The organism is Allofranklinella schreckenbergeri (assembly GCF_003703475.1).
Lineage (GTDB): Bacteria > Pseudomonadota > Gammaproteobacteria > Burkholderiales > Burkholderiaceae_C > Lampropedia > Lampropedia schreckenbergeri.
Genome location: NZ_RDQM01000007.1, coordinates 1 through 113,280 on the forward strand (window position 1 = coordinate 1; position 113,280 = coordinate 113,280).

Below are 113,280 nucleotides of genomic sequence, written 5' to 3' on the forward strand. Positions count from 1 at the left end.
TCACCCCGCACAGAAAACTTTCAATGCAGAGCAACAAACAAAACTTCCAACCAACTCTCGCAAACCCCAAAAATCATTCCGAAGCAGCGAAGCCGTGAACTATAACACAACTTCAGCAAACCACAAAAAAAATTTTGGGGAATTTTTAGCAAGCCTCCACGGCGCTTGTCCGCTCAATCGATCAGATGCGTAGACATTGAAAAGAAACTTCCTGCACTCAGCTTCTGCTGAGCAACCAATCATACGCAGACTCACTGTCAGCTATCCGCAGTCTAGGTTCACCCAAGCAAGATTGCGCACTAGGAGCGTCCAACGCGCACCAGAGCAAGCGAGCGTCGCGTGCCACCAAAACTTCCAGCACATGCTCGTCCTGAGGACTAGGCAGAAGATCATCAAGCTCTGAAAGCTTATGCAAACGCCAGGCGCCAGTCTCTTCGGTGATGCTTGCATCAGAGGTTATTTCGTCTGCATGCCTGCGAAGGCGAACACCCAACCACTCATCTCCCACTGCCATACCTGCACGCTCGGCGGGACTGAGGCGCTGAATCCGACGCACCATAATCCTCCCCGCACCCTCCTCCACGAGAATCCCTAAACGCTGCTCCCAAGTTGCCGCTTGGAATTCCACAGCAATCCCAGCTCTCTTTAGCAGCTCTACCACTGGCAGCTCATCCCGACCATGCACCCAGTCGTCGATTTCACGCTGCCAAGAGCGCCCACTTAGTTGCTTCAGCACAGCCAGAACGTCTGCTTCACTAATGGGACCACCTCGGCTGTTATTCCAAAGTTGGCGCATGACTGCGTCAAGAGTGGCAGCTCCTTCTTGGCGCAGGCACAAGTCCAGGCAGAGCGCAACGAGGGCACCCTTGGTGTAATAGCTGACAGTGGCATTCGCTGTGTTTTCATCCTGTCGATAGTATTTAACCCACGCGTCAAAGCTCGCTTCGGCCACGCTTTGCACGGTACGACCTGGAGTTTGAATAACCTGGAACAAAGTTTTACCCAGCAGATGCAAATAAGCGCCGTCATCAATACGCTCTGCACGCCTCAATAACAAATCGTCGTAATAACTGGTAAAGCCCTCAAAAAACCAGAGCATATAAGTGTAGTTTTCCTGCTCGTAGTCGTAACGCGCCAACTCGCTCGGACGCAAGCGTTTGACATTCCAAGTATGGAAATACTCATGACTGATAAGGCCCAGCAGCGTGCGGTAGCCCTCCTTGAGCTTGCTTTCTTCAGTTTTTACCCCTTCGTACGAGGGCAAATCGCTACGCTTGCAGATTAATGCAGTGCTGTGTCGGTGCTCTAGCCCGCCATAACCATTGCCCACAGCATTAAGCATAAAGACGTAGCGATCGTGGGGCACAACTCCTCGCGCGTCATCTTTAATTTCCGGATGCCAAAATCGCATAGCGGTCTCACATATGGCCTGTGTATCGGCCAGTAGGCGCTCATTATCGAAAGATGGCAAGGCCCCTGCAACAACGAATTCGTGCGGAATCCCCAAGACGTCAAACCGACCGCGCCAAAAGGAGCCTATTTCAACAGGCGAATCGGCTAACTCATCGTAATCAACTGCTACATAACTGCCAAAACCTTGTGCATCAACATCCACAGGCTGCAAGGCCGTCGCGACTTGCCAATGGCTACGCGCAACGGGCTCTCTCAAAGTCAAGCCATGAGGGCGCTCTTCTTGCCCATGTACACGTAGGCACAAACTGGTTGGATTAAAAAAACCACGCGCAGCATCCAACCAAGCAGCGCGTACAGAGTTGTCGAAAGCATATACACGGTAACTGAGTTGCAATGTGCCTGCATCTGAACCCTGACAAGCGATTTGCCAAGTATTTTTGCTTAAAGCCTGCACAGATACGGCCTGGCCGTTTTGACTGGCTTCCAAGCTACACAGGTGCCGTGAAAATTCACGCACAAGATAACTTCCGGGAATCCAAACAGGCAACGAGACAGTTTGACCGGGCACCGGATCGGTAATCGTCAACAAAACCGAGAAGTAGTGTCCATGCAAATCGGCAGGGTGGACAACGTAATGGATGGCTTCCATGGCAAGGTTAGCTCAAATAATGAGGAGAGTCCTGCGCACAAAAGGCCAGCTGGATGCTGGCCTTTTGCGGTGACGAAAATTCTTATTTTGATGAGGTTTTTGGTAATTGCGCAATCTCTTGTAATTTCCTCTCAACCTGGGCGGAAGGAATGGCCCCAGGAATACGTGCACCATCTTCAAAAATAACGGTGGGAGTTCCCGTAATCTTGTACTGTTTGCCAAAAGCCAAATTACGCTGAATGGCGTCCAGCTTATCGCACGATGGTTGCGACTCTGGAATACGATCATGAATCATCCAGCCATTCCACGCCTCGACGCGATCTTTAGCGCACCAGATATCACGTGACTTCTCAAACGAGTCAGGACTGAGAATGGGGTAGAGGAAAACGTACACCGTAACGTTATCCAGCTTAGCCATATCGCGCTCAAAGCGCTTGCAGTAACCGCAGTTGGGATCTTCAAAAATGGCAATTTTTCGACTGCCATCACCACGCACAAGAACAAAAGCGTCCTGAATAGGTAGCTTGGTAAAGTCCACCGCTGTCAGCGCTTTAATACGGTCTTCTGTCAAGTTGCGATGGGCTTTGGTGTCGTACAACTCACCCTGGATAAGAAAATCGCCATTCGCATTGGCATAGAACAAATCCGTACCCACACGCACTTCGTACAGCCCCTCCATCGGCGTGGGGCGAATCTCTTCAATGGCTGCTAGCTGAGGAATGCGCTGAGCTAATGTCGTACGCAACGCCTGAGTGTCCAATTTGGAGCTCGCCGAAGCTCCAGACGGATTAGACAAATTCACCTGCTGAGCAAGGGCGGGAAACGCCGCAAACGCAATGCAGGCCAGCGCTGTAGGAATAGCAAACCGAAGAAATCGCATGAGCAAATGGAAAAGGCTTGAAGAGAAAATTAGGCGTGACGGACTTGATTGAGCGCCCAAGACTTAAACGGACTGGCTGCAAAACCACGCATCCCAAAATTACGCAAGGATTGAACCCAAGGCTGATCCTGCCAAAACAACCACTGCAGCCGATCCGTTACGAAAGCATACGGCAGCAACGCAGATTTGCGCTCACGCTCATAGCGACGCAGTAAACGCCGATCCGCAACACTACGCCAAACTGGGCGCTGCTGAAGCGCTTGACTGAGTAAACCAACGTCACCCAACCCGAGATTGAGACCAGAACCCGCCAGTGGATGGACGGTATGTGCAGCATCGCCCAAGAGAACCCAAGATCGATCAGGAGCGCCCGGCATCGTCCCAACCCACTGCTGAGCTTTGGCTAAACGAAGCGGCCACCGCGCACGCACTCCAGTCACCGTAAAAGCAGTAGCCGTCGTCACATCTTGACTGCCTTTTTCATGACTGTGACCTTCTGCGCTGGCAATAAGTGCTTGCATCTCCAAACTCAAGGCATCATCACTTAAGCTTAGTAAGCGATCAGCCTCTGCAATAGAAGTAGACCAGACAACTGCATACTCATCCCCCTGCCCCCCACCAAGCGGCAGCAGGCCTAGGATATGGGGGCCGTAGAACCACTGACTAGCCGTACCCAAATGAGACCGACTGGCCCGCACTCGAGTAGCGATGGCGTGCTGGGGATACGCATAAGTATCCACAACCACAGCCAGATTTTCTCTACTTACACTGAACTTACCTTCGCAAATGGCCGTTAACGGTGCCTCCACGGGCTCATTCACCCGCTCGACAAAGGGCTGAAAACTCAGGGCATCTTCCAATCGATCTTCCAGTGAAGGGACATCAACAATCCACGCCAATGCGTCTCCTAGGTTGGAAGCCTCACCTGCCCCCGCATCGAAATGAATGACTCCCCCTGCATCACCAAACACACACATCTGTTTGACGGGGGTGGTTGCAGGACTGCTGGGCCAGCAGCGTATCGTTTCAAGCAACTGCCGTGAGGCATGATTGAGCGCATAGGCTCGAATGTCTCGCCCAATAGACGCTGCACCGGCGTTCGTCTGGGTAGCTGGCTCGACTAAGGCAACACGTAACTTGGCCCGACCGAGTAAGAGCGCCAAAGTGCGACCCACAATGCCCGAACCTCGGACACACACATCAAAATCTGTATTCGACATAAGGACATTGTAGGATGAGTGCATATCCCCCACTTCTTGCCGTCATCCAGAAGCACTCAATAACAACCAGCGCCGCTACATCCCTATAGATGAGGTTACCCAAAGCACACAAAAAACGAAGCTCCTTCGGTTCCAGGCCTTCCATAGGGCGCTCAGATAAAGCCCCACAGAGTCTTTTTCCACTAACACAGACGGAAAGCTTCCCTGTTCCGAAACCAGTTACGGGAAAGACCTAAAACTCGAATAAGCTCGGCTCTTCAAACCCCTGGAGACGAGGCAGGTTGTAATCCCAGGGGCTGCTGGCATGCAAGCGTCCATTGGCCTTGCGAATCAGTTGCATCTGCATGGATGGCTCATGGCCAACGCAAGCCATCAAGCGCCCCCCCTCTTTTAATGCTTCCTTAAAGGCATCTGGAACGGCTGCAACTGAGCCACTCAACACAATGACGTCAAAGCGCCCATCGAAAATTCCCTGATTGCCGTTGCAATGCCGCACTTCCACGTTTTTGACACGGTTCTTTTCCAAATTTGCCGTTGCCAATTGCACCATATCCGCTGCGCTTTCCATGGAAACTACACCACGACCAAGCTCAGCCAACAAAGCCGCCATATAGCCGGAACCCGCACCAATTTCGAGGATGAAGTCATCGGGCTGCACATCCAAAGTCGCAAGGATGCGCGCCTCTATTTTGGGCGGCAACATGCAAGCGTCCGGTCGTGACACGACTTGATCCTCGGGAACCAGTGGAATACTGATATCCATGAATGCCCGGGCACGCCAAGCCTGAGGCACAAAATTTTCACGTTTGACCGCTGCAAGTGCTTCAAACACCCGCGTGTTTTCTACATTCCAGGGACGAATCTGCTGTTCAATCATATTGAAGCGAGCAACGTCTTCTGCTGATACGAACTCATGCAGGCGGTTCAAAGGTAAAGTCATCGTGTACTCCAGTGTGGTCAACTATTCGTCTAGGCTCGGCACGCTTCCGGATTTTAATTCTGGTTTACCTACGCAAAGCATGCTCTGGGATGAGGGGCGGGGCGCTAGCACATCGCACTCAAAGCCTTTGCGCCACTTCCTACGCTTCAACGCAGGGAATAAGCATGCTGTCACCAACACATCCGCCACCGTGCAACAACCTATCATGTTGAAATTTTTGATAGCCGACGACCACCCTCTTTTTCGCGATGCTTTACGCACGTCGGTACTCAAAATTTGGCCAAACGCCGCCATCCATGAAGCCGAGCATGTACAGGCCTTGTATGCCTTGGCGGCACAGCACAACCAAGCCGACTTGTTATTACTTGACCTTGGCATGCCAGGAGGAGTGGGGTTGGATCCGTTACTGCACCTACGCGCCCACCACCCACAATTGCCTATAGCCATCGTGTCCGCGCATGAAGACTCCCAGCTCATTCGACGCGCCATGGAGCATGGCGCATTGGGCTATATCCCCAAATCGTCCGACCTGCACACCCTGTCTCAAGCTCTGCACACAATTCTTGAAGGCGAACCATGGTTCCCACAGGACATCACCCATGGCACTCCAAGTGCCGAAGACGATTTTCACGCCACCCGCATAGCCGAACTCACGCCACAACAAGCCCGCATCCTGCAAATGGTGGCCGCTGGGCGACTCAACAAACAAATTGCGCATGATTTAGGCCTATCCGAAGCAACCATCAAAGCCCACATGACCGCCGTACTACGCAAACTGGGAGCATCCAACCGCACTGAAGCCGTCGCTATTGCGCGCAAGCTGGGCCTGGCGTAACAGCAGACGGCTCTGGCCACCACAAACTTACAAGCAGACGCTCAAGCTGACACGGCTTGTTGCTCTGCATCGTATTCCGCGTAATACCTTTGCACGCGCTCGACCTCATTTTTGGAGCCCATGATCACACTCACGCGCTCATGCAACTGAGTCGGTTGCACATCCAAAATGCGCTGGCGCCCATTGGTCGCTGCGCCACCTGCTTGCTCGATCAACCATCCCATGGGATTGGCTTCGTACATCAAGCGCAGCTTGCCCGGCTTATGTGGCTCGCGCTTATCCCAAGGGTACATAAAGATGCCCCCCCGCGTAAGAATGCGGTGGATGTCTGCCACCATCGACGCAATCCAGCGCATATTGAAATTCTTGCCGCGCGGGCCATCCTCGCCCTGTAAGCACTCGTCTATATAGCGACGCACGACCGGATCCCAGTGCCGCATATTGCTCATATTGATGGAAAACTCTTTGGTGTCCTCCGGAATCTTCACGCCATCTTCAATCAGCACGAAAGATCCCTGCTCCCGATCCAGCGTAAACATGGCCACGCCATTGCCCACCGTCAACGCCAGCGTGCTTTGCGGCCCAAAAATGCAATAGCCTGCAGCCACTTGCTTGGCGCCCGCCTGCAAAAAATCATCCACTGTCACTCCGCGCTGGTCTTGCGGCTTTTCCAGCACACTAAAGATCGTGCCAATACTCACATTCACATCGATATTGGACGAGCCATCCAGCGGATCAAACAACAGCAAATATTCCCCTTGGGGATAACGGTTAGGCACGAGGTAAATACCTTCCATTTCCTCACTAGCCATAGCCGCCAGGTGCCCACCCCATTCATTGGCCTCAATCAGCACCTCGTTGGCAATGATGTCGAGCTTCTTTTGCACTTCGCCCTGCACGTTCTCGCTGCCTGCGGCGCCAAGCACTCCTCCAAGCGCCCCTTTATTCACTTCGAAACTGATGCGTTTGCAGGCGCGCGAAACCACCTCCAGCAACAAGCGCAACTGGGCCGGAATGTGGCCATTGACACGCTGCTGCTCTACCAAATAACGGGTGAGAGAAATACGCTTAGACATAGAGACTCACAAGTAAAAAAACACAAAGCGGAATTATCAGGGTTGCAAGCCAATTCGCCTGGCTTCAACACGTGGCCCCTGGATGCATGGCATCGCCACATAAAACCTCAAAAGTTGTTTCATCACGACAGAAGATGAGGGTTTATCCTCATTTGCGAGCGCCTTCGAGTGCATGGCCTTGGTCTAAGCGCCTCGCAGACGTAAACTTTCACGCCTGTGTCCCAATGCGGAACCTGGCGCCCCATTTTTCAGCGAGTCCGCGTGAAATTGCGGCACATTTTTTGTTCGACCTGAGTCCATGAAAGCCATGAAAAAACATCTCCCTCTCGTCTTGCTCCCCCTGCTGGTCGCCGGCGCAGCCCATGCGCAAAGCAGCGTCACGCTCTACGGTCGCGTCAACACAACGGTCGAGCACCAAAAATTCCAAGGTGAATCCGCCAAGACCGCCATGCACACCAACGGCTCTTACATCGGTTTCCGCGGTGTGGAAGACCTCGGCGGCGGTCTGAAAGCCGGTTTCCAACTGGAGCAAGCCATCGACTCCACTAATGGTGCATCTAACGGCTTTGCACGTCAGTCCGAGCTGTTCTTGGGTGGCAACTTCGGCAAGCTGCGCGTGGGTAACTACAACTCCACCGCATACACGGCAACTGCGGATTACATCAGCATGCATAACCATGACACAGGTTCGTCCTCTGATGCACTCTTTGCCTACATCGTCCCTAATGAAGCCAAGATCGGCTACGTTACGCCCGAGTTTGGCGGCTTCTCCGCTGAAGTGGGTTACGGCCTGGAAGACAACCACGGCGGCAAATCCCCCTATGACCTGAGCCTGAGCTACAAGGCTGGCAACTTCGACCTGGCTGGCGCATTTGCCAAGCACGACAAGGCTGAGGCTTACACCTTGCGTGCGCTCTACACCACCGGCAACTTTGCACTGGGTGGCTATGTGCAATACGACGAGCAAAGCTTTGCCAACCAAACGGCCGATCGCCTCTCTGCCCGCCTGGCTGCCGCCTACACCGCTGGCGCTTCTGAATTCCACGTCAACGTAGGCTGGGCTGACGAGTACGACAACATGGCCAAGACCGGCGCTACCCAGCTGACCCTCGGCTACAACTACAACCTGAGCAAGCGCACCAAGCTCTACGGCTTCTACACCCGCATCGACAACGAGCAAAACGCCCACTACGGCTACTCGCTCAGCGCCCGCCCTGCTGGCAAGGATTTCAGCTCCTTTGCAGTGGGTCTGCGCCACCTGTTCTGATAACGCTTAGCGTCACAAAAAACGGCTGGATCTCACGATCCAGCCGTTTTTTTATGCGCAAATTTACAAATCAAAGAAAGAAGAATTTTTCACTAACCCTTTCCAGCCAAGCCGAAAAGCTTCACCGAAAAATCCGATTGATCTGGAAATTAAAACAGCACAATCACCCATCCTGCTTTTGCGGCGCTGGCGCAGCGCGCAACAAAGCAGCCACCCGCGCTTTGGGCTTGATATTGGTCGAACGGCGATACGTCACGCTTTTGCGCACCGATGCCTCCCAAGAAGGAACGTCACTGGTCGCTGGCGGCTCGTAAGGCTGATCGAACAAAGGATCGCTCTGGGCTGCACCCCGTCGATAAGCCAGCGTGTTGCCCGCTTGGCGCGCACTGCCGTGGTCTTCGTAACGGTCGCGGCTACGCTCATCTCGATAGCGGTTGCGCTCGTCACGCTGCACGCGCTCTCTGCGCCGCTCTTCGTTTTGCCCAGCGCGCGCCAGTCGGCCGCTGGTTCGCTGTAGCTCCAGCGGCTCAGCTTGAATTTTGCGACCGATGAGCTTCGCGATTTCAGCCAACTGACGATCTTCGCGCACAGTCACCAACGTGAATGCCAAACCCGACGCGCCCCCCCGGCCCGTGCGGCCAATGCGGTGTACGTAGTCCTCCGCGTGAAACGGCACGTCGTAATTGAACACGGCGGGGACATCTTTGATGTCCAGGCCGCGTGCGGCCACATCGGTGCAAATCAGCAGCTCCACTTCGCCCGCTTTGAATGCATCCAGCGCCTTGAGCCGCTCATCCTGGCTTTTATCGCCATGCAGCGCCGCCGTTCGCACGCCATCGCGCTCCAAAGCGCGCGCCAGCCGGGCGCACCCCAGGCGGCTGTTGACGAAAACAAATGCCTGCTGACGGCCATGCTCAAGAAAAAGCTGCAACACCGCCCGGCGCTTATCGTCCTCCCCTACGCGGAAGAAGTTTTGCTCAATGCTGGCGGCTGTGGCGTTGGGGCGAGCGACCTCAATCAACACGGGGTTTTGCAGATAACTCTCTGCCAAACGCTTGATTTCGGGCGAAAAGGTGGCGGAAAACAGCAGCGTCGTTCGCTTTTTGGGCAGGTGGGACAGAATGCGCTGCAAATCCGGCAAAAAGCCGATATCCAGCATCCGATCCGCTTCATCGAGCACCACATATTCCACTTGCGCCAGGCTGACCGATTTCGCTTCCAGATGGTCCAGCAGACGCCCCGGCGTGGCCACCAATATCTCCACCCCTTTTTTAAGTTCGGCGATTTGCGGCTTCATATCCATGCCGCCAAAAACGACAGCGCTGCGCAATTTGGTGTGCTGCGCAAATTGGGCCACCTGGTCGGCTACCTGATCGGCCAGCTCGCGCGTGGGCAAGAGCACCAGTGCGCGCACGGGGTGGCGCGCAGGCGAGGCCGAGCTGTTCTCATGCTTGAGCATGCGCTGCAACAGTGGCAGCGAGAACGCCGCCGTCTTGCCCGTGCCCGTCTGCGCCGCGCCCATGACGTCCTGCCCGGCAAGAACGACCGGGATGGCCTGCTCCTGAATCGGCGTCATATCCTGATAGCCCATTTGCGCAATGGCGCGCTGGATAGGCTCGGCCAGCATCAAAGTAGAAAATGGTTTGCTCATGTATATGGCGTTTGTACTGGGCAATAACAGTTCACTGCCCGCCCGAATGTGCCGGGCATTGTGTGCAAAATTTAAAAAAACATTTGCCGAACCGCGCGCCGGGATAGCGCCCTGTGCGGATCTTCTCCTAAAGAGGCCCCCCCTGCAACGCAGCCGCTGACGATTATGCGGGCATATGCCCTCTGGCACGCGTAGCCCATGGCTTGACAAGCAGCCCATCCGGCCAAAGGCTTGCGTTACACTCCTGAATCATTTTTTTACTTTCCCCTGACCGCACTACTGCATGAAGCCCCTCAGCGAAACTGCCGCCAAAAAGCAAGTGAGCCAACTGCAAGCCGCCATCATTGATGGATTGGAAGACATCAAGGCGCAAAACATCCAGGTGTTCGACACGACAGAGCTTACCCCGCTGTTTGAGCGCGTCATCATTGCCTCTGGCAGCTCCAGCCGCCAGACCAAGGCCCTGGCGGCAAGCGTGCGCGACAAGGTGCGCGAGGCGGGCTTTAACAAACCCAGCATTGGTGGCGAAGACAACGGCGAGTGGGTGACCGTCGATTGCGGTGCCATTGTGGCCCACATCATGCAGCCAGCCATTCGCGACTACTACCGCCTGGAAGAAATCTGGGGGGACAAACCCGTCAAGCTGACAGCGAAAAAAATCAGCAAGGCGGCAACGAAAGCGGCCGCAAAAACCGCGGCCGACAATGCGCAAACGACCGACGAAGGTGCAGCCCCTGCCCCCGTGAAAACCAGCGCACGCAAAGCCTCCTCACGCAAGGCGGCAGCATCGCCAGACGCCGCCACGCCCGTGCGCAAAGCGGTGGCCAAAAAAGCACCGGCCAAGGCAGCCACGAAAACCACCGCCAAGGCCACCACTAAAGCTGCCGCCAAAACGCCAGCCAAATCGGCAGTCAAAAAGGCCGCAACCAAAGCTGCCACGAAGTCGGCCGCCAAAACTGCGGCAGCCAAAACCCAGCCCACTGCCTAATCCCGCGCTGTAGGGATGCTGGAGGCGGGCGCTTGCAGCCTCTCACCTCAAGGCGTACCCACAAGCGCTCCTACGCGCTGGGCCATGCTTTTGCGCAGGGCTCAAGCCCACAAAGCTGTACCAGGCGTGGCGGCGCGTTCCCCCCCACTCACCAAAGGATTGCCATGCGCTCTATCGCTGCCATTGCCGAGAAACATGCCGAGCTGACTGCTATTCGGCGCGATCTCCACGCATACCCCGAATTGGCTTTTGAAGAGCACCGCACGGCAGATCTGATTGCCAACAAGCTGCTGGACTGGGGCATTGAGGTGCACAGCGGCCTGGCCACCACGGGCGTGGTGGGGCTGATCCACGGCAAGCACCGCCCGGTTCGCACGCGCCTGCTGGGCTTGCGCGCGGATATGGACGCCCTGCCCGTGCAGGAGCAAAACACCTTTGCCCATGCCAGCCGTCACCCCGGTTGCATGCACGCTTGCGGGCACGACGGGCACGTTGCCATGCTGCTGGGCGCGGCGCAGTACCTGGCGGCAACGCGCGATTTCGCTGGCACCGTAGCGGTGATTTTTCAGCCCGCCGAGGAGTTCGGCGGCGGCGCCAATGTGATGCTGCGTGAAGGGCTGCTGGAGCGTTTTCCGCTCGAAGCCATTTTTGGCCTGCACAACATGCCCGGCATCCCGGCTGGCAGTTTTGCCCTCTCCAGCGGGCCGGTGCTGGCCTCCAACAACGAATTCAAGCTGCTCATCCAGGGCAAGGGCGGGCACGCCGCAATGCCGCATTTGACGGCGGACCCGATCATCGTGGCCTCGCAAATCATCCCCGCGCTGCAAACCATCATCAGCCGTAACAAGCCGCCGCTGGAGTCGGCGGTCATCTCCGTGACCACCATGCTCGCTGGCGACACCTTCAACGTCATCCCCGACCATTGCATGATGGGCGGGACGGTGCGCGCTTACACCACGCCAACGCTGGATTTGATCGAAACGCGTATGCGCGAGGTGGCCGAAATGATCGCGCAGGCCCACGGGGCCAGCAGCGTTTTGGAGTTCAACCGCATCTACCCCGCCACCCACAACCACGAGGCGGAAACGAACTTCGCCCGCGAGGTGCTGAAAAAGCTCGTCGGCCCCAAACGGCTGCTCCAGCAAAGCCCGATCATGGCGGCGGAGGATTTTGCTTTCATGCTTGAGCGCGTGCCCGGCTGCTATGCCTTCATCGGCAACGGCGACGGCAGCCACCGCCTGGACGGCCACGGCCAAGGGCCATGCCTGGTGCACAACTCCAGCTACGACTTTAACGACGAGATCATTCCCCTGGGGGCGAGTTATTTCGCCCGACTGGTCGAGCGCTGGTTGATTTAAGGCATCTTCAGCCCACGTTTGGCCGCCTCTCCACCACTTCACATCAAAGTAAAAACAATTCCCCAACTATATTGCCAAAACAAGGCAATTTTATTTCCTATTGATTTGTAAAAAAGAGCCGCTTATGCGGCTCTTTTTTACTTAATGCGCTCTCATTGGGGCTTGAGGCCCAGCTTCTCCAACTGCGGCCCCCATTGCGTGCGCTCTTGGGCGATGCGCTGTGCAAATGCAGCGGCGCTTTCGTGCAGAGCGATGGAGCCGTTGGCGCGCATGGTTTTGAGAAAGCCCTCATCTTGCAGCGCTTGGCCGATGGCTTGGTTCAAGCGCTCAACAACGGCATCGGGCGTGCCCGCAGGCGCCACCACACCCAGCCAGACGGCGCTTTCAAACCCGGGGTAGCCCGCTTGCTCCAGCGTCGGCGCCTGGGCGAAGGTGGGGCTATCGACCTTTGGGCTGACGGCCAAGGCTTTGAGCCGCCCATCCTTGACCAATGGCTCCACCAGCGCGGTACCCGCGAAATACACCTGGGTGTCGCCCGCCACGGTGGCGGTCAGCGCATCGGGGCCGGTTTTGTAGGGGATATGCACGATGTCCACACCCGCCTGCTTGCGCCAGAACTCGAACAGCACATGCGGCGGGCTGCCGTTGCTGGAGCTGGCGTAATTGAGCGTGCCGGGCGCAGCTTTGGCTTTGGCGACCAGCTCGGCCAGCGTGCTCACCCCGGCTTTGGGGCTTGCCACCATCGCCATCGGCAACACCGCCACGGGGCTGACGGGCTGAAGGTCTTTGGCCGGGTCGTAGGTGAGTTTGGGAAAGACGTAGGGGTTCCACACCATATGCGCGTTGGTGACGATGGCCAGGGTGTGGCCATCGGCCGCACTGCTCTTGAGGTGTTGCAACGCCACCATGCCGCCCGCGCCGGGGCGGTTGTCCACTACCACGGATTGGCCCAGCGCCGCGTGCAGCTTTTCCGCCAAGGGCCGCGCAAAAATATCCGGCAGGCTGCCCGCTCCGCCGTTGACGACGATGGTCATCGTCTGACTGGGAAAGGGCTTGGCAGCTCCGCCCTGTTGCGCCAGCGCCGCCTGGGACCAGGCCAGCAGCGCGACGCCCGCGGCGCATGCGCTCAAAGCGGCCAACATGCGCCGACGCGGTGTTACAGCTTGGTACATTCGGGCGGGGCTGCGGGATGTGATGGATGTGGGCGTACTCATGCAGCGGCTCTCCTTTCCTTGTTTGCCTGCAAATAACAGTCATTATCGATTATCGATCAGGGCGCGCCATGGCTTTGTTTCCACAGATTTACAGCCGTATTCACAAACGCTGCGAGAACGCCGGGGAGCGCCTGGTGCTGGAGCAACTGCGCCGCTGCCTGGGCGACGATTGCATCGTCTGGCACGACATTCCCGTCGGCCCGTTGCAGCGCCGGCCGGACTTCGTGATCTTCAACCCCAGCCGTGGCGTGCTGGTGCTGGAGGTCAAGCACTGGAAGCTCTCCAGCATCCACGGCGGCAGCCGCACGCGCGTGCAATTGCTGCTCGAAGGCGGCATCACAAGCTGCCAACACCCGCAAGAGCAGGCCTACCAATGTGCGCTGCAAATCAACAATGTGCTGGCGCGCGACGCCCGCCTGAAACAGACCGAGGCGCCCTACCAGGGCCAATGCGCCGTGCCCTATGGCTGGGGCGCGGTGATGAGCAACGTGCACCAAAGCCAGTGGCAAGACACGGATGCGCAAGCGCTCTTCCCCGCCGAACGCACGCTGACGCGCGACGATCTGGGCTCCACAGTCGCCCCCGAAGCATTCCAGGAGCGACTGTGGAGCCTGTTCACCGCGCGCTTTCCCACCGCGCTGACGCCGCCGCAGCAAGACCGTGTGCGCTGGCACCTGTTCCCCGAAATCCGCATCACCCATCCCAGTGCCACACCACGCGCGGGGGTGCGCACGGCAGATCAACAGGCTGCGCAACAGGCAGAACTTTTCGCCATTCCGGATCTGATGCAGGTGATGGATTTGAACCAGGAGCAAACCGCCCGCACGCTGGGCCGGGGCCACCGCGTCATCCACGGCGCGGCTGGCTCGGGCAAAACCATGATCCTGGTCTATCGCGCCCGCTATCTGGCGCAGCAAGCGCTGGGGCAGCCGGTGCTGGTGCTTTGCTACAACCGGCCGCTGGCCGATCGCATCGCCCACCAGCTTGCTGCGCACGGCGTGGCCCCGGAGCGCGTGGTCGTGCGCACCTTCCACGCCTGGTGCGAAGACATGCTGCGCCAGCACCACATCGCACCGCCCGCCTGTGCGCGGCGCAGCCCCGAGTACTTCCAAAGCCTGACCGAGCAAGTCGAGCGCGCCCTGCACACCGGCCAGTTGCCGCAAGGCCAATACGCCGCGCTGCTGATTGACGAAGCGCACGATTTCGACGCCGCCTGGCTGCGCATCGCCGCGCAAATGGTCAACCCGCAAACGCGCTCGCTGTTGGTGCTCTACGACGACGCCCAATCCATCTACAAACCCAGCCAAAAGCGCTTCAGCTTCGCCAGCGTAGGCATTGAGGCCAAAGGGCGCACCAGCATCCTGCGGCTCAATTACCGCAATACCGTGGAAGTGCTGGCGCTGGCCATGCAATGCGCCAACACCCTGCTCACCGAAGTGGGCGAGAGCGACGCGCATATGCAGCGCATCCGCCCCGCCAGCGCCGGGCGGCGCGGCCCCATGCCGCAATTGCTGCGCTTTGCCAACGGGCGCGACGAGGCCCAAGCCCTGGCCGAGCACATCGCCGCGCTGGTTGAAGCGGGCACACCGCCCGAAGACATCGCCGTGCTCTGCCGCGACAAGTACAACTGGGCCATGCTGCAAACCGAGCTCAGCCGCCGCGACATCCCCTGGCAAACACGCGGCCAGCGTAACTCGCGCGGGCAAAACGGCAATATCGATTGGGGCGAGCGCAGCGTCAAACTGCTGAGCATGCACGCCTCCAAAGGGCTGGAGTTCCCCCACGTCTTTCTCATGCGGGTGGATTTAATGCCTGGCAAACATCCACTGGAAGAAGAATTGCGCGTGCTCTACGTGGCCATGACGCGCGCCACCGAGCGGCTCACCCTCTCCTGCGCAGGCGATTCTGACATCGTGCAGCGCGTGCAAAGCGCCCTGCACGCCATCGCCGATTGGGATGCCTCAGAAGAGACAGCAGGGCCAGATGAGCATCACAAAATTATCAATCAAGAGAAAAAATTTCCGCCCATTTTGGCAAATTAATCAATGAAATGAATTTATTTTGATTTATAAAGTCACTCATGCGCCACACGCAACAGCCGGACAGCACCGCTGTGGCTATTTCGCCCACTCCATTTGATGGAGCCATCGGCAAAGTTCACACACCAAACGCCATCAGCCCCTGCGCTGTAGCGGCGCGTAGCCGTCCAGAAAAACCGGCTGTGGGTATTGGGGAACACCGTCTCGTCAATCGCCGGTTGCGCACACGCCCAATCCAGCAAGCTGGCCAGCTCTTTCACCTCCGGCAAACGCCACCCCCGTTGTTGCTGCGCGTATTGCAACGCATCGGCATAGGTCATGACTTCTGGCACGCCCACGCAGTCGCGACCATTCCACACCTGCCCAACACTGCATCGCGCCCAAACCAAGCCGGTGTGAACGTCCTTGACTTCTGCCCCCCGCCCTACAAAACGGCTCGGCGCACTGCTGGGGCAATCCTGCGCGTGCGTAGCCGACAGCAATAACAAGGCAAGCGCCATGCAGGCGCGACGTCCGAGAAGCAGCAACATAGAGAGCACCTCACAACATCCAAACCGCACGCCAGCAACATGCCCGCCTTGGAACGCAAAAACACACGCGCAAAAAATGGCAGCGCCCACCGCGCCGCCAGCCATGTCTTTCGGCCCAAAGGCTTGAAAGTCAAAATTCCCGGAAGGGCCAAGCAGTTTTTTCTGCCTTCCCCCTGCGATATTGCGTACGGAGTTTAAAAATGTAAATTCTATTCACAGCCTCAAAAATGTAAACCGCGCACCCCCGCACATACCCTCCCCCCCAGCCAGGCTCAGTGCGCCGGGGGTTTGCCATAATGCCCGCCACGCCCAGGGCAAGCTTGCCGAGCCTGCGCTTTCCGCCAGCACCCCATGCTGGGGCGTTCGTTTTCACCTATTGCAGGAGCAACCCATGAAAAAACACCTGTTCGCACTGACCTTGATGGCCGTGGCCACAACGGCCGCCTTCGCCCAAGCCAACACGCTGGAGAAAGTCAAAAACTCCGGCGAAATCTCCCTGGGCGTGCGCGAGTCTTCCGGCTTGGGCTACACCCTGGGCAACGGCAAATACGTGGGCTTCCACACCGAAATGGCCGAGAACATCATCAAAGATCTCGAAAAAGAAGTCGGCAAGCCCATCAAAATCAAATACCAGCCCATCACATCGCAAAACCGCATTCCGCTGGTGACCAACGGCACCATTGATTTCGAATGCGGCTCCACCACCAACAACCTGGCGCGCCAAAAAGACGTGGACTTTGCCCACACCACCTTCGTGGAAGAGGTACGCATGGCCACCAAAAAAGATTCGGGCATCAACTCCGTGGCTGACCTCAAAGGCAAAACCGTCGCCGTCACCACCGGCACCACCTCCGTGCAGACCCTGCGCAAACACCGCCGCGCCGAAGGCGTGAACTTCAAGGAAGTGATGGGCAAAGACCATGCCGACAGCTTCCTGCTGCTGGAAACTGGCCGTGCCGATGTGTTTGTGATGGATGGCACTATCCTCGCCGCCAACATCGCCAAGTCGCAAAAGCCCGGCGACTACCATATGGTGGGCGAAGTGCTCAACGTAGAACCAATCGCTTGCATGCTGCGTAAAAACGACGAGGCTTTCAAAGCCGCCATCAACAAGAGCATTGAGCGCCAAATCAAGGATGGCACGCTGGAGAAGCTGTGGGACAAGTGGTTCCTGCAACCTACGCCGCCGGCCAACACCGTCATCAACCTGCAATTGTCTGAAAGCACCAAAAAAGCCTGGGCCAACCCCAACAACAAACCCGCTGAAGACTACAAAGTCGAGTAATCGGCACAGGGCCTGAGGCTTGCCGCCACGGCCCGCATCACGCTCCGCGACCGCCATGCCCTGGCGCGTGGAGCGTTTTTGATGGCCTTGAAAACAACAGACCACAGCGACAGACAAAGGGACAAGGACTCACCATGACTTGGGATTGGCAAGTTTTCTGCCAGGACAACATCACCAACGAAGTCGTCAGCGGCTGCTTTGGCCAAGGCGGCGACATTACCTATCTGGACTGGCTGCTCTCGGCCTGGGGCTGGACGGTCTCCGTCTCCTTGCTGGCGCTGCTGCTGGCGCTGGTCACCGGCTCCGTCATTGGCACGCTGCGTACGCTGCCAAACAACCCCTGGCTGGTTCGCCTGGGCAACGCCTGGGTGGAGCTGCTGCGCAACGTGCCGCTGCTGGTGCAGATTTTTCTCTGGTACCACGTCGTGCCTGCGCTGTTTCCCGCCATGCGCTCAGTCTCCGGCTTTGTGCTGGTGGTATGCGCCCTGGGCTTTTTCACCTCCGCACGGATTGCCGAGCAGGTCAAGGCCGGCATCCAGGCCCTGCCACGCGGGCAACGCAACGCGGGCATGGCGCTGGGGCTGACCACCGCGCAGTGCTACCGCCACGTACTGCTGCCGATGGCGTTTCGCATCATCATTCCGCCGCTGACGAGCGAGTCGATGAACATCTTCAAAAATTCGTCGGTGGCTTTCGCCGTCTCCATCTCCGAGCTGACCATGTTCGCCATGCAGGCGCAGGAGGAAACCTCCCGCGGTGTGGAGATTTATCTGGCCGTCACGGGCCTTTACATCGTCTCCGCCTTCATCATCAACCGCATCATGGCGTTCATCGAAAAGCGCACACGGGTGCCCGGTTTCATCGCTGGCGCAGCGGGGGGGCATTGATATGACACTGGATTGGAGCTTTCTCACCTGGGACATGATTGGCAACTATGTCCTCAAAGGTTTGTACTTCAGTGCGTACCTCACCGTCATTGCCACGCTAGGCGGCATCTTGCTGGGCACCGTGCTGGCGTTGATGCGCCTTTCCAGCCAGAAATGGCTGGCGCTGCCTGCCACCATTTACGTCAACGGCATGCGCTCCATCCCTCTGGTGATGGTGATTTTGTGGTTCTTTTTGCTGGTGCCACTCATCATCGGACGCCCGATCGGGGCCGAGTTTTCCGCCGTCATCACCTTCATCGCGTTTGAAGCGGCCTACTTCAGCGAAATCATGCGCGCCGGCATTCAATCCATCCCGCGCGGCCAGGTGCACGCGGGCATGGCGCTGGGCATGACCTATGGTCAAAACATGCGCCTGGTCGTGCTGCCACAGGCGTTCCGCAACATGCTGCCCGTGCTGTTGACACAAACCATCATCTTGTTCCAGGACACTTCGCTGGTTTACGCCATCGGCGCTTATGACATGCTCAAAGGCTTTGAGACGGCAGGCAAAAACTACGGTCGCCCGATGGAAGCCTACATCGCCGCTGCGCTGGTGTATTTCGTCATCTGTTTTGGCCTGTCGGCAGCCGTCAAGCAACTGCATAAAAAAATCGCCATCATTCGCTAACGCGTCATCGAGAAACTCATGATTGAACTGAAAAACGTCTCTAAATGGTATGGCGAGGTCCAAGTCCTCAACGATTGCACCACGCGCATCGCCAAAGGGGAGGTCGTCGTCATTGCCGGCCCGTCCGGATCGGGCAAATCAACGCTGATCAAAACCATCAACGCCCTGGAACCCTTCCAAAAAGGCGAGATTTGGGTCGATGGCGTGCCCGTACACGACAAAAAAACCGATTTGCCCAAGCTGCGCAGCCACGTCGGCATGGTGTTCCAGCACTTTGAACTGTTCCCGCACCTGTCGGTAACGGAGAACCTGACGCTGGCGCAAGTCAAGGTGCTGGGGCGCAACCCCACCGATGCCAAGGCCCACGGTCTTAAATACCTCGATCGCGTCGGCCTGATGGCGCACAAAGACAAGTTCCCCGGTCAGCTCTCCGGCGGCCAGCAACAGCGCGTGGCCATTGCGCGCGCGCTGGCGATGGATCCCATCGTGATGCTGTTTGACGAGCCAACTTCGGCGCTGGACCCGGAAATGGTGGGCGAAGTGCTGGATGTGATGGTGGGCCTGGCTGGCGAGGGCATGACCATGATGGTCGTCACGCACGAAATGGGCTTTGCCCGCAAGGTGGGCCACCGCGTGATTTTCATGGATGTGGGCGGCAAGATCCTGGAGGACTGCACCACGCAAGAGTTTTTCGGCAATCCAGAAGCACGCCAGCCACGCACCAAGGACTTTTTGCAGAAAATCCTCTCGCATTGACCCCGCACTGCGCACCCGTAAAAAAAGCGCTGCGGCCCAACCGGGCCGCAGCGCTTTCGCATCTTGTGAGAGGCTGAGGCCTCGACGGCCACGCCCCCCTCTCAATAATTGACGGAAACCGCCGGAATATCGATACGCACAACGGGTTTGCCCACCGCACCGAGCACGGCCGAAGCGAACGACTCAGCCCACTTTTCATCTTGCAACTGGGCCACGCTGGCGGTAGAGGCAATCGCCAGCACCTTGTCGGCAACCAAGACCTTGCCGCTGGCGCGCAGAGGCTCACAATCGAGTGCAACGAACTGGGCATCCAACCACTGCCGCGCCTCCAGCGAGGGCATGGCCTGATGCACGGGCAAGTGAAATTCTTGCGAGGCAGAGAGCACGATGGTGACTTCCTTTTGCATGCGAACCTTTCGTTTTCAATCAATTGTGAGCAACTAGCTTAGCGTAATTTTTGCATGCCACAATCGACATTGAGCGCCCGCCATAGCGTATTCGCTGCTGTCCTAGGGTTTGTTCTTATGCCCATGCACGGTGCGCAGGAGCGCAGACGGAACTTTTCCGCCCGCGCTGCCTCCCAGGCGGCCTTGCCAGCGCCTGGAGCGGTGCGCGCATTCATTACCATTTGACCAGAGGAGTTTCCCGTGTCCATTAACCGTCGCGACTTTTCCATTTCCACAGTATTGCTGGGCGCTACCAGCTTGAGCGCCCTGCCCGCCTGGGCGCAGGAGCCGCCTAAAGAAGGCCAGCAGTACGCCAAGCTGGCTACGCCCGTCAACCTGGACACCCCTGCTGGGAAAATCGAAGTGCTGGAATTCTTCTGGTACTCCTGCCCTCATTGCAATTCCTTCGAGCCGATGTTCGAGACCTGGAAGAAGGCCCAGCCCGAGGACGTCATCGTGCGCCGCGTGCCAATTGCTTTCCAGCAAAACGGCAACTTCGTACCCCAGCAAAAGCTGTACTACACGCTGGAAGCGCTGAATTTGCTGGACAAGTTGCATATGGCCGCTTTCCGCGCCGTGCACACCGAGCGCAAGCGCCTGAACTCCGACGATGCCGTGTTCGAGTGGGTCAAGGGCCAGCCGGGCGTGAATCTGGACGAGTTCAAGAAGATGTACAACTCCTTCACCATCTCCAACCTGATTCGCCGCGCCACGACGCTGCAAAACAGCTTCGACGTGCAAGGCGTGCCTGCGCTGGGCGTGGCGGGCAAGTACTACACCGACGGCACGATGGCGCGCAACCTGGCCAACGCCTTGCAGGTGGTCAACTATCTGGTGGAGCAGGAGCGCAAAGCCATGAAAGGCGGCAAGGGCTGAGCGCCTGCTCAAACACAGGGCTGCGGCTGATACAGCGTCAGCCGATGGGACTCTTGCCAGCGCGGCCGCCACGGCCGCGTTTTTTTACGCCCACAATCTTATTGACTACAAATCAAAAGACAATTTTCAAAAAATTTTTTATTTACAGTGTTGCCGAAATCAATTTTTCATATTTCTTTTGATTTGAAAAATTAGCCATCGTCTTGCATCTGCTGCTGGCGCAGCTTCTCGCTTTGCCAATACACCTCGCCTTCGCCGTGGTGCAAGTTCAAATAGCGCGAGAGCACAAACAGCCAATCCGAGAGGCGGTTGAGGTACTGGCGCGGGCCGGGATTCATCGCCTCTTGCGCCTGTAGCGCCACCACCGAACGCTCGGCGCGGCGCGCCGCCGTGCGGCATACATGGGCCAGGCACGCCGCGCGGCTGCCCGCAGGCAGGATGAACTCCTTGAGCCTGGGCAACTGCTGGTTGTAGGTCTGCAAAGCCACCTCCAAATCCTGCAACGCCTGCTCTTTCAGCAAGACAAAGCCCGGCATCGACAGCTCCCCGCCCAGATCGAAAAGCTGGTGCTGGATGTTCACCAATTGCTGGCGCACATCGCCTGGCAGCGGCTCGCACAGCAGCAAGCCGATATGGGAGTTGAGCTCATCCACATCGCCAATGGCCGCGATGCGCTGCGACGCCTTGGACAGCCGCGTGTTATCGCCCAGCCCCGTCGTCCCGTCATCGCCCGTACGCGTCGTGATTGCACTGAGCCGATTGCCCATTTGTCCTCCATCCATTTCACCTATGATCGCGCCAGTCTAAATCAATCGCAAAAGGATTCCCATGGCATTTGCAGGCTTGCTGGCCCTGCTCGACGACATCGCCACCGTGTTGGACGACGTGGCTGTAATGACCAAAGTGGCCGCCCGCAAAGGCGCGGCCATGTCCGACGATGTGGCCGTCTTGACCAAAGTGGCCGCCCAGAAATCGGCCGGCGTGCTGGGCGACGATTTGGCCCTCAATGCCCAGCAGGTCACTGGCGTGGCCTCTGCGCGCGAGCTGCCCGTCGTCTGGGCTGTGGCCAAAGGCTCTTTCATCAACAAGGCCATTTTGGTGCCCCTGGCTTTGTTGATCAGCGCGTTTGCGCCCAAACTCGTCACACCGCTGTTGATGATCGGCGGCGCTTTCCTGTGCTTTGAGGGGGCGGAAAAAATCCTGCACAAATTCCTGCCCCACGGCCACGCCGAGCAAGGGCATGCCGATGCCGCCCAGGAAGCGCCTTTGGATGAAGCCGCCAAAATCAAAGGCGCCGTGCGCACCGACTTCATCCTCTCCGCCGAAATCATGGCCATTGTGCTGGGCGTGGTCGATGGCAAGCCCTTCGCCCAGCAAGCCGTCGTCCTGGTGCTGCTGGCGGTGCTGATGACGATCGCCGTCTATGGGCTGGTGGCCTGCATCGTCAAACTCGACGATCTGGGCCTGTGGCTGGCGCGCCAGCGCGACGCCCTGCGCCGCGGCCTGGGCCAGGCGATTTTGTGGGCTGCGCCTTGGCTGATGAAAACGCTTTCCATCGTCGGCATGGCCGCCATGTTCATGGTCGGCGGCGGCATCCTGGTGCATGGCGCACCTGCCCTGCACCACGCTGTCGAGCACGTCAGCGCCCAGCTCACCGGCAACCCGGCCAATGCCCTCATCAACACCTTGGGCAACGCCCTTGTCGGCGTGATCGCTGGCGTCTTGATCGTGGCCGTCGTCACCGGCGCACAAAAGCTGTTTCGCCGCACACCCAAAGCCTGATGCCCGGTGCGTTGGCGCAGCGCATGCCAGCGCCACAGGCGGGCAGCCGCTGGCGCTGATGGCCCACCAGTCCCGCGCCAGCCCTGCAAAGATTTGTCCGCAAAGGTTTGCCTGCCCGGCCAAGACCATGAACAGGCCCTTACCTCTACGCTCCATTTCCACCGCCATGCCTACCTCTCGCCTTTGGCAAACGCTGCTGGCCCAGCCCGTGATGATGTGCGGGCTGCGGCCTTTTTTTCTGCTCACCGCCATCAGCGCGCTGGTGTGCATCCCGCCCTGGCTGCTGTTTTACACCGGGCAGGCGCAAGTGGCCCAGTGGCTGGCGCTGATGCCCGGGGGGCCTATCGTCTGGCATGCGCATGAGCTGGTTTTTGGCTTTGGCATGGCTGCGGTTGCGGGGTTTTTGCTCGTGGCGGTGCCCGAATTCACCCAAAGCGCGCCGATGGGCCGCCACGCGCTGGCCTGGTTGTGCCTGTGCTGGCTGGCCGCCCGCCTCGTTTGGCTGGCCGCGCCTGCGCTGCCTCTGGCGCTTAGCGTGGGGCTGATGGCGCTGACCCAGGCGGCTTTTTTCGCGCTGTTGCTGGCGCTGGTGACGCCGCGCTTGTTCAGCACGGCCGGGCGGCTGCATCTGGCCTTTCTCTACGCGCTGCTGGCGCTGGCGAGCTTGCAGGCCGGTTTTTTGTGGGCGCTTTGCACGGAGGGCGAGGCTTTGCGCTGGCTGAACGCCGCAGTGGGCGCGCTGATGGCGCTGACGATTGTGGCGGCCAGCCGCATTTCCATGCGCATTGTGAACAGCCGCATCGTGGCGGGGGTGCTACACCCGCCTTTGCCGGGCGCGGCTGTGTATTTGGCGCGCCCGCCACGGCGCAATTTCGCCATTTTCACCATCGTGTTGTGCAGCGCGCTGGAGTTTTTCGGCGCGCCCGAGGGAGTGACGGGCTGGTGCGCCCTGGCGGCGGCAGCGGCGGTGCTGGGGCTGCTCAACGATTGGCATATCGGCCGCCCGTTGTTCAACCGCTGGGCTTTGGGCCTGTATGTGTGCTATTGGATGCTGGCGCTGGGCTATGCCTTGATGGGGCTGACGTGGCTGCAAGCACCCTGGGCGCCGCTGACGCCAACGGCGGGGCGGCATTTGCTGACGATTGGCACAATGGGCCTGTCCATTCTGGTGGTGATGTGCATTGCCGGGCGCCAGCATTGCGGCCATTGGCTTGACCAGCGTGTATGGGTACCGCTGGCGGCGTTGGCGCTGCTGCTCTCGGCCCTGCTGCGCGCCTGGGCGGGCATGCCTGCGGGGGCAGAGCATTTCGAGCGTTGGCTGATGGCCTCGGGCCTGGCCTGGTGCCTGGCGTTTGCGCTGTACCTGTGGCACATGGGCGCCATCCTTTTCGGCCCCCGGCAGGACGGGCTGCAGGGTTGCCAGGAGCCAGCCAATGCGCACGAGTTGGGCAGCGGCTGCGGTTGATACGGGCGTTTGACACAGCATTTAGCACGGCATTTGGCAGGCGCCTTCGGCAAGCTGCCCGCCCCGCAAATTTCTACATCACAAGAAATACAGATTTACACCCAAAATGCCGAAACAAGGAAGTTATTTTTCCTATTGATTTATAAAAAACCAGCATCCGGGAGCATTTTCACCCCCTCGGGCAACCACGGCAGGCGCAGCCGTGGCAGCAGGCGTTGCGCCAACGCATCCAGCGCCGGGCCGCCTCGCTCGGCCTCGCCCGCCACATGCGGCACCAGCCCCAGGCACGGCGCGCCATAGGCTTGCTGCAACTGCGCTTGCAGATAGCGCACGTTGTCGGCCTGGCGCTGCATGGCCGGGTCGATGTGGTTGCCCAGCCAGCCCGCCAGGCGCAACCCGCGCGCGGCAATGGCTTCGGCCGTGAGCAAGGCATGGTTGAGGCAGCCCAGGCGCAGGCCCACCACCAACACCACGGGCATCGGCGGCCGTTGCAGGGCGCAGGCCAGATCGGCGCTGTCGAGCGTGTCGGACAAGGGCGCGCGCCAGCCGCCCACGCCCTCCACCAACAGCACGTCGGCCTGCGCGGCCAGGCGCTGGCGGGCGGCGGCGATGGCGGCCAGGTCAACCGGGCGGCCTTCTTCACGCGCGGCGATGTGGGGGGAAACCGCCGCCTGGTAGAGAAACGGGTTCACATCCGCGCGCACGGCGTCCGTCATCGGCACGTTGCTGGCGGCCACCAGCGCCTGCACATCTTCATTGCGGCCGTGGGCATCCACCCCGGCGGCCACGGGCTTCATGCCCAGGGCGCGCAGGCCCGACAGATGCGCCGTGCGCAGCAGCAGCGCGGTGACAAAGGTTTTGCCGATGCCGGTGTCGGTGCCCGCGATGAAATAGGTATGAGGGCAAGCTTGTGCGGCGGTCATGGATGCATGCGGGTTGTGGGCGTTGTGGGCGTTGTGGGCGCGGAAGATTCCGGGGGCACGGCATCCCCCGCCCGCGCCAGCAGATAAATCACCTGATAGCTCAAAGGCAAGCCCTGCGCGGTGCGCTGGCGCTCGTAGGCTTGCTCCAGCCGCGCCCAGCCCGCCCGGCCCAGCGGCGTGGTGCGCCCTCCCGGCCCCACGCGGTTGGCCCCCACGGCCTTGAGCGCTTGCAGCACGGCGCGCACACTGGGGTAATGCGCCGTGAGCGTGGCGCGCTGCACGCGCACATCCACAAAGCCAGCGGCGGCCAGGGCGGCGCGCAGGCTGGCTTCTTCCTCAAAGTGCAATACGTGGCGATGGGCATCGACAGCGGCAAAGGCTTGCGCCAGCTCGCCCAGCGTGCCCGTGCCCAGGGTGGCCACAGCCAGCACGCCGCCGGGGCGCAACACCCGCCGCGCCTGGGCCGCAATCGTGGGCGCATGGCACCACTGCCACACCAGGCTGGACCAATACAGGCCCACGCTGCCCGCAGCCAACGGCAGGGCGTGCAAATCGGCGCAGACGCTGGCCCCGCCGCGCTGCGGGCTACGCGCCAGCACTTGCTGGCTGCGCTGACACATGGCCGGGGCAGCGTCCAGCGCCAGCAGGTAGGGGGCTGAGCAGGGCGCACTCCCATGCGCAGCCACATATTCAGCCAGCAACGGCAAGGCATAGCCCGTGCCGCTGCCTGCATCCAGCACTGGCACAGCCACCGGCCAGGCGCTTGCCTGCAATTGCGCCAGCAAGCCTTGCACTGCCTGGCGCTGCACCTGGGCGGCCGCGTCGTAGCTGGCGGCGGCGCGATCAAAGGCGGCGCGGACGTGTGCGCGAGCCGGGCGCGCGACATCAGGCGTTGCGATAGGAGCGGGTGGGCAAGACATGGTGGCAGAGGCTGGGTTCATGCCTGGGCATCCATCGCCCCCGCCCAACGGGCCAGCGCGGCGGCGCACTGGGCGGGGTCGTGCAAGAAAGGGGCGTGGGCGGCGTCCGGCAGGGTCAATTGTTCGGCCTGTGGCAAATGATCGGCCAGCCATTGAGCGGCGGCCAGTGGCATCAGTCCGTCCTGCCCACCGTGGAGGATCAGCGTGGGCTGCGTGATGCGGGCGGCCTGCGCGCGCAAATCCAGCGTTTGCAGCCAATCCAGCCCGGCCAGCAGCGCGGCTTGATCGGGTAGCGGCGGCTGGGTCAGCGCCAGCAATTGGCGGTTGATGGCTTTGGCGCGGCTATCGCCCTGGTTGCTGAGCGTGGCAAAACGCGGCAGCACACTGGCAGGCAAAGCGCGCACGGCTTGGGCAAAGGCGCTGAGCAAAACCGGCTGCTGGGCGCAGGCAAAGCCCTCGCGGCGCACAAAGCTGGGCGTGCTGCCGATCAGCGCCAGGCGGGCGATGCGGCTGCCCGGCTGCGTGGCCGTCGAACCCGCCTCCGAACTCGCCGCCAATTGCGCCAGCATGCCGCCCAGCGACCAGCCCACCAGCGTGCAGCCGGGCGGCAATTGCGTTGCCAAAGCGTGTGCTACGGCTTGCGCATCCTCGCCCGCGTAAGCGCTGCCGTGGTAGCCGGGCAAATCGGCCAGGTACACGGGCAGATGCGGCGCAGCGTCGCGCAAATGCGGCAGCAGGGGCAGCCACACGCGCCGATCCAGCCCCCAGCCGTGCAGTAGCACCAGCGGCGCGGGCGCGCCTGTAGCCGCTTGGCTCGCGGCGTCATGCAAGGGGGCGGGGGCAAGCGCTGCGGCGCCGGGGGCGTTCGGCGCGCGGGCATCCATCGGTGTCAGGGTCAATTGCATGGCGGGGTTGGGGTTTCTGCCGCAGGCGGCGTCAACAAATGGCTGGCATGCAGCAAGGCGGCCGCCAGCCGATCCACATCGGCCAGCGTGTGCGCGGCCGATAAAGAAATGCGCAGCCGCGCCGTGCCCGCAGGCACGGTGGGTGGGCGGATCGCAGGCACCCACAGCCCTTGCTGCATCAGATGTTGTTGCAGCGCCAACGCGGCGTGGTTGTCGCCCACATGCAGGGGTTGAATGGCCGTGTGGGACGGCAGCAAGCGCCGGGGCGCATCGGCCAGAGCCTGTCGCAGATGTGCAATCAAGCGCTGCAAGTGGGCGCGGCGCGCATCGCCATCCGAGCCGGCCAATATCTCCAGCGCCGCCAGCACGCCGCAGGCCACGGCGGGGCTGGATGCCGTGGTGAAGATATAGGTGCGCGCGGTTTGCAGCAGCCATTCAATCACCGTGGTCGATGCAGCCACAAACGCGCCGCTCACGCCCACGGCCTTGCCCAGCGTGCCCATGAGGATGAGGCGCGGCGCAGCGGCCAAGCCCAAATGCGCCAGGCTGCCGCGGCCCTGTGGCCCCAGCACGCCCAGGCCGTGGGCATCGTCCAGCACCAGCCAGGCATCGAAACGCTCGGCCAGCGCCAGCAGTTCGCGCAAGGGGGCCAGATCGCCATCCATGCTGAAAACGGCGTCGCTCAGAATCAATTTACGGCGTGCGCTGGATTGCGCCAACAAACGCTCCAGCGCGGCCATGTCGTTGTGGGCGTAGCGCACATGATCGGCGCGAGAGAGTTGCACCGCATCGATCAGCGAAGCGTGGTTGAGCCGATCGGCAAACACTGCATCGCCCCGGCCCACCAACGCGGGCACGATGGCCAGATTGGCCATGTAACCGGTGGAAAAAAACAGCGCGCGCTCAAAGCCAGTGAAAGCGGCCAAGCGCTCTTCAAGTTGATCGAACGGCTCCAGATGGCCCGACACCAGATGCGAAGCGCCGCTGCCCGCGCCCCAACGCTGCGCGCCCTCGGCCACGGCAGCGGCCACGCGCGCATCGGCGGCCAGACCCAGATAGTCGTTGCTGCAAAAAGAGAGCAGCGCTTGCCCGTCCACCACCGCTTGCGGCCCTGCGGGCGATTGCAGCGTGCGGCGCGTGCGCAGCAGGCCTTGCTCGCGGCGCTGGGCCAGGGCGGATTCGAGTTCGTTCCAGATCATGGGCGGCCTTTGTCCCGTCATTTCCATCACTGCCGTCACGCGGCAAACGCAGGCGATGCGGCGGCATGGGGCGCAGCGCCGTCATCGGCCAAAGCCGCGTCCAGCGCCTGCGCGGCGCGCGTGGCGAGAAATTCCAGCTCATCCAGCGTCGCCACGTAGGGCGGCATGAAGTAAATCGTGTGTCCCAAGGGGCGCAGCAGCACGCCGCGTGCCAGGGCTTCGCGGTAGAAGCGGCGGCCAAAGGCGGCGTCGCGGCTGTCCACATCCAGCGCCCAAATCATGCCGTGCTGGCGCAGGTGGCGCACGCGGGGATGGGCTGCCAGCGGTTGCAGCATTTGGCTGAATGCGGCGGCCTTGGCACGGTTAGCGGCCAGCACATCGTCGCTGGCGAAGATGTCGAGCACGGCCAGCGCCGCGCGGCAGGCCAGCGGGTTGCCGGTGTAGGAGTGCGAGTGCAAAAAGCCGCGCGCGAGTTGCTCGTCCAAAAACGCTTCGTAAATCGCGTCGCTGGCCAAGACCACCGACAGCGGCAAGTAACCGCCCGTGATGCCTTTGGACAGGCACAGCAGATCGGGGCGGATGGGCTTGCCATCCACCACCGCTTGTTCATGCGCAAAAAAGCTGCCCGTGCGGCCAAAGCCCACAGCGATTTCGTCGGCAATGAAATGCACCTGATAGCGGTCGCACAGCGCGCGCACCTGCGCCAGATAGATCGGGTCGTGCATCGCCATGCCGCTGGCGCATTGCACCAGCGGCTCCACAATCAGCGCGGCGATGTGTTCATGCTCGCGCGCCAGCAATGCTTCCAGCGCTTGCGCGGCGCGGCGGGCTACGTCGGCTGCCGTTTCGCCGCTCTGGGCCTGCCGGGCATCGGGGCTGGGCACGACAAAAGCGGGCTGCGTGAGTGGGCCGTAGGCCTGTTTGAACAAGGCCACATCGGTCACGGCCAGCGCGCCCACCGTTTCGCCGTGGTAGCTGCCCGCCACGCACACGTAGCGGCGCTTGGCGCTCTGGCCCCGGTTCTGCCAGTAGTGGAAGGACATCTTCAGCGCAATTTCCACCGCCGATGCGCCATCGGACGCATAAAAGGCATGCCCCAGCGCCCCGCCCGTGAGCGCACTCAAGCGCTCGGACAAGGCCACCACCGGCTCATGCGTAAAGCCCGCGAGCATGACGTGCTCCAGTTGATCGAGCTGTTCGCGCAACGCCGCATTGATGCGCGGGTTGGCGTGGCCGAACAGATTGGTCCACCATGAGCTGATGCCATCCAGCCAGCGCTGGCCCGCCTCGCCATACAGCCACACGCCTTGCCCGCGCACGATGGGCAGCAGCGGCAAGGCGTTGGGGCCTGCGCCCAGGTGGTGCTGCATTTGCGTGCAGGGGTGCCACACGGCGGCCAGGCTGCGCTGCAACAAACCGGGCGCGCGGGCAGGCGCAGGCGGGGGGAAAGCGGGCGGCAAGGGGGATGAAGTCATGGCAGGCAAAAGCGGACAAACCCCGCCCTGGCGCGCTGGACTCAATGGGCTGAATGGATGAGAGGGGCGCAGCAGAACGGGCGAGCGATTCTAGGGATGCTCGGCCCGGCTCTGGCGGAAACTGGGCACGTCATGGCACGTCAGGACACGCTGGCAGGGCGAGCGTGGGGGCGCCGCGCTCAAAATATCACTTTTACAAATCAATGAGAAAAGAAACCACCCTGTTTCGGCAATTTGTGCAACAAGCCCTATTTTCTTTGAATTGCAATTCCGCATTTCATGAATTGCAATTCAAAGGCAAAAAAACCACCCCGTTTCGGCTTGATGGCAATCAAGCTGCTTTTCCGATGGTTTGGCAATGATTGGCAGGCCCGCAGCGCTTGCCGCTTTTGGGCACTGCCGCCGCCCGCCCACTGCAAAGGCCCCTACACTCGCCCTCTTTTGCTTTGGGAAGCACCATGCACGCGCTTTGGATGGTTCTGGCCACCTTTTTATTCGCCACGATGGGGGTGTGCGTGAAGTTTGCCTCGGCCCACTTCACGGCGGCGGAGATGGTGTTTTACCGCGGGCTGATCGGCATGGCGTTTCTGGGCCTGCTGGCGTGGCGTCAGGGCGTGTCGCTGGCCACGCGCTACCCCGGCATGCACGCCTGGCGCAGCATCGTGGGCGTGGGTGCGCTGGGGGCGTGGTTTTATGCGCTGGGCAAGCTGCCGCTGGCCACGGCGATGACGCTCAATTACATGAGCAGCGTGTGGATTGGCGTGTTCGTCGTCGCCGGCGCACTGCTGAGCTGGCGGCCGCGCCCCGGCCAGGCGCGCCCGCCGCTGCACGGCGGGCTGCTGCTGGCGATCATGCTGGGCTTTGTGGGCGTGGTGCTGATGCTGCGCCCCAGCTTTGCCAGCCAGCAAAGTTTTGCGGCGCTGGTGGGCTTGATCTCCGGCATGCTCGCCGCCCTGGCCTATATGCAGGTGGTGGTGCTGGCACGCATTGGCGAGCCGGAAACGCGCGTGGTGTTTTACTTCGCCGCAGGCAGCGCGGGGGCGGGCGCGTTGGTGATGCTGGCCTCTGACGTGCACACGCTGCTCACGCCCGCCGCCTGGTGGCTGCTGCCCATCGGACTGCTGGCCGCCCTGGGGCAAATGTGCATGACGCACGCCTACTCCACCGCCGCCAGCGCGCGCAATACGCTGGTCGTGGCCAGCTTGCAATACTCGGGCATCTTGTTCGCCTCGCTCTACAGCGTGCTGCTGTTTGAGCAAGAGCGCATCGGCCTGTGGGGCTGGGTGGGCGTGGCGCTGATCGTGCTGGGCGGCCTGCTGGCGACGGTGCTGCGGGCGCGCTCGGCCAAGCCTGCTGGATGATGCCGCCTTGCTCCCTCTATTTTCCCTATTGCCCCCATGCACCAAGACCCCACCCAACAACCCTGGTGGCCTGAGCTGACGCCGGCCATGCGCGGCGTCGTGCTGGGCATGGCGCGCGCGGCCTTGCCGCCCATGCACACGCAAACGCCGCAGCAAGCGCGCCAAAGCTACAGCCAGGCCGCCCAGGTGCTGGAAGAAAACATGCCGCCGGGCGTGCATTGGCGCGATGGCTGCCTGCCCGCGCGCGATGGCCATCCCCTGCCCTATCGCCTGTATCTGCCCAGCCCGCCTGGCGCCGCCCGCCCGCCGGCCGCATCGCCGCTGCCCGCAACACTGCCGGGCGTGCTTTACCTGCACGGCGGCGGCTTCACCATCGGCGGCATTGGCACGCACGATGTGCTGTGCGCCCGCATGGCCGCAGGCGCGCAGGTGGCGGTGCTCTCGCTGGAATACCGGCTGGCGCCCGAATACCGCTTCCCGACCGCGGTGGAGGACAGTTGGGACGCCCTGCAATGGCTGGCCCGGCATGGCCGCGACTGGGGCCTGAACCCGGCGCGCCTGGCCGTGGCGGGCGACAGCGCTGGCGGCACCCTGGCCGCCGTTTTGGCGCTGATGGCGCGCGATGCGGGCCTGGCGCTGCAAGCGCAATGCCTGATTTACCCCGGCGCCAGCGCCCATCAGGACACCGCCTCGCACCAGCGTTTTGCCACCGGCCCCGTACTCACCGAGACGCTCCTCACCTGGTTTTTCCAGCACTACATCGACCGCGCCCAGCGCGAGGATTGGCGCTTTGCCCCGCTGCTGGCGCCCGAGCTGGAGGGCGCTGCCCCCGCCCTGCTGGTGCTGGCCGAGTGCGATGCGCTGGTGGACGAAGGCATTGCCTACGCCGACCGCCTGCGCATGGAGGGCGTGCCCGTGCAGTTGGAGCTGTACCGGGGCGTGACGCATGAATTCATCAAAATGGGCCGCGCCCTGCCCGAAGCCGCCCAGGCGCATGCAGCCATCGCCGCGTTTTTGCGCGAGCGGCTGTGAATGGGGCGCGGGCACCTCAAATATTACAAATCAAAAGAAATGAAATAACCCTGTTTAGGCAATATTTTAGTCAATTCAATTTTCTTTTGAAAAATAAAACCCGCAGCCCTTGCAGACTGCGGGTATACGGGGCCTGTGCCAAGGCCAAAACCTGCGCGGCGTTCAGCGCAAGCGGTTGATCTCGCGCTGAATCCCCTCGATATCGGCCTGGGTGCGCTCGATATTGGCCTTCAGTTCCGCCGTGCGCTCGATGTAGCCTTGCGGATTGCGCAGCTCCAGCGCCGTGCGCACTGGTGAGCCGCCGTTGTACTCCTCTTGCAAGGCGCGCAAGCGCTCCTGCGATTTGCGCAGCTCGGCCTGCAAGATGGTGCGCGCATCGGCGTCGCGGTCGCGCTGGGCGTTGTTGGCCACCTTGGGCACAGGCGAGGGCGCGGCGCTGCTGGCACGCGGCGCAGACGATGCGGACGCACCCGCACTGGAGCTGCCAGAAGCGCTGGCGCGGCGCGGCGCGGAGCTTTGGATGATGGTGACGTTGGTGTCCTCCACCAGGCGGCAATCCTTGCGCTTGGCCGCGCTGGCGGCATTGGTGTACTCGTTGCCGCAGCGGTACACACGCTGCTGCGCCAACGCAGCCGTGCCATACAGCGCCAGCAAAGCCGCACCGAGGTACTTGAGCGATGATGTTTTCATGGGAACGTCCTAAATCAATGCGCAAACCCCGCGCCGATGCCATGCACCAACGGGGTGCGCCAGTGGGCTACGCCAATGCGGGCGGGCAGCGCGGGCGAACCTGCGCAAAGCAAGGGCCGCTGCCCCCTCCCCCTCTGTGTTGAATGCGGAAAAATTCTAAACCAGCGCACTTGCGCGGCTGCGTGCCTTAGCGCGCCTCAGACAGGGGAAAAATCCAGCGCCTGGCCGCTTTGCTCCGAGGCAAAACGGTTGAGCAGGGCGAAAAATTCCCCCATGCCTTTGGTGTCTTGCCAGCGGCCTTGCTCGTGTTTGAAATGAAAGCCCCCGGCACGCGCGGCCAGCCACACTTCGTGCAGCGGCTTTTGCTGGTTGACCACGATTTGCGAGCGGTTGGGGAAAACAATCGTCACCATGCCGCCTACGCGCTGGGCGTCCAGGTCGATCTCGGTGGTTTCGGTGATGCGGTCACAAGCCTGCTCAATCTGCAAAAGCAGGGCATCGGCCAAATCGGCGTATTCCAGGTCTGTCATGTCGCTTTCGTTGGGGGGCGTCTATTTACAATGGCGCGATGCCTTTCTTCGCAGAAATTGTAATTCGCGCTGCTGCGCCACTGGCCCTGGCAGCCGCTGCGGCCACTGCCCTGGGCGGCTGTGGCCAGACCGGGCCGCTGTATTTGCCAGATGCCACAGCGCCATCGCCCGCCGCCACGCCCCCTGTGCAAACGCCTGCGCCAGCCCCCGCGCCTGCAGCGCCTGTAGGCTCTTAGCGCTCTCCCATTGCCTTTTGCTGTGGGCCATGCTTTGCTGTGTGGCCTTGGCTTTTTTTGCCCCTTTTTTGCCTGCTTTTTCACCATGTCCACACTGCCCGGCTCGCCCTTTTTCCATTACCAAGACGGCCAATTGTTCGTTGAGAGCGTGCCGCTGCACAGCTTGGCCCAGGCCTACGGCACGCCGCTGTTCGTCTATTCCAAGGCGGCGCTGGGCAGCGCGCTCGATGCTTATCTGGCGGGCGTGCAGGGGCGGCAGGTGAGCATCCATTACGCCGTCAAGGCCAATTCCAATCTGGCCATCCTGCGCTATTTCGCCCAGCGCGGTTGCGGGTTTGACATCGTCTCCGGCGGCGAGCTGCTGCGCGCGCTGGCGGCCGGGGCCGATGCGGCGCGCATCGTGTTCTCCGGCGTGGGCAAGACCCAGGACGAAATGCGCCTGGCGCTGCAAAAAGGCGTGGGCTGCTTCAACGTGGAAAGCCTGGCTGAGCTGCACACTCTCAACGCCGTGGCGCAAAGCCTGGGCGTTCAAGCGCCGGTGAGCCTGCGCGTGAACCCGGATGTGGATGCGCAAACCCATCCCTACATCTCCACCGGCCTGAAAAGCAACAAGTTCGGCATCGCCCACGATCAGGCGCTGGCGGCCTATCGGCTGGCGGCCAGCCTGCCGGGCATTGCCGTCAAGGGCATTGATTGCCACATCGGCTCGCAAATCACCACGGGCGCGCCGTATCTGGATGCGCTAGATCGCCTGCTGGATTTGGTGACGGCGGTGGAGGCCGAGGGCATCGCCCTCTCGCACATTGATTGCGGCGGCGGCCTGGGCATTCAGTACCAGGACGAGCAGCCGCCGCGCGCGGGCGATTTGTGGGCGCAAATCCTGGCGCGCGCCGATGCACGCGGCTTTGGCCAGCGCCATTTCATGGCCGAGCCGGGCCGCTCGCTGGTGGGCAATGCGGGCGTGTGCGTGACCGAGGTGCTCTACCTCAAGCCGGGCGAGGAGCGGCATTTCTGCATCGTCGATGCCGCGATGAACGATTTGCCCCGACCGGCGCTGTACGAGGCCTATCACGCCATCGCGCCCTTGCGCCAAACCCCGGCTGCGGGCGTGCAGGGGCAGGTGTACGACGTCGTCGGCCCCGTATGCGAGAGCGGCGATTGGCTAGGGCGCGAGCGCCGTCTGCACGTGCGCCAGGGCGATTGGCTGGCCGTGTGCTCGGCGGGCGCGTATTGCATGAGTATGGCCAGCAACTACAACAGCCGCCCGCGCGCGGCGGAGGTGCTGGTCGATGGCGAGCGCCACGAGTTGATCCGCGCGCGCGAGACGTTTGCGGATCTGGTGCAGGCCGAGGCCAGCCAAGGCTCTTTTTCTATAAATCAATAAGAAAACAAATCGCCCATTTTCGGCAACATATCGTTCAAATCAAATTTACATTGATTTGAAAATATCCCGGCGGGCGCCACCCCCATTCTTCACGCCTGCCCTTGCTTGTGCACCCATTGCACAAACGCATGCAGCCATTTGTGCAAGCGCGGGCGCAGGGCCTCGGCCAGCTCGCCCTCGGGGGTGAAGCTGGCCTCGTCGCACTGCACGCAGCGATCAGGCCCCGCCATCAGCACCACGCCCTGGGCGCTGAGGATGGCGCGCAAATGTTGCTGGGCCACGGCCGTGCCTGCGGGCGCGGGGGAGGCGCCGATGATGGCGCCGGGCTTGTCAAACCACACGCTTTGCCCCGAGGGGCGCGAGCCGTGGTCAATGGCGTTTTTCAGCGCGGCGGGGATGGAGCGGTTGTGCTCCGGCGTCACAAACAGCAGCCCGTCGGCCTGCGCCACCTGGGCCTTGATGCGCGCCACCGCCGCGCAAGGCTGATGCTCCGCATCGCGGTTGAACAGCGGCAAATCGCCCAGCTCCATCCACTCAAACCGATACCCCGGCGGCGCCATGCGCGCCAGCGCCTGGGCCAGACGGCGGTTGAGGGATTGGGCGCTCAAGCTGCCCACGATGACGACGATGGTGCGATCCACGGTGAAAACTCCTTTCTGTGCAAGCCGGGGGGCGACGCGCGAAATAACGGCAGAATCGCGGCCCCGTACCTTCTATGTCTATGCGTCTGCCCTGCCCTATGGCCTGCCGCCACGGCAGACCGTGCAGTGCCGCTATTTCAAACAAACCCCGAGATTGTCCCTCCCAGCCATGACCGCGCCACACCCCACGCCCCAGCTTGCCACCTCGCTCATCCACCACCCCTACCAGCCGCCAGCCGGTTTTGCGGGCACGGCGGTGGCAGTGCACAAAGCCTCCACCATCCTCTTTCCCAGCATGGACGCGGTGCGCCAGCGCGATTGGGCCTTCAAGACCAGCTACACCTACGGCCTGCACGGCACACCCACCAGCTTTGTGCTGGAGGAGCGCCTGGCCCATCTGGAAGGGGCCAGGCATTGCCTGCTCGCGCCCAGCGGGCTGGCCGCCGTCACGCTGGTGAACCTGGCGCTGCTGCGCCCGGGCGACGAAGTGCTGCTGCCGCTGAATTTGTACGGCCCCAATCAGGAGTTCATTGCCGATTGCCTGGGCGATTTCGGCGTCACCCACGCGTTTTACGACCCGCTGGACGCCGCCGACCTGGCCGCGCGCATCCAGCCCAGCACGCGCCTGGTCTGGCTGGAAGCGGCTGGCTCCATCAGCATGGAATTCCCCGACCTGGCCGGCCTGCTGGCCGTGTGCAACGCGCGCGGCGTGCTGACGGCGCTGGACAACACCTGGGGCGCGGGGCTGGCCTTCGCCCCCTTCGATCTGACCGGCCCCGATGGCCAGCCCCTGCGGCTGGACGTGAGCGTGCACGCCCTGACCAAATACCCCAGCGGCGGCGGCGATGTGCTGATGGGCAGCGTCTGCACACGCGATGACGACATGCTCAAAACCCTCAAGCGCCGCCACATGCAGCTCGGCCTGGGCGTGGGCATGAACGATGTGGAAGCCGTGCTGCGCGGCCTGCCCAGCATGACCGTGCGCTACCAGGCGCAAGACCGCGCGGCGCGCCAACTGGCCCGCTTTCTGGCCGGGCATGAGGCCGTGGCGCAGGTGCTGCACCCAGCCCTGCCCGACGCCCCCGGCCATGTCTATTGGCAACAAATCTGCGGTCAGGCGGCCAACGATTGGGGTGGCCAGGGCGCGGCGGCGGGCATCTTCTCCTTCGTGCCCCATGCGGCGTGGACGAGCGCGCACATCGACCGTTTCTGCGAAGCCTTGCAGCTTTTTGGCATTGGCTATAGCTGGGGTGGGCCGCAAAGCCTGGTGATGGCTTACGACCTGCAAGGCCGTGCCCAGCGCCCCGGCGCGCAGCATGTGCGCGGCGCGCGCGTGATCCGCCTGTGCATTGGGCTGGAGCACCCCGACGATTTGCAGGCCGACCTGGCGCAAGCGCTGGCACAGGTGCACCCGCACTGAGCGCCTGTTGCCACAACCGGGCAACAGGCCATACCGATCAAGCGGTCATAAAAAAACGGCCCATGGCTTTCCTACCCAGCCATGGGCCGTTTTGTTGATTTCCTTTGATTTGAAAAAGAGCCAATCACTCCGGCTGTTTGCCCAGCAGCAGCAGCGACAGCTCATCGCCCAGCCAGATCTGGATGTTGTGCTCACGCGCAAAGCGCTGCGCCGAGGGGCTGACCTCACCGCCCGCGGCCAGGTACAGCCCTTGGCCAATGCCGCTGTCGTGCATCGCGGCGGCCAACTGGCGCACCGGCTCCAGCCCATGCACCGAGGCTTTCCAGCGCCGGGCGTACACCAGCGTGTACTGCCCCTCGCGGGCGATGCGCCAATCGGCGCCACGGTGCTCAGACGCGCTGGCATGCACGCCCAGCACGCGCCAGGCATGGGTGAGGCGCTGGGCAAAGTCATCCCACCCCATGTGCCGCACCTGCTCCAGCGCCTGGGCGCGCTTTTCATCGCTGGGCGTGCGCCACTGCTGCCAAAACGCCAGCAGGCCGATCACCAGCAAGGGGAAGGTGCCCGCCAGCGCAAACAGTGCGTATTCGCGCGGGATAAACACCCCCAGCACGGCCGCCAGGGCCAGCGCCAGCATAATGCTGACCCACCAAGGCGAACGCAGCAGCAAACCGAAAAGCGTGTGGCGCGGGATAGTGATTTTCACGATGGGATGAAACTGAAACAAAGGGGCGCTGAAAGCCCGAAACGGCGGCCCGAATCGGGGGGCGAGAGTGTGCCAGAAAGCCCGTTTCTTGTCCCGCCCAGCCAGCACGCCCACCGCCTTCTGCCGCCCCCGCGCTGCGCCCCTGCCTTGCGCGGCCCCTGCGGGCCTTTTTCGCGCACGGCCGCCCACCAGGCCAGCGCGCTCCCCCACAACTTCTCATCAAAAAAACATGGTGCAGCAACAAACCCTGCTCGCAGCGCTTGCGGGCGTGAAAGATTTTCAAGGCGAGGATTTCGTCTCCACCAAACGCATTGCCGATATGCGCATCGAGGGCGATGCCGTGCATTTGACGGTGCAGATGCCCTACCCGGCGCAGTCGCTGCACGAGGGCCTGCGCGCCCAGTTCGAGGCTGCCGCGCGCAGCGCGGGCGCGCAATCGGTGCAGGTGGACTTTGCCCTCAAAGTCGCCGCACACGCCGTGCAGCCGGGCATCAAGGTGCTGGAGCAGGTGCGCAATATCGTGGTGGTGGCCTCCGGCAAGGGGGGCGTGGGCAAAAGCACCACCGCCGCCAATTTGGCGCTGGCGCTGGCGCAGGAAGGCGCGCGCGTGGGCTTGCTCGATGCCGATATTTACGGCCCCAGCATGCCCACCATGCTGGGCGTGCACGAGCGGCCCCGCAGCGTGGACGGCAAGACGATGGATCCGCTGCACGCGCACGGCGTGCAGGCCATGTCGATTGGCTTTTTGATTGAGCCCGACGATGCCATGGTCTGGCGCGGGCCGATGGTGGTGCAGGCGCTGGAGCAAATGCTGCGCCAGACGAACTGGAGCGATCTGGATTACCTGCTCATCGACATGCCACCGGGCACGGGCGATGTGCAGCTCACCATCGCCCAGCGCGTGCCCGTCACCGGCGCGGTGATCGTCAGCACGCCGCAGGACATCGCCTTGATCGACGCGCGCAAAGGCATTCGCATGTTCGAGAAAGTCGGCGTGCCCATCCTCGGGCTGGTGGAGAACATGGCCGTGCACGTATGCAGCCAGTGCGGCCACGCCGAGCACATCTTTGGCGCCGATGGCGGCCAGCGCCTGGCTGCCGACATCGGCATCGACTATCTGGGCGCGCTGCCGCTGGATATCCGCATCCGCGAGCAAGCCGATGGCGGCGCCCCCACCGTGGTGGCCGATGCGCAAGGGGCCATCGCCGCCCAGTACCGCGCCATCGCCCACCGCGTGGGGGCCAAAATCGCCCAGCGCGGCAAGGATTACTCGCACAAATTCCCCACCATCACCGTCAGCAAAGGCACGTGAGCTGCACATCAGCAGAACATGCACCGCCCGCGCGCCGCGCGCCAAATGCACCAGGCATGCGCCAAAAGCCCGGCACAATCGCGCGTTTCCCTCCTCTCCCCTCTCAACACACACAAGGAGATCACCCATGAAAACTCTCAAAACCCTGCTGGCCGCTGCCAGCCTGTGCGCCCTGGCGCCGCTGAGCGCGCAGGCGCAAGACACCATCCGCATCGGCATCGAGGGCGCTTACCCTCCGTTCAACGCGGTCGATGCTGCGGGCAAGCTGCACGGCTTTGACGTGGACATCGCCAACGCCCTGTGCGCCAAGATGCAGGCCAAGTGCGAGCTGGTGGCGCAGGATTGGGACGGCATCATCCCCGCGCTGATGGCCAAGAAGTTCGACGCCATCGTCTCCTCCATGGTCGAAACCGAGGAGCGCAGCCGCCAGGTGGACTTCTCCAAGCCCTACTACCGCGCCTCGCTGGCCGTGGCCGTGCCCAAGGACTCCAAAATCGCCGACGTGGCCGCCGCCTCCATGAAAGGCAAGACCGTGGGCGCGCAATCGTCGAGCACGCAAGGCGCGTATGCCGAAGACGTCTATGGCAAGGCCGGCGCCGACGTCAAGCTCTACCCCACGCCCGATGAAGCGGGCACCGACCTCATCAACGGCCGTCTGGACGCCATCGTCCACGACAAGCTGCCGCTGCTGGAGTGGCTCAACAAGAGCGGCAAGGATTGCTGCAAGCTGCTGGGCGACATCCCCGGCACCGAAGGCAAGGCCAGCGTAGCCGTGCGCAAAGGCGAGACTGCCCTGCGCGATCGCTTCAGCAAAGCCATTGAAGAAATCCGCGCCGATGGCAGCTACCAGAAGATTTCCGAGCGCTACTTTGGCGTGGACATCTACTGAGCGGCCCTCCCAACCATCCACCATCATGACAAATCAAACTGAAATCAACTTCAATATCATCATGCCAAAATAGGGTGATTTATTTTCTTTTTGATTTGTAAAAAGCGGGCTTTCGCCCGCTTTTTGCACGCCCGCGCTGCACACTTCACACCGGCTTCGCACGGCTTCTTGCTGCGTTCGCGGTTTTTTCTCCCAGGCCCGCCACACTGCGGCACATCGCGCGCCTTGCCGCGCACACCTTCTGGGAGCAACCATGCCTTTTCGACTGGCCACCAAAATCATCACCATCGGCGCGATCGTGATCGTGCTGCAAATTGCGCTGTCCATGATCTGGTCGCAAATCCGCGAACGGCAACACGCGCAGGAATCGGTAGCAGACAACATCGCCGCCTCCGCCGCGGGCGAGCAAACCCTCATCGGCCCCTTGCTGCTGATCGAATACCGCCAAGAAGTGCGCGAGGTGCAAGCCGACGTGCTCACCGGGCACCATAAAGAACACACCCGCATCGTCGAAGGCTCGCGCGTGATCGCCCCGCAAACCGTGCAGCTCACCGGCCAGGCGCAGGTGGAAAAGCGCCAGCGCGGCATTTACCACGCCAATTTGTACCGCTCGCAATGGCAGGTGCAAGGGCGCATCGACGTACCCGAGCTGGCCCAGACGCTGGCGGCGCAACACTCCCAGCCCAGCCGCCTGCTGGGCGCGCGGGCCTTTTTGGTGCTGGGCGTGAGCGACCAGCGCGGCATCAGCAACAACCCCCAGGTGCACATCGGCGAGCGCAGCGCCACCTTCCAGGCTGGCAGCCGCGACGTGCTGCCATCGCCCGCCATCCACGCCGATCTGGGCGACATCGATCTGAGCCAGGCGCACGATTGGCCCTTCAAGCTGGAGCTGGATTTGATGGGTTCGCAGCGCCTGGCTATTGCGCCCACGGCGCAGTTCACGCAAGTGCAGATGCGCTCGAACTGGCCCCACCCCAGCTTCCAGGGCCGTTTTCTGCCCGACACACGCGAGGTCAGCGCCGAGGGCTACAGCGCCAGCTGGAGCGTTTCGCACCTGGCGCGCAACTACCAGCGCGCCCTGCACGCGGCCAGCGGAGCGCATGCCGAGCGCGAATCGCTGCAAATCACGTTTTTTGACCCCGTCAACATCTACGCCCAAGCCGTGCGCGCGGTCAAATACGGGCTGCTGTTCATCGCGCTGACGTTTGCCGCCTTTTTCCTCATCGAAACCACGCGCCGCCAGCCCATTCACCCCATGCAATACCTGCTGGCGGGCGCGGCGCTGGCGATTTTCTTTCTGCTGCTGATCTCGCTGTCCGAGCATTTGCCGTTCTGGCTGTCCTACCTCGCCGCCGCGCTGGCCTGCGTGACGCTGCTGAGCCTGTACCTTGGCGCGGCGCTGCGCAACCGCTGGCACGGCGCCGCCTTTGGCGCGGGGATTGCGGCGCTGTACGGCATCCTCTACGCCATCTTGCTCTCGGAGGACAACGCCTTGCTCATGGGCAGCCTGTTGCTGTTCGCCGCCCTGGCCGCGCTGATGCTGGGCACGCGCCACATCGATTGGTATGCGCTGGTTGGCCCCATGCAACCCCTGCGGCGCGGCGCGCCCCCCGCCCATGCCCAGGGCGAAGCCGATACCGCGCTGCATGCGGCGGAGGCGAATGCAAGCCCTGCCACTGAAGCGGGCGCTGAAAAACCCCAGGCGTAAAAAACCCGCTTCACGCCACTGCCCCAAAAACCAACGCGCTACGCCAGTTTTCTGGCGTAGCGCGTTGGTTTTTCTGAAGGGCGATGGGAGCAGGCCCGAAAACACGCCTGCAATACAGTATTTTTTACATTTCAAAAGAAAAAAATTCACCCAATTTCGGCAATATAGGCATGAATCGATATTTACTTTGATATGGAATTCAAGTTTTGAATCCGCTGAACAGCCCCTCAAGGCCGCACCACTTCCAGCAAGCGATCCAGCCCGCCCTGGTTGATGCTGACCTTGGCCACCGAGCGCACGCGCGGTTTGGCGTGGAAGGCCACCGATAGGCCCACAGCCTGCATCATGGGAATGTCGTTGGCGCCATCGCCCACGGCGATGACCTGCTCGGGCGCAATGCCCATGAGCGAGGCCAAATCCAGCACCGCGCGGCGCTTTTCTTCGCCATCGCAGATATCGCCCCAGGATTGATCGCGCATGCGGCCGGTGAGCACGCCACCCTCCACCTCCAGCCAATTGGAGCGGGAAAAATCCAGCCCCAGGCGCGCTTTGACGCGATCGGTGAAAAAGGTGAAGCCGCCCGAGACCAGCAAGGTTTTCAGCCCGGCCTGCTGGCACGCCTGCACCAGCTCCTGCGCGCCCGGCGTGAGCGCGACGCGCTGGGCGTAAACCTGCTCGAGCTGCTCCAGCGTCACGCCCTTGAGCAAAGCCACGCGCTGGCGCAGGCTTTCCTTGTAATCGGCAATCACGCCTTGCATGGCCGCTTCGGTGATGGCTGCCACTTCGGCTTTTTTGCCCACCACGTCGGCAATCTCGTCCACGCACTCGGAGGTGACCAGCGTGGAATCCATATCAAAAGCGATGAGGCGAAAGTCCTTGAGCGACAGCGGCGGCGTGATGCCGTTGATTTCCAGGCCAGCGGCCCATTCTTGTTTGTTCATGGTTTTTTCTTCGCTACAGAAAACACAAAGGCCGCAGCGCCCAGGCTGCGGCCCCGTGAAGGGTTGGGTTTACTCAATGGCCTTGGTGATGTCCTCCACCACCTTCTTGGCATCGCCAAAAACCATCATGGTCTTGTCCATATAGAACAGCTCGTTGTCCAGCCCGGCATAGCCTGCGGCCATGGAGCGCTTGTTGACGATGACGGTCTTGGCCTTGTAGGCCTCCAGGATGGGCATGCCGTAGATCGGGCTGCCTTTTTGCAGCGCCACGGGATTGACCACGTCATTGGCGCCCAGCACGATGGCCACATCCACCTGACCGAACTCGCCGTTGATGTCTTCCATCTCGAACACCTGGTCGTAAGGCACCTCGGCCTCGGCCAGCAGCACGTTCATGTGGCCGGGCATGCGGCCTGCCACGGGGTGAATGGCGTACTTCACGTCAATGCCTTTTTCCGTCAGCTTGGCCGCCAGCTCCTTGACGGCATGCTGCGCGCGCGCCACGGCCAGGCCGTAGCCGGGCACGATGACCACGCTGTCGGCATTGCCCAGCACGAAGGCCGCATCGTCGGCGCTGCCGCTCTTGACGCTGCGCTGCTCCTGCTCGCCGCCCGCAGCGGCGGCCGCATCGCCGCCAAAGCCGCCCAGGATGACGTTGAAGAACGAGCGGTTCATGGCCTTGCACATGATGTAGCTGAGGATGGCGCCCGAGCTGCCCACCAGCGAGCCAGCGATGATGAGCATGCTGTTGTTGAGCGAGAAGCCAATGCCTGCTGCGGCCCAGCCCGAGTAGCTGTTGAGCATGGACACCACCACAGGCATGTCCGCCCCGCCGATGGGGATGATGAGCAGCACGCCCAGCGCAAATCCCAAGGCGATCACCATGGTCATGGAGAACGCGCCCTGGCTGCGCCAGAAAGCCAGCACGAAGATCAGCGACAACACGCCCAGCGCCAGGTTCAGCCAGTGCTGGCCCGCAAACACCACGGGCTTGCCCTGGAACAGGCGGAATTTGTACTTGCCCGAGAGCTTGCCAAAGGCAATCACCGAGCCGGTGAAGGTGATGGCGCCGATGAAGGCGCCCAGCGCCAGCTCGATGCGGTTGCCGCCCGGGATGGGCTGGCCTTTGGCGCTGATGCCGAAAGCCCACGGCTCAGCCACGGCGGCCACGGCGATAAAGACGGCGGCCAAGCCGATCATGCTGTGCATGAAGGCCACCAGCTCGGGCATCTTGGTCATCTCCACGCGCTTGGCCATGATGGTGCCCGCGGTGCCGCCCATCAACAGGCCCAGGATGACCCAGCCCAGGCCCAAAGCGCCGCCAGCGAGCTTGATGATGAGCGCAGCAGTGGTCAGCGTGGCAATCACCATGCCGACCATGCCGAAGCGATTGCCGCGGATGGAGGTGGTGGGGTGCGAAAGGCCCTTGAGCGCCTGGATGAAGCAAACGCTGGCGATCAGGTACAGGATGGTGACGAAGTTCATGCTCATGCTGCACCGCCTTTCTTGGCCTCAGCGGCGGGCTTGCGCTCTTTTTTCTTGAACATCTCCAGCATGCGACGCGTGACCAAAAAGCCACCAAAGACGTTGACTGCTGCCAACGCCACGGCCAGCACGCCCATGAGCTTGGCAAAGCCGCCTTCGGTGAGCGCGGCGGCCAGCATGGCGCCAACGATGACGATGGCGGAAATGGCGTTGGTCACCGCCATCAGCGGCGTGTGCAGCGCGGGGGTGACGTTCCAGACCACGTGGTAACCCACGTAAATGGCCAGCACGAAGATGATGAGATTGGTAACTATGGGCGAGACGAAATCCATGGTGCGGCTCCTGCGATGGATGGTTTCTGACTTCAATAGATGGGGGGAGGCGGTGAGCGGCAAAGCGCGCCGGGCCGAAATCAGCGCCCGCGCAGCACTTGCCCGTCACGGGCGACCAGACAGGCGGCAACGATGTCGTCTTCCAGATCGATCTTCAGACCCTCATCCTTGGGCAGGATGAGCTTGAGGAAGTCCAGCACGTTGCGTGCATACAGCGCGGAAGCATCGGCGGCCATTTGCGCGGGCAGGTTGGTGGGCCCCAGCAGCGTCACGCCATCGTGCTGCACGGTTTGATCAGCCACCGTCAGCGGGCAGTTGCCGCCGCCATTGGCGCCACGGCCTGCGGCCAGATCGACAATGACGGAGCCGGGGCGCATGGCGCGCACCATCTCCTCGGTAATCAGCGTCGGCGCCGGGCGACCGGGGATCAGCGCCGTGCTGATCACCACATCCGCCGCGGCCACGCGCTTGGCCACCTCTTGTTTTTGGCGCTCCAGCCAGCTTGCAGGCATCGGGCGGGCATAACCGCCCACGCCTTCGGCGGCTTCGCGCTCCTCATCGGTTTCGTAGGGCACGTCGATGAACTTCGCGCCCAGCGATTCAACCTGCTCTTTCACGCTCGGGCGCACGTCGCTGGCTTCGATGGTCGCCCCCAGACGTTTGGCGGTGGCAATGGCCTGCAAACCCGCCACACCCACACCCAACACCACCACGCGCGCCGCTTTGATGGTGCCCGCCGCCGTCATCAACATGGGGAAAAAGCGCTGGTACACGCTGGCGGCCAGCACCACTGCCTTGTAACCGGCGATGTTGGCCTGGGAGGAGAGCACATCCATGCTTTGCGCACGCGTGGTGCGCGGGGCGGCTTCCAGGGCAAAAGCCGTCAGCCCGGCATCGGCCAGGCGTTGCAGGCCTTCCGCGTCGAAGGGATCGAGCATGCCCACCAGCGTGGCGCCACGCTTGCAATGCGCCAGCTCTTCGGGCGAGGGTGCACGCACCTTCAACACCAGATCCGCGCCCAACGCGGCTGCGGCATCGACGATTTGCGCGCCCGCTGCCACGTAAGCGTCATTGGTCACCGAAGCGGCCACGCCCGCGCCAGATTGCACGCCTATGGTGTGGCCCTGCGCCACGAGTTTCTTCGCCGTCTCGGGCGTCAGCGCCACGCGCGTCTCGCCTGCAAACGTTTCCAAAGGTACGCCTATGTGCATCCGAAGCATCCTTTCATGCTGCTGGGCGGCGCAAAGACGGGGGACCACGCCCCAACAGCCGAGCTGCACGCTCGCTGCATCCGTTTGCCGCCGTATGGGTTATTCCGTTTGACTGGTTTGGCTGATTTACCCAGTGCCTAGGCAATATAGCCTAGGCACTGGGCCATCAATTCCGTACAGCCCTTATGGAAATCCATCAAAACGGCCATTCTAGAAACCATTCATGCCTAGAGCAGGCAGGTTTGCTGCATTTTTCAAAGCAAAGAGATAGGGACCAGCGCACGCCCCTCCTCCATAGCCGCCCCTTCCGCCCCAACAGCGCAGAGTGCATCACACACCCTGGCGGCGCAGGTAATGGGGGTTGGGTCGCCTATGGCGCTCGAGAAACGCCATCTCCTCCCGGCCCAGCTCCAAGTCTTGATCCGCCAATTGGGCAAACCGCGCCCAGTCTTCGGCTTTGCGGGCTGCTTCCATTTGCTCGCGCAAGGTGCTGCGAAGCTGCCAAAGCCTTTGGTGTTCCTCACAGGGGATGTGGTAGGCCTTGTAAGCAAACCAGATGCTCCAGGCCTGGCGGGTATCGACCCAGGCGGGCGGCTCCTCATAGAGCATGCCCTCCTGGATCAATCGCTCGACCAACTGGCGATGTTCCTGCGCATCGATTTGGAAAGGCTGCCACTGCACGGCGCCGCTCATTCCCGCGTCGGCCTGGCCCTGCCGCAATACGTCATTGACCACCGCCAGCGGCGGGATGAGCCGCCCCGTCATGAAGTAGGGGATGGCGCGCAGCAATTGAGGGAGCGCGCCGGCTTGCTCTTGCCAGCGGCCGCTGCACCCCGGGCTGATGGCGTATGTCAGCTCGCGCACGTCGCCACGAGCTCGGCCGCAGCGGGAGCCTTCTCAAACTGCACCAGCTTGTCGGCCTGGCCCGCTTCACGGATGTGCGTGGGCAGCCCCATGCCGTTCATCAAGTTGATGAAGGGTTGGTAGGGCAGCTCTTCCACGTTGACCATGCGCTGCACGTCCCAATCGCCCTGGGCAATGAGGATGGCCGCCGCCGCTGCGGGCACGCCTGCGGTGTAGGAAATGCCTTGGCTGCCCACCTCGGCAAAGGCTTCGACGTGGTCGGCCACGTTGTAGATGAAAACCTCGCGCGCCTGACCGCCTTGGCGGCCTTTGACCAGGTTGCCGATGCAGGTTTTGCCCACGTAGCCAGGAGCCAGCGAAGCGGGGTCGGGCAGCACAGCCTTGATGAGTTGCAGGGGCACGACTTCCTGGCCGTTGTCCAGCCGCACGGGCTTTTCCGACAGCAGGCCAAGGTTGCGCAACACGGTAAAGACGTTGATGTAGTGCTCGCCAAAACCCATCCAGAAGCGAATATTGGGCACATTCAGGTTTTGCGAGAGCGAGTGCAGCTCGTCATGGCCGGTGAGGTAGGAGGTTTGCACGCCCACGACGGGCAAATCGTCGCTGCGCTGCACTTCGAACATCTTGTTGGACTGCCAGCGCCCGCCCTGCCAGGACCAGACCTGGCCCGTGAATTCCCGAAAGTTGATTTCGGGGTTGAAGTTGGTGGCGAAGTAACGCCCGTGGCTGCCGGCGTTGATGTCGATGATGTCGATGCTGTCCACTTCGTCGAAGTATTCGCGCACGGCCAAGGCGGCGTAAGCGTTGACGACGCCGGGGTCGAAGCCGCAGCCGAGGATCGCCGTCACGCCTTTTTCCGCACACAGGGCTTTGCGCTTCCATTCATGGTTGGCGTACCAGGGTGGGGTTTCGCAGACTTTGGCCGGATCCTCGTGGATGGCGGTATCCAGATAGGCCGCGCCAGTTTCGATGCAGGCTTGCAAGACGGACATGTTGACGAACGCATGGCCGAGATTGAGCACGATTTGCGCCCCGGTCTGTTCGATCAGCGCACGCACGGCCGCGCTGTCCATGGCGTCCACCTGGTGCGCTTTGAGCACGCCCTTGGGATTTTGCAAAGCGCCTTTTTCATGGATGCCATCAATGATGGCCAGGCACTTTTTGATATTGCGCGAGGCGATATGGATATCGCCCAACAGCTGGTTGTGGCGGGCGCACTTATGCGCCACTACCTGCCCAACTCCACCAGCGCCGATGATCAAAACGTTCTTTTTCATTTCGCACAAAGCCCCCTGTAAAAAGCGCCGCGACGATTGCGGCTGGAAAAAAACGGTTGCAGCAAGCTCGTGGCCCTTTGGCTCACGGCCTGCCCCATTTCTGCGCTATCCGCCAGCCTTCAAGAGAGGCTGGCGGCGTAGTCTTCATAGCCGAACTGGCGCACCAACTCCACACGCCCATCCAGCCGCTTGACGGCAATGGCGGGCATGGCAATGCCGTTAAACCAGTTTTTCTTGACCATCGTGTAGCCCGCTGCGTCCTGAATGCTCAGGCGGTCGCCCACTTGCAAAGGCTTCTCGAAGCGGAAGCTGCCAAAGATATCGCCCGCCAGGCAGGTTTTGCCGCACACCAGGTATTCGTGCGCGCCGGTATTGGGTTCCATGCGCGCATCCAGGTTGTAAATGAGCAAATCCAGCATGTGCGCCTCGGTGGAGCTGTCCACAATAGCCAGTTGCTTGCCGTTGCAGCCCACATCCAGCACGCTGACTTCCAGCGTGGCCGCGCCGCTGATGGCCGCCTCGCCCGGCTCCAGATAGACCTGCACGCCGTGGCGCTGGGCAAAGTCTTGCAGGCGCTGGGCCAGGCGCTCCAGCGGATAGTCCGGGTCGCTGAAATGGATGCCGCCGCCCAGGCTGACCCACTGCACACGCGCCAGCAGCGCGCCATAACGCGCCTCAATCTGGCCCAACATCTGGTCAAAGCTGTCGAAGCTGCGGTTTTCGCAATTGTTGTGAAACATCAAACCACTGAGCTGGTCGATCACGGCAGCGATTTTGTCCGCATCGCCTTCGCCCAAACGGCTGTGCGGACGTGCCGGATCGGCCAGCAAATAGGGCGAATTGCTGGTGCCGGGATTGACCCGCAACCCGATAGGCTTGCCCGCCGCACGCGCCTTGTCGCCAAAACGCTGAAGCTGGCTCAGCGAGTTGAAGATGATCTTGTCGCCATGCGCCAGCACCGCATCGATCTCATGATCGGCGTAAGCCACGCTGTAGGCATGGGTTTCGCCGCCGAATTTCTCCTGCCCCAACCGCACTTCGTACAGGGAGGAGGAGGTCGTGCCATCCATGTACTGGCGCATGAGCGGAAACACGGCCCAACTGGCAAAGCATTTGAGCGCCAGCAGCGCGCGTGCGCCGGAGAGTTCGCGCAGGCGGGCGATACGCTGCATGTTCACGAGCAGGGCCTGCTCGTCAATGCAATAGAACGGGGTAGGCAGGCTGGCGAGGGTGGTTGTCAATTCAGGAAACTCCAATACAGGCGGTGGCGTTCACAGCAGTCACACGGTGCGCGCCGGCTCAGAAATCAGCCCAAGCAAACGGCTGCCCAGCAGGGTCGCCAAGCCATATTTCGCACAGGGCAGAGGGAAAAGAGGGGGGGGAAGAAGGAGAACAGGCCAAGGGCCAGCGACCGCTGGCGCCCTTACCACACGATCAGGGCGCGATCCATGCGGTAGCGGCGCTGGGGCCGAATCGATGGCGCTTCAGGGTGCGCACAACCCGGATGGGCAATCAAGGCAAAAGTCATGGCGATACAACCTCAAGATGAATGAAGGGGGTTGTGACCAACCAGGCTGCACTCGGGGACGCCAAATCCCACGGTGCGACTGCAAGGGCGCTGCGAAACGACGGCGCAGGCCCGAAAGGGGGCCGATTCTACAGTCCCTGCACTGCATTGGGCCTTTGCTACACTGCCTCGCCCTTTGTCTTTGGCTTGCACCGCCAGACATAGGCTGGCCACCGCCCTCAACGACCGCCCCAAGCGGGCACCATGCGACGTGATCACCGATCTTGAATTCCAAAGCCTCGCACGCGAAGGCTACAACCGCATTCCGCTCATGGCTGAAGCCTTTGCGGATCTCGAAACCCCGCTCTCGCTCTACCTCAAGCTCGCCCACAGCCAGGGCGGCGGGGGCAACAGCTTTTTGCTCGAATCCGTCGTCGGCGGCGAACGCTTCGGTCGCTACAGCTTCATCGGCCTGCCCGCCCGCACCCTGCTGCGCGCCAGCGGCTTTGGCGAGCAGGCCCGCACGGAAGTCGTCACCGACGGGCAAGTGGTCGAAACGCACCAGGGCAACCCGCTGGACTTCATCGCCAGCTACCAAAACCGTTTCAAAGTCGCCCTGCGCCCGGGGCTGCCGCGCTTTGCGGGCGGGCTGGCCGGGTATTTCGGCTACGACACGGTGCGCCACATTGAGCGCAAACTGCAAGCCAGTTGCCCGCCCGATGATTTGCACCTGCCCGACATCGTGCTGTTGCACACGGAGGAAGTCGCCGTCATCGACAACCTCTCGGGCAAGCTGTATCTGCTGGTGTGGGCCGACCCGACGCAAAGCGAAGCCTACAGCCGCGCCAAACGCCGCCTGCGCGAGCTGCGCGAACGCCTGCATGCCAGCGTGCAAGCCCCGCCCGTCGCCCCCGCCAGTGAAAGCCCCGCGCCGCTGCGCCGCTTCGACAAGGCCGACTACCTCAAGGCGGTGGAGCGCGCCAAGGACATGATTGCCGCAGGCGAATTCATGCAAGTGCAAATCGGCCAGCGCATCGAGCGCCCCTACACGCAAAGCCCGCTCTCGCTCTACCGCGCCCTGCGCTCGCTCAACCCCAGCCCCTACATGTACTACTACCACTTCAGCCACGCAGCGGCAGGCCCGGGTGCGGCAGAAGGGGACGACCTGCACGTGGTAGGCGCCAGCCCCGAAATCCTGGTGCGCCAGGAGCGCTGCGACGACGGCCACACCATCACCATCCGCCCGCTGGCGGGCACACGCCCGCGCGGCGCCACGCCCGAACAAGACAAAGCCGCCGAGCAAGAGCTGGTGGCCGACCCGAAAGAGCGCGCCGAGCACGTCATGCTCATCGACCTGGCGCGCAACGACATTGGCCGCATCGCCGAGATCGGCAGCGTCAAAGTCACCGAAGCCTTTGTGGTCGAGCGCTACAGCCACGTGATGCACATCGTCAGCAATGTAGAAGGCAAATTGCTGCCCGGCATGGGGCCGATGGACGTGCTGCGCGCCAGCTTTCCCGCTGGCACCCTCACGGGCGCGCCCAAAGTGCACGCCATGGAATTGATCGACGAGCTGGAACCCATCAAACGGGGCATCTACGGCGGCGCTTGCGGCTACATCAGCTACGCCGGCGACATGGATGTGGCCATCGCCATCCGCACTGGCGTCATCCGGGGCCAGACACTGTACGTGCAGGCCGCCGCTGGCGTCGTCGCCGACTCCATCCCCGAAATGGAGTGGCGCGAAACCGAGCACAAAGCCCGCGCCCTGCTGCGCGCCGCCGAGCTGGTGGACGAAGGCTTTGATCTTTGATACCCGAGCCTGCTCACAACCTGTGCGGCGCGGCGCGTGGGGAACCTTCGCGCCGCTGCGGCAATCGCAGCCGCTTTGCCCTGAACGCATTGAAGGAGCCAACACCATGAACAACGACGAAATCCGCGCCATCCTCACCATCAGCCTGCTGGCCGCCTACGCCGACAGCGAAAAGCACGCCCGCGAGCGCGAGGAAATCCGCCGCATTGCCGAGGGGCTGGTGCAAACGCCCGAAATCAACCTGCCCGGCCTATACCAGGACGTGCTGCTCAAGCGCATCACCTTGGACGATGCCGTGCAGGCCCTGCCTTCGGAAGAAGGCCGCCATCTGGCCTATGAAATGGCCGTGTGCGTCTGCGATGCGGACGACATCACCAGCGCCAAAGAGCAAGCGTTTTTGGACACGCTGCGCGAAAAACTCGCGCTCGATCAGCGCTTCGCCCACGATGCCTTCGCGCAAACGCAAGCCCTTGCCCAAGCCCCGCTGCAAACGCCTGAGGCAGCGCTCACAACAACACCCGTTGCCGCGCCAACCGCCAACCCCGCCCTGGCCAACACCATCGTGCTGGGCGCAGGCATGGCCGCTGGCGCAGCCGCCAGCGCCATCACCGGCGCGCTGACGCCCGCACCCGCCCCGCACCCGCAACTGCCGCCTGTCCCTGCCGCCTCGCGGCGCAACAGCACCCTCAGCACCGCCGAGATGGACAGCAAAATCCTGCGCGCCGCCATCCTCAACGGCGCCATTGAACTGCTGCCCGAATCACTCTCCACCATGGCCATCATTCCGCTGCAAATGCGCCTGGTGTACCAAATCGGCCAAAGCTACGGCTACGAGCTGGACAAAGGCCACATCCGCGACTTTCTGGCCACCATCGGCGTGGGCATGACCTCGCAATACCTGGAGCAAGCCGGGCGCAAGCTGCTCAAAGGCTTGCTGGGTAAAGCCGGCAAAGGTTTGTTGGGCGGCCTGGGCAAACAAGCCGTCAGCTCGGGCATGAGCTTTGCCTCCACCTACGCGCTGGGGCATGTGGCCAATCAGTATTACGCAGGCGGGCGGGCGCTTTCGACGCAAATGCTCAAGGATGCGTACAACCACGTCCTGGGAGATGGCCGCACGCTCTACAACCAATACCTGCCCCAAATGCAAGAGCAGGCCCGGGGATTGGACGCCAGCAAAATCCTGGCGCTGGTGCGTGGCCAAGGCTGACGCGCCGCCGCCCCAAAAAGCAAAGGCCGCTCGGCATATAGCCAGCGGCCTTTGTTATTTCAATCAAACTAAAATTCACATCATGTATATGATGCCAAAAAAGCATAATTTTATTTCTTTTGAAATATAAAATTTTAGAAAAATTGAGTCATCAACCAGCAAAACGCAACGGGGTGATCCGCCCAAACCTTCCCTAAAAACCAAACGGCCTGCCAGGAAAAAGACCTGGCAGGCCGTTGCTTGCATCTGTTGGCGCGGCTGGCGGGGATCGAACCCACGACCCTTGGCTTCGGAGGCCAATACTCTATCCACTGAGCTACAGCCGCTGGAATTCGCTTTGCGATTGCAGCGAAACGGCGGATTATCGCACGCCCTCGCCCCACCCAAAAGCCAATCGCTATAATGAGTGCCTGTTATTAATTGTGACGGAGCGTCACGGGCCGTCTGCACAACTGCTATGACTTTGGGATTGATTGTGCTGGCCACACTGGTTGCGGGCGTTGGCAGCGTCTGGATAGCGGCGGCGCTGATCCGCCTGGGGATTGGGCGCGACGGCACGCGCGTGCAAGAGCACCACTTGCTCAGCTTTGCCGCAGGGGCTTTGCTGGCCACCGCCTTCATCCACCTGCTGCCCGAAGCGCTGGAGGCGCACGCCCACGACACACGCACCCTGTTTGCCATCCTGCTGGCTGGCCTGCTGGCGTTTTTTCTGCTGGATAAAGCGGAAATCTGGCACCACGGGCATGAACACGCCCATCCCCCGCATCACGCCCACGAGGCCGCCCACACACACGACGGTCACGCCCATCGCCATGCCCCTTCTGGCGGCTGGGCCATTCTGGCTGGCGACAGCATCCACTGTTTTGGCGATGGCGTTCTCATCGCCTCGGCTTTCTTGGTGGACGCACGCCTGGGCATCCTCAGCGCCCTGTCCGTGCTGGCGCACGAAATCCCGCATCACATCAGCGATCTGATTGTGCTGACCCGTGCGCAGCCGCACGCAGCGGGGCCACAGCAGCGGCGCAAGCTGGCATTGATCAAAGTCTCCATTGCAGGCGCCGTCACCTTGCTCGGCGGCATCGCGGGATACGCCATGCTGGCTTGGCTGGGCGCGCGCTGGCAAGCGTATTTCCTGATCTTGGCCGCCAGCAGCTTCATCTACGTCGCTCTGGCCGACTTGATTCCGCAACTGCAACTCAAACTCAGCGCGCTGGGCATCGCCACCCAAGTGGCCTGGCTGCTGGGCGGCATGCTGTTGGTGGGCGCTGTCAGCAACACATTGCACCACGGGCACGACCATGGGCATACGCACAACCACTCCCATCAGCCAGCCCCCCAGGAACTCAACAGCTTTCGCCAGCACCCGCTGCATATCGATCGCCTGATCCCCCGAAAACAGCCCTGAAACCGGGTTTTGGCATAATCGCCGCCCACGCCCAAAGGCCCGCGCGAGGCCCCGGCGGCAAACCCGGTCCGATCGCACCATGGCCTACAAACTCATCATCTCCAAAGACAATCAGATACTGCGCGAGCACCTCTTGCGCGGAGAAACCAAAGTAGGCCGTCGCCATCACAACGATCTGGTGCTGGAAGACGCCACCGTCAGCGGCAAGCACGCCGTCCTCCGCATGCCTGCACAAAAGGTCCAAATCGAAGACCTCGGCAGCACCAACGGCACTTACGTCAATGGCGACTGGCTGGAGCCACACACTATGCGTCAACTGCGTTTGGGCGATGCCATCGTCATCGGCCCCTACCGCATCACGCTGCAGGCACAAATCACCGATGCACATCAAGACACCGGCTCCGAGCCCAGCATCTTTGCCAACACCGTCCCCAGCATGCTGGACTACCGCAGCGCCTCCATTGAATTCACCGCAGGCTCTGGCTCCAGCGTCGGTCGCAAACTGCCTTTAACCAAAGTGGTCACCACCATTGGCACCCCGGGCATGGGCGTTATCTCCCTCACGCGCAAGCTCAACCTCTACATCCTCAAACAACTGGAGGGCGAGCACCCCGCCACCGTCAATGGATCCCCGGTCACGGAGGCTGGCGTCAAGCTCACCCACGGCGACCGTGTTCGCCTCGCCAGCATTGAGTTTCTCTTTCACATTGACGACTGACTCTCTTGTCCCACTAGAGCTTTGATCGCCCCAGCCTCGGCACCCCCAGGCTCTCAGCTCCCGCACCCAGTTTTCCCTCTCCCCTGCTGCCATGTTCGCGCCTAGAACAGAACCCACAAAGCGCACTCTGCCATGCAGAGCACGGCCTGCGTGGGGAGGACGCGCCTGCCACTGCCACCACATCTCCTGCGCAGCGCAAGACAGGCGCTTGACTGTTTCTTTCACTTCTGGAGTCTTTTCATGGCACAACGTTTCGATGCGACCGCCTTGGTCGTCGCGTTTGAGAACCTGAGAATGAGCGACGTCGAAGTCGTAGGCGGCAAAAACGCCTCGCTCGGCGAAATGATTTCCCAACTGCCCCAGGGCGTGCGCGTGCCCACGGGCTTTGCCACCACGGCCCATGCTTTCCGCGAATTCCTCAAGCACGGCGGCCTGGCTGAAAAAATCAGCCAGCGCCTGGCCGCGCTGAATGTGGACGACGTGCGCGCCCTGGCCGAGGCAGGCGCCGAGATCCGCCACATGGTCGAATCCCAGCCCTTTCCGCCCGAGCTGGAAAAAGCCATCCGCGATGCCTTTGCCGCGCTCAGCGCAGGCAACGATCAAGCCTCATTCGCCGTACGCTCCTCAGCCACGGCCGAAGACCTGCCCGACGCTTCTTTCGCTGGCCAGCAGGAGACTTTCCTGAACGTCGTCGGTATTGAAGACGTGCTGGCCAAGACCCGGGAAGTCTTTGCCTCCCTCTACAACGACCGCGCCATCAGCTACCGCGTGCACAAAGGCTTTGCGCACGATGTCGTCGCCCTCTCGGTCGGCGTGCAGCGCATGGTGCGCTCGGACAAAGGCGCCGCTGGCGTGATGTTCACCATCGACACCGAAAGCGGCTTTGACCAAGTCGTCTTCATCACCGCCAGCTATGGCCTGGGCGAAACCGTGGTGCAAGGCGCCGTCAACCCCGATGAGTTTTACGTGCACAAGCCCGGCCTCAAGGCCGGTCGCCAGGCGCTGATTCGCCGCAACCTCGGCTCCAAGCTGATCCAGATGGTGTTCTCCTCGCCCGAGGAAAAAGCCGCCACCGGCAAGCTGGTGCAAACCGTGGACGTGCCCGCCGAAATGCGCAACCGTTACGCCCTCACCGACGCCGAGGTACATGAGCTGGCCCGCTACGCCCTCATCATCGAAGAACACTACGGCCGCCCCATGGACATCGAATGGGGCAAAGACGGCACCGACGGCCAGCTCTACATCCTGCAAGCGCGCCCTGAGACCGTCAAAAGCCAGCAAAAAGACAAAGCCGAACAACGCTACAAGCTGCTGGGCACCGGCCCCGTGCTCAGCGAAGGCCGCGCCATCGGCCAGAAAATCGGCACCGGCCCGGTGCGCCTGGTCAACGACATCGCCGAAATGGAGCGCGTACAGCCTGGCGACGTGCTGGTGACCGACATGACCGACCCCAACTGGGAGCCTGTGATGAAGCGCGCCAGCGCCATCGTCACCAACCGTGGCGGGCGCACCTGCCACGCCGCCATCATTGCGCGCGAGCTGGGCATTCCCGCCGTCGTCGGCTGCGGCGATGCCACGGCCAAGCTCAAGGACGGCACGCTGGTCACCGTCAGTTGCGCCGAGGGCGACACCGGCCGCATTTACGACGGCCTGCTGGAGACCGAAGTCACCGAAGTGCAGCGCGGCGAGATGCCCGCCATCGGCACCAAGATCATGATGAACGTAGGCAACCCGCAACTGGCCTTCGACTTCGCCCAACTGCCGGGCGATGGCGTGGGCCTGGCACGGCTGGAGTTCATCATCAACAACAACATCGGCGTGCACCCCAAGGCCATCCTGGACTATCCCAACGTCGATGCCGACCTGAAGCAAGCCGTGGAAAGCGTGGCGCGCGGCCACGCCAGCCCCCGCGCGTTCTACGTGGACAAAGTCGCCGAAGGCGTGGCCACCATTGCTGCCGCCTTCTGGCCCAAGCCCGTCATCGTGCGCCTGTCGGACTTCAAGAGCAACGAATACCGCAAGCTCATCGGCGGCAGCCGCTACGAGCCCGAAGAAGAAAACCCCATGCTGGGCTTTCGCGGCGCGGCGCGCTACATCAGCGAGGACTTCGGCCCTGCCTTCGCCATGGAGTGCGAAGCCCTCAAGCGCGTGCGCGACGACATGGGCCTGACCAACGTGCAAGTCATGGTGCCCTTCGTGCGCACGCTGGGCCAGGCCGAGCGCGTGACCCGGCTGCTGGCCCAGCACGGCCTGGAGCGCGGCGTCAACGACCTGAAGGTGGTGATGATGTGCGAGGTGCCCAGCAACGCCATCCTGGCCGACCAATTCCTGCAATTTTTCGACGGCTTCTCCATCGGCTCCAACGACCTGACCCAGCTCACCCTGGGGCTGGACCGCGACAGCGGCATGGAGTTGCTGGCTGCCGATTTCGACGAGCGCGACCCCGCCGTGCAGGCCCTGCTGCAACGCGCCATTGGCGCTTGCAAGGCCCAGGGCAAATACGTCGGCATCTGCGGCCAAGGCCCCAGCGATCACCCCGACTTCGCCCAATGGCTGGCCCAGCAAGGCATCTCCTCCATCTCGCTCAACCCCGATAGCGTGGTAGAGACCTGGAAAAAGCTGGCCGAGTGAGGCAAGCCAGCCCATCGGCATAGGCAACACAAAGCGGGCCTTGCGCCCGCTTTGTGTTGCAAAATCAATCAAAAGAAAACACCAATCAATACCAAATTGCCGAAACAGCGCGATTATTTTTCTTTTGATTTGTAATTTTGAGAGGCTGGTTTGGCTGCTGGCTGTTTCCCGGCCCGCTCAAAATGAAAGGGCGCGGAAACCGCGCACGGCTGCCATAGCTGCATGTACACCAAGCCTTGGCCTGACATGCGCGAAGGGCTGAGCACGCGCAACTCGTATTGCACATCCAAGGGCAGCGCCAGGCCCTGCACCTGCACACCGCGGGCGCTGGCGATGAAGTGGTTGGGGCCGCGCTGTTGCCATTGCACGGCTGGGTGCCCAAGCAGTTGCGCGGGGTGAAAGGGTTTTTGAAAGCCGATGTGCTCCCCTCTTTGCTGCGGCAACAGGCGCTGCAAAGACTCCACCAGGCCAGGCATGCAGGTGGCGCTGGCTTGGGCGCGCCCCATATCCCAACGCCAGTAACCGTCTTGCGGCTGGATGCGGCGCTCCGCTTTGGCGGAAGTGGGGGATGGGCTTGGCTGCGCAGGCTGGCCGCGCGCGCCGCTGGCCTGGGCCGATCCCCAGGCGCTACACATCAAAGCCAGAGCGATCAAACCCAAGCGCAGCAGCATCTTCACGGCGGATTTCTCCTTCAAAAAACGGTACCAAAAGCGGCACCTCAAACAGCACTCCAAGCGGCAAAGAGGTCGGGGGGCTGCCCGGGGCGCTGCGCTCAGCGCTCAGGCCCCTGCCCCGCACCATGCGCTGACGAGGCTTGCTGCCGACGCTCCTCGCGCCAGCGTTGCCACTCCACCAGCAGCATGCCGATCACGCCTGCGGTGATTGCCATATCGGCCAGGTTGAAGGCGGGAAAGTGCCGGCCCGCCCAGTGGAAATCCAGGTAATCCACCACGTAGCCGTAGGCCAGCCGGTCGATCGCATTGCCAATGGCCCCGCCCAGTATCAGCGTCAAGGCCAAGGCAAACAGTTTGTGCTGCCCGTGGCTGCGCAGTTGCCAGATGAGAAAGGCGCTGGCGATGGCAGCGATGCCGACGAAGAACCAGCGCTGCCAGCCATCGTGCCCGGCCAGAAAGGAGAAAGCCGCGCCGGTGTTGTGCACGCGCACGAAGTTGAAAAAGCTGGTGATGGCAGAGGAATGGCCCCAAGCGTAGTTCTGCACGATCCAGAGCTTGATGCCCTGATCGAGCACGACCAGCACCAGGGCCAGCAGCAGCCAGCGCCACAAGGGCGCGCGGTGGGGCTGAGGGCTGGGAGCGGAAGGGGGGGAAGCGGCTTGCGGCGTCACGGGCGCGTCTCGGCAAAAAAACGGCGCACCTTAGCACATCTTCCCCATCGCCCCAGCCTGCGCGCCCTGGCAGGTTGAGGGCTTTCCCAACCCCTTATTTACAAATCAATAGGAATAAAAACCACCCTATTTAGGCAACATGGAAATGAAATCATTTTTCCTATATGGAAACCTCGAGATCCCCGTCCACGGGATGCATTCATCGTGCCCTCACGCAGATTTCGACAGCGCTTCATGGAGCGGCGCCATGCTTGGGCGCTTCAAGTCCCACGGCCAGGCCCCGCCGCGTGGAGCCGTGAAACCCACATGCTTTCGGATTGCCATGCCCCATACCTTGCCTTCGCCGCCCGTCTGGCCCTTGCCCTCTCGCCCCACTTGCACTGCGCCCAGTGCAAAGCCAAACACCGCGCCCAACGGCGCGCGGCTGTGGCAGCAGTCGCTGCACGCACTGCTGGCCCGCCACCGGGCGCGGCAGCAGCGCCAACGTTTTACGCGCTGAATGCGTCCCCAGCAAGCTCTGGCGGCGCTGCGCCTTCGCGCTCCGGGCGCGCCTGCTCGGCAAGATCGGCAGGATCGGCCTGATGGCGCACGACGACGTAAATCGGCGCAAACGCCTCGGCCTGGGTGATTTCAATCAGCGTTTCCTTGGCCAGCTCCAGCATGGCGATGAAGGTGACGACCAGCACCGGCAGCCCTTGGCGGGGGTCGAACAAATCCTCAAACGGCACGTAGGGCTTGCCGCGCAAGTCGCGCAGCACCTGACTCATGAACTCGCGCACGCTGAGTTTTTCGCGCGTGATGGTGTGGTGCGCCACCAGCTTGCTGCGCCGCACAATGGCCAGCCAGGCGCGGCGCAAGTCCTCCGGCTCCACACGCGGCAGCACGGGCGCCAGCCCCAGATCGAAATGCGCGTGCGGCAGCCAGAAATCGCGCCCTTGCTGCGGCAGCGCGTGCAGGGCCTGGGCGGCGAGCTTGGTTTTTTCGTACTCCAACAGGCGGCGCACGAGCTGGGCGCGCGGGTCTTCGGCCTCCTCCTCCTGCACGGCTGGCGGGCGCGGCAGCAGCATGCGGGATTTGATTTCGATGAGCATGGCGGCCATCAGCAGGTATTCGGCTGCCAGCTCCAGATTGCGCTCGCGGATTTCCTGCACATACCCCATGTACTGCTGCGTCAGCGGCACCATGGGGATGTCGAGGATGTTGAAGTTTTGCTTGCGGATGAGGTAGAGCAGCAAATCCAGCGGGCCTTCAAACGCCTCCAGAAACACCTCCAGCGCATCGGGCGGGATGTACAAATCGGCGGGCAGCTCGAACAGCGGCTCGCCATACAGGCGCGCCAAAGCCGCAGCCTGGGCCACATCGGCGGCATCTTCTCCCTCTGGCGCTGGTGCTGGCGCTGGCTCAGGCTCTGACCCGGACTCTGGCGCTCGCATGGCCACAGCCTCCAGCGCGGTTTGCTCTTGTTGCACAGGCGCTTGCGCTGCTCAATGGCCTGCCGCCTGCGGCTTATTCGGCATCCGGGTTGGTTTGGTACACATACGGCTTTTGCGCCACGCGACCCGCCTGATACTCCTGCCACAGCTTGCGATCAACCAACTTGTCCCACAGCAAATTGCGGCCTGCTTGCTGCTGCGCATCCAGGTGCGGGCGCTCGGCTTTGAGGTTGTCGATGAACTGGGTCGCTTCGGAGGTGTAGTGGGGGCGTTGGAAGAATGACATAGACTCTTGCTGTAAGTGAAACGGGGCGGCTGGAAAACACGCCAGATACGCCCCTTTTTTGCAGCCTTCGCGCTGCTTCTTGGCGGCCTTTAGCAGCTTTTGGGCAGCTCTTGGCAGCCGATGAAAACGGGGATTTTAGCGGTGGGCACACACACAAACTCAGGCTGGGCGCTGGCCCTGGCCATCCTCTTTGTCGCCGTGATAGTGGCGCTGGCAGGCTGCGATCCGCTCGCGCTGGACAAGCTCAAACCCGGCCAATCAACCGAGGCCGACGTACGCGACGCCATGGGCACGCCTGAAATGATTTGGGACGATGGCCAAGGCGTGCGCACCTTCGAATACAACCGCCAGCCCGCCGGGCACGTCAACTACATGCTGACGCTGGGCGCCGACGGCAAGCTGCAAGCCATCCGCCAAGTGCTCACCGAGGCCGAATTCGCCAAAGTGCAACCGGGCATGCACTACGACCAAGTGCGCCGCATGCTGGGCAAACCGGCCAAGGATGTGTGGTACCCGCTCAAGCGCGAACACCATGTGGATTGGCGCTATCTGAAAACGCCCACCGACTCGGCCATGTTCACCGTCGTGCTCGACGCCAACCGCATCGTGCTGCGCTCAGCCACGGGCGTGGATATGGATGAGGAATACCGCTCGGGCGGAAGGCGGTAATTTTCCAATTCAAAGGAAATAAAATGCCCTTTAATTGGCTTGATAGTCAAAATGGTCGATTTCCTTTGATCTGATTAACCACTACCCATCCATGGCTGACGCCCCACGCGCTTGGGCGGCATGCCGTAGTAGCGCTCAAAGGCGGCGCTGAAGCTCGATGGATGCTGGTAGCCCACGCGGTAGGCGACGGTGGAGACGTACAGCCCCTGCTCCAGCAGCTCCCGGGCTTTTTCCATGCGGATGGCAGTCAGCATGCGGTAGGCGCTGGTGCCAAACAGCGCCCGAAAGCCCCGCTTGAGCTGGCATTCGCTCAAACCCACGGCCGTGCACAGGTAGCCGATGCTCAGCGGCTGGGCATACTGCTGCATCAGCAGCTCGCGGGCGCGCAGCAGGCGGTCTTGCTCACTGCCGCGCAAACGGCGCGCAGGGGCCGTGGCATTGGCCGTGGCTGGTGCGCCGCTTGGCAGATGCCGCAGCAGCTCGGCCAGCAGGCTGAGGCTGGCGATGTGCCACTGCAAGGGGCTGGGCGCAGTCATGCTCGAATTCACCCCCAGGGATGCGCGGCTTTGCGCGCGCAGGTGCAGCAGGCGCTGGGCCAGATGCTGGGCCGCGCCATCGCTGCGGCCAAAGAACAGCAGCCGCGCCTGCTCGGCCTGCGCCATATCGGCCAGCGCGGCTTGCAGGCCGTACTGGTGCAAGGCGCGCTCCTGCACCAGCAGGCGCAACTGGCGGGTGGTCTGCCCGGCGGGGAAATGCCTTTGCCCCTGCACGTGGGCAAAGGCGCTGATGGTGCTGTGCCCGCTGGCGAAGTCAAAGCGCTGGCCTGCGCCATCAAGGGTGAAGGAATGCCCTTGCAGGCCCAGCGTCAAGATCAGCACGCGCCCGGCGTGGGATTGCTCGCTGCGCTGCACCAGATCGCGGCGGGGCGCGTAGTGCGAATAGGCCAGCGTCAGCCCATCGGCCACGGGCAGGAACTCGCTGTAGCACTCGCCCGCCTGTGGCGGCAGCGCCTGGCGCTGCCAGCCGCGCGCCCTGGCCGCACCGTCTGGGCTGGTGATGGCGGTGTCTTCGATGGGCCTTGCGGCGCTGGCGGTTGCGGCGGGTTCTGGCATGGCGTCGTCCTTGGCTTGTGGCTTTGGGTGCCTGAGCCTTGGCACGCGGGAGCCTGACAGTCCGGATTGCCTATGTCTTGCTCCGGAATGCCTATGTTTTGAATGAGAGCAATTCTCACAAAAAATTTACAGTGCCCAGGCACAAAAACGCCTTTCGGAGCACGACATGAGAACCCGTTTTTCCCGCTGGCCCAGCGCCTTGCCGCTGGCGCTGGCCTTGCCTGCCACAGCCCTGGCACAGGGCGCGGCCGCCCCGGCGCAGTTACCCGCCATCATCGTCACCGCCGACAAAACGCCGCAGGCGCTGGAGCAAACGCCCGCCAGCGTGGCCGTGCTCGATGCGCTGGACGTGCAGGCCGACAACCTGCACAGCCTGAGCCAGCTCGAAGGGCGAGCGCCGGGCCTGTCCTTCCAGCCCTTTGGCCAGGCGGGCCTGAATGCGCCAGTGCTGCGCGGGCTGACGGCCAACTTCAACAGCTTTGCCACCTCGGCGCTGCTCATGGTCGATGGCGTGCCCACGCCCTCGGCGCAGGGCTTTGAGGACGCGCTGCTGGATGTGGCCCGCATCGAAGTGCTGCGCGGCCCGCAATCGACGCTGTACGGGGCCAACGCCCAGGCCGGGGTGATCGCCATCCACAGCCAACCGATCGATGGCACGCCGCGCACCCGCGTGGCCGCCGAGCTGGGCAGCCGCAATTTGCAGCGCGCGCAGTTCGCGCTCAGCCGGCCTGTGGTCGAGGGCCGGCTTTACGCCAGCATTGCCGCCAGCGCCATGCGCCAGCAGGGCTTCATCCGCAATCAGCACACGGGCGGGCGGGACGACGCACGCCAAAACAGCCAGCTGAAGCTGGGCCTGCGCTGGACGCCCACGGCCCACACCGAGGCCGTGCTGCGCTACGCGCGGCAGGACTACGACGATGGCGCCAACCGCTGGGGCAGCCCGCGCCAGCCGCGCGCGCAGGTGGCCTCGGGCACGCCCGGTTGGAACCGCTCAGGCGGGCAATCGCTGTCGCTGCACGCCACGCACGATGGGGGCGCGGGCCTGCGCTGGCATGCCATCACGGCCTGGAGCCGTTTTTCCGACCACACGCAGCAGGACACGGACTTCGGCCCGGCCGATGCACTGCACGTCGGCCGCGACAACCGGCTGCGCACGCTCTCGCAGGAATTGCGGCTGGAAGGCCAGCTGGGCCAGGCCCAATGGCTGGGCGGCCTCTACCTTGCGCAAGACCGCCACCGCCTGCACTACCGCAGCCAGCGCATGGGCCAGCTCGACCAGCCGCGCTCGCAGATGAACAAGCGCACGCTGGCCTGGTTCACGCACTGGAGCCTGCCGCTGAGCGAGCGCTGGAGCCTGGCCGCTGGCGCACGCATTGAGCAGCAGCGCGCCCGCATCACGCCGCAGGGCCAGGCCGCGCGGCGGCAGTCCTGGCACCACCTCTCACCCAAGCTGGCGCTGCAATACCAACTGCGGCCAGAGCAGCAGTGGTATGCCAGCGTCAGCCGGGGCGTGCGCAGCGGCGGCTTCAATGCCTTGTCGGTGGCCACCGACCACGCGCCCTTCGCGCCGGAGACGAGCTGGTCCTACGAAACCGGCCTCAAGGGCTGGGCGCTGGACAAGCGCCTGCGCTACACACTGGCGCTCTACCACATGCGCATCGGCGACATGCAGGTGATGCAAATGCCCAGGCCGGGCTTCATGTACCTGACCAATGCCGCCAGCGCGCGCTCCCAGGGGCTGGAGTGGGATCTGGACTATTTGCTCGGCGGGGGCTGGCAGTTCAAGGCCGGGCTGGCCGCCAACCGCACGCGCTTTGCGCGCTTCGTCGATGGCGCGGCCGACTACAGCGGCAAACGCAATCCCTTTGCGCCGCGCCTGAGCGGCCATGCCAGCCTGCGTTACGACGCGCCGCAGGGCTGGTACGCCCAGGCCAGCCTGACGGGCAGCGGCAAGGTCTATCTGGATGCCGCCAACCGCCACCAGCGCCGTGGCCACGTGCTGCTCAACCTGGCCGCAGGCTACCAGCGCGGGCCTTGGGAGATCAGCGCCCATGTGCGCAATGCCGGCAACACCGCTTACGACGCCGTGGGCTATCAGAACGGCTTTGTCACCGTCTACAGCCTGCCGCGCGAAATCAGTCTGCGCCTGAGCTGGCAGCATTGAGGCGCGCGATGTCCTGGCATGACCCTTTGCACAACAACCCCTTGCCATCGCTGTGGGCCATGGCCGCCGCCCCCATGCAGGCCAACGCACTGGAGCAGGCGCTGGAGCTGGGCCTGCTGCCCCTGCTGCGCCAGCCCCTGCCTGCCGATGCCGTGGCCCAGCGCCTGGCGCTGGCCCCCAAGGCCACGGCCTTGTGGCTGGAGCTGCTGTGGAGCATGGGCTGGCTGGCCCGGCACGAGCGCGCAGCCCAGCCTGGTGCGCCGCTGTACGCAGCCTCACCCCAGGCGCAGCGTTTTCTGACCGAAGGCAGCGGCGAGAACATCGCCCAGGCCTGGCTGTTTCGCATGCGCTTTCTGCGCCAGTTCGCCGCGCAATGGCCTGCGCTGCTGCGCCACGGCGGCAACGCCCCCGCTGCCGCGCCCGCACCCTTGACCACCTGGGGCGAAGCCGCGCGCCAGCACATCGCGCAAGAGCAGCAGGCCATCACCGCACCGGTCGCCCTTGCCTTGCTCGACACCCTGCCCGCGCTGCCTGGGAGCGGCCACTTTCTCGACCTGGGCGGCGGGCCGGGCTGGGTTGCCATCGCCCTGGCGCAGCGCCTGCCCGGCTGGAAGGGCACGGTGTGCGACCAGGCCGAAGCGGTGGCCGTGGCACAGGAGAACATCCAGGCTGCGGACCTGAGCGCCCGCCTGCGCGCCCAGGCCTGCGACCTGAATGAGGACTTTCCCGCGTTGGCGGGGGAAGAAGGCTACGGCCTGATCTGGTGCTCGGCCCTGCTGCACTTTCTGCGCGAGCCCTTGGCGCTGCTGCGTCAGGCCCGCGCCGCACTCCGGCCCGGCGGCCTGTTGCTGCTGGCCCATGCCGAACAGACCCGCCACGCCGAACTGGCGGCTCAAACCCTGCCCTTTTACGGCCCGCTGGCCCTGCGCGGCCAATACCTGCCGCTGGAAGGCGAAATCCCCCGCCTCATGGCGCAGGCGGGCCTGACGGACATCCAAACCCTGGGCCTGGCTGCCTTGCCCATGGCCCCGGTCTGGGTACATGCAGGCCGCGCGCCACTGAACTGAAACCCCATGCACACACGGCAAACGCACACGCCATCGCGCCACTGGTGGCCGCAGCAAGGGCTGATCGGCTGGCTCAACCTGGCGCTGACCGCGCCCACCGTCTATCTGTTCATCGGCCTACCGCTGGTGCTGCGCCAGCACGGCTGGAGCGGCACCGAGATCGGCCTGCTGCAACTGGCCGGCCTGCCCGCCATGCTGAAATTCGCCCTCGCCGCCCCCATCGACCGTTGGCCTTTGCGCTCGGGCCGTGCCGCTGTCCGGGGTGGCGCTGACCGGAGCGATGCTGACCGGCACGGCGCGCTCAACTACCGCAACTGGGCCCTGGCGCTGGGCCTGGCCTACGCCGCCGCGCTGATGGCGCTGGCGCTGCACCCGCTGCACAACACCGCGCCCCAAACCCTGTTCGCCCTGCTCATGCTCGCCAGCCTGCTGGGCACCTGGGCCGACGTGCCCAGCAATGCTCTGGCCATCCGCATCCTGCCCGCATCCGAACACACGCGCGCGGGCGCCATCCGCTCGGCCGCCACTTCGCTGGGCGCCATCGCAGGCGGCGGTCTGATGCTGGTGATGCACGCCCGGCTGGGCTGGTTCTGGCCCTTTGCCGCATTGGCCGCCGCCGTGCTCGTCGGCATCCTGGCCCTGCTTCTGCTGCCGCTGCACACGAGCGCCACAACGGCAGCCATCCCGCCACCGCCCCAAGGCGCCGGGCAGCCCCCCGCAGCGGCACACCAAAAAGCTCGGCTGACCGATGTGCCAGCCAATGTACTGGCCTATTTCCAGCCCAAGCCGCGCCGGGCCTGGGCGCTGCTGCTGCTGTGCTATTTCCCCGCCGTGGGCGCTGGCTGGGTGTATCTCAAGCCCCTGCTGCTCGATCAAGGCTTTGCCGAAGAACACATTGCCTGGGGTGTTGGCGTGGCCGGCGGCCTGCTCAGCGCCCTGGCCAGCCTGGCCAGCGCACGCCTGACCCACAAGCTGGGCGTGCGCCGCACCCTGCCACTGTTTGCCGGATTCAACCTGCTGGCCATGGCCGCTCTGGGCACTGCCGTGGCCAGCGGCTTGGGCAAACCGGCCCTGTTGGCCGCCGCCACTGCGCTGGCCATGGCCATGGGCGCCAGCGCAGCGCTGCTGTTCGGCCTGATGATGCGCCACACCCGCACGCCGCTGCAGGCGCTGGACTACGGCATCCAGTCCAGCCTGTTCATCAGCGCCCGCTCGCTGGCGCCGCTGCTGGCCGGCCTACTGCTCGACCGTCTGGGCCACGGCGCCATGCTGGGCGCACTGACAGTCTGGCTGGCCCTGGTTTGCGCGCTGAGCTGGCGGCTGCGCGATGCGGTGGCGGCCTCTCCCAGCGCCCAGCAGGATTGAGCAGCAGATCAGCACAAAGCGTAGGGGAAAAACTCAAACCTATACTGCCGCCTTCAGCCAAGCGCCTGGCGGTCGTGGCCGCGCCGGTGCCAGCCAAATCTTGCCCGCTTGTGCGCAGCCTCGCCCTACCCGGCGCCAGGCATGTGCACGGCTTTTTTGGATGGAGCCCGCATGCCTGCCGCCAATCCCTCCCGCCCCTTCAAGCAGCTGCTGCGCCACGTGCAACATGCCCGGCCGCCACCTGATGCACGGCCGCGCTGTGCGCCCCTCGACTGCCCACGTTGCCATACAACGCCATCAGGGGCGCGCCGTCGGTCGCACTACCCATCCCCGTTTCCCGCCCCGATCACAGCCCCACCTGCCGCCTGATGCGTGCCGAGCACTCCGTGCCCTGCCGCAGGCCGACCAAGGGCGACCACTCCTCCCCATCACGCCATGAAACCCATCACCCCCAGCCTGAGCGACGTCCCCGAAACCATGTTATGGACCCTGCACAACCGCGCCAGCGAGGCCGCGCGGCCCGACGGCTGCATCCGCGACCCCAAGTGCCTGGAGATCTACCGCGCCATCGACTACGACTACGAACGCAGCTTCGGCCGCGCCGAGCCTTCGCACGGCGTGCGCTCGCAGTTGTGCGATGCGCGCCTGCGCGAGTTTCTGGCCGAACACCCCGATGGCGTCATCGTCAACCTGGGCGAAGGGCTGGAAACCCAGCGCTTTCGCATCAACGCGCCGCAGGCGTTGTGGCTGAGCATTGACCTGCCCGAGGCCATCGCCGTGCGCGAACGCTTCATCCAGCCCGACGCACAGCACCTGCACATCGCCCGCAGCGCGCTGGACACCGCCTGGTTCAACGCCGTACCGCCCGGGCGGGCCGTGTTCATCTGCGCCCAGGGGCTGTTCATGTATCTGCGCGAGCAGGACGTGGCTCAGCTCGTCAACGCCATGGCCGCGCGCTTTCCCGACGCCATCCTGATGTTCGATTACCTCAGCCGCGCCCTCTCGCGCCGCACCCTGAGCCAGCGCGGCTGGATGAAAACCCGCCACTATCGCACCCCGCCCATGCCCTGGGGCATCGACCGCGACCAGCTCGCCCCCAGCTTCTCGCGCTGGATCGGCCAGCCGGTCGAGGTGCACAACGTCACCTTCCTATTCCCGCGCGGCCCGCTGCACTGGCTGATCCCACTGATCGAGAAAACCCCGCTGGGCCACAAGATGCCGGGGCTGTGCTGGCTGCGGCTGCCGGGTGGCTAGCAGCAGCACTCCACGTCACCTTGAAGTGTGTTTCAGGCTTTGTGCTCAAATCGTAAAAAATCCGCCAGCCGTTTCGACTCCAGCACCTCGTCGTGCGGCGCCAGCACATAGCGCCAGGGCTTTCCGCCCACGCTGGCGCTGTAGTCGCTGGCGTGCTGGCACCACTGGGCGGCGGCCTGCGCCTTGGCCTGCACTTCGGCGCTGGCGATGTCGCCGCGCGCCTTGGTTTCCACCATCAGGATGCAGTCCTGCATTTCGGCCACGAAGTCGGGCACGTATTCGGACTGCTCGCTGCCGAGCTTGTAGTAGATCTGGAACTGCCCCTTGGCGGGCTTGAACCACTTGAGCGCATCGCGCTCCAGGAGGATGGCAAAGCGCCGCTCGGTGTCCGAGTCGAATTTCTGCAAGGGGTACAGGCAGCGCGCAAAGCCGCCAAACAGCAGAGACTTGATGCGGCCAGGCTCGGCCAATGTCTCGCGGTAGTGGCGCGCGGCCTCGCCTGCGGCCACGGTGTACTGGCAGGCCTTGAGCTGGGTGAAGCCACGGCTGATGCGCACCTCGAAACCCGCAGCCTCCTCATAGAAATGCGCTTGCATCTGCGCATGGATTTCACGCGCAATCAGACGGCGGTCACGATCCAGCACGTTGATGACGTCGGCCTCCTCCGTCAGATAGCTGCGCAAGTGCCGTACCATCTGCCCAGCCAGCTCGTACAGCAGCTCGGACTGGGTGAAGTAGTCGATGTCGTCAACGTCCAGCAGCGCGTGGACGATATAGTCCTCGGCGCGCTGCTCCTTCAGACCGATTTCCGCCGCCAGGCTGAACTGGGCATTGCTGTGCAGCATCTGCCCCACGATCTCGCGCGTGCCCGGTTGTAGGTGCAGCCCGCTCACATCCAGCGTGAAGGGGTGAAAGCCCGTGCGCACCTCGCCCTTGGGCACCACGGCGATGCGCGGAATGTCGATGCTTTGCTGCACCACAGCATCCAATGTCTTGGCGACCACGGCAGACAGGTCCAGCGCAGGCGCGGCCACATCCGCGTCGGCCGGCAAGCCGCTCAAAAGGCTGCCCTGCATGGGGCGCAGCCGTTCGGCCACCTCGGCGGCGATGGTCTGCTGCACCTCGGGTCGCAGCAGCGCGCTGCGGGTAGGGGCGACATCGCGCCGGGTTTCGTACTGGCCGATGACGTCCATCACCGCGCGCGCGGCCTGTTTTTCCGCTTCGCTGGCAAACGCCGGCGCAGGCGGGGCGGGGGTGTTGCTGCCCGGAACCTGGACGATTTCCGGTGCGCTTTCCAATCCCAGACGCGCATGCACGCCCGCGCTGACCTGCACGCTCACCTTTTTCTCATCCGCCTGCGGCGCTTCCAGAATGACTTGCTTCAGGCGAATGGGCGAATCGCCCCGGTTGGCCTCGTCCACGATTTCCTGAAACCGCTCGTGCGCGACGATGTTGAGCCGATCCACCGCCGCCACGCCGGTGCGCTTGCCATAGGGCAGGCGCAGGCCGCGCCCGATGCTTTGCTCGATCAGCGTGCGCGCGTTGGCCGCGCGCAGCGGCACGATGGTGTAGAGGTTGGTCACGTCCCAGCCTTCTTTGAGCATGTTGACATGAATCACAATCTCGGTCGGCTCATCCACGCTCTCCACGGCCAAGAGGCGCGCAATCATCTGCTCCTCATCCTTGCCGCTCTTGCTGGAATCAACCTGAATCACCTTGCCCGCATAGCGCCCCTCGTAAAACGCGGGCGACTCCAGCAAGGCCAGCAAGTCGGCGGCATGCGTGGTGTCGCGCGCAATCACCAGCATGAAGGGCTTGACCGGCTTCACCCCGTTCTCGCGCGCATAGGTCAGCAGCTCCACCTTCGTGGCTTCGTGCAGGCGCACACCGTCTTCGAGCTTGATTTTTTCCAGCTCCTGCGGCGTGTGCGCGCTGGCATCAAAGCCGCGCTGCGTCACCACGGCCGGCTCCTTGACAAAGCCACCTTCCAGCGCCCGCGCCAGTGGGTAATCCATCACCACGTTCTTGAATGCCACCGGCCCGCGGCTGCTCTCCACGAATGGTGTAGCCGTCAGCTCCAGGCCGAGCAGCGGCTGCAATTCATTGATCGCCCGCATCCCCGCCTGGGCGCGGTAACGGTGCGATTCGTCCATCAGCAGCACCAGATCCGGCAGGTTCGCCAGGTGGTTGAAATAGCTCTCGCCCAGCACCTCGCGCATGCGCTTGATGCGCGGCTCCTTGCCGCCGCGCACCTCGGAATTGATCTTGCTGATATTGAAGATGTTGATGCGCACGTCCTGCACAAAGCCCATGCCCAGCCCCTGCGGCTGCACCTCCACCGCCGCGCCGCTTTGCTCGTAGTTATCCCCAGTGATGATGAGGGGCGGCTGCTGCGCAAACTCGGCAATACCCTTGAACACGTACTTGGGCGTGTTGGGTGTGAAGTCGGCAATCAGCTTGTTGTAAATGGTCAGGTTGGGCGCCAACACGAAAAAATTGCGGATGCCATGCGCCAGATGCAGATAGGCGATAAACGCCCCCATCAGCCGCGTCTTGCCGACCCCGGTGGCCAGCGCAAAGCACAGCGAAGGGAAGTCGCGCTCAAAGTCATCCAGCGTTGCAAACTGCGCCTTCAGGCTGCTCAAAATGGCTGCCACATCGCGGTCATGGCCTTCGCGCTCATGCGTCAGCATTTCCGGCGCGGCCTCAATGGCCTGGATCAGCTTTGCCAGTGATTCCGCCTGCGGCGCGCGCAGCGATAGCCGACCGTTGACATGGTGTTGTACGCGGGTGTTCATGGTTTATTCCCCCTCGCCCGCGCTTAGCTGCTTGAGCATCCGGTCAAAATCGCTTTCAAAAAGCCTGTCTTGCACGATGCGGTATTTTTCAAACTCGGTTTCCGCATGCAGCTTGGCCTGTTCATGCGAAATTTTTCCAGGCCCGGTCAACAACTCATTTCCATTGAACTCCAGAAAACCATCCAGGCGCTTGGCCCAATCCTGCATGGACATGGGGATCTTCCGTATCGCTTGCAACTCTGCAAAATCAAGATAGATGGAAACAATTCGCTCCAGATAATCCATTTCTTGCGGGCTAAGGTAATTCTTGGCTACCGATACATCCGATTTGACAATCTTCCCGTGCGGCGCAGCTTCCCAATGCGTCAGCCCCATGTGTGCCTTGTCTGCATCGGCACGAGCCGCAATCAACTCTGCTGCCGTGTGACGATGCACAGCCCAGTGCAGCTTGTTTTGCACCAGCGCAAAAAATGTTCGCGTGGTCTGAGCGTCCTTGTCGTAATCAAAAGCAGTTGCGTATAAGTCCGTAATTTTTTGATAAAACTTTCGCTCCGACAGGCGAATTTCACGAATATATTCCAGCTGACGGTCGAAATACTCATCCGTGAACATGTGCCCATGCTTTAGGCGCTCCACATCCATCACCCAGCCCTGGATGGTGTAGTCCTTCACGATGCCCCCAGCCCATTTGCGGAACTGCACCGCACGCGCATTGTTGACCTTAAAGCCCACCGCAATGATGGCTTGAAGGTTGTAATGCTTGGCACGGTAGTTCTTCCCGTCGCTGGCAGTTATTAAGTAATCCTGGATAACTGCCCCAGGCATTAACTCCCCATCGTCAAATATTCGTTTTAAATGCTGATTGATCGCAGACACCGTCACATCGTAAAGCGCTGCCATCATCTTCTGCGTCAGCCAGATGTTTTCATTTTCATAGCGCATCTCAACCGATTGAGGCTGATCACCCGTGGCCGCGACATAAGTCAGATACTCTGCCGCCGAGGACCGGACGATGGAAACTTCCTGCTTCTTCTTCGTCATCAGGCATCCTCTTCGTCGCCGCCAAACATGTCTGCCGTTGCCGTGTCGGCAGCTTTTCGCCCTTTCCCTTTGGCAGCAGGCGGGCTTGAAGGCGCTTGCGCATCCGGCTTGGCCAACGGCAAATTCGCCACGTTCAGGCTGTAATCGTCCTGCCCCCACTCGCAGCGGGCCAAAATCATCTTGGGGATTTTCTTCAGCGTCAGATTCGGCCAGCGCTCAAGCGCCTGCTGCGCCGTCACGCCACGAAAGGCCGAGCAGCAAATCAGCAAACTGCGGCCATCGCCCACCTCATCGGCCAGCGCCTGCAACTGCGCGGCAGACAAACTTTGCGTGGTCACGAAAATAAAATCCTGCTCGCTGGAATGCCCATGCTGCCACCACAGCGTTTCCGAAGGCGCATAGGTAAAACCCTCCAGCTTTGCCAGCGCCTCGGCCAGCATGGCCGCGTTGTATGCCGGGTTGATGATCGGATTGCCCCAGCGGTCATTCACGATCAGGCTCGGCGCCAGCCGGTAATAGCGAAAGCCCCCGCCGCCCTGCCAGTTCACCGCCTTGGAAATACCGCCCTGGTCTTCCCCATCAATGACTTTTTTCAGGCGCGGAATGATGTGCGTATGGCAATGCTCGCCCAGCTCCACCATGATCCAGCGGCGGCCCATTTTGTGCGCGACAGCACCCGTGGTGCCGGAACCGGCGAAGGAGTCGAGGACGAGATCACCGGGGTTGGTGGCTATATGCAATATAAGCCCCACTAACTCCTCCGGCTTTGGTGTTGCAAATGGCTCAATATCAGGTAGCAACTTCCTCAAATGGTCACGTTTAGCCGACTGATTTGAGCCTGCCTCTTCAGCAGGCCACCAAGTTCTGGGAACAACCCCGTCCTTCACATCCGCAAGATATCTTTTTATCAACGGCATTCCATCACCATTTGCGCCAAAGTAGACTCTTCCTTCTGCTCTAGCTTTTTCAAAATTTTCCTTTGAAAACCTCCAATAGTTACCTTTTGGTGGCGTTACAACTCGCCCAGATGGCAACGTGATTGGGTAAAGAAGTGAATCGCCTCCACTTTTTGCGGTTCCATTATCACCTTGAAGCCAAACTCCGCGCGGGTCATTATCTGGATTGCGGTAACGAGATTTTTGAGCATCGCTTCTTGGTAAAGGGTTGCGTACCCTTTTCCAAGACTCCCTATTTTTTGCGAAGAGAAGCACGTGATCGTGCGCGCTAGAGATATCAGTATCGTTTCTTCTCCCCTTATCCTTTTCCCATGCAAATGAGGATACAAAATTCGATCGCCCAAAAATCTCATCACACAGCACTTTCAAATAGTGTGCCTCGTTGTCATCAATCGTGATCCACAACGAACCATCATCTGAAAGCAAACGCCTGATGATCTCCAGCCGGTCGCGCATCAGCCCCAGCCAAATCGAATGCTCCAGCCCGTCGTCGTAATGGGTAAACGCACTGCCCGTGTTGTACGGCGGGTCAATGAACACGCATTTCACCTTGCCCGCAAACTCCGCCTCCAGCGCCTTCAAGGCCAGCAGGTTATCCCCAAAAATCAGCCGGTTATCAAAAACATCCACCTCCGACACCCGCCGCCCAGCGTGATACGACCGCTCCCCATTCTCCAGCAAAATCCGCGCCTCCAGCTTCGGCCGCTTGTCTTTGCCAATCCAGGTGAGTTCGAGTTTTTGGTTTTTGCTATTCATCAAAATTTCCTGCTCAGCTCACAGCCTTTGCTTGCGGGATCCCTTCCTCCGGGATTTCAATGTTTTGACTGAAGAACATCACCTCATTCCCTACGTATCGTTTTTGTGCAGTGTAGTTCAGACCATAACTCAATGACTGACTCATCTGATACATGGCGCAAATTTCCCCAGTATTGTCATAGGACACAACCCATGGCCATTTAAAGCTTTTTTGCTGTAGTTTTTTTGCTATGGCAGCATGATCATCGTGTTCATAGTAGTTACGATACAGCCCTTTACCCTTCACGTAGTAGGGTGGGTCGAGATAGATGAGCGATTTCTTCGGCAAGAAATCCGAGCATCGATTCAGAAGATTCAGGGAGTCTTCACAGTAAACGGAAATACTGGAGGAGTAATTTGCAATTGCTTGTATGCGTGCGGCCACGACATCCTTTTTGAAGCGCGCATCCAGCTTGTAATCACCATTTTGCTTCTGACCTCCAATGACTCCCGCCTTGAGAATTCCGGAACGATTCGTTCGGTTCATGAACAGTGTTGCAAACCCCTTTTCAACCATGCTCGCCTTGGCTTCTCCGCGTAAAACAGATCGCCACCTAAACCATTCCTCAATGGTAATGGGCGTAGAGTCGAGTAAGCGCAACAATTCACGGGAATGCTTGGTTACAGAAATCCAGAAGGCATACACCGCTGGATCAGCATCATTGATATGAATATGACTGGCGTGGCCATGGAGCAATAGCTCCAACGCTACTCCAGCACCACCAGCGTACGGCTCCAAGTAGTGCCCTCCCAAGAGCCCATTCTTCCGCATCACATCTGCAATAAAAGTGGCAAATGGTCCCTTGCCGCCAGGGTAGCGCAGCGGGCTATATAGTTTATTCGAATACACAATTAACCTCACTTTGGCTTTGTTTTTAATACAGCCAGCTTGCTGGCATCAACAGCATAGCCGCTACTCATTACGCCGCGAAGAGCCAGTTCGAAGCATTCTAAAAATTTATTGCAGGCATCTCGATTATTTTCGATCCAGTGCCTCCACGGGTTGCGCGACTTTGATGGCAAGGCAACAAGTTTTTGAAACTCGGAATCCTTGTAGAATCGCTTGAAGACTTCTCGTGGCTTCTTGTTGCCTTGATAATTTTTTAGGTTTTCTTTTACATCAACCCGATCTCCATTGATGGAAAATTCACGGATGACCTCTGCCGCTGATTGGGTAAAATTTGGGCGAGCATACCCCAAATCATTTCCCCAAAAATCATTATCAGCAGGGAGGTTGTATAGATACTCGAAGATCAACTGATCAGGAGGCAATTTTCCCGGAAGAATAACCACGGTCTTCGGGTTCTTCTTGCCAACCTGATGAGCAGCATCCGAATCCAAGCATATGATGCTTCTCTCTGAGAACTCCGGTACGCCATGCTTGATTAACTGCAGGTAGTTTGAACAGCCCAAAGTCACCTCTGGCAGTGAATTTGTAAATCTCTTGATGGACTGCCGGTTCATCAGGGCAGCATAGAAGTCCGCTGCCTCCTTGTCTTCGAAGTAAACATTGACCTTGGGAAGCTTTTCGCCTGTCCCCACTGCAACAGTCTGGGTGTTGATGTCTGCACTGATCCGTGGCCAAGACCAGTCCTTCATCACCTGCACATCACCAAACGTGTTGCTTAAATAGACAGTTTTATATTTACGTTGGTATAACTGACTTTGTTGGTAGGCATACTCAATCAGTGTAGGCGAATGAGAGGTCATCACGACCTGAAGATTAAGTTCTCTGCACTCCCTTTCCAAAATTTTCAACAGGTTTACTTGTGCTGTTGGAAAAAGCCCGGCATCTGCTTCGTCTATAAGCAGCAGGCCACCTTTGTAGTCAGTATATTCTTCCTTCAGCTTGCGAAACGACATCAACGCCAAGATGATTTGCCCTGCATTGTCTTCACCAGCAGAAACAGAATCTTGATCATAGTTTTCGCCATGCGCCACCGCTGAACTAATAGTTCCTCCTGTCCCTGTGGCCAGAGAGGATTGGCGATTTAATAGTTCATTAGTTAGCCCAATGAATTCTTCCTTGTGCTCCTCCAAATAATCGAAATTATTAATTTCATATTTCCTGTCTGCAATGGGGTAAAGTCGCTTTAAGCTAAGGAAAATAACTGGATGAGTGAAGTTGCGACTTGTGTTTTCTCCCTTTTTGACTGTACTGTTATTGCGAACTACCGGTCTTGGTGACGCGCCTCGCTTCATTAGCTCAAGTTTTGCGGTTGCATCCTGATTGGTGTGGCCGTCATGTAATTCTATGTTAACAATCATTGATCCGGGCTGGTCGAATTCTTTTGAAATTCTGAAATGCTCGCTGTATTGAGACTTAAACGAGCTTCCAGCAATTTGCTGATAATTGATCTCCTTGTCTTTGGTGTAATCTTTCTCGAAGCTAAAAATTTGCGCTGCGATGCCGAGAATGGATGATTTTGATGTTCCATTCTTTCCGCAAATGACTGTAATGTGATCGCCGAATTCAATTTCCACATTATTTAATGCGCGAAACTTTTCAATTGTCAACTTTTTTATCTGAGTTTTTGACATTGCTCTTCCCCTTATATCAATATCCACTCAATCAAGAACAATTCCTGCTCTTCCACCCGCTGCTGCAACTGCCCCTCCAGCCCCTCGATCAGTTGGTTGCGCTGCGCCTCGATCGCATCCTGCCGTTCAAACAGTTCACGGCGCTGTTTGCTGCGCTGGGCTTCCAGTTGGCGTTGCTGTTTTTGCCAGTGCAGTTTGTCTTCCAGGGTGGCGGCATGGGTGGCGCTGCGGCGTACTTCCTTGATTTGGCGGTCGGTTTCCTTGATGGCTTCTTCCAGGCCGAGTTTGAGGTCGTCGGCCCAGTCGTCGAGTTTTTGCACTTCCTGCTCGAAGTGGCCGAGGTTGCGTTGCTGGATGCCCGTCAGCAGGGCTTGGCGGCGGGTGTGTAGTGCGTCCAGCAGGGGCGGTGTGGCGCTGGGGGCGGGGATGCTGGCTGCGGTGGCGGGCAGGCGCAGGAGTTTTTCCGCATCCTCGGGGTGCAGGGCTTGGCCGCTGGCGGTGGCGGCGGCCAGCAGGCAGTGTTCTTCGGTGTGGCCCAGGGCGTGCACGCGCAGCAGTTTGAGGGCGAGTTGGCCGCTTTGGCCGCGGTAGGGCTCCAGGGTGCTGATTTTGTTGCCGTAGGCGGCGTAGTCGAACGTTAGCCGCGCGGGCGGGTTGGCGCGCTGGCGGGCTTGTTGCAACAGGTGTTCGGCCAGGGGGTGGCCGGTGCGGTAGAGGTGGGCGTGGCCGTTCTTGCGGGGCAGTTCGTAGCGGCCGGGCTCCACGCCGTGCAGGCCGGGCGGCAGGCTGTGCAGGGTGAAGCCGTGTTCGTCAAAGTGGGCGTGCGGGCCCAGCTCGCTTTGGGTGAGGGCGAGCAGCATGTGTTCGAACTGGTTGCGGGTGTTGCGGCTGTCGTCGTGGCGCAGGCGCAGTTTTTGCTGCACTTCTTCGTCAAAGTTTTCCAGCAGGGTTTGCCGAGTTTGCATCATGGCCTGGTTGATTTCGCCGGAGAGCTCTTCTTGCAGGCTGGCAAAGCCGGCCTGGATTTCTTGCGGGCTGCGGCAGGTGCGGTAGATGTCGGCAATGCGGCGCTCCAGATCCACACCGCTGCCGATGGCGCCCAGCACTTCGTCGCTGGCGCCGAAGACGCCCTCAAAGAGCTGGAATTTCTCGGCCAGCAGTTGGTAGACGCGGGCGTCGGCTTCGTTGCTGCGGTCGACGAAGTTGACGACGACGACGTCGTGCTTCTGCCCGTAGCGGTGGCAGCGGCCAATGCGCTGTTCGACGCGCTGGGGGTTCCAGGGCAGGTCGTAGTTGATGACGAGGGAGCAGAACTGGAGGTTGATGCCTTCGGCACCAGCCTCGGTGGCGATCATGAGGGTGCCGCGTTCTTTGAAGTGCTCCACCAGCGCGGCGCGGGTGTCGGCGGTTTTGGAGCCGGTGATGCGGTCTGTGCCCGCGTGGCGCTTTAGCCAGTCTTTGTAAATAGCTTGTGCTTGCGCGTCGCTGTTGCTGCCATTGAAGAGCACGATGCCCTGGCCGCTTTCACCGGCGTAAGAGGTGTCGGCCAACAGGGTTTGCAGGTAGTCCTGGGTGCGTTTGGATTCGGTGAAGATGATGGCTTTTTGCGCCGCGCCCAGGCGTTCGAGCTCTTCAAAGGCTTTGCCCAGCGCGGTGAGCAGGGCCTGGCCTTTGGCATCCTGGCGGATGCGGGTGGCCAGTTGCTGGAAGTGTTCCAGCTCTTCGATTTCGGCCTGGATGGCCTGGTATTCGTTGGGCTGGCTGGGCGGGGCAGGGGCGCTTTGGCCGTTTTCAGTGCCCGGCTCGTCGCTCCATTCGTCGGCGGTTTCGTCCAGGCTTTCGTAGTCTTGGTCCAGGGTTTCGAGCAGATCGCAGCCGGGGGCGGTTTCGGCCAGCACGGTGCGCAGGCGCTGCGCCATGGTGCCCAAGGCTCCGGCAATGGCGTGGCTGCTGGAGGCCAGCAGTTTCCACAGCACTAGCGAGATCAGTTGCCGCTGCCCTTCGGGCAGGGCCTTGAGGCTGGGGCGGCGCAGGTAGTCGGCCACCTGGCTGGAAAGCGCCTGCTCGTCTGCCGAGGGGGTGAATTCCTGCACGATGGCCTTGCGCCGGGTGTAGGACACGTAAGGCTGCACCTGGCGGCGCAAGGTGCGCTGGCAGACGGGGGCCAGGCGCTGGCGCAGCTTGTGCAGGCTTTGCTCGGTGGCCTTGGCGCCAAACTGGGTGCGAAAGCTCTCCAGGTCGCCAAACACGCGCTCGTCGATCAGGCTGACCAGGCCGTACAGCTCCAGCAGGGTGTTTTGCAGCGGCGTGGCGGTGAGCAGCACCTTGGCAGGCACGTGCGCCAGCGCATCTTTGAGCGTTCTGGCGATGACGTTGCCTTTTTTGTAGACGTTGCGCAGGCGGTGGGCTTCGTCCAGCACCACCAGGTCCCAGGCCAGGCGCTTGAGGTCGTCGGCCTTGGCCTTGGCAAACTGGTAGGAGCAGATGATGGGGCCGCCCGCGTGTTCAAACGGGTTGCCGCGGCCTTGCTTGCGCAGCTCCCTGTAGCTCTTGGCTTCCAGAATGAGGCTTTGCAGGCCGAACTTGTCTTGCAGCTCCTGATGCCACTGTTTGCGCAGGTTGGCGGGCACGATGATGAGCATCCGGCGCTTGCGCTCGGCCCAGCGTTGCAGGATGACCAGGCCGGCCTCGATGGTTTTGCCCAGGCCCACTTCGTCGGCCAGGATCACGCCCTTGGAGAGCGGGTTGCGGCAGGCAAACAAGGCGGCATCGACCTGGTGCGGGTTCAAATCCACTTGCGCATCCACCAGGCTGCTGGCCAGCGCAGCCACGCTGCCGCTCTCGGCCTGGCGGGTGAGTTGCCAAGCGAGGTATTGGGATTGGTGGGGGGGCAGAAAGCGCTGCATCATCCGTTTTCCTTAATGCGCCGTAATACCTACAGCCTTGTCATTCATGCTGCTGATCTGTCAATGTTCGGCTATCGTTTGACTTTTGGATTGATTGTTTTCGTTGAGGGGAGGGAGATTGCAGCACATTTCACGGCCTTTCCATCAACTTTGCAGGCAACTGATGCGGTAGGCCATTGTTACTTAAGAGCCTATTGAGGCCTGAGTCCCAATGGGCAAAAAATGGCTTGGGATGCGATGCAAAACACCACCTGCACCTACCATGCAGTCTTGGCTCAAAGCAGAGCGAGGGTTTTCTGGCGCTGCAGCCCCCAATCCGTTTTCTTGTCGGCCATACAAAAACTTTCAACAGACTGACAGCGTTGGCGCCACTCATGCCTTTCTTTTCCCATGCCCCAGATCGTCTATGTCCTGACCAATGAAGCCATGCCCGGCATCGTCAAGATCGGCATGACCGAAGCCGATTCGGTGGAATCGCGCCTGGCCCAGCTCAATGCGCACAGCGGCGTGCCGCTGCCGTTCGAGTGTTACTTCGCCGCGGAGGTGGAGGCCTGCCGCCGGATCGAGAGCATCCTGCACCAGTTGTTTTCCGAGCAGCGCATCAATCCGCGCCGCGAGTTCTTTCGTGTTGATCCGGAAAAGGTAGTGCTGGCAATCAGCATTGGCAAGTTCACGGAGGTCACGCCCGGACAGATCGCAGCCGATGCCGAGGATCGGCAGGCGCTGGAGAAGGAAAAGGCGCGCCGCCCGCGTATCCGCCTGGCCGCGCTCGGCATCCATCAGGGGGCGGTACTGCATTTCTCGCGCGATGAGGCCATCACCGCCACGGTGCAGCAGGACAACCGGGTGAGCTATCAGGGGCAGGAAATGAGCCTGTCGGCGGCGGCGCTGGCCGCGCTGCACCGGCTGGGCTATCGCACGCCTACGGCCAGTGGTTCGGAACATTGGCTGTTCGAGGGGGAGTTGCTCGACGAGCGCCGCCGCCGCATGGAAGCCGAGCAGTTCGACGCCAACGCGCCGGGCGCGAGCTGATCGCAGCTTTGCCGCCCATCCCTCCCCGCCCGGCCCAGCAGTGGGGCGGGGCGGCAGTCAAGCCCCTGCTTTCCATGCGCCAGCGCGCTGCAATTCGGTAGTACCCTCAGCGCCTTTGCATCCACCTGATCGATACCGTGACACCCCCTCGCCGTTCTTTGTTTTCCTACCTCCGCGCGGCTGTGGCCTCCTGGCTGCATTTGCTGCTCATGGGCATGACGCTGGTGCCTTTCGCCCTGGTTTTGCTGGTTGCGGCTTTGTTTGTGCGCGGCGAGCCGATTTACCGCATTGGCGTGGCGTGGCTGAACTGGTGCGTCAGCAGCGCCCGCTGGCTGCTGGGCATCCGCTACCGGGTGCAGGGGATGGAGCATTTGCCTGCCTTTGCGCGCGCGCCGCAAGGGGGCGAATCTGAAAGCCCGCCCCCAGGCGTGGTGCTGCTGGTCAAGCACCAATCGACGTATGAGACTTTTCTGATGCCGCTGGTGCTGCGCCATGTGGTGCTGTCCTACGTCTTCAAGAAAGAGCTGCTCTCCATCCCCTTTTTCGGCTGGGGCATTGGCCGCATGGACATGGTGCACATCGATCGCGCCACCGGAGCCAAGGCGTTCCACAAGGTGCTCGAGCAAGGCCGCCGCCTGATGGAGATGGGCAACTGGATCATCATGTTCCCCGAAGGCACGCGCGTGCCGCGCGGCGAAACGGGCACCTACAAAGCCAGCGGGGCGCGCCTGGCCGTCGATACGCAGGCCACGGTGGTGCCCGTCGCCGTGGCCTCGGCGCGTTGCTGGGGGCCGCGCGCCATCGTCAAATACCCCGGCGTGGTGGACGTTTCCATCGGCCCGCCCATCTCCACCGAAGGCAAAACAGCCAGCGAGCTGCTGGCGCAAGTGCAGGCGTGGATCGAGGCCGAAATGCGCCGCATCGATCCGCAAGCCTATCCGGAAAATACTTAAAATTACATTTCAAAAGAAAAATAATATGCCTATTTCGGCATGATGTACATAAAATTCAATTCACATTGATTTACAAATTTATCCAAACGCCATCTTGAATGCCAACACCCCCCGCCAGCCTGAGCCACCCGCACGCCAACCGGCAAATCCGCCTGAGCAGCGGGGGGCGAACCTTGCGCATCGGTTACGTCTGGACGGCCGCCGAGCGCCGCAGCGTCGGCATGCGCATCACCGCCGAAGGCTTGCAGGTGCGTGCGCCGCACTGGCTGCGCCCGGCCGATCTGGATGCCGCCCTGCAATCGCGCGCGGGCTGGATCATCGCCAAGCTCACCGAGCGCGCAGCCCACGCCCCCGCCAGCCCGGCGCAACCGGCCTGGAGCGATGGCGCTTACCTTGCCTGGCGCGGGCAGTGGCTGCGCTTGAGCCTGGGGCTGGCCGGGCGGCGCGCCGCCCTTCAGCGCTTGCCAGCACCTGAAGCCTTGCACCCCGCCCGCAGGCAGGCAGGCGCTGCCGCCATCGCCGCCTTGGCCGAGCCCTCACCCGTGCGCCAAGTGCTGCATCTGCCCCTGCCGCCCGACGCCCCCGCGCCCGCCATCGCCGCTGCTGCCGAGCGCTGGCTGCGCCAGCAAGCCCAGGCCCAGCTGCACGAAAGCGCCCAGCACTGGGCACCGCGCATGGGCGTGCGCCCCGCCCGCTTGGCGCTCACCAGCGCCCGCACCCGCTGGGGCAGCGCCAGCGCACAAGGGGCCATCCGCCTGCACTGGCGTCTTATCCACATGGAGGACGCGCTGTTCGACTACGTGCTCGTGCACGAGCTGGCACACTTGCGGGAAATGAACCACAGCCCGCGCTTCTGGGCGCACGTCGCAGCCGCCCTCCCCGACTGGGAACAACGGCGTCGCCAACTGCGGCGCATCGCGCTGGAAAACTGGCTGGATTGAGCAGCAGGGTAGGCAGCCAGGACAGCCCGTGTGTATTGGCAGGAGGCGGGCGCACACCCTCACCCCCAGCCCTCTCCCGCAAGCGGGAGAGGGAGTGCGCGGCGCTCTCCCTTCGGGCATACCCCAAAACGCACTCCCATCCCATGCCCATTGCCCCCGCCATTTGCCCCATATCCCCGGTTGGATTCGGTTCTAATACGCCTCATGCCCGCCCCCAATGCAGCCTACCGCCCCGTCACCCACTACGAAAACTTCCCCGTAGCCAGTTGGCTGTGCCCGGCCCATTTGCGCGCTCCCATTGCGGCCATCTACCACTACGCCCGCACCGCCGACGACATTGCCGATGAAGGCCAATTGCCCGTGGCCGAGCGGCTGCACCTGCTGCGCGAATACCGCCACTGCCTGCGCGGCGAAGCCAGCGCGCCGCCCAGCCACACGCACTGGCAGCCCATCATGGCCGCCGTGCACGACAGCATCGCCCGCTTTGGCCTGCCGCAACAGCATTTCGAGGCGCTGCTGGACGCTTTTGAACAAGACGTGCGCAAAACCGGCACCGGCCACGGCTACGCCGACCGCGCCGAGCTGCTCGACTACTGCGCCCGCTCGGCCAACCCCGTGGGGCGGCTGGTGCTGCACCTGCACGGCGTGGACGACGAAACCTCACTGCAACAAAGCGATGCCATCTGCACCGCCTTGCAGCTCATCAACTTCTGGCAAGACTTGCAGCACGACATCCCGCGCGGGCGTTGGTACGTGCCCGAGCAAGACGCCAGCGCCTTTGGCATCTCCCGCCCCACACAACAGCAAGCGCTGGCGCAAGGCCGCCAGCCTGCCGCGCTGACCAACCTGATGGCCGAGCTGGTGCAATGGACGCGCGCCTGCATGGAACAAGGCGCGCCGCTGGTGCACCGCCTGCGCGGGCGCACCGGCTGGGAGCTGCGCGTAGTCGTGCAAGGCGGCCTGCGCGTGCTGGAGAAAATGGAGCAATCGGGCTACGAGTGCTACATCCACCGCCCCACCATCACCCGGGGCGACATCCCCACCTTGCTGTGGCGGGCCTGGCGGATGTGAACAGGGATGCACAGATCCCAGCAGAGGAGAGAAAGAACGAGCGGATGGCCCGCCCAACGCCATGCAGCGCGTCCAGAAAATGGGCATCCGCCCGCACCCAGAAAAAAAGGCAGGCCCCTGCGCCTGCCTTGAAACCCTGGCGGCTACGCCGCTCCATCAGGGGTTGGAGCGCACCAGGCGAACCCGGTTGGTGTTGTGAAGATAACTTTCATCCACCGTGCCGTACTGAAAGTTGACATGCCGAACGCCATAAGGCGAAGGCGTCGAAGTCAAGTAGTGGTAGCTGGTGGCCGTTGCCGGGAACACCGTAGCGTCAATGACTGGGTCGAAGCAGGCACGATCCACCAGACTGAACAACTCCTTGACGTTGGGCAAACGCCACCCCGGCTGGCTTTTGGCATAGGCCCAGGCGGCGTCGTAGTTCATATCCGTAGCCCTGCCAGTGCAAGTCTCGCCGTTCCAGGTCTGGCCCGCGCTGCAACGCTGCCAAATCAGGCCGGTTCGGGTATCGAGCACCTCAGCGCCGTTGGGCACAAAACGCCCTGGCTGCGTACTGGGGCAGGCCTGGGCAGCAACGGCTGCCAGAGTACAGGCACCAACGGTCAAGCGAAGAGCGGTCGTGAAATGGGAATACATGGTGGGTTCCCCTTTAGAAAGAAAAGAAAAACAGAGAAAACAAAGCCTGGGCCGCAAAAGCACGGGGGGCGCAACCGGCGCCAAAAACCGTCGCCCTTTTTGCCAGCACTCAAGCCGCAGGCATGGCATCACCGGCCGGAGCGCACCAGGCGCACCGCGTAGGAGAAGGACCGCGAGTCATCATCGACGTCCCCATCATCGAAGTTGATGTACCAGGCTGTGTTGCTGGGGTCCCGCGATTGGGCGTCTGAGGTCCAATAACGCTCACGCTGTGTGTGGGGGAACCACTCCCTATTGATGTGCACCTTCCAGCGGGATTTGCTGTAGTCCACCAGGCCATGCAGCTCCTCGGCAGTGGGCAGGCGCCAGTCGTGAAAGCCGCAAAGCCCTTTGGCATTGACGACATGCTGTATGTATTCGCTGACATCGCCCGCGCTGCCATCGCCCTGGTTGGTGTAGCGCAGTTCGAAATGCCGCAAATGGCCGGGGATATTGACCTTGCCTTCCCAGATCAGGCCCGTCACGTTGTCTTTGACGCACTCGGTGCGGTCGTAGCCAGGCACTTCGCTGTAACTCATGGGGTTGATGTGGGCGCGCATGCCATCCTGATTGCCCGCGCCACTCAGTGCAATGGCTTGGGCGCTGTTGCAAGGCACCCTGGCGTCTGTGCCGACTTGGAGACACTGCTGGTCGGTCACGCCCGTATGCGGCAGTTTCGGGGCCATGTCCTGCGGCGGCGTGGGCGTGCCAACGCGAATCGGATCGCCAGGCGCGGCCACCTGGTTGACGATGAAGTCGCGCACCTGCGCGCTGGTGTAAAGGCGGCTGGCGGTGACTTGCACCATCCAGGCGCGCACGGTGATTTCATCGTCTGCGTTGTACGTCGCCTGGAGGTTGCGCCCATCCATCTCGGGATCCAGCGCGCGCACAAACCGGTTGGCGGCGATGAGCTTGTTGCGCACCGCCGTCAAGTCCGGGCGCACGCCATCCTGCGCCCCTTTGAGGATGCTGTAAGCCAGATCGGTAGCGGTAAAGCGGCCATTGTTGAAGTTGTCGATGTAGTACTGACGGCCTGCGGCATCGGGCGCGGCGCCAAACAGGGCCAGGTAAATCTTGTCAATCACGCTGCCAATGGTTTGCGCATTGATGGGGCCGTAAAGGCGCCCCGCCTCTCGAGCGCCTGAGAACTCGGTGAGCACCGCGCGAAAGTCGCGGCTGGCTACGTCAGCCCAGTAAAGCATGCCAGCCGGATCGCCCGGGCGTTGGTAAAAGGCCAGGTAAAGCTCCTGCACGCTTTGCAGGGCGGGGGGCAGCGCATCATTTGACGCACTGGCAGGGGCCTGGGCAGACAGGGCAAGCATGGCCGCCAGGGCTGTTTGGGTCAGCCAGCGCACAGAGCGCTGGCGGGGCGTGGATTGCATGGTGAAAGCCTCCTTCACTTGGTTGCAGGTTGGGGGAAGAAAACATGGCGAATACGCGGCTGGCATGTGCAAGCGCGCAACGTGCGCCAGGCCACGAGCCGGGCCACGCCAGAAACGCAAAAAACCCGGCGGCGCTGTAAAGCGCGGCCGGGCGAGCCAAGGAAACGATGGGAAAGTGCAAACGGCTGAAAGTTTTTCAGCCGGGCGGGAATGATTAAGAGAGGACGGTCAAACTTGCTGCTTGCTGCTTGCTGCTTGCTGCTTGCTGCTTGCTGCTTGCTGCTTGCTGCTTGCTGCTTGCTGCTTGCTGCTTGCTGCTTGCTGCTTGCTGCTTGCTGCTTGCTGCTTGCTGCTTGCTGCTTGCTGCTTGCTGCTTGCTGCTTGCTGCTCTCTACGCAACAACGCCCCAAGCGCGCCGTAGCGCGCTTGGGGCGTTGTTGCGTAGAGAGCTTGCATAGGCGGCGGATTGTATAGAGGCAACAGGCCGATCAACACAAAAAGCGATCGGGAAGAACCCCAATCAAACGCCCTGCGCGCCCCTATGCGCCGAACGTGCGTGCGCGCATGGACCGGGGCACAGCATCCCAAAATCACCACGTGATTGCGCGCGCCAGCGCCTCGATCTCTTGAGGATCATCCGGCGCAAGATCGAAGTGGTAACAGCGCGTCCTGTACGCATCCCAGACGCTGAACATGTGCGAGGCCTTTCTTGAATCGATGGCGTGGACTTTGATGTACAAGCGCTTTTCTTTCTCAAGCACACGGATTTCTTTCGGCTCGCCCTGCTGCATCTCAGGGACTACGCCATAGTCCAGACATTGCTGTTCCGTCATCTGGTCTGCTGACACTTCTGAGCCCGAGGCAATGCTGCACCGATTCGGATCCTCCCGGCCGCAAATGTACACATCAGACAAAAAGCGATCTTGCAGCATGCTGGCAAGATCGTTGGTAGAGAGCTTGTGATCGATCGCAAAGCCTTTGCGAAGCCTGTTTTTGAACAGGGCGCCCTCGTTCAGCTCTTTGGCTGCTGCCAGTGCCAGTTTGGCCCGCAATCCGTCGTTGACTTTATGGGCATTGATGCGCTCTTGCGTGATGACTTTTGTCAGGCCGATGCCTTTGGAGCGTTTCTCATGCAACTCACGCGCCATTTCGTCGACGCCTCGATCCGCCTGCTCAAGCAAAGCCTCTTCATCCACTGCTTTGCGTTGCTTGGCCGACGACTGCCCCTCCGGGGGTGCCGCGTACACACCGGGCGTTGCAACACTCAAGGCAGCCAGTGTGGCCGCCAGCAAGACATGTTTTTTCACGGTAATCCTCCAAAAAGTGTGTTGACGGGGCAGTCATTGTGTACCAGTGCCCGTGCAACGCCCTGGCGCTGCACCGCCGCACACGCATAGGCGAGCGCAACGGCACAAGGCCTTTCGAAGCCTGTTCAAAAGAGGGCTTTACTTCAACATCGCCAAGGGGTGCGCAATCGCGGGCCAGGGGCTTTCAAAGAAAGCGGCGACTTCGGCTGCGTCCACGTCTTCGATGCGGGCGGGTTTCCACTGGGGGTTCTGGTCTTTGTCCACCGCCAGGGCGCGGATGCCTTCGAGGGTTTCGCTGTTTTTCTGGCGCTCGGGGCGCAGGAACATGCAGTGGCGCACCAGGTCGCGCTCCATGCGCAGGTCCTGGGCCAGCGTCATGTTACGGCCGCGGCGGATTTGCTCCAGCACCACGTGCAGCATCAGCGGCGAGCGTTTGCGCAGGGTTTGCGCTGTCTCCTGCGCCCAGGCGTTGCCCGCCTGGCCTTCTTGCTCCAGCGTGTCGATGATGGCTTTGACGCTGGGCAGGCCGAAGATGCGGTCGATGTCGGCGCGCCGGGCGCTGGCGGGCGAGTCGGCGGCCACCCAGTGCTGGCGCACATAGCCTTCGATGGCTTCGGCGCTGGCGAAGTCGCCTGCCAGGCCGTCCCACACGGCTTGTTGCTGCGCGGCGGGCAGCAGGCCATCGGCCAGGTTGAAGGCGATGGCATCGCCGCCGGTGATGATGTTGCCCACCAGCGCCAGGTATTCGCCCACATGGCCGGGCGCGCGGCTGAGGAAGTAGCCGCCGCCGACATCGGGGAACAGGCCGATGCCGGTCTCCGGCATGGCCATTTTGGTTTTCTCCGTCACGATGCGCATGCTGGCGCCTTGGGAGATGCCCATGCCCCCGCCCATGACGACGCCATCCATGAAGGCGATGTAGGGCTTGCCCAGGTGGTGGGTGAGGTGGTTGAGCTGGTACTCCTCGGTGAAAAAGTCTTCCACGGCGGGATGGCCGTCGCTAGCGGCCTGGTGCAGAAAGCGGATGTCGCCGCCTGCGCAGAAGGCGCCAAAGGGGCCTTCCTTGCCTTGGCCGCGGATGGCGATGGCCAGCACGGCCGGATCACTCTTCCAGGCTTCCAGCACGCGGCGCAGCTCACGCACCATGCCCAGCGAGAGGGCGTTGAGCGCCTTGGGGCGGTTGAGGGTGATGAAGCCCACTTTGCCGCGGATTTCGGACAGCACTTCGGATGAGGTTTCGCTCACGGTTTGTCTCCTTGCTTGTTCAGTCGGGTGAAAGGGATGGCGGGCCGGCGGCCCAAGGTCAGCGGGCGATGGTAAGCCAAGGCGGCAGGCCCGAAACCGAGTGCCGCACCCAACGCAGCAGGCGAAAACGCCTGGCGGGTTGCTGCTGCGGCCAAATGGCGCACGAGCGGCCTGCACAGGCGGAGGGCCTGCAGGCGAGCGGCGACTTGGGGGGCTTTGCGGGGCCAGGCGCGCTTTACTTGGCCGCTGGCGCGTTGCGATCGATGCGTTGCAGGTAGTCGCGAAAGAATGCGCCAACCTGCGGGTGTTGCAGCGCCATTTCCACCGTGGCTTGCAAAAAGCCTTCTTTGCTGCCGCAGTCGTAGCGCTTGCCTTCATAGGCCAGGGCATAGACGGGCTTGTGGCGCAGCAGGTTGGCGATGGCGTCGGTGAGCTGGATTTCGCCGCCCACGCCTTTGGGCAGGTTGCGGATTTCGTCAAAAATCTCGCCCGCCAGGATGTAGCGCCCGGCTACGGCCAGGCGCGAGGGGGCGTTGGCGATGCTGGGTTTTTCCACCATGTGTTCGACGTGAGTGATGCGCGCATCCAACGCTTGGCCAGCGACGATGCCGTAGCGGGAGACTTCCTCCAGCGGCACTTCCTGCACCGCGAGGATGGAGGCGCCCGTTTGCGCATAGGCATCGACCATTTGCCGCAGCACGTTGGGGCCGCCGGGGCGGCCGGTCATCAAATCGTCGGCCAGCAGCACGGCAAATGGCTCGCGCCCCACGAGCGGCTCGGCGCACAGCACGGCGTGGCCCAGGCCCAGGGCGCGCGGCTGGCGCACGTAGGTGACAACCATGTCGTCGGGCTTGACGCTGTGCACGAGTTCGAGCAGGGCGGTTTTGCCCGCGGCTTCCAGCGCGCTTTCCAGTTCGTAGGCGGTGTCGAAATGGTCTTCAATGGCGCGTTTGTTGCGCCCGGTGACGAAGACCATGTGGCGGATGCCTGCGGCGTAAGCCTCCTCCACCGCGTATTGGATGATGGGCTTGTCCACCACATTGAGCATCTCCTTGGGCGCGGCCTTGGTAGCAGGCAGAAAGCGCGTGCCCAGCCCGGCAACGGGGAATACGGCCTTGCGAATGGGGGGATACGTGGCGGCAGCGGATGAGGGCATGGCAAATCCTTGCAAATCCTGGCGAAGTGGCAAAGCCCGGCAGTGTATGCCAAGCCGCAGGGCCTTTGGATCACCCCAATTTATCGATCAAAGGAAAAATAATCACATTTTTTCGGCAATTCTAGCATGAAGTGATTTTTCCCATGATTGAAATAAAGCGGCAGGACATCAGCGCGCATGCTGCTTGCGCCACAGCCACGGCTCCTGCGGCTTGGCCTGGCCCCACAAGCCCTTGCCGCTGCGGCGCGCTTGCGCTTGCAGGGCCACCAGCGCGGGGTAGCGCTGGGCTTCGTGGTGATACACCCAGGCCATGCCGGTGCCGACCATGCGCTGGGCCACGTCCACGCCGCCGCATTCGAGGTCGAGCAGCAAGCGGCCATATTGGTCGGTGCGCGGCTTGGGCGGCAGGGTGAAGCTGGCGCTCAGGCACAAGCGGGTGAGCGCCAGGCGCGCCTGTTGGCCGTAAGCCTGGCGCAGCTCAGGTGCGTCGATGGCGCGCAGACGCACTTTGTGCAGCGCGGGCTTGCGGCTGCCCTGGGTACAGCGGGCCTGGAGGGTGTCGCCGTCGGAGACTTTGGTGACGATGCAGGCCTGCGGCGTGCGGTTGCCGCCCAAGCCACCCAAAATGCCCAAATCGTCCAGCCAGGGCACATCCCACCAGCCGCCCGCCCAGCCGCCAATCAGGCCGCCGGCCAGGCCCAAGGCCGTCAGCACGGCCGCGCGCGCGCGCCGTCGCCATCGTTTCAGCATCTTGACCATTGCGGTGTCTGCCCTCCTTAGCCGTTGGGGCCGCCGTTTTGCCCATGCATGCCGTTGCAGCGCGCCAGCTCCAGAAACAGGGCGCTGTGGTCCAAATCCTGGTAGCCGTGCTGTGCGGCCTGGGCGAACAGCGCCTCCAGCAGCGTGGTGATGGGGGCCTGGTAGCCCAGCTCGGCGCTGGTGGCCAGGGCGTTGCGCATGTCCTTGAGCTGCACCGATAGGCGCCCGCGCGGGGTGAAGTCTTGCTCCACCATGCGCTGGCCGTGCAGTTGCAGGATGCGGCTGTCGGCAAAGCCGCCCGCAATGGCCTCGCGCACCTTGGCCGGATCGGCGCCGCCCTTCTCCGCCAGCAGCAGCCCCTCGGCCACCGCGCCGATGGTGATGCCGACGATGAGCTGGTTGACCAGCTTGGCCAACTGCCCCGCGCCGTGGCCGCCCACCCGCGTGGGCCGCCCCAGCGCGGCAAACACAGGCTGCGCGGCATCGAAATCGGCCTGCTCGCCGCCGACCATGATGGCCAGCGTGCCCGCCTCGGCCCCCACCGTGCCGCCCGAGACAGGCGCATCCAGCGCACGCACGCCGCGCGCGTGCAGCAAGGCCGCGTGCTCGCGCGCCTGGCGCGGCTGGATGGAGGCCATGTCGATGAACAAGCTGCCCGCGCGCATGGCATCGGCCACGCCCAGCTCGGTCAGCAGCAGGCGGCTGATGTCGCCGTTTTCCAGCATGGCAATGACCACATCGGCCTGCGCAGCGGCATCGGCGGGCCGCGCGTGCTGCTGCGCGCCCGCCGCCGCCAGCGGCTGGGCCTTGGCCGCCGTGCGGTTCCAGACGTGCAGGCGATAGCCCGCAGCCAGCAGGCGCTGCGCCATGGGCAAGCCCATCAGGCCTGTGCCCAGAAAGGCAATCGTTGGTTGCGCGTGTGTGTTGTGCATGGTGCAAAACCTCTTGAATCCCACAATTGCGCCGTACCCCAGCACAATATTTCAATCAAAAGAAAATCAACCTTATGCCAATCAGGCCGAAACAAGGTGATTCTCTTTCCTATTGATTTAAAAATCAAAACAACAAAACCCGCCAGGCAAGCCTTGGGCGCTTGCCTGGCGGGTTGGCCGGCGGTGTCGCTCCCAATGGTTACGGGCGCGCCACCTTCCACGCGCCGTTGAGCAGACCATCACCGAGCTTGTCGCCAGGCTTTTGGTCTTTGGCGAAGTAATACAGCGGCATGCCCTTGTAGGCCCACTGCTTGGCGCCATCGGCGCGGATGATGATGGTGTAGTCGCCCAGCGGCTTGGCCTTGCTGTCCACCGCCAGCGGGGGCCAGTTGACGGCGCATTGGCCATTGCAGACCGATGTGCCGCTGTGGGCCGTGTCTTTCGCAAAGGTGTAAAGCGTCATCCCCTTGGGGCCGATCAGCACGCCATCGCCCGACTGCGTGGGGCTGATGAGCGCCTGCTGCTGGGCCACATCGGCCTGGCTGGGCTGTGGGGACTGCTTGGGCGCGCTGCCGCATGCCGCCAGCGCAGCGGCCGCAACGACGATGGCCATCAGTTGAGTGGTTTGCATAGCCAATCTCCTCTTTCTTTGTTGAAGGTGGTCGAAAGCGGTCAGTGTAAAGGAGCTTTGCCCGCTGCCAACGCAGCCGAGCCCGCATGCCATCCGCCCCAAATATCCAATCAAAAGAAAATACCAATCAATACTATCAAGCCAAAATAGGTCAATTTTTATTCCCATGAAAAAAACCGATGGCCGCCTGCCCAGCAGGCCCCATCGGTTTTTTGAACGGGCGCTTACAGCAAGCGCGGCGATCAATGCGCTGCTTGCGCCTGCTCCCAGCGGGATTTGCATTGCACGCAGTGCTGCGTCATCGGCTCGACCTTCAGGCGCTCGAAGGGGATGGCGCAGCCGCATTCATCGCACAGGCCGTATTCGTCGGTCTCGATCAGCTCCAGCGCCCGCTCGATGCGGGCGAGATCGGCCACATCCAACGCGGTGAGCGCGCCATCGACTTCGCGCGTGATGTTCTTCAGCCGTGCGCTTTCGTCTTGCGAGACGCTGCCCGCAGTCACATCTGCGGGGGCCAAGTTCGCGCGGTTTTGCTCCATTTGCTGGTTGAGTTCCTGGCGACGCGCCTCCAGCAGGGCTTTCAGCTCTGCCCGTTGCGTTGCAGTGAGGGGGGCGGGTTGGCTCATAGTCAGACCTTTCATGAAATGTGGCTTTTCTCGGCAGGATAGCACCGGCTTGAGCGTCCGCCAGCCTTGCAAGCGCATTGCGAGTGCATTGCAAGCGCTCAATGGGCTTTTTCCTGGAGCTGGCGCGCGATCTCGCCTCTGCGCACGGGGGCAAGCAGCGGCTGGTGCCGGTGTGCGGGGTGCAAAACAAGGCCAGGCTGGCGGGCCAACCGGCAAGGCGGCCATGCCAGAATCCACCGCCGCCGCGCGCCGCACCTCTTGTCGGACATGCTGTGCAGCGCGCTGTTTGGCGCCCCGTTTGCGGGTCTTTCCCGGTCTTTGTTTGTTTTTGCACGCCACCATGTCGCCCTCCTCTGCCAGCCGCCACACGGCCCATTTACTGGCCCTTGCCACGATCACGCTGTGGTCCTCCCTCGGGGCGCTAGGCTCTTCACTCACGCATGTGCCGCCGTTTTTGCTCACGGGCCTGGGCTTGCTGGCTGGCAGCTTGATCGCCTTGCCCATGGTGCGTTTTGATCTGCGCCGCCTGGCCGTGCCCTGGCCGACGCTGGCCATTGGCGTTTATGGCTTGTTTGGCTACCACTTTCTGTTGTTCACGGCTTTTGGGCTGGCCCCTGCGGTGGAGGCCAATTTGCTCAACTACTTGTGGCCGCTTGGCATTGTGTTGATGGCGCCGCTGTTGCTGCCCGGCGTGCGTCTGACGCCCGCGCACATGGCGGCGGCGCTGGCGGGGTTTGCCGGGGCAGCCATCGCCATCGCGGGGCGCAGCAGCGGCACGGCAGGCGCGACGGATGCAGCAGGCGCGACGGATGCAGCAGGCGCGGCGCATCCGGCAGTGGGCTATGCCTGCGCGATAGGCGCGGCGTTCATCTGGTCCAGCTATTCGCTGTTGACCAAGCGCCTGGCGATGACGGGGCGGGATTTCCCCACCGCGGCCATTGGCACATTCGGGCTGGTTTCGGGCTTGCTGGCGCTGGGTTGCCATTGGCTGTGGGAGCCACGCGTGGCGCTGTCGCTGCGCGACATGGCGCTGATCGCCGCCCTGGCGCTGGGGCCGCTGGGGGGCGCGTTTTTCTTGTGGGACAAAGCCCTCAAACTGGGCGATGCCCGCCAAATCGGCGTGCTGAGCTATTTGACGCCGCTGCTCTCTACCCTGCTCTTGCTGTGGACGACAGGACGCCCGCTGAGCTGGAACGTGGCGCTGGCCACAGGGCTGATTCTGAGCGCCGCCGTAGTGGGCGCACGGGCACGCTGAGGCGCCAAGAGGGCCTGTTCAAAGGCGCGACACCAGCGCTTACCGCAACCCCAACACGTCAAACATATCGAACAGCCCCGTGCGCTGCCCGGCCAGGAACTCCGCCGCACGCAGGCTTCCTTGCGCATAACCAGCGCGGCTGGAGGCTTTGTGGCTGATTTCGATGCGCTCGCCCGTGCCCGCAAACAGCACGGTGTGATCGCCCACGATATCGCCGCCGCGCACGGTGGCAAAGCCGATGCTGGAGGGATCGCGCTCGCCCGTGTGGCCATAGCGTTCATAGACGGCGCAATCTTTCAGGTCGCGCCCCAAGGCCTGGGCGATGACCTCGCCCATTTTCAGCGCCGTGCCGCTGGGCGCATCGACTTTGTGGCGGTGGTGCGCTTCGATGATTTCAATGTCGTAGCCCGTGGACAAGGCCTGGGCGGCCATCTCCAGCAGCTTGAGCGTGACATTCACGCCCACGCTCATATTGGGCGCGAACACCATGGCGTTGCGCGTGGCGAAATCGGCCAGTTGGCTTTTCTGCGCCTCGCTAAAGCCGGTGGTGCCAATCACGGATTTCACGCCCAAGGCGTCGCACAGCGCCAAATGCGCCAGCGTGCCCTCGGGGCGAGTGAAATCGATCAGCACATCGGCGCCTTGCAGGCCCTGCTGGGCGCTGTCGCAGACGGTCACGCCTGTTTGCAGACCGGCAAACAGGCCCGCGTCTTGCCCCACGCGGGCGCTGCCCGGTTGGTCAAACGCGCCGCAAAGGCGGTGGCGCTGGCCGCGCGCAATGGCTTCGATCAGCATCTGGCCCATGCGGCCGCTGGCGCCTGCAACGGCGATGTTCAGAGAAGGGGTGTTCATAGGAATAGGGGCAATGCCAGGAAGGGGATGGACAAAGGCCCGCTGTTGCAGCAGCGGGCCTCAACGATGGGGAAAACAATGCGGGGATTGCAAGCGCCAATCTGCAAATGCGGGCGAGGGCGGCATGCCCTGGCCACGACCGGATGCGGCTTGCGGCTTGGCGCTGGGCTTCTTCACTCCAGAGGGGGATAGCTCAGGCGCGGTGGAGAGGCCTCAGCGGCCTGCTCGGCTGCCGGGGGTTGCCGATCGGCTGCTGGTGCAAAACGCTGGAGTTGCTCGGGCGTAGCCTCCAGACGCGGCACGCGTGGCTTGCGGTTGGCCTGGCCTAGCAGGGCGACGAACTCGTGCTCGGAAGGCATTTCGTCGCCTTCCACGCGATCAAGCACAAAGCCGCTGAAAAAGACGGTGAGTTTTTTCTCCTCAAACTTCAGCCCTTTGCGCTTGATGGTAAAGACGTAATCCCAGCGATCGGCGTGGAACACGCTGGTGACCAAGGGGGTGCCCAGAATATTGCGCACTTGCTCGCGCGACATGCCCGGCTGCAGGGCCTGCACTTGCTCGCGCGAGACAAAATTGCCCTGCACCACTTCGATTTGATAGGGGGTGATGGCGTTCACCATCCGGCCGCTGGCACGATCAACCGATGAGCACGCCGACAAGCCAGCCAGGAGCATGACCGCACACACCACTCGCGCACCGCCCAGCAGGGCCTGTTTTAAGCTCCAATCCATTGTCACCACCCGTGCCGATCCTGTGATTCAAAGTTATGATCAAGCGATTGTAGCGGCTGCTTTTGGCTGCGCCGGGGCCTGTGCACAGGTGCCATTTCACGATTGGATTTGCAATGACCAGCAATATTGAAGAACTGAAAAGCACAGGTCTGAAGGCCACTTTGCCACGCCTGAAAATTCTGGAAATCTTCCAGAAAGCCGAGCAGCGCCACATGACGGCTGAAGATGTGTACCGCATTTTGCTGGATGAGCGCTCCGACATCGGCTTGGCCACCGTGTATCGCGTGCTGACACAGTTTGAACAGGCGGGCATTCTGGATCGCCGCAATTTTGAAAGCGGCAAAGCCATTTACGAACTCAACGAGGGCCAGCCCCATGACCATATGGTGTGCACCGTCACGGGCAAGGTCGAGGAGTTTTACGACGCCGAGATCGACAGGCGCCTCAAGGAAATCGCCGAAGAGCGTGGCTGGGTGGTGCATGGCCACGCCATTACCATTTATGGCGTCAGCCCCGGCGTGGGCAACAACAAGTCTGGCGCGGCCAAGCCCGCAGGCAAGAGCAAAAAGGCCGGAACCTGACTTCCCGAGTCTAAATTACATTTCAAAAAGAAAATAAATATATGGCTTTAGGCATGGTACACCTAAAGCCATTTTTACTTTGATTTGGAATAAAGCCTCAATCCAAGGCAGACCGGTCGTTGGCTGCATCAGCCTCCATCGCCTCACGCTGGCGGCGGATGAACTCGGCATAGGTATCCACCCCTCTGAGCCGCAGCACATAGTTGCGCACAGCGGCTTCAACCAGCACGGCCAAGTTGCGCCCGGCCATCACCTGAATGATGGCTTTGTGCACGGGCACGCCCAAGATAGGCTCCATCAGCGGCTCGTGCGGCAGGCGCTCGTAATCGCGCTCCATCGTTTGGCGACGCACCAAATGCACAATCATGCGCAGCCGCATGCGTCGGCGCACGGCGGTTTCTCCGAAAATCGCGCGAATATCCAGCAAGCCGATGCCGCGCACTTCCAACAGATTGCGCAACAGCTCGGGGCATTTGCCCTCCAGCGCGTCCTGGCTGATTTGCACGATATCCACCACATCGTCCGCCACCAGACCGTGGCCGCGCGAGATCAGCTCCAGCCCCAGCTCGCTTTTGCCCAGCCCAGACTCGCCCGTGATCAGCACGCCCACGCCCAAAATATCCATGAACACGCCGTGCAACGTGGTGCTGGCCGCAAACAGCTTGAACAGGTAGTTGCACATCACGTCGATCACATACGCGCCGGACTCTTGCGTGGCAAACAGGGGGATTTGCGCCTGCTCGCACATCGCCATCAATTCGGGCGGCGCTTGCTGGCCTTCGGCGAGAACCAGCACGGGCGGCTCCAGCTCCGTGATGCGCGCCACGCGCCGCGCGCAGTCGGCCCGTGTGGAGCTGGTGAGGTAGCGGATTTCCCGCTCGCCCAGCACTTGTGCACGAAAAGGGTGGATGTAGTTGAGATACCCGACCAAATCGGCGCTGGCCCGCGCCGATTGCACCGCGCGCTCGTCAAAACGCCTGGCATAGGCGGCGCGCCCGGCAATCCACTGCCAGCCCAGCATATCGGCAAACTCATCAAAAATGGCCTGGGCGCTAACAGTATTGGGCATGGCGAACACGGCAAAAGCGCGCGATCAAAAAAGCGCACAAAAACGCGCGATGGGGAAAGGGGGGAAAGAAAATCAGCCCGCTTGCAGCTCGGGCGAGCGCCAATGCGCAATCAGGTCGTGCAATTCCTGCGCATCGTTGGAGGCGATCAAGGCATCGCGCAAATCGATATCGCTGAGCATTTGGGCGATTTCGGCCAGGATTTGCAAATGCTCCTCAGTCGCCGCTTCCGGCACAAGGAGAAAGATCATCAGGCTCACCGGCTGCTCGTCAGGCGAGCCAAATCCAATGGGCTGCGCCAGGCGGAACATGGCAGCCATGGGAGCATGCAGCCCCCGAATACGCCCGTGGGGAATGGCCACGCGGTGACCCAGGCCCGTGGAGCCTAAACGCTCGCGCGCAAACAGGCTTTCGGTCACCACCACTCGCGAGAGGCCATGCAGGCTCTCGAACAGCAGGCCCGCCTCCTCAAAGGCGCGCTTTTTACTGGTGACATCCACACTGACCAGCACGCGCTCGGGCGGAAGAATGGAAGATAGACGATTCATAGTGGGCGAATATTATGCCTATGCGAGCGTTTGACAATAATTTACAGGTATTTCCTCTTTGCAAGAGGCGATCACTTGGGTAGAAAGCCTGTCCCCCGCCAAAAAAAGCCAGCCAGGCATTGCTGGCTGGCTGTCGAGAGGGGCGCTTGGGCGCGAGGATAGGGAGCACATTTCAAGCCCCATCCTCACGCCGCCAACGCTTCAGGCGGAGAGCGTTTTCTTGTGCGCCTGATGGTCGTGGTCTTTGATCTTGTCCTTGAACTTGACGATCTGGCGATCGAGCTTGTCCACCATCTCGTCAATTGCGGCGTACAAATCCTCATGCGAGGTTTTGACGTGGATATCTCCTCCTTTGAGCAGCATGGTGCATTCGGCGCTTTGGCGCCCCTCTTTTTCCTTGGTGTTCTCCAGCGAGAGCAACACACGCACGTCAATCACCTGGTCGAATCGTTTGGTCACACGGGCCAGCTTGTTGCTCACGAATTCCTTGAGCGCAGGCGTGACTTCCAAGTGGTGTCCGCTGATAGTGAGGTTCATAAGGCTTGCTCCTTTTCATTGATCCACTTGCGCGGCTCCGCAGCATGGGCTAGCCAGCCGGGCCGCACCTCGCGGCAAAGTGACCCAAAACCACTCTGCCGTGCGCGCACTATGCGCCGCATGCGCGCGAATGGCAAGTGCGAATGCAAGCGCGCCCAGACTTTGTTCGGTTATCCACCCAGAAGGCTTGCACCCAACACTTATGGGCGAGAATACGCGGTGAACTTCGGGGGCCTGCCCGCTTTGCGCAGGCCCTTGTTTTGCTGGCTTTCTGCGTTCAGACCATGACCTCCGCCCTGCACACTTCATCCCTGAAATCGCTGCCGCTCTTGGCGCGCGGCAAGGTTCGCGACAACTACGCCGTTGGCGACGATCGCATTTTGATGATCGCCAGCGATCGCATTTCCGCCTTTGACGTCATCATGGGCGAGCCTATTCCGGGCAAAGGCGTGCTGCTCACGCAAATGGCGCTGTTCTGGTTCGACAAGCTCGCGGGCATTTGCCCCAACCACCTGACTGGCGAGGCGCCCGAGAGCGTCGTCACCGCCGACGAGCTGCCGCAAGTCCAAGGGCGCGCCATGCTGGTCAAACGCCTCAAACCCCTGCCTATCGAAGCGGTGGTGCGCGGTTACCTGGCTGGCAGCGGCTGGAAGGAATACCAGGAAAGCCAATCCGTGTGCGGCGTGGCCTTGCCGCCAGGGCTGAGCAACGCCGCGCGCCTGCCCGAGCCGATTTACACCCCGGCGGCCAAAGCCGCCGTGGGCGAGCATGATGAAAACATCAGCTACGCCCGGACGGTGGAGATGGTGGGCGAGCCGCTGGCCGCGCAAATCCGCGATACCAGCCTGGCCTTGTACAAAAAAGCCGCTGAGCTGGCTTTGGCCAAGGGCCTGATCATTGCAGATACCAAATTCGAATTCGGCCTGGATGCCGACGGCACGCTGACGCTGATGGACGAAGTGCTCACACCCGACAGCTCGCGTTACTGGCCCGCGCAAGAGTACGAAGCGGCCTTCCAGGCCGGTGCAAACCCGCCCAGCTACGACAAGCAATTCGTGCGCGACTGGCTGGAGGCCGTGCGTATCAACGGCCAGCCCTGGAGCAAAACCCCGCCCGCGCCGCGCCTGCCCCAGGAAGTGATTGAAAAAACCGCCGCCAAATACAACGAAGCCATGCAACGCCTGACGAGCTGATCGGCGCGCTGACAGAAAGCAGAAAGGCCCCGCACAGGCATGTCCTTCATCGCCCATCCGCAGTTCATGGAGTTTGCCGATCCGCTGCCGCTCAAAAGCGGCGCGCAGATCGGCCCTTATGGCCTGGCCTATGAAACCTACGGCCAGCTCAACGCCCAGCGCAGCAATGCCGTGCTGGTGTGCCACGCGCTCAACGCCTCACACCATGTAGCGGGCAGCTATGAGGGCCAGCCTAAAAGCGAGGGCTGGTGGAACAACATGATCGGCCCGGGCAAGCCGCTGGATACCAACCGCTTTTTCGTCATCGGCATCAACAATCTGGGCTCCTGCTTTGGCTCCACCGGCCCCATGCACGAAAACCCGGCCACGGGCCGCGCCTGGGGGGCGGATTTCCCTGTCGTCACGGTGGAAGACTGGGTGGCCGCACAAGCGCGCCTGCTGGATGCGCTGGGCATCGAGCAACTGGCCGCCGTCATGGGCGGCAGCCTCGGCGGCATGCAAGCGCTGTCGTGGACGTTGCAATTCCCCCAGCGCATGCGCCACGCCCTGGTCATTGCCAGCGCGCCCAATCTGACGGCGGAAAACATCGCCTTCAACGAAGTCGCGCGGCGCGCCATCGTGACCGATCCGGATTTTCACGGCGGCCATTTCTACGAGCACGGCGCCGTGCCCCGGCGCGGGCTGCGCATTGCCCGCATGGTCGGCCACATCACCTACCTTTCGGACGATGTGATGAACCAGAAATTCGGCCGCCAACTGCGCGAAGGGCTGGATTTGCGCTACAGCACGCAGGACATCGAATTTCAAATCGAAAGCTACCTGCGCCACCAGGCCGACAAGTTCAGCGAATACTTCGACGCCAACACCTATTTGCTCATCACCCGTGCGCTGGATTACTTCGACCCGGCGCGCGACTTCAACGGCGATCTCAGCCTGGCGCTGGCGCGTGCGCAGGCCAAGTTCCTGCTCATCAGCTTCACCACGGATTGGCGCTTTTCCCCTGCGCGCAGCCGCGAAATCGTGCGCGCCCTGCTGGATAACCAGCGCGAGGTCAGCTACGCCGAGATCGACGCCCCGCACGGGCACGACGCCTTTTTGCTCGACGACGCGCGCTACCACAGCCTGGTGGCCGCCTACTTCCAGCGCATTGCGCAAGAGTTGCAAGAGAAGGAGCGCGCATGAGCGACAGCCACACCATGCAGGCCATCGCGCAAATGGTGCCCACGCAATCGCGCGTGCTCGATCTGGGCTGTGGCGACGGCGCCTTGCTGGAATATCTGCAGAAAGAGCGCGCTTGCAGCGGCTACGGCGTGGAGCTCGACGATGCCAAGCTGCTGGCCTGCGTCAAGCGCGGCGTCAACGCCTTGCAAATGAACCTGGATCTGGGCCTGTCCATCTTTGCCGACGACAGCTTCGACGTCGTCCTGCAAATCGACACCTTCCAGCACCTGCGCAACGCCGAAACCATGCTGCGCGAAACCGCCCGCGTGGGGCGCGCCGCCATCATCGCTTTCCCCAACTTTGCGCACTGGGGCAACCGCCTGTCCATCCTGCGCGGGCGCATGCCCGTCACCCGCCGCCTGCCCTACCAGTGGTACGACACGCCCAACATCCGCGTGGGCACGTTCAAGGATTTCGAGATCCTGGCGCGCAAAAACCACCTGCGCATCCGCGACGCTTTCGGCTTGCGCAACGGCCAAGCCGTGCGCATGCTGCCCAATTTGCGGGCCACTACAGCGGTTTTTCACTTGGAGCGCGGCTAAGAGGTCGTCACAATTATTTCAAATCAAAATAAAAATTACTTTATGCATATCATGCCAAAACACGGTATTTTTGTTTCTTTTTGATTTATAAAAATAAACCGCCTGGCGAGAGAGCAGCCTCTCGCCAGGCGGTTTGGCCTTATGTTATAGGCTACTGCGCTTGACTCAATCCTGCGGGCGAATCAGCACATATTGCGCCCAATCGTCACGGCGCACCAACACGCTCAAGGGGCGTTTGGGATTGGCCTTTTGCATCGCTTCGCTGAAAGCCTGGTGATCCAGCACCTCCGTCTGCCCCACCGCCAATATCACATCGCCCGCTTGCAAACCCGCCTGCGCGGCCGCGCCCTGGACGGCCGTGACCCGCACACCGCCGCGCACGCCCAGCTCCTTCTTCTGCGCCTCGCCAAGCGACTGCACCGACAAGCCAAATGCTTCGGCCTTGGCGCTGCCTTGCTTTTCATCACCCTGGCTACGCGGCTGCGCTGCCTCGGCCACTTCACCGATGGTGATGGGCAAATCCACACTCTTGCCGTGGCGGAACACGCGCAAAGCGCTCGCCGTTCCCGGCGCGGTATCGCCCACCAGACGGGGCAAGTCCGACACACTCTCCAACGCCTTGCCATTGAAGTGGGTGATGATGTCGCCAGCCTGCACACCCGCTTTGGCCGCAGGCGAATCAGGCTCCACCGCAGCCACCAGCGCCCCGTTATTGCGGCGCTCCAAACCCAGGGATTCAGCAACGTCCGGATTCACCGGCCCAATGCGCACACCAATACGACCACGCACCACCCGGCCACCACTGCGCAATTGATCGCTCACCTTGATGGCCTCATCAATCGGAATGGCAAACGAAATACCCATGAAGCCGCCAGAGCGCGAATAGATTTGGCTGTTGATGCCAACCACCTCGCCTTGCATATTGAGCAGCGGCCCGCCCGAATTGCCCGGGTTGACGGCCACATCCGTCTGAATAAACGGCAAATAACTGCCCGTATCGCGCTGCTTGGCGCTGACAATGCCGGCCGTCACCGTGTTTTCCAGCCCAAACGGCGAGCCGATGGCCATCACCCACTGCCCCACCTTGAGCTGGTTCACATTGCCAATGCGCACGACGGGCAGGTTTTCTGCCTCGATTTTGATCAACGCCACATCGGTGCGCTCATCCGAGCCAATCACTTTGGCCTTGAACTCACGCTGATCGGTGAGCGTGACCAAAACATCTTCCGAATCCTCCACCACATGGTGGTTGGTCAAGATATAACCATCGGCGCTGATGATGAAGCCCGAACCCACACCGCTGGGCACCACGCGCGATGGCGCATCCGGCCCGCCACGGCGCGGCTGAGGCAGGCCGGGCACAGGAAAGCCGAACTGGCGGAACAACTCCAGCATCTCCTCATCCATGGAGCCACGCCACTGACGCGAAGGCATGCGCGCCGTCGTGCGAATATTGACAACCGATGGCCCCACAGCCTCCACCAAACGCGTGAAATCAGGCAACTGTGCCGCTGCTGACGCCACTGAGCCAGCTACTGGGCCAGCCACTGGCCCGACAACAACAGGCGCTTGTTGTGCATAACCAGCCGTTGCCACCAACGCAGCGCCTGCCACCAGGCCCAGCGCAGCCGTTTTGAGAGAGCCTTTAATTGATGCAGAAGTCATCCACGAATCCTTTTCTTGAAGTGACGAAACAGAGCGCTGAGAAAGCAATGCGAGCAATTGGTTCCGCAAATTGCGTGTGATTTTTCCCAAACCCACCCGCCATTTTGAGAGCCTGTTCAAGATTTCATCGGGGCCAAGCTGCCCGGCGCAAGCAACCACCACAGTCGGCTGCGGCTGAATTCAAAAGGCATAAAAAAGCCCCTCTGATGAGGGGCTTTTGACGCAAACCTTTCTACTGGGCCTGCATGAACGAAGGTATGAGGCCCTCCGTTCAACCGTCCTAGACACACCACAACTGGGAACACGCCCAGTTGTGGTGCGTTTAGTTGGCGCGTTGTTGCAGGGCTTGGCCCACCACTTCGATTTCCACGCGACGGTTTTGCGCGCGGCCTTCGCGGGTCTTGTTGGTAGCCACAGGATCTTTCTCGCCCTTGCCTTCTGCGTAAACGCGGCTGGCTTCGATACCCTTGTTCACCAAGTAGGCCTTCACAGCAGCAGCACGACGCTCGGACAGACCTTGGTTGTACTTGTCGGTACCGACGGAATCGGTGTGCCCCACAGCGATGATCACTTCCATTTGGAAGTTCTGGGCTTGCACGCGGCGTGCCAGCTCATCCAGTTTGGCACGGCCTTCAGGCTTGAGCGTGGACTTGTCGAAGTCGAAGAAAGCGTCGGCCGAGAAAGTCTCTTTCACCCAAACAGGCTCTTGAGGAGCAGGGGCGGGAGCGGGAGGAGGCGTCTGAGCCACGGGAGCCTGAGGCACCAAAGCGCCGTCGCAGCCAACAGCAGCCGTAGCGGGCGTCCAGAAAGCATTGCGCCAGCACAGTTCGTTGGTGCCGTTCACCCAGATCAGCTCGCCAGAGCCGTTTTGCCAGTTGTCGATGACCTTGCCGCCGTCAGCAGCTTGCACTTTGACTTGGCTACCATTGGCAAGAGTTTGCGCGTGTGCAGCGGCTGTTGCGAACGCAGCAGAGGCAAACAAAACCGCCACCATATTGAGTTTCTTCATAGTTCTCCTCTTGGGGAAAGGGCGCAGCCGCGCTGCGAGAGAAAAGGACGCCGTTGGCAGGGGATCCGCACCAAAAACGTTGGATTGATTGTGCCATAGCGGCTTGGATGGCCGCCACAGGCAAACCGCGGCGAGTTGGCACAAAACGCGAATGAGTGGGCCGGATGTTGCGATATAGCTACAGCCCATGGCAGGGCTACAATCTTCCCCTCTATCTGGCAGCTTTCAGGGCGATTTGGTGGCGTAGCCCCACTGATTATTTGCGCGCCCGCTTGTCTTTTGCCGCTCGCTGGCTTCAGCTCGCCATTTCTTTCTCACATGACTGAATTCGCCAAAGAAACCCTGCCCATCAGCCTGGAAGAGGAGATGCGCCGCAGCTACCTGGATTACGCCATGAGCGTGATCGTGGGGCGGGCGCTGCCCGATGCGCGCGATGGCCTCAAGCCGGTGCATCGCCGGGCGCTGTATGCCATGCGCGAGCTGGGCAATGATTGGAACAAGCCCTACAAGAAGTCGGCCCGTATCGTGGGCGATGTGATCGGTAAGTACCACCCGCACGGCGACAGCGCGGTGTACGACACCATCGTGCGCATGGCCCAGCCGTTTTCGCTGCGCCACATGCTGGTGGACGGGCAGGGCAACTTCGGCTCGGTCGATGGCGACAACGCTGCGGCCATGCGTTATACCGAGGTGCGCCTGACCAAGATCGCCCACGAGCTGCTGGCCGACATCGACAAGGAAACCGTGGATTTCGGCCCGAACTACGACGGTTCGGAGCAGGAGCCGTTGGTGCTGCCGGCACGCTTTCCCAATCTGCTGGTCAACGGCTCGGGCGGCATTGCCGTGGGCATGGCCACCAACATCCCGCCGCACAACCTGTCGGAGACCATCAACGCTTGCCTGCACCTGCTGCACAAGCCGGAGGCGGACATCGACGAGCTGATGGAATTCATGCCCGCGCCGGACTTCCCCACCGGCGGCATCATCTACGGCATGAATGGCGTGCGCGATGGCTACCGCACCGGGCGCGGGCGGGTGGTGATGCGCGCCAAGGTGCATTTCGAGGACATCGACCGCGGCCAGCGCCAGGCCATCATCGTCGATGAGCTGCCCTACCAGGTGAACAAAAAGACCTTGCAGGAGCGCATGGCCGAGCTGGTGCACGAGAAAAAGCTCGAAGGCATCAGCCACATTCAGGACGAGTCGGACAAATCCGGCATGCGTCTGGTGATTGAGCTCAAGCGCGGCGAGGTCGCCGAGGTGGTGCTCAACAACCTCTACAAGCAAACCCAGTTGCAGGATACCTTCGGCGTGAACATGGTCGCGCTGATCGACGGCCAGCCACGCCTGTGCAACCTCAAGGATTTGCTGCAAGTCTTTCTGGAGCACCGCCGAGAAGTCGTCACGCGCCGCACGATTTTTGAATTGCGCAAGGCGCGTGAGCGCGGCCACGTGCTCGAAGGCCTGGCCGTGGCGTTGGCCAACATTGATGAGTTCATCCGCATCATCCGCGAGTCGCCCACGCCGCCGGTGGCCAAAGCCGAGTTGATGGCGCGCAGTTGGGACAGCCAGATCGTCAAGCAAATGCTCACCCGCGCGCGTGAGGACGGCAGCGTGGTCAACGCCGACGACTACCGCCCCGAATCGCTGGGCCGCCAGTACGGCCTGGGGCGCGATGGGCTGTACCGCCTCTCCGAAGTGCAGGCCGAGCAAATCCTGGCCATGCGCCTGGCGCGCCTGACCGGGTTGGAGCAGGACAAGATAGTGGCCGAGTACAAAGAGGTCATGGCGCAGATCGAAGACCTGCTGGACATCCTCGCCAAGCCCGCGCGCGTGGCCGCCATCATTGGCGAGGAGCTGGCCGCTATCAAAACCGAGTATGGCGAGACCAAGCTGGGCGCGCGCCGCAGCCAGATCGAATACAGCGCGCAGGATCTCTCCACCGAAGACCTCATCACCCCCACCGACATGGTGGTCACGCTCAGCCACACCGGCTACATCAAGAGCCAGCCGCTGTCAGAATACCGCGCGCAGCGCCGTGGCGGGCGCGGCAAGCTGGCGGCCAGCACCAAAGAGGACGACTGGATCGACCAGCTCTTCATCGCCAACACGCACGACTACATCCTGTGCTTTTCCGACCGTGGGCGGCTGTACTGGCTCAAGGTCTGGGAAGTGCCCGAGGGCTCGCGCGGCTCGCGCGGTCGCCCCATCGTCAACATGTTCCCGCTCGAAGACGGCGAAAAAATCACCGTCGTGCTACCGCTCACGGGCGATGCGCGCACCTTCCCCGAGCACCTCTACGTCTTCATGGCCACGGCCAAGGGCACGGTGAAGAAAACCGCGCTGGCCGAGTTCAGCAACCCGCGCAAGAAAGGCATCATCGCCGTCTCGCTCGACGAGGGCGACTTCCTCATCGGCGCGGCGCTGACCGATGGCGCGCACGATGTGATGCTGTTCTCCGACGGCGGCAAGGCCGTGCGCTTTGACGAAAACGACGTGCGCCCGCTGGGCCGCAACGCCCGTGGCGTGCGCGGCATGAACCTGGAGGAAGGCCAGCGCGTGATTGCCATGCTGGTGGCCCAGGCCGAAGGCGACCCCAGCGCGCAAAGCGTGCTCACCGCCACCGAAAACGGCTATGGCAAGCGCACCGCCATTGCCGAATACACCCGCCACGGCCGTGGCACCAAGGGCATGATCGCCATCCAGCAATCGGAGCGCAACGGCAAGGTCGTTGCCGCCACGTTGGTTGGCCCCGAGGACGAAATCATGCTCATCACCGACACCGGCGTGCTGGTGCGCACCCGCGTGGCGGAAATCCGCGAGCTGGGCCGCGCCACCCAGGGCGTGACGCTGATCGCGCTGGACGAAGGCGCCAAGCTCAACGGCCTGCAACGCATCGTCGAAAACGATGCCAACGGCGAGCGTGACGAGCGCGGCGAGACGTGCGAAAGCGAGGGCCAGGGCGCCGCATCCCCGCCGTCGGCAGAGGGCCATGCTGGCGCTGCTGCACCCAATGCCGCTGGCGACGACGAGGCCAGCGCCCCCGAAGAAGGCGGCAGCGCCTGATGCGCTTGGGAGCGATGCCAAGGCCGGGGCCGCTGGCCTTGGCCGCCCCTGCCGCATAGGCCGCCCCTCCCCCCACGCACCCCGTTCAGGCCATGTACCAGCCGCGTCACTTCCAGCACAACGACACTGCCGCGCTGCACGCCTTGATGCAGGCGCAGCCGCTGGCCACCTTGGTCACTCTGGCCCAAGGCGGCGCGCTGGAGGCCAACCACATCCCCTTGCACCTGAGCGCCGAAGAGGGCGAGCTGGGCGTGCTGCGCGGCCACATCGCCAAGGCCAACCCGCTGTGGCGCGAGCACCCTGAAGGGGCCCAGGCGCTGGTGATTTTTCAAGGCCCGCAGGCTTACGTCAGCCCCGCGTGGTACGCCACCAAGGCCGAGACCGGCAAAGTCGTGCCCACCTGGAACTACCTGGCCGTGCACGCCTGGGGCGCGCTGCGCGTGGTGCGCGATGCCCATTGGCTGATGCAGCAAGTGCAGGCGCTGACGCAGCAGCAGGAAGCCGCGTTTGCCCAGCCCTGGCAAGTGGGCGATGCGCCGGCGGACTACATCGACGCCATGCTGCGCGCCGTGGTCGGCATCGAAATTCGCATCACCCGCCTGCAAGGCAAATGCAAGGCCAGCCAGAACCAGCCCGAAGCCAACCGGCAAGGCGTCATCGCCGGGCTGCGCGCCAGCGGCGCGGCAACGGATCAGGCCATGGCCCACGAGATGGCCCAATTGATGGAAAGAGAAAGGAGCGCACCCCATGCCCCATGACGTTTACGACGCCGCCCGCAACCGTTATCTCGACGTCGGCGATGCCCGCCTGTTCGTCACCGAAGCGGGCGCGCCCGACGGCGAGCCTGTGCTGCTGCTGCACGGCGGCCTGGGCGATGTGTACGACTTCAAATCCATCGTGACGGGCCTGCCGCAGCACCTGCGCCTGATCGCGCTGGAATTGCGCGGCCAAGGGCGCTCCAGCCGCGGCACGGCGCCTTTGAGCTACGCGCAATACCAGGCCGATGTGCTGGCCGTGCTCGATCACATGCAGATCGCCAGCGCCCACCTGCTGGGCTTTAGCGATGGCGGCATCATCGGCTACCGGCTGGCGGCGCAAAACCCGCAGCGCGTGCGGGCGCTGGCCACTATTGGCTCGCAATGGCGACTGCTGCCCGATGACCCCTGCATTCCCATCTTCCAAGGGCTGACGCGGCAGCAGTGGCAAAGCCTGTTCCCCAGCGCCGTTGCCCGCTACGAAGCGGGCAACCCCCAGCCCGACTTCGACGCTTTGCTGGAAGAAGTCAAGGCGCTGTGGCTGGATGCCGACCCCGCCACCGGCTACCCCGGTGACATGGTCGAGCACATCGCCGTGCCCACGCTGCTGATTTGCGGCGATCGCGACCCCTTCATGCCCGTGAGCGAAGTGCAGGCCTTGCGCGAGCGCATTACCGGCGCAAACGCAGGCGTGTTCATCCTGCCCTTTGCCGACCACGCCGCGCATGCGCAGGCCAGGGCCGTCTTTTTGCCTGCCGTCAACGCCTTTCTGAGCGCCCCCGACGCCCCGGCGCTGCGGTAGGCGCTCCAGTCGCATAATTTGGCCTTTGGTTCTGGCGCCGCGTTCTTGAGCGCCTCTTTACTACAAATCAAAAGAAACAAAATACCCTTGTTTCGGCATGTCATGCATTAAATTTCATTTACATTTGATTTGTAAATGAATCACCATTGCCGCCTGCTTGCCGTTTGTTTTCACTGCCTGCCATCATGTCCACCCCTTCCGCCCTTGCCCCCCGCCCCTACAACTTCTCCGCCGGCCCGGCCGTGCTGCCTGAAGAAGTCCTGCAAACCGCCGCCGCCGAAATGCTCGACTGGCACGGCAGCGGCATGGGCGTGATGGAGATGAGCCACCGCGGCCCCGAGTTCATCGCCATCTATGAAAAAGCCGTGCGCGATCTGCGCACGCTGCTGGCCGTGCCCGAGCATTTCAAAATCCTGTTCATGCAAGGCGGTGGCCTGGGCGAAAACGCCTTCGTGCCGCTGAACCTCTCGCGCGGCGGCGTGGTGGATGTGGTCGTCACCGGCGGCTGGAGCCAGAAATCCCTCAAGGAAGCGGCCAAATACGCCACCGCCCGCTGCGCCGCCAGCGGCGAGGCAGGCGGCTTTACCGCCATCCCCGACCCGGTCACCTGGCAGATCAGCCCCGATGCGGCCTATCTGCACATTTGCAGCAACGAAACCATCCACGGCGTGGAGTTCCACGAGCTGCCCGATCTGGCCGCGCTGGGCGCGGACATTCCGCTGGTGATCGACTGCTCCTCGCACATCGCCTCGCGCCCCATCGACTGGAGCCGCGTTGGCCTGGCCTTTGCCGGGGCGCAGAAAAACCTCGGCCCCTCGGGCCTGACCATCGTCATCGTGCGCGAGGATTTGATCGGCCACGCCCTGCCCATTTGCCCCAGCGCCTTCGATTACGCCACCGTCGCCAAGAACGACTCCATGTACAACACCCCGCCCACCTGGGGCATTTACGTCGCCGGGCTGGTGTTCGACTGGGTGCTGCGCCAGCAAGAAGGCGATTTGACGGGCCTGGCCGCCATCGAGGCGCGCAACATCCGCAAGGCCGGCAAGCTGTACGACTTTCTGGACGCCAGCAGCTTTTACCGCTGCCCTGTGCAGCCCGCCGCACGCTCGCGCATGAACGCGCCGTTCTTTTTGGCCGATGAAAGCCGCAATGCCGATTTCCTCGCCGGGGCCAAGGCGCGCGGATTGCTGCAGCTCAAAGGCCATCGCTCCGTGGGCGGCATGCGCGCCAGCCTTTACAACGCCATGCCCGAGGCAGGCGTGGATGCGCTGATTGCCTACCTGCGCGACTTCGAGCAAACCAGCGCCTGACCCCATCCACCGCCTGCCCTGTCATGACAACCAGCCACAACACCCCGCCCTCCCCCGAACCTGTTGCCACACCCGAGCTGCTGGCGCTGCGCCAACGCATTGATGCACTCGATCGCCAACTGCTCGAAACCCTCAACGAGCGCGCCAAAGTCGCGCAAGAGGTCGGCGAGCTGAAGAAGAAAGAAGGCACCACGTTCTTTCGCCCCGACCGCGTCGCCCAGGTCATCAGCAAAATCACCAACGCCAACCCCGGCCCGCTCAAAACCGCCCACGTGGCGGGCATCTGGCGCGAAATCACCTCCGCCTGCCTGGCGCTGGAATCGCCCCAGCGCGTGGCCGTGCTCGGGCCAACGGGCACCTTCTGCGAGCAAGCCGCGCTGGAATACTTCGGCGGCGCGGCCGATTTCGTGTACTGCAACAGCTTCGATGAAGTCTTCCACGTCACCCTCTCAGGCAACGCCCAGTTTGGCGTGGTGGGGCTGGAGAACTCCAACGAAGGCATGGTCACCCGCACGCTGGATTTGCTGCTGCAATCGCCCGTGCACATGGTGGGCGAGGTCAGCCTGCAAGTGCGCCACAACCTGCTGCGCCTGCGTGAAGATGCCGAGGGCATCGAAGCCGTGCTGGCCCACCCCCAGGCCCTGGCGCAATGCCACGCCTGGCTGGCCAAGCACCTGCCCCATGCCGAACGCCGCCCCGTCTCCAGCAATGCCGAAGGCGCGCGCCTGGCCGCCACCAACCCCGCCTGGGCGGGCTTGGCCAGCGCCCGCGCTGCCGCGCAATTTGGCTTGCACATCGTTGCCCCCGCCATTCAGGACGATGCCCACAACCGCACGCGCTTTGCCATCATCACCCTGCCGCAAACCATGGCCATGCCCGAGCCCAGCGGGCGCGATGCCACCAGCCTGGTCATCGCCGTGCCCAACCGCCCCGGCGCGGTGCACGATTTGCTGGAACCGCTGAAAAAGCACGGCGTATCCATGACGCGCTTTGAATCGCGCCCCGCGCGCACCGGCCAGTGGGAGTATTACTTCTATATCGACCTGGACGGCCACCCCCAGCAGCCCCACGTCGCCGCCGCGCTGGAGGAGCTGAAAAACCTCAGCGCCTTCTTCCGCCTGCTGGGCGCTTACCCCATCAAAAGCTGATCACGGCATTCATTCACACCCACACATCTATGGCAAAAAAATACAACCAGCTAGGGCTGATTGGCTGCGGGCTGATGGGCGGCTCCCTGGCCCTGGCGCTGAAAAAAGAGGGATTGGTCAAGAAAGTGGTGGGCTACAGCAAATCACCCACCACCACCACGCTGGCGCGCCAGCTCGGCGTCATCGACATCGAGGCCAGCTCCGCCATACAAGCCTGCGCGGGCGCAGATCTGATCGTGCTGGCCGTGCCCGTGGCCGCCTCGGGCGAGATGTTCAAAACCATCCGGCAGTTCGTGCACCCCCATGTGCTGACCATGGATGTCGGCTCAACCAAGAACGACGTGGTGCTGGCCGCCGAGAAACACCTGGGCTGGGGCGCCCAGTACTTCGTGCCTGCCCACCCCATCACCGGCAAAGAGCGCTCGGGCGTGGAGCACGCCGATGCCATGCTGTATTACGGCGCCAAAGTCGTGCTCACCCCCACGCCTGCCACCGATTTGGATCATGTGCAACGCGCCCAGGAACTGTGGACGGCGCTGGGCAGTGACGTGCGCATCATGTCGCCGCAAGAGCACGACGCGGCGCTGGCCGCCGTCAGCCATCTGCCGCACCTGCTGGCCTTTGCCTACGTCAACAGCCTGCTGGGCCAACCCCACAGCGACAGCCTGCTGCGCCTGGCCGGGCCGGGCTTTCGGGATTTCACCCGCATCGCCGCCAGCGACCCCGCCCTCTGGCGCGACGTGCTGCTGGCCAACCGCACCGAAATCACCGGCCAACTGCGCCACATGGTGCTGGCCATCCAGGAATTCCAGCGCGCCCTGCACAGCGAAGACGCCGAAGCGCTGGAGCAGCTCATCCAGAAAGCCAGCCAGGCCCGCAACGACTGGCGCAAGCACTCGGCTTGAGGCTCGGACGCCGCCCCTCAACAATACAAATCAAAAATAAAAACCACTTCAATACCAACATGCCGAAATAGGCATGATTTATTTCCTTTGAAATAAAAATGCCCGTTCAAAAACGGGCATTTTTTAGCTATCCGAAACCCTGAGCCGCAGCCTGAGCAGTCACTGTGCCGGGCGGTAATACGTCCTGCCGTTGTACTGGTAGGGCTGATAGCCCTGCGGATAGGGCTGTTGGTACTGCGGCTGATACTGCGGCTGTTGGTAATACGGCTGCGGGGCATACACCGGCGGCGGCGTGTAAGTGGGCTGCACATACACCGGCTGCACGGGCGGGGCCACGTAGCCCGGCGTCGCACTGGGCGCCACCGGCGGGGTTTGCGACTGCGAAAGCGCGTAACCCAAAATCCCCCCGACCACCGCCGCGCCTGCGGCAATCTCCGCATTGCGATCGCGGCGGCGCTTGCGCTCACGCTCGCTCTCGCTGCGGCGGTATTGCTCAAAACGCTCGTAGCTGTTGCGGTCGTAGCTGTAGTGATGCAGGTCGTTGGTGTGGCGCTCATACGAGCTATAGGGGCGCACGTAAGGGCGATACTCCGCATCGCCATACTGCGCGGTGGCCGAGCCGGCCAAAACCAAAGCGCCACAGGCCAAAGCCAGGCGAGTCGTGCTGGAACGCATGGGTAATAACTCCTCAAAAAAACAGCCTGCCGCAGCGGCAAGCCCAAAATCACAACAAACATCAAGGCAGCAGCGCTGCCAACGCAAGCAGCTTAGGCGGCCTGTGTAAAGCGCGCATATCGCAAGCCAAAGGCGGCGTTTCGCTGCGGTTTCACTCCAGTTTCGCGCACGCAGCGCTTGCGCCCTGACACGCAAGCGCCTACAACGCCCCACCAGCGCCCAGGCTGACACATGCGACCCACTCGCGCGGGCACGGATAATCACCGCCCATGGCACTCATCACCCTTTTGAATACCCAACTGGCCTTTGGCGACGTGGCCTTGCTCGACGGCGCGGATTTCTCCGTCGAAGCAGGCGAGCGCATCGCCCTGATCGGCCGCAACGGCGCGGGCAAATCGTCGCTGCTGAAAATCATGGCCGGGCTGGCCCAGGCCGATGATGGCCAAATCCAGGTGCAAAGCGGCGTGCGCATGGCCTATGTGCCCCAGGAGCCCGAGCTGGCGCCCGAGCACACCGTGTTCGAAGCCGTTTCTGCAGGCCTGGCCGACGTCATCGCCCTGCGCGAGCGCTACCTGCGCCATGCGCCCGAGGACGATCTGGACGCGCTGCAATCGCAAATCGAAGCCCAGGGCGGTTGGACTTGGGAGCAGCGCGTGCAGGAAACCCTCGCCCGCCTGCGCCTGGAGCCGCAAGCGCGCATTGGCGCCCTCTCCGGCGGCAACAAAAAGCGCGTGGCGCTGGCCCAGGCCCTGGTGACACAGCCCGATGTGCTGCTGCTCGATGAGCCGACCAACCACCTCGATCTGGACTCCATCGCCTGGTTGGAGGAATTGCTGCTGGGCTTTGGCGGCAGCATCGTCGTCATCACCCACGACCGCGCCTTTCTCGACCGCATCGCCACGCGCGTGGTCGAACTCGACCGCGGCCGCCTGCGCTCCTACCCCGGCAACTACAGCCAATACCGCGCACTCAAGGAGCAACAGCTCGCGCAAGAGGCGGTGGACAACGCCAAGGCCGACAAACTCCTGGCGCAAGAGGAAATCTGGATCCGCAAAGGCGTGGAAGCGCGCCGCACCCGCAGCGCCAGCCGCGTCGCCCGCCTGCACGCGCTGCGCCAGCAACGCGCCGAGCGCCGCACCGCCCTGGGCAAGGTGCGCATGGACATCGACCGGGGCGAGGCCAGCGGCAAAATCGTCGCCGAGCTTACCCAGGTCAGCAAAGCCTTTGGCGACAAGCGCCTGATCCACCGGCTGGACACCACCATCCTGCGCGGCGACAAAATCGGCCTGCTTGGCCCCAACGGCGCGGGCAAATCCACGCTGCTCAAGCTCATCCTCGGCGAGCTTGCGCCCGATGAAGGCCACATCCGCCAAGGCGCCAACCTGCGCATCGCCTACTTCGACCAAATGCGCGACGCGCTCGACCCCGATGCCACGCTGGAGGACTTCATCAGCCCGGGCAGCGAATGGATTGAAATCGGCGGCCAGCGCAAGCACGTCAAAAGCTATCTGGGCGATTTTCTGTTCTCGCCCCGGCGCGCGCTCTCGCCCATCCGCTCGCTCTCGGGCGGCGAGCGCAACCGCCTGTTGCTGGCGCGCCTGTTCGCCCAGCCCGCCAACGTGCTGGTGCTGGACGAGCCCACCAACGATCTGGACATCGAAACCCTGGAGCTGCTCGAAGAACTGCTGCAAACCTACGAAGGCACGGTCTTTCTCGTCAGCCACGACCGCGCTTTTGTGGACAACGTCGTCACCCAAATCCTCGCCGCCGAAGGCGACGGCCTCTGGCGCGAATACGAAGGCAACGTGCAAGACTGGCTGCTGCAATCGCAACGCAGCCGCGAGCTGGCCGCCCAGCGCCAGGCGCAGCAAGCCGCCCCCGCCAACCCACCTGCTGCATCATCGAAGCCTGCGCCAGCGCCCGCCCGCGCCGAGAGCCCAAACGCCACCGCCTCGCCCGCCAAACGCAAGCTCAGCTACAAAGAGCAGCGCGAACTGGACGCCCTGCCCGCGCACATCGAGGCGCTG

Annotated in this window: 103 protein-coding genes and 1 tRNA gene (1 of these 104 only partly in view); 48 read left to right on the forward strand and 56 right to left on the reverse strand. The window is 62.2% G+C overall.

Translation table 11 applies throughout. The features are described 5' to 3' along the window. The coding region (locus tag EBQ26_RS12935) for a hypothetical protein (RefSeq protein WP_238944199.1) at positions 1-193 on the forward strand (193 nt) is incomplete at its 5' end. 24 nt (positions 194-217) lie between these two features. Here EBQ26_RS12935 and EBQ26_RS06490 read toward each other — a convergent pair. From EBQ26_RS06490 to EBQ26_RS06505, 4 genes are all read right to left on the reverse strand, one after another. Further along, positions 218-2,062: a M61 family metallopeptidase gene (locus tag EBQ26_RS06490; protein ID WP_122238216.1), complete on the reverse strand. Its 1,845-nt coding sequence runs from the start codon at positions 2,060-2,062 to the stop codon at positions 218-220. An 82-nt stretch (positions 2,063-2,144) separates the two neighbouring features. After that, on the reverse strand, positions 2,145-2,942 hold the full coding sequence (locus EBQ26_RS06495) for a DsbC family protein (protein ID WP_122238217.1): 798 nt from the start codon (positions 2,940-2,942) through the stop codon (positions 2,145-2,147). A gap of 29 nt (positions 2,943-2,971) precedes the next feature. After that, entirely contained in the window at positions 2,972-4,186 is a 1,215-nt protein-coding gene (locus EBQ26_RS06500; protein WP_238944200.1) for an FAD-dependent monooxygenase, read from the reverse strand. Between the two features lie 208 nt (positions 4,187-4,394). After that, the gene (locus EBQ26_RS06505; RefSeq protein WP_122238324.1) at positions 4,395-5,102 is read right to left on the reverse strand and encodes a protein-L-isoaspartate O-methyltransferase family protein; all 708 of its coding nucleotides are present in this window, start codon (positions 5,100-5,102) and stop codon (positions 4,395-4,397) included. Between the two features lie 190 nt (positions 5,103-5,292). Here EBQ26_RS06505 and EBQ26_RS06510 point away from each other — a divergent pair, with 190 nt between their 5' ends. Further along, entirely contained in the window at positions 5,293-5,937 is a 645-nt protein-coding gene (locus EBQ26_RS06510; RefSeq protein ID WP_238944201.1) for a response regulator transcription factor, read from the forward strand. Between the two features lie 41 nt (positions 5,938-5,978). On the opposite strand, the gene EBQ26_RS06515 is transcribed toward EBQ26_RS06510, so the two are convergent. Then, positions 5,979-7,013, reverse strand: coding sequence for a class 1 fructose-bisphosphatase (locus EBQ26_RS06515; RefSeq protein ID WP_122238218.1), 1,035 nt, complete (start codon positions 7,011-7,013; stop codon positions 5,979-5,981). A gap of 307 nt (positions 7,014-7,320) precedes the next feature. Between EBQ26_RS06515 and EBQ26_RS06520 the strand changes: the two genes are divergently transcribed. After that, a complete protein-coding gene (locus EBQ26_RS06520) occupies positions 7,321-8,280 on the forward strand; it encodes a porin (RefSeq protein WP_238944202.1) in 960 nt (319 codons plus the stop codon). A 163-nt stretch (positions 8,281-8,443) separates the two neighbouring features. On the opposite strand, the gene EBQ26_RS06525 is transcribed toward EBQ26_RS06520, so the two are convergent. Next, the gene (locus EBQ26_RS06525; RefSeq protein WP_122238220.1) at positions 8,444-9,931 is read right to left on the reverse strand and encodes a DEAD/DEAH box helicase; all 1,488 of its coding nucleotides are present in this window, start codon (positions 9,929-9,931) and stop codon (positions 8,444-8,446) included. 283 nt (positions 9,932-10,214) lie between these two features. Here EBQ26_RS06525 and rsfS point away from each other — a divergent pair, with 283 nt between their 5' ends. Together rsfS and EBQ26_RS06535 are read left to right on the forward strand one after the other, a co-directional pair. Then, a complete protein-coding gene (gene rsfS / locus EBQ26_RS06530) occupies positions 10,215-10,919 on the forward strand; it encodes a ribosome silencing factor (protein ID WP_122238221.1) in 705 nt (234 codons plus the stop codon). A gap of 164 nt (positions 10,920-11,083) precedes the next feature. Further along, on the forward strand, positions 11,084-12,277 hold the full coding sequence (locus EBQ26_RS06535) for a M20 aminoacylase family protein (protein ID WP_122238222.1): 1,194 nt from the start codon (positions 11,084-11,086) through the stop codon (positions 12,275-12,277). Positions 12,278-12,429: 152 nt separating this feature from the next. On the opposite strand, the gene EBQ26_RS06540 is transcribed toward EBQ26_RS06535, so the two are convergent. Further along, a complete protein-coding gene (locus tag EBQ26_RS06540) occupies positions 12,430-13,491 on the reverse strand; it encodes a Bug family tripartite tricarboxylate transporter substrate binding protein (RefSeq protein WP_238944203.1) in 1,062 nt (353 codons plus the stop codon). A 68-nt stretch (positions 13,492-13,559) separates the two neighbouring features. Here EBQ26_RS06540 and EBQ26_RS06545 point away from each other — a divergent pair, with 68 nt between their 5' ends. After that, positions 13,560-15,533, forward strand: coding sequence for a 3'-5' exonuclease (locus EBQ26_RS06545; RefSeq protein ID WP_238944204.1), 1,974 nt, complete (start codon positions 13,560-13,562; stop codon positions 15,531-15,533). Positions 15,534-15,565: 32 nt separating this feature from the next. On the opposite strand, the gene EBQ26_RS06550 is transcribed toward EBQ26_RS06545, so the two are convergent. Continuing rightward, entirely contained in the window at positions 15,566-16,060 is a 495-nt protein-coding gene (locus EBQ26_RS06550; RefSeq protein ID WP_238944205.1) for an Lcl C-terminal domain-containing protein, read from the reverse strand. 391 nt (positions 16,061-16,451) lie between these two features. Between EBQ26_RS06550 and EBQ26_RS06555 the strand changes: the two genes are divergently transcribed. From EBQ26_RS06555 to EBQ26_RS06570, 4 genes are all read left to right on the forward strand, one after another. Continuing rightward, positions 16,452-17,345, forward strand: a complete 894-nt coding sequence (locus EBQ26_RS06555) for a transporter substrate-binding domain-containing protein (RefSeq protein ID WP_122238226.1) — start codon at positions 16,452-16,454, stop codon at positions 17,343-17,345. Between the two features lie 134 nt (positions 17,346-17,479). Continuing rightward, the gene (locus tag EBQ26_RS06560; RefSeq protein ID WP_122238227.1) at positions 17,480-18,232 is read left to right on the forward strand and encodes an amino acid ABC transporter permease; all 753 of its coding nucleotides are present in this window, start codon (positions 17,480-17,482) and stop codon (positions 18,230-18,232) included. Between the two features lies 1 nt (position 18,233). After that, complete coding sequence (locus EBQ26_RS06565) at positions 18,234-18,899, forward strand: amino acid ABC transporter permease (RefSeq protein WP_122238228.1); 666 nt, start codon at positions 18,234-18,236, stop codon at positions 18,897-18,899. A gap of 18 nt (positions 18,900-18,917) precedes the next feature. Beyond that, positions 18,918-19,655, forward strand: coding sequence for an amino acid ABC transporter ATP-binding protein (locus EBQ26_RS06570; protein WP_122238229.1), 738 nt, complete (start codon positions 18,918-18,920; stop codon positions 19,653-19,655). Positions 19,656-19,756: 101 nt separating this feature from the next. Here the strand turns inward: EBQ26_RS06570 and EBQ26_RS06575 are convergent, their stop codons facing one another. Then, complete coding sequence (locus tag EBQ26_RS06575) at positions 19,757-20,062, reverse strand: hypothetical protein (RefSeq protein WP_122238230.1); 306 nt, start codon at positions 20,060-20,062, stop codon at positions 19,757-19,759. Positions 20,063-20,308: 246 nt separating this feature from the next. On the opposite strand from EBQ26_RS06575, the gene EBQ26_RS06580 reads away from it, so the two are divergent. Continuing rightward, entirely contained in the window at positions 20,309-20,977 is a 669-nt protein-coding gene (locus EBQ26_RS06580; protein WP_122238326.1) for a thiol:disulfide interchange protein DsbA/DsbL, read from the forward strand. Positions 20,978-21,168: 191 nt separating this feature from the next. On the opposite strand, the gene EBQ26_RS06585 is transcribed toward EBQ26_RS06580, so the two are convergent. Further along, positions 21,169-21,744, reverse strand: coding sequence for a cob(I)yrinic acid a,c-diamide adenosyltransferase (locus EBQ26_RS06585; RefSeq protein WP_122238327.1), 576 nt, complete (start codon positions 21,742-21,744; stop codon positions 21,169-21,171). Positions 21,745-21,805: 61 nt separating this feature from the next. Here EBQ26_RS06585 and EBQ26_RS06590 point away from each other — a divergent pair, with 61 nt between their 5' ends. Next, on the forward strand, positions 21,806-22,759 hold the full coding sequence (locus EBQ26_RS06590) for a DUF808 domain-containing protein (protein WP_122238231.1): 954 nt from the start codon (positions 21,806-21,808) through the stop codon (positions 22,757-22,759). Positions 22,760-22,925: 166 nt separating this feature from the next. Then, a complete protein-coding gene (locus tag EBQ26_RS06595) occupies positions 22,926-24,224 on the forward strand; it encodes an NnrS family protein (RefSeq protein ID WP_122238232.1) in 1,299 nt (432 codons plus the stop codon). A 140-nt stretch (positions 24,225-24,364) separates the two neighbouring features. On the opposite strand, the gene bioD is transcribed toward EBQ26_RS06595, so the two are convergent. Genes bioD through bioA form a run of 5 tightly spaced genes read right to left on the reverse strand, consistent with a single transcriptional unit; the run spans position 24,365 to position 29,646 of the window. After that, positions 24,365-25,147, reverse strand: a complete 783-nt coding sequence (gene bioD, locus EBQ26_RS06600; protein WP_122238233.1) for a dethiobiotin synthase — start codon at positions 25,145-25,147, stop codon at positions 24,365-24,367. Continuing rightward, positions 25,144-26,088 carry a methyltransferase domain-containing protein gene (locus tag EBQ26_RS06605; protein ID WP_238944206.1) on the reverse strand — a complete coding sequence of 315 codons (945 nt, stop codon included), beginning with the start codon at positions 26,086-26,088 and terminating at the stop codon, positions 25,144-25,146. The genes bioD and EBQ26_RS06605 overlap by 4 nt, the downstream gene beginning before the upstream one ends. Beyond that, on the reverse strand, positions 26,085-26,972 hold the full coding sequence (locus tag EBQ26_RS06610; RefSeq protein ID WP_122238234.1) for an alpha/beta fold hydrolase: 888 nt from the start codon (positions 26,970-26,972) through the stop codon (positions 26,085-26,087). Before EBQ26_RS06610 ends, EBQ26_RS06605 begins: the two co-directional genes overlap by 4 nt. Then, complete coding sequence (gene bioF, locus EBQ26_RS06615; RefSeq protein ID WP_122238329.1) at positions 26,963-28,171, reverse strand: 8-amino-7-oxononanoate synthase; 1,209 nt, start codon at positions 28,169-28,171, stop codon at positions 26,963-26,965. Before bioF ends, EBQ26_RS06610 begins: the two co-directional genes overlap by 10 nt. 35 nt (positions 28,172-28,206) lie before the next feature. Further along, a complete protein-coding gene (gene bioA / locus EBQ26_RS06620; protein ID WP_122238235.1) occupies positions 28,207-29,646 on the reverse strand; it encodes an adenosylmethionine--8-amino-7-oxononanoate transaminase in 1,440 nt (479 codons plus the stop codon). A 458-nt stretch (positions 29,647-30,104) separates the two neighbouring features. Here bioA and EBQ26_RS06625 point away from each other — a divergent pair, with 458 nt between their 5' ends. Beyond that, positions 30,105-31,007, forward strand: coding sequence for a DMT family transporter (locus tag EBQ26_RS06625; protein WP_122238330.1), 903 nt, complete (start codon positions 30,105-30,107; stop codon positions 31,005-31,007). A 36-nt stretch (positions 31,008-31,043) separates the two neighbouring features. After that, on the forward strand, positions 31,044-32,039 hold the full coding sequence (locus EBQ26_RS06630; RefSeq protein WP_238944207.1) for an alpha/beta hydrolase: 996 nt from the start codon (positions 31,044-31,046) through the stop codon (positions 32,037-32,039). A gap of 162 nt (positions 32,040-32,201) precedes the next feature. Here EBQ26_RS06630 and EBQ26_RS06635 read toward each other — a convergent pair whose 3' ends face one another. Next, positions 32,202-32,729 (reverse strand): hypothetical protein, encoded by a 528-nt coding sequence (locus EBQ26_RS06635; protein WP_238944208.1) that lies wholly within the window; start codon positions 32,727-32,729, stop codon positions 32,202-32,204. A 197-nt stretch (positions 32,730-32,926) separates the two neighbouring features. Next, the gene (gene cyaY / locus EBQ26_RS06640; RefSeq protein ID WP_122238236.1) at positions 32,927-33,259 is read right to left on the reverse strand and encodes an iron donor protein CyaY; all 333 of its coding nucleotides are present in this window, start codon (positions 33,257-33,259) and stop codon (positions 32,927-32,929) included. A gap of 38 nt (positions 33,260-33,297) precedes the next feature. On the opposite strand from cyaY, the gene lptM reads away from it, so the two are divergent. Together lptM and lysA are read left to right on the forward strand one after the other, a co-directional pair. Further along, a complete protein-coding gene (lptM, locus tag EBQ26_RS06645; RefSeq protein WP_122238237.1) occupies positions 33,298-33,495 on the forward strand; it encodes an LPS translocon maturation chaperone LptM in 198 nt (65 codons plus the stop codon). An 85-nt stretch (positions 33,496-33,580) separates the two neighbouring features. Beyond that, positions 33,581-34,879 (forward strand): diaminopimelate decarboxylase, encoded by a 1,299-nt coding sequence (gene lysA / locus EBQ26_RS06650; protein ID WP_122238333.1) that lies wholly within the window; start codon positions 33,581-33,583, stop codon positions 34,877-34,879. A gap of 89 nt (positions 34,880-34,968) precedes the next feature. Here lysA and EBQ26_RS06655 read toward each other — a convergent pair whose 3' ends face one another. After that, the gene (locus EBQ26_RS06655; RefSeq protein WP_238944209.1) at positions 34,969-35,520 is read right to left on the reverse strand and encodes an NADPH-dependent FMN reductase; all 552 of its coding nucleotides are present in this window, start codon (positions 35,518-35,520) and stop codon (positions 34,969-34,971) included. A gap of 169 nt (positions 35,521-35,689) precedes the next feature. On the opposite strand from EBQ26_RS06655, the gene EBQ26_RS06660 reads away from it, so the two are divergent. Continuing rightward, positions 35,690-36,940, forward strand: a complete 1,251-nt coding sequence (locus EBQ26_RS06660; protein WP_122238239.1) for a PLP-dependent transferase — start codon at positions 35,690-35,692, stop codon at positions 36,938-36,940. A 124-nt stretch (positions 36,941-37,064) separates the two neighbouring features. On the opposite strand, the gene EBQ26_RS06665 is transcribed toward EBQ26_RS06660, so the two are convergent. Beyond that, complete coding sequence (locus tag EBQ26_RS06665) at positions 37,065-37,646, reverse strand: restriction endonuclease (protein ID WP_147473439.1); 582 nt, start codon at positions 37,644-37,646, stop codon at positions 37,065-37,067. Between the two features lie 229 nt (positions 37,647-37,875). On the opposite strand from EBQ26_RS06665, the gene apbC reads away from it, so the two are divergent. From apbC to creD, 3 genes are all read left to right on the forward strand, one after another. Continuing rightward, entirely contained in the window at positions 37,876-38,958 is a 1,083-nt protein-coding gene (gene apbC, locus EBQ26_RS06670) for an iron-sulfur cluster carrier protein ApbC (RefSeq protein WP_122238241.1), read from the forward strand. Positions 38,959-39,085: 127 nt separating this feature from the next. Beyond that, the gene (locus EBQ26_RS06675) at positions 39,086-39,847 is read left to right on the forward strand and encodes a transporter substrate-binding domain-containing protein (RefSeq protein ID WP_122238242.1); all 762 of its coding nucleotides are present in this window, start codon (positions 39,086-39,088) and stop codon (positions 39,845-39,847) included. A gap of 253 nt (positions 39,848-40,100) precedes the next feature. Continuing rightward, positions 40,101-41,555, forward strand: a complete 1,455-nt coding sequence (gene creD / locus EBQ26_RS06680; protein WP_122238243.1) for a cell envelope integrity protein CreD — start codon at positions 40,101-40,103, stop codon at positions 41,553-41,555. Between the two features lie 227 nt (positions 41,556-41,782). On the opposite strand, the gene serB is transcribed toward creD, so the two are convergent. From serB to EBQ26_RS06715, 7 genes are all read right to left on the reverse strand, one after another. Next, positions 41,783-42,496, reverse strand: a complete 714-nt coding sequence (serB, locus tag EBQ26_RS06685) for a phosphoserine phosphatase SerB (protein WP_122238244.1) — start codon at positions 42,494-42,496, stop codon at positions 41,783-41,785. A gap of 69 nt (positions 42,497-42,565) precedes the next feature. Next, positions 42,566-43,987: an NAD(P)(+) transhydrogenase (Re/Si-specific) subunit beta gene (locus EBQ26_RS06690; RefSeq protein WP_122238245.1), complete on the reverse strand. Its 1,422-nt coding sequence runs from the start codon at positions 43,985-43,987 to the stop codon at positions 42,566-42,568. Further along, positions 43,984-44,313 carry an NAD(P) transhydrogenase subunit alpha gene (locus EBQ26_RS06695; protein WP_095548758.1) on the reverse strand — a complete coding sequence of 110 codons (330 nt, stop codon included), beginning with the start codon at positions 44,311-44,313 and terminating at the stop codon, positions 43,984-43,986. The genes EBQ26_RS06690 and EBQ26_RS06695 overlap by 4 nt, the downstream gene beginning before the upstream one ends. Positions 44,314-44,393: 80 nt before the next feature. Then, the gene (locus EBQ26_RS06700; protein ID WP_122238246.1) at positions 44,394-45,524 is read right to left on the reverse strand and encodes a Re/Si-specific NAD(P)(+) transhydrogenase subunit alpha; all 1,131 of its coding nucleotides are present in this window, start codon (positions 45,522-45,524) and stop codon (positions 44,394-44,396) included. Positions 45,525-45,854: 330 nt separating this feature from the next. After that, a complete protein-coding gene (locus EBQ26_RS06705; RefSeq protein ID WP_122238247.1) occupies positions 45,855-46,388 on the reverse strand; it encodes a hypothetical protein in 534 nt (177 codons plus the stop codon). Beyond that, positions 46,376-47,665 (reverse strand): saccharopine dehydrogenase family protein, encoded by a 1,290-nt coding sequence (locus EBQ26_RS06710; RefSeq protein ID WP_122238248.1) that lies wholly within the window; start codon positions 47,663-47,665, stop codon positions 46,376-46,378. The genes EBQ26_RS06705 and EBQ26_RS06710 overlap by 13 nt, the downstream gene beginning before the upstream one ends. A gap of 119 nt (positions 47,666-47,784) precedes the next feature. Further along, entirely contained in the window at positions 47,785-48,837 is a 1,053-nt protein-coding gene (locus EBQ26_RS06715; protein WP_122238334.1) for a carboxynorspermidine decarboxylase, read from the reverse strand. A 606-nt stretch (positions 48,838-49,443) separates the two neighbouring features. Here EBQ26_RS06715 and trpE point away from each other — a divergent pair. Together trpE and EBQ26_RS06725 are read left to right on the forward strand one after the other, a co-directional pair. Next, a complete protein-coding gene (gene trpE / locus EBQ26_RS06720) occupies positions 49,444-50,985 on the forward strand; it encodes an anthranilate synthase component I (protein ID WP_122238335.1) in 1,542 nt (513 codons plus the stop codon). A gap of 106 nt (positions 50,986-51,091) precedes the next feature. After that, on the forward strand, positions 51,092-52,192 hold the full coding sequence (locus tag EBQ26_RS06725) for a YcjF family protein (RefSeq protein ID WP_122238249.1): 1,101 nt from the start codon (positions 51,092-51,094) through the stop codon (positions 52,190-52,192). A gap of 250 nt (positions 52,193-52,442) precedes the next feature. Here EBQ26_RS06725 and EBQ26_RS06730 read toward each other — a convergent pair. Further along, positions 52,443-52,518: transfer RNA gene (locus tag EBQ26_RS06730), tRNA-Arg, on the reverse strand. 131 nt (positions 52,519-52,649) lie between these two features. Between EBQ26_RS06730 and EBQ26_RS06735 the strand changes: the two genes are divergently transcribed. The 3 genes from EBQ26_RS06735 to ppsA all read left to right on the forward strand — a co-directional run bounded on the left by EBQ26_RS06735 (position 52,650) and on the right by ppsA (position 56,946). Beyond that, entirely contained in the window at positions 52,650-53,597 is a 948-nt protein-coding gene (locus EBQ26_RS06735; RefSeq protein ID WP_122238250.1) for a ZIP family metal transporter, read from the forward strand. A gap of 79 nt (positions 53,598-53,676) precedes the next feature. Then, on the forward strand, positions 53,677-54,315 hold the full coding sequence (locus EBQ26_RS06740; protein WP_122238251.1) for an FHA domain-containing protein: 639 nt from the start codon (positions 53,677-53,679) through the stop codon (positions 54,313-54,315). 240 nt (positions 54,316-54,555) lie between these two features. Continuing rightward, a complete protein-coding gene (gene ppsA, locus EBQ26_RS06745; RefSeq protein ID WP_122238252.1) occupies positions 54,556-56,946 on the forward strand; it encodes a phosphoenolpyruvate synthase in 2,391 nt (796 codons plus the stop codon). 113 nt (positions 56,947-57,059) lie between these two features. Here the strand turns inward: ppsA and EBQ26_RS06750 are convergent, their stop codons facing one another. Then, positions 57,060-57,623, reverse strand: coding sequence for a hypothetical protein (locus tag EBQ26_RS06750; protein WP_124779524.1), 564 nt, complete (start codon positions 57,621-57,623; stop codon positions 57,060-57,062). Between the two features lie 95 nt (positions 57,624-57,718). Beyond that, complete coding sequence (lspA, locus tag EBQ26_RS06755; protein ID WP_122238254.1) at positions 57,719-58,291, reverse strand: signal peptidase II; 573 nt, start codon at positions 58,289-58,291, stop codon at positions 57,719-57,721. 322 nt (positions 58,292-58,613) lie between these two features. Between lspA and EBQ26_RS12940 the strand changes: the two genes are divergently transcribed. Then, complete coding sequence (locus EBQ26_RS12940; RefSeq protein WP_238944210.1) at positions 58,614-58,790, forward strand: hypothetical protein; 177 nt, start codon at positions 58,614-58,616, stop codon at positions 58,788-58,790. Here EBQ26_RS12940 and EBQ26_RS06760 read toward each other — a convergent pair. After that, positions 58,780-59,724, reverse strand: coding sequence for a segregation and condensation protein A (locus tag EBQ26_RS06760; protein WP_122238336.1), 945 nt, complete (start codon positions 59,722-59,724; stop codon positions 58,780-58,782). The genes EBQ26_RS12940 and EBQ26_RS06760 overlap by 11 nt on opposite strands. 73 nt (positions 59,725-59,797) lie before the next feature. Continuing rightward, positions 59,798-60,010, reverse strand: a complete 213-nt coding sequence (locus EBQ26_RS06765; RefSeq protein WP_122238255.1) for a DUF3460 family protein — start codon at positions 60,008-60,010, stop codon at positions 59,798-59,800. A gap of 141 nt (positions 60,011-60,151) precedes the next feature. On the opposite strand from EBQ26_RS06765, the gene EBQ26_RS06770 reads away from it, so the two are divergent. Further along, entirely contained in the window at positions 60,152-60,679 is a 528-nt protein-coding gene (locus EBQ26_RS06770) for an outer membrane protein assembly factor BamE (RefSeq protein WP_238944212.1), read from the forward strand. Positions 60,680-60,753: 74 nt separating this feature from the next. Here EBQ26_RS06770 and EBQ26_RS06775 read toward each other — a convergent pair whose 3' ends face one another. After that, entirely contained in the window at positions 60,754-61,791 is a 1,038-nt protein-coding gene (locus EBQ26_RS06775; protein ID WP_122238256.1) for a helix-turn-helix transcriptional regulator, read from the reverse strand. 166 nt (positions 61,792-61,957) lie between these two features. On the opposite strand from EBQ26_RS06775, the gene EBQ26_RS06780 reads away from it, so the two are divergent. From EBQ26_RS06780 to EBQ26_RS06795, 4 genes are all read left to right on the forward strand, one after another. Continuing rightward, the gene (locus EBQ26_RS06780; RefSeq protein ID WP_122238257.1) at positions 61,958-63,955 is read left to right on the forward strand and encodes a TonB-dependent receptor; all 1,998 of its coding nucleotides are present in this window, start codon (positions 61,958-61,960) and stop codon (positions 63,953-63,955) included. Between the two features lie 8 nt (positions 63,956-63,963). Beyond that, positions 63,964-65,022 (forward strand): class I SAM-dependent methyltransferase, encoded by a 1,059-nt coding sequence (locus tag EBQ26_RS06785; RefSeq protein WP_122238258.1) that lies wholly within the window; start codon positions 63,964-63,966, stop codon positions 65,020-65,022. 6 nt (positions 65,023-65,028) lie between these two features. Further along, positions 65,029-66,387 (forward strand): MFS transporter, encoded by a 1,359-nt coding sequence (locus EBQ26_RS06790; RefSeq protein ID WP_122238259.1) that lies wholly within the window; start codon positions 65,029-65,031, stop codon positions 66,385-66,387. 435 nt (positions 66,388-66,822) lie between these two features. Next, positions 66,823-67,641, forward strand: a complete 819-nt coding sequence (locus EBQ26_RS06795; protein ID WP_122238260.1) for a class I SAM-dependent methyltransferase — start codon at positions 66,823-66,825, stop codon at positions 67,639-67,641. A gap of 32 nt (positions 67,642-67,673) precedes the next feature. On the opposite strand, the gene EBQ26_RS06800 is transcribed toward EBQ26_RS06795, so the two are convergent. The 6 genes from EBQ26_RS06800 to EBQ26_RS06825 are packed head-to-tail and all read right to left on the reverse strand — an operon-like array spanning position 67,674 to position 78,678. Further along, positions 67,674-70,439, reverse strand: coding sequence for a DEAD/DEAH box helicase (locus tag EBQ26_RS06800; RefSeq protein ID WP_122238261.1), 2,766 nt, complete (start codon positions 70,437-70,439; stop codon positions 67,674-67,676). Between the two features lie 3 nt (positions 70,440-70,442). After that, entirely contained in the window at positions 70,443-71,480 is a 1,038-nt protein-coding gene (locus EBQ26_RS06805; protein ID WP_122238262.1) for a virulence RhuM family protein, read from the reverse strand. Then, positions 71,480-73,192, reverse strand: coding sequence for a site-specific DNA-methyltransferase (locus EBQ26_RS06810; protein WP_122238263.1), 1,713 nt, complete (start codon positions 73,190-73,192; stop codon positions 71,480-71,482). Before EBQ26_RS06810 ends, EBQ26_RS06805 begins: the two co-directional genes overlap by 1 nt. 13 nt (positions 73,193-73,205) lie before the next feature. After that, entirely contained in the window at positions 73,206-74,093 is an 888-nt protein-coding gene (locus tag EBQ26_RS06815; protein WP_313790374.1) for a DNA adenine methylase, read from the reverse strand. Continuing rightward, entirely contained in the window at positions 74,090-75,772 is a 1,683-nt protein-coding gene (locus tag EBQ26_RS06820; RefSeq protein ID WP_122238264.1) for an ATP-dependent nuclease, read from the reverse strand. Before EBQ26_RS06820 ends, EBQ26_RS06815 begins: the two co-directional genes overlap by 4 nt. An 11-nt stretch (positions 75,773-75,783) precedes the next feature. Next, a complete protein-coding gene (locus EBQ26_RS06825; protein ID WP_390614179.1) occupies positions 75,784-78,678 on the reverse strand; it encodes an SNF2-related protein in 2,895 nt (964 codons plus the stop codon). Between the two features lie 390 nt (positions 78,679-79,068). Here EBQ26_RS06825 and EBQ26_RS06830 point away from each other — a divergent pair, with 390 nt between their 5' ends. The 4 genes from EBQ26_RS06830 to hpnC all read left to right on the forward strand — a co-directional run bounded on the left by EBQ26_RS06830 (position 79,069) and on the right by hpnC (position 82,675). Continuing rightward, entirely contained in the window at positions 79,069-79,710 is a 642-nt protein-coding gene (locus tag EBQ26_RS06830; protein WP_122238266.1) for a GIY-YIG nuclease family protein, read from the forward strand. A gap of 209 nt (positions 79,711-79,919) precedes the next feature. Beyond that, the gene (locus EBQ26_RS06835) at positions 79,920-80,663 is read left to right on the forward strand and encodes a lysophospholipid acyltransferase family protein (RefSeq protein WP_122238339.1); all 744 of its coding nucleotides are present in this window, start codon (positions 79,920-79,922) and stop codon (positions 80,661-80,663) included. Between the two features lie 98 nt (positions 80,664-80,761). Next, positions 80,762-81,604, forward strand: a complete 843-nt coding sequence (locus EBQ26_RS06840; protein ID WP_122238267.1) for a M48 family metallopeptidase — start codon at positions 80,762-80,764, stop codon at positions 81,602-81,604. A 204-nt stretch (positions 81,605-81,808) separates the two neighbouring features. Further along, complete coding sequence (gene hpnC / locus EBQ26_RS06845) at positions 81,809-82,675, forward strand: squalene synthase HpnC (protein ID WP_122238268.1); 867 nt, start codon at positions 81,809-81,811, stop codon at positions 82,673-82,675. 156 nt (positions 82,676-82,831) lie between these two features. Here the strand turns inward: hpnC and EBQ26_RS06850 are convergent, their stop codons facing one another. The 10 genes from EBQ26_RS06850 to EBQ26_RS12945 all read right to left on the reverse strand — a co-directional run bounded on the left by EBQ26_RS06850 (position 82,832) and on the right by EBQ26_RS12945 (position 91,388). Beyond that, positions 82,832-83,311, reverse strand: a complete 480-nt coding sequence (locus tag EBQ26_RS06850; protein WP_238944213.1) for an Lcl C-terminal domain-containing protein — start codon at positions 83,309-83,311, stop codon at positions 82,832-82,834. A gap of 128 nt (positions 83,312-83,439) precedes the next feature. Beyond that, positions 83,440-84,732: an Lcl C-terminal domain-containing protein gene (locus EBQ26_RS06855; RefSeq protein ID WP_238944214.1), complete on the reverse strand. Its 1,293-nt coding sequence runs from the start codon at positions 84,730-84,732 to the stop codon at positions 83,440-83,442. 228 nt (positions 84,733-84,960) lie between these two features. Next, positions 84,961-85,188: a hypothetical protein gene (locus EBQ26_RS06860; RefSeq protein WP_238944215.1), complete on the reverse strand. Its 228-nt coding sequence runs from the start codon at positions 85,186-85,188 to the stop codon at positions 84,961-84,963. Positions 85,189-85,322: 134 nt separating this feature from the next. After that, entirely contained in the window at positions 85,323-86,039 is a 717-nt protein-coding gene (locus tag EBQ26_RS06865; protein ID WP_122238271.1) for a hypothetical protein, read from the reverse strand. Between the two features lie 138 nt (positions 86,040-86,177). After that, on the reverse strand, positions 86,178-87,284 hold the full coding sequence (locus EBQ26_RS06870; protein ID WP_122238272.1) for an enoyl-CoA hydratase/isomerase family protein: 1,107 nt from the start codon (positions 87,282-87,284) through the stop codon (positions 86,178-86,180). Positions 87,285-87,519: 235 nt separating this feature from the next. Further along, a complete protein-coding gene (gene galU / locus EBQ26_RS06875; protein ID WP_122238273.1) occupies positions 87,520-88,440 on the reverse strand; it encodes a UTP--glucose-1-phosphate uridylyltransferase GalU in 921 nt (306 codons plus the stop codon). Positions 88,441-88,608: 168 nt separating this feature from the next. Further along, positions 88,609-89,190 (reverse strand): thermonuclease family protein, encoded by a 582-nt coding sequence (locus EBQ26_RS06880; protein ID WP_122238340.1) that lies wholly within the window; start codon positions 89,188-89,190, stop codon positions 88,609-88,611. Positions 89,191-89,216: 26 nt separating this feature from the next. Continuing rightward, entirely contained in the window at positions 89,217-90,131 is a 915-nt protein-coding gene (locus EBQ26_RS06885) for an NAD(P)-dependent oxidoreductase (protein ID WP_122238274.1), read from the reverse strand. A 199-nt stretch (positions 90,132-90,330) separates the two neighbouring features. Next, positions 90,331-90,762 (reverse strand): COG4315 family predicted lipoprotein, encoded by a 432-nt coding sequence (locus EBQ26_RS06890; protein WP_122238275.1) that lies wholly within the window; start codon positions 90,760-90,762, stop codon positions 90,331-90,333. Positions 90,763-91,004: 242 nt separating this feature from the next. Then, a complete protein-coding gene (locus EBQ26_RS12945; RefSeq protein WP_238944216.1) occupies positions 91,005-91,388 on the reverse strand; it encodes a TraR/DksA family transcriptional regulator in 384 nt (127 codons plus the stop codon). A gap of 340 nt (positions 91,389-91,728) precedes the next feature. On the opposite strand from EBQ26_RS12945, the gene EBQ26_RS06900 reads away from it, so the two are divergent. Next, positions 91,729-92,643 (forward strand): DMT family transporter, encoded by a 915-nt coding sequence (locus EBQ26_RS06900; RefSeq protein ID WP_122238277.1) that lies wholly within the window; start codon positions 91,729-91,731, stop codon positions 92,641-92,643. Positions 92,644-92,682: 39 nt separating this feature from the next. Here the strand turns inward: EBQ26_RS06900 and dapB are convergent, their stop codons facing one another. Then, the gene (dapB, locus tag EBQ26_RS06905; RefSeq protein WP_122238278.1) at positions 92,683-93,495 is read right to left on the reverse strand and encodes a 4-hydroxy-tetrahydrodipicolinate reductase; all 813 of its coding nucleotides are present in this window, start codon (positions 93,493-93,495) and stop codon (positions 92,683-92,685) included. Between the two features lie 173 nt (positions 93,496-93,668). Next, complete coding sequence (locus EBQ26_RS06910) at positions 93,669-94,169, reverse strand: outer membrane protein assembly factor BamE (protein ID WP_238944217.1); 501 nt, start codon at positions 94,167-94,169, stop codon at positions 93,669-93,671. 170 nt (positions 94,170-94,339) lie between these two features. Here EBQ26_RS06910 and fur point away from each other — a divergent pair, with 170 nt between their 5' ends. Next, entirely contained in the window at positions 94,340-94,807 is a 468-nt protein-coding gene (gene fur, locus EBQ26_RS06915; protein WP_122238280.1) for a ferric iron uptake transcriptional regulator, read from the forward strand. 97 nt (positions 94,808-94,904) lie between these two features. On the opposite strand, the gene hprK is transcribed toward fur, so the two are convergent. From hprK to hpf, 3 genes are all read right to left on the reverse strand, one after another. After that, positions 94,905-95,876, reverse strand: a complete 972-nt coding sequence (gene hprK / locus EBQ26_RS06920; protein WP_122238341.1) for an HPr(Ser) kinase/phosphatase — start codon at positions 95,874-95,876, stop codon at positions 94,905-94,907. 72 nt (positions 95,877-95,948) lie between these two features. After that, positions 95,949-96,422 carry a PTS sugar transporter subunit IIA gene (locus EBQ26_RS06925; protein ID WP_122238281.1) on the reverse strand — a complete coding sequence of 158 codons (474 nt, stop codon included), beginning with the start codon at positions 96,420-96,422 and terminating at the stop codon, positions 95,949-95,951. Between the two features lie 201 nt (positions 96,423-96,623). Continuing rightward, positions 96,624-96,959: a ribosome hibernation-promoting factor, HPF/YfiA family gene (gene hpf, locus EBQ26_RS06930; RefSeq protein WP_122238282.1), complete on the reverse strand. Its 336-nt coding sequence runs from the start codon at positions 96,957-96,959 to the stop codon at positions 96,624-96,626. A gap of 284 nt (positions 96,960-97,243) precedes the next feature. On the opposite strand from hpf, the gene EBQ26_RS06935 reads away from it, so the two are divergent. Genes EBQ26_RS06935 through metW form a run of 3 tightly spaced genes read left to right on the forward strand, consistent with a single transcriptional unit; the run spans position 97,244 to position 99,915 of the window. Continuing rightward, positions 97,244-98,152 (forward strand): phosphoribosylaminoimidazolesuccinocarboxamide synthase, encoded by a 909-nt coding sequence (locus EBQ26_RS06935; protein ID WP_122238283.1) that lies wholly within the window; start codon positions 97,244-97,246, stop codon positions 98,150-98,152. A gap of 39 nt (positions 98,153-98,191) precedes the next feature. Continuing rightward, positions 98,192-99,334, forward strand: a complete 1,143-nt coding sequence (gene metX, locus EBQ26_RS06940) for a homoserine O-succinyltransferase MetX (protein WP_122238284.1) — start codon at positions 98,192-98,194, stop codon at positions 99,332-99,334. After that, on the forward strand, positions 99,331-99,915 hold the full coding sequence (gene metW, locus EBQ26_RS06945) for a methionine biosynthesis protein MetW (RefSeq protein WP_122238285.1): 585 nt from the start codon (positions 99,331-99,333) through the stop codon (positions 99,913-99,915). The genes metX and metW overlap by 4 nt, the downstream gene beginning before the upstream one ends. Positions 99,916-100,080: 165 nt before the next feature. Here the strand turns inward: metW and EBQ26_RS06950 are convergent, their stop codons facing one another. Beyond that, entirely contained in the window at positions 100,081-101,580 is a 1,500-nt protein-coding gene (locus EBQ26_RS06950; protein ID WP_122238286.1) for a DegQ family serine endoprotease, read from the reverse strand. 322 nt (positions 101,581-101,902) lie between these two features. After that, a complete protein-coding gene (gene ompA / locus EBQ26_RS06955; protein WP_122238287.1) occupies positions 101,903-102,589 on the reverse strand; it encodes an outer membrane protein OmpA in 687 nt (228 codons plus the stop codon). Positions 102,590-102,907: 318 nt separating this feature from the next. On the opposite strand from ompA, the gene gyrA reads away from it, so the two are divergent. From gyrA to EBQ26_RS06985, 6 genes are all read left to right on the forward strand, one after another. Continuing rightward, positions 102,908-105,655, forward strand: a complete 2,748-nt coding sequence (gyrA, locus tag EBQ26_RS06960) for a DNA gyrase subunit A (protein ID WP_122238288.1) — start codon at positions 102,908-102,910, stop codon at positions 105,653-105,655. A 92-nt stretch (positions 105,656-105,747) separates the two neighbouring features. Continuing rightward, positions 105,748-106,413: an FMN-binding negative transcriptional regulator gene (locus EBQ26_RS06965; protein WP_122238289.1), complete on the forward strand. Its 666-nt coding sequence runs from the start codon at positions 105,748-105,750 to the stop codon at positions 106,411-106,413. Further along, positions 106,403-107,212, forward strand: a complete 810-nt coding sequence (locus EBQ26_RS06970; RefSeq protein ID WP_122238290.1) for an alpha/beta fold hydrolase — start codon at positions 106,403-106,405, stop codon at positions 107,210-107,212. Before EBQ26_RS06965 ends, EBQ26_RS06970 begins: the two co-directional genes overlap by 11 nt. Before the next feature lie 185 nt (positions 107,213-107,397). Further along, positions 107,398-108,525, forward strand: coding sequence for a 3-phosphoserine/phosphohydroxythreonine transaminase (serC, locus tag EBQ26_RS06975; RefSeq protein WP_122238342.1), 1,128 nt, complete (start codon positions 107,398-107,400; stop codon positions 108,523-108,525). A gap of 23 nt (positions 108,526-108,548) precedes the next feature. Continuing rightward, the gene (gene pheA / locus EBQ26_RS06980) at positions 108,549-109,673 is read left to right on the forward strand and encodes a prephenate dehydratase (RefSeq protein WP_122238291.1); all 1,125 of its coding nucleotides are present in this window, start codon (positions 108,549-108,551) and stop codon (positions 109,671-109,673) included. A 29-nt stretch (positions 109,674-109,702) separates the two neighbouring features. Then, positions 109,703-110,578, forward strand: coding sequence for a prephenate dehydrogenase (locus EBQ26_RS06985; protein WP_122238292.1), 876 nt, complete (start codon positions 109,703-109,705; stop codon positions 110,576-110,578). A gap of 159 nt (positions 110,579-110,737) precedes the next feature. Here EBQ26_RS06985 and EBQ26_RS06990 read toward each other — a convergent pair whose 3' ends face one another. Continuing rightward, the gene (locus tag EBQ26_RS06990) at positions 110,738-111,253 is read right to left on the reverse strand and encodes a hypothetical protein (RefSeq protein ID WP_122238293.1); all 516 of its coding nucleotides are present in this window, start codon (positions 111,251-111,253) and stop codon (positions 110,738-110,740) included. 269 nt (positions 111,254-111,522) lie between these two features. Between EBQ26_RS06990 and EBQ26_RS06995 the strand changes: the two genes are divergently transcribed. Beyond that, positions 111,523-113,280, forward strand: partial view of an ATP-binding cassette domain-containing protein gene (locus tag EBQ26_RS06995; protein WP_122238294.1) — the 5' portion only. 153 nt of this gene lie beyond the right edge of the window; the window shows 1,758 of its 1,911 coding nt (coding positions 1-1,758); the start codon lies at positions 111,523-111,525; its stop codon lies off the right edge, out of view.

Excerpts from the sequence above, each read along its gene's own strand:
- EBQ26_RS06560 (WP_122238227.1), top strand. The coding sequence starts at position 17,480 with ATGACTTGGGATTGGCAAGTTTTCTGCCAGGACAACATCACCAACGAA.
- EBQ26_RS06535 (WP_122238222.1), top strand. The coding sequence starts at position 11,084 with ATGCGCTCTATCGCTGCCATTGCCGAGAAACATGCCGAGCTGACTGCT.
- EBQ26_RS06500 (WP_238944200.1), bottom strand. The coding sequence starts at position 4,186 with ATGCACTCATCCTACAATGTCCTTATGTCGAATACAGATTTTGATGTG.
- EBQ26_RS06690 (WP_122238245.1), bottom strand. The coding sequence starts at position 43,987 with ATGAGCATGAACTTCGTCACCATCCTGTACCTGATCGCCAGCGTTTGC.
- EBQ26_RS06835 (WP_122238339.1), top strand. The coding sequence starts at position 79,920 with ATGGGCATGACGCTGGTGCCTTTCGCCCTGGTTTTGCTGGTTGCGGCT.
- EBQ26_RS06630 (WP_238944207.1), top strand. The coding sequence starts at position 31,044 with ATGCACCAAGACCCCACCCAACAACCCTGGTGGCCTGAGCTGACGCCG.
- EBQ26_RS06910 (WP_238944217.1), bottom strand. The coding sequence starts at position 94,169 with ATGCTCCTGGCTGGCTTGTCGGCGTGCTCATCGGTTGATCGTGCCAGC.
- EBQ26_RS06550 (WP_238944205.1), bottom strand. The coding sequence starts at position 16,060 with ATGTTGCTGCTTCTCGGACGTCGCGCCTGCATGGCGCTTGCCTTGTTA.
- EBQ26_RS06635 (WP_238944208.1), bottom strand. The coding sequence starts at position 32,729 with ATGAAAACATCATCGCTCAAGTACCTCGGTGCGGCTTTGCTGGCGCTG.
- EBQ26_RS06610 (WP_122238234.1), bottom strand. The coding sequence starts at position 26,972 with ATGCAATTGACCCTGACACCGATGGATGCCCGCGCGCCGAACGCCCCC.
- EBQ26_RS06540 (WP_238944203.1), bottom strand. The coding sequence starts at position 13,491 with ATGAGTACGCCCACATCCATCACATCCCGCAGCCCCGCCCGAATGTAC.
- EBQ26_RS06740 (WP_122238251.1), top strand. The coding sequence starts at position 53,677 with ATGGCCTACAAACTCATCATCTCCAAAGACAATCAGATACTGCGCGAG.
- EBQ26_RS06880 (WP_122238340.1), bottom strand. The coding sequence starts at position 89,190 with ATGCTGAAACGATGGCGACGGCGCGCGCGCGCGGCCGTGCTGACGGCC.
- fur (WP_122238280.1), top strand. The coding sequence starts at position 94,340 with ATGACCAGCAATATTGAAGAACTGAAAAGCACAGGTCTGAAGGCCACT.
- EBQ26_RS06825 (WP_390614179.1), bottom strand. The coding sequence starts at position 78,678 with ATGCAGCGCTTTCTGCCCCCCCACCAATCCCAATACCTCGCTTGGCAA.
- EBQ26_RS06700 (WP_122238246.1), bottom strand. The coding sequence starts at position 45,524 with ATGCACATAGGCGTACCTTTGGAAACGTTTGCAGGCGAGACGCGCGTG.
- EBQ26_RS06710 (WP_122238248.1), bottom strand. The coding sequence starts at position 47,665 with ATGAAAAAGAACGTTTTGATCATCGGCGCTGGTGGAGTTGGGCAGGTA.
- EBQ26_RS06805 (WP_122238262.1), bottom strand. The coding sequence starts at position 71,480 with ATGACGAAGAAGAAGCAGGAAGTTTCCATCGTCCGGTCCTCGGCGGCA.
- EBQ26_RS06820 (WP_122238264.1), bottom strand. The coding sequence starts at position 75,772 with ATGTCAAAAACTCAGATAAAAAAGTTGACAATTGAAAAGTTTCGCGCA.
- EBQ26_RS06795 (WP_122238260.1), top strand. The coding sequence starts at position 66,823 with ATGAAACCCATCACCCCCAGCCTGAGCGACGTCCCCGAAACCATGTTA.
- creD (WP_122238243.1), top strand. The coding sequence starts at position 40,101 with ATGCCTTTTCGACTGGCCACCAAAATCATCACCATCGGCGCGATCGTG.
- EBQ26_RS06505 (WP_122238324.1), bottom strand. The coding sequence starts at position 5,102 with ATGACTTTACCTTTGAACCGCCTGCATGAGTTCGTATCAGCAGAAGAC.
- EBQ26_RS06590 (WP_122238231.1), top strand. The coding sequence starts at position 21,806 with ATGGCATTTGCAGGCTTGCTGGCCCTGCTCGACGACATCGCCACCGTG.
- serB (WP_122238244.1), bottom strand. The coding sequence starts at position 42,496 with ATGAACAAACAAGAATGGGCCGCTGGCCTGGAAATCAACGGCATCACG.
- ppsA (WP_122238252.1), top strand. The coding sequence starts at position 54,556 with ATGGCACAACGTTTCGATGCGACCGCCTTGGTCGTCGCGTTTGAGAAC.
- pheA (WP_122238291.1), top strand. The coding sequence starts at position 108,549 with ATGACAACCAGCCACAACACCCCGCCCTCCCCCGAACCTGTTGCCACA.
- EBQ26_RS06860 (WP_238944215.1), bottom strand. The coding sequence starts at position 85,188 with ATGCAAGCTCTCTACGCAACAACGCCCCAAGCGCGCTACGGCGCGCTT.
- EBQ26_RS06885 (WP_122238274.1), bottom strand. The coding sequence starts at position 90,131 with ATGCACAACACACACGCGCAACCAACGATTGCCTTTCTGGGCACAGGC.
- EBQ26_RS06850 (WP_238944213.1), bottom strand. The coding sequence starts at position 83,311 with ATGTATTCCCATTTCACGACCGCTCTTCGCTTGACCGTTGGTGCCTGT.
- EBQ26_RS06780 (WP_122238257.1), top strand. The coding sequence starts at position 61,958 with ATGAGAACCCGTTTTTCCCGCTGGCCCAGCGCCTTGCCGCTGGCGCTG.
- cyaY (WP_122238236.1), bottom strand. The coding sequence starts at position 33,259 with ATGACAGACCTGGAATACGCCGATTTGGCCGATGCCCTGCTTTTGCAG.
- EBQ26_RS06990 (WP_122238293.1), bottom strand. The coding sequence starts at position 111,253 with ATGCGTTCCAGCACGACTCGCCTGGCTTTGGCCTGTGGCGCTTTGGTT.
- metX (WP_122238284.1), top strand. The coding sequence starts at position 98,192 with ATGTCCTTCATCGCCCATCCGCAGTTCATGGAGTTTGCCGATCCGCTG.
- lptM (WP_122238237.1), top strand. The coding sequence starts at position 33,298 with ATGCCTTTCTTCGCAGAAATTGTAATTCGCGCTGCTGCGCCACTGGCC.
- hprK (WP_122238341.1), bottom strand. The coding sequence starts at position 95,876 with ATGCCCAATACTGTTAGCGCCCAGGCCATTTTTGATGAGTTTGCCGAT.
- apbC (WP_122238241.1), top strand. The coding sequence starts at position 37,876 with ATGGTGCAGCAACAAACCCTGCTCGCAGCGCTTGCGGGCGTGAAAGAT.
- EBQ26_RS06810 (WP_122238263.1), bottom strand. The coding sequence starts at position 73,192 with ATGAATAGCAAAAACCAAAAACTCGAACTCACCTGGATTGGCAAAGAC.
- EBQ26_RS06830 (WP_122238266.1), top strand. The coding sequence starts at position 79,069 with ATGCCCCAGATCGTCTATGTCCTGACCAATGAAGCCATGCCCGGCATC.
- EBQ26_RS06595 (WP_122238232.1), top strand. The coding sequence starts at position 22,926 with ATGCCTACCTCTCGCCTTTGGCAAACGCTGCTGGCCCAGCCCGTGATG.
- rsfS (WP_122238221.1), top strand. The coding sequence starts at position 10,215 with ATGAAGCCCCTCAGCGAAACTGCCGCCAAAAAGCAAGTGAGCCAACTG.
- EBQ26_RS06585 (WP_122238327.1), bottom strand. The coding sequence starts at position 21,744 with ATGGGCAATCGGCTCAGTGCAATCACGACGCGTACGGGCGATGACGGG.
- EBQ26_RS06495 (WP_122238217.1), bottom strand. The coding sequence starts at position 2,942 with ATGCGATTTCTTCGGTTTGCTATTCCTACAGCGCTGGCCTGCATTGCG.
- hpf (WP_122238282.1), bottom strand. The coding sequence starts at position 96,959 with ATGAACCTCACTATCAGCGGACACCACTTGGAAGTCACGCCTGCGCTC.
- EBQ26_RS06675 (WP_122238242.1), top strand. The coding sequence starts at position 39,086 with ATGAAAACTCTCAAAACCCTGCTGGCCGCTGCCAGCCTGTGCGCCCTG.
- EBQ26_RS06725 (WP_122238249.1), top strand. The coding sequence starts at position 51,092 with ATGAACAACGACGAAATCCGCGCCATCCTCACCATCAGCCTGCTGGCC.
- EBQ26_RS06925 (WP_122238281.1), bottom strand. The coding sequence starts at position 96,422 with ATGAATCGTCTATCTTCCATTCTTCCGCCCGAGCGCGTGCTGGTCAGT.
- metW (WP_122238285.1), top strand. The coding sequence starts at position 99,331 with ATGAGCGACAGCCACACCATGCAGGCCATCGCGCAAATGGTGCCCACG.
- EBQ26_RS06570 (WP_122238229.1), top strand. The coding sequence starts at position 18,918 with ATGATTGAACTGAAAAACGTCTCTAAATGGTATGGCGAGGTCCAAGTC.
- lysA (WP_122238333.1), top strand. The coding sequence starts at position 33,581 with ATGTCCACACTGCCCGGCTCGCCCTTTTTCCATTACCAAGACGGCCAA.
- EBQ26_RS06490 (WP_122238216.1), bottom strand. The coding sequence starts at position 2,062 with ATGGAAGCCATCCATTACGTTGTCCACCCTGCCGATTTGCATGGACAC.
- EBQ26_RS06965 (WP_122238289.1), top strand. The coding sequence starts at position 105,748 with ATGTACCAGCCGCGTCACTTCCAGCACAACGACACTGCCGCGCTGCAC.
- EBQ26_RS12940 (WP_238944210.1), top strand. The coding sequence starts at position 58,614 with ATGCCCCATACCTTGCCTTCGCCGCCCGTCTGGCCCTTGCCCTCTCGC.
- EBQ26_RS06985 (WP_122238292.1), top strand. The coding sequence starts at position 109,703 with ATGGCAAAAAAATACAACCAGCTAGGGCTGATTGGCTGCGGGCTGATG.
- EBQ26_RS06900 (WP_122238277.1), top strand. The coding sequence starts at position 91,729 with ATGTCGCCCTCCTCTGCCAGCCGCCACACGGCCCATTTACTGGCCCTT.
- bioD (WP_122238233.1), bottom strand. The coding sequence starts at position 25,147 with ATGACCGCCGCACAAGCTTGCCCTCATACCTATTTCATCGCGGGCACC.
- EBQ26_RS06545 (WP_238944204.1), top strand. The coding sequence starts at position 13,560 with ATGGCTTTGTTTCCACAGATTTACAGCCGTATTCACAAACGCTGCGAG.
- EBQ26_RS06935 (WP_122238283.1), top strand. The coding sequence starts at position 97,244 with ATGACCTCCGCCCTGCACACTTCATCCCTGAAATCGCTGCCGCTCTTG.
- EBQ26_RS06565 (WP_122238228.1), top strand. The coding sequence starts at position 18,234 with ATGACACTGGATTGGAGCTTTCTCACCTGGGACATGATTGGCAACTAT.
- EBQ26_RS06840 (WP_122238267.1), top strand. The coding sequence starts at position 80,762 with ATGCCAACACCCCCCGCCAGCCTGAGCCACCCGCACGCCAACCGGCAA.
- EBQ26_RS06515 (WP_122238218.1), bottom strand. The coding sequence starts at position 7,013 with ATGTCTAAGCGTATTTCTCTCACCCGTTATTTGGTAGAGCAGCAGCGT.
- EBQ26_RS06575 (WP_122238230.1), bottom strand. The coding sequence starts at position 20,062 with ATGCAAAAGGAAGTCACCATCGTGCTCTCTGCCTCGCAAGAATTTCAC.
- EBQ26_RS06950 (WP_122238286.1), bottom strand. The coding sequence starts at position 101,580 with ATGACTTCTGCATCAATTAAAGGCTCTCTCAAAACGGCTGCGCTGGGC.
- EBQ26_RS06715 (WP_122238334.1), bottom strand. The coding sequence starts at position 48,837 with ATGCAGCGTATCGCCCGCCTGCGCGAACTCTCCGGCGCACGCGCGCTG.
- EBQ26_RS06735 (WP_122238250.1), top strand. The coding sequence starts at position 52,650 with ATGACTTTGGGATTGATTGTGCTGGCCACACTGGTTGCGGGCGTTGGC.
- hpnC (WP_122238268.1), top strand. The coding sequence starts at position 81,809 with ATGCCCGCCCCCAATGCAGCCTACCGCCCCGTCACCCACTACGAAAAC.
- galU (WP_122238273.1), bottom strand. The coding sequence starts at position 88,440 with ATGCCCTCATCCGCTGCCGCCACGTATCCCCCCATTCGCAAGGCCGTA.
- EBQ26_RS06765 (WP_122238255.1), bottom strand. The coding sequence starts at position 60,010 with ATGTCATTCTTCCAACGCCCCCACTACACCTCCGAAGCGACCCAGTTC.
- EBQ26_RS06785 (WP_122238258.1), top strand. The coding sequence starts at position 63,964 with ATGTCCTGGCATGACCCTTTGCACAACAACCCCTTGCCATCGCTGTGG.
- EBQ26_RS06555 (WP_122238226.1), top strand. The coding sequence starts at position 16,452 with ATGAAAAAACACCTGTTCGCACTGACCTTGATGGCCGTGGCCACAACG.
- EBQ26_RS06790 (WP_122238259.1), top strand. The coding sequence starts at position 65,029 with ATGCACACACGGCAAACGCACACGCCATCGCGCCACTGGTGGCCGCAG.
- EBQ26_RS06775 (WP_122238256.1), bottom strand. The coding sequence starts at position 61,791 with ATGCCAGAACCCGCCGCAACCGCCAGCGCCGCAAGGCCCATCGAAGAC.
- serC (WP_122238342.1), top strand. The coding sequence starts at position 107,398 with ATGTCCACCCCTTCCGCCCTTGCCCCCCGCCCCTACAACTTCTCCGCC.
- EBQ26_RS12945 (WP_238944216.1), bottom strand. The coding sequence starts at position 91,388 with ATGAGCCAACCCGCCCCCCTCACTGCAACGCAACGGGCAGAGCTGAAA.
- EBQ26_RS06525 (WP_122238220.1), bottom strand. The coding sequence starts at position 9,931 with ATGAGCAAACCATTTTCTACTTTGATGCTGGCCGAGCCTATCCAGCGC.
- dapB (WP_122238278.1), bottom strand. The coding sequence starts at position 93,495 with ATGAACACCCCTTCTCTGAACATCGCCGTTGCAGGCGCCAGCGGCCGC.
- bioF (WP_122238329.1), bottom strand. The coding sequence starts at position 28,171 with ATGATCTGGAACGAACTCGAATCCGCCCTGGCCCAGCGCCGCGAGCAA.
- EBQ26_RS06520 (WP_238944202.1), top strand. The coding sequence starts at position 7,321 with ATGAAAAAACATCTCCCTCTCGTCTTGCTCCCCCTGCTGGTCGCCGGC.
- EBQ26_RS06625 (WP_122238330.1), top strand. The coding sequence starts at position 30,105 with ATGCACGCGCTTTGGATGGTTCTGGCCACCTTTTTATTCGCCACGATG.
- EBQ26_RS06660 (WP_122238239.1), top strand. The coding sequence starts at position 35,690 with ATGACCGCGCCACACCCCACGCCCCAGCTTGCCACCTCGCTCATCCAC.
- EBQ26_RS06890 (WP_122238275.1), bottom strand. The coding sequence starts at position 90,762 with ATGCAAACCACTCAACTGATGGCCATCGTCGTTGCGGCCGCTGCGCTG.
- EBQ26_RS06970 (WP_122238290.1), top strand. The coding sequence starts at position 106,403 with ATGCCCCATGACGTTTACGACGCCGCCCGCAACCGTTATCTCGACGTC.
- EBQ26_RS06695 (WP_095548758.1), bottom strand. The coding sequence starts at position 44,313 with ATGGATTTCGTCTCGCCCATAGTTACCAATCTCATCATCTTCGTGCTG.
- EBQ26_RS06855 (WP_238944214.1), bottom strand. The coding sequence starts at position 84,732 with ATGCAATCCACGCCCCGCCAGCGCTCTGTGCGCTGGCTGACCCAAACA.
- EBQ26_RS06605 (WP_238944206.1), bottom strand. The coding sequence starts at position 26,088 with ATGAACCCAGCCTCTGCCACCATGTCTTGCCCACCCGCTCCTATCGCA.
- bioA (WP_122238235.1), bottom strand. The coding sequence starts at position 29,646 with ATGACTTCATCCCCCTTGCCGCCCGCTTTCCCCCCGCCTGCGCCTGCC.
- ompA (WP_122238287.1), bottom strand. The coding sequence starts at position 102,589 with ATGAAGAAACTCAATATGGTGGCGGTTTTGTTTGCCTCTGCTGCGTTC.
- gyrA (WP_122238288.1), top strand. The coding sequence starts at position 102,908 with ATGACTGAATTCGCCAAAGAAACCCTGCCCATCAGCCTGGAAGAGGAG.
- EBQ26_RS06760 (WP_122238336.1), bottom strand. The coding sequence starts at position 59,724 with ATGCGAGCGCCAGAGTCCGGGTCAGAGCCTGAGCCAGCGCCAGCACCA.
- EBQ26_RS06800 (WP_122238261.1), bottom strand. The coding sequence starts at position 70,439 with ATGAACACCCGCGTACAACACCATGTCAACGGTCGGCTATCGCTGCGC.